At 64.9% G+C, this 115343-nt stretch carries 98 protein-coding genes (2 of these 98 cut by a window edge); 44 read left to right on the forward strand and 54 right to left on the reverse strand.

What is annotated here, in order from left to right:
- Positions 1-853 carry the 3' portion of an HNH endonuclease signature motif containing protein gene (locus GK109_RS21290; RefSeq protein WP_157242385.1) on the forward strand. 644 nt of this gene lie to the left of the window's left edge, so 853 of the gene's 1497 nt are visible here — the last part of the coding sequence; the start codon falls outside the window, past its left edge; its stop codon occupies positions 851-853.
- 19 nt (positions 854-872) lie between these two features.
- Here GK109_RS21290 and GK109_RS21295 read toward each other — a convergent pair whose 3' ends face one another.
- From GK109_RS21295 to GK109_RS21315, 5 genes are all read right to left on the reverse strand, one after another.
- On the reverse strand, positions 873-1427 hold the full coding sequence (locus GK109_RS21295; RefSeq protein WP_157242386.1) for a dihydrofolate reductase family protein: 555 nt from the start codon (positions 1425-1427) through the stop codon (positions 873-875).
- 43 nt (positions 1428-1470) lie between these two features.
- Positions 1471-1692 carry a hypothetical protein gene (locus GK109_RS21300; RefSeq protein ID WP_104997881.1) on the reverse strand — a complete coding sequence of 74 codons (222 nt, stop codon included), beginning with the start codon at positions 1690-1692 and terminating at the stop codon, positions 1471-1473.
- Positions 1689-2990 carry an anion permease gene (locus GK109_RS21305; RefSeq protein ID WP_370460749.1) on the reverse strand — a complete coding sequence of 434 codons (1302 nt, stop codon included), beginning with the start codon at positions 2988-2990 and terminating at the stop codon, positions 1689-1691. Before GK109_RS21305 ends, GK109_RS21300 begins: the two co-directional genes overlap by 4 nt.
- 152 nt (positions 2991-3142) lie before the next feature.
- Positions 3143-3649, reverse strand: a complete 507-nt coding sequence (locus tag GK109_RS21310) for an HAD domain-containing protein (RefSeq protein WP_157242387.1) — start codon at positions 3647-3649, stop codon at positions 3143-3145.
- A 209-nt stretch (positions 3650-3858) separates the two neighbouring features.
- Positions 3859-4293 carry a VOC family protein gene (locus GK109_RS21315; RefSeq protein ID WP_157242388.1) on the reverse strand — a complete coding sequence of 145 codons (435 nt, stop codon included), beginning with the start codon at positions 4291-4293 and terminating at the stop codon, positions 3859-3861.
- Between the two features lie 129 nt (positions 4294-4422).
- Between GK109_RS21315 and GK109_RS21320 the strand changes: the two genes are divergently transcribed.
- Complete coding sequence (locus GK109_RS21320; RefSeq protein WP_157242389.1) at positions 4423-5043, forward strand: L-threonylcarbamoyladenylate synthase; 621 nt, start codon at positions 4423-4425, stop codon at positions 5041-5043.
- A 63-nt stretch (positions 5044-5106) separates the two neighbouring features.
- Here the strand turns inward: GK109_RS21320 and ligD are convergent, their stop codons facing one another.
- Positions 5107-6129: a non-homologous end-joining DNA ligase gene (gene ligD / locus GK109_RS21325; protein WP_197432527.1), complete on the reverse strand. Its 1023-nt coding sequence runs from the start codon at positions 6127-6129 to the stop codon at positions 5107-5109.
- A gap of 68 nt (positions 6130-6197) precedes the next feature.
- Here ligD and GK109_RS21330 point away from each other — a divergent pair, with 68 nt between their 5' ends.
- A complete protein-coding gene (locus GK109_RS21330; RefSeq protein WP_157242390.1) occupies positions 6198-6875 on the forward strand; it encodes an alpha/beta family hydrolase in 678 nt (225 codons plus the stop codon).
- 58 nt (positions 6876-6933) lie between these two features.
- On the opposite strand, the gene GK109_RS21970 is transcribed toward GK109_RS21330, so the two are convergent.
- The 8 genes from GK109_RS21970 to GK109_RS21365 all read right to left on the reverse strand — a co-directional run bounded on the left by GK109_RS21970 (position 6934) and on the right by GK109_RS21365 (position 16601).
- A complete protein-coding gene (locus GK109_RS21970) occupies positions 6934-7086 on the reverse strand; it encodes a hypothetical protein (protein WP_197432528.1) in 153 nt (50 codons plus the stop codon).
- Positions 7087-7240: 154 nt separating this feature from the next.
- Positions 7241-9901, reverse strand: coding sequence for an ATP-dependent helicase HrpB (gene hrpB, locus GK109_RS21335; RefSeq protein ID WP_157242391.1), 2661 nt, complete (start codon positions 9899-9901; stop codon positions 7241-7243).
- A gap of 60 nt (positions 9902-9961) precedes the next feature.
- Entirely contained in the window at positions 9962-10468 is a 507-nt protein-coding gene (locus GK109_RS21340) for a hypothetical protein (RefSeq protein ID WP_157242392.1), read from the reverse strand.
- A gap of 64 nt (positions 10469-10532) precedes the next feature.
- Positions 10533-10901 (reverse strand): hypothetical protein, encoded by a 369-nt coding sequence (locus tag GK109_RS21345; RefSeq protein WP_157242393.1) that lies wholly within the window; start codon positions 10899-10901, stop codon positions 10533-10535.
- A 155-nt stretch (positions 10902-11056) separates the two neighbouring features.
- The gene (locus GK109_RS21350) at positions 11057-11995 is read right to left on the reverse strand and encodes a 5'-3' exonuclease (RefSeq protein WP_157242394.1); all 939 of its coding nucleotides are present in this window, start codon (positions 11993-11995) and stop codon (positions 11057-11059) included.
- A 107-nt stretch (positions 11996-12102) separates the two neighbouring features.
- Positions 12103-14109, reverse strand: a complete 2007-nt coding sequence (locus GK109_RS21355) for a VWA domain-containing protein (protein ID WP_157242395.1) — start codon at positions 14107-14109, stop codon at positions 12103-12105.
- 7 nt (positions 14110-14116) lie between these two features.
- Entirely contained in the window at positions 14117-15505 is a 1389-nt protein-coding gene (locus GK109_RS21360) for a sigma 54-interacting transcriptional regulator (protein ID WP_370460750.1), read from the reverse strand.
- A gap of 160 nt (positions 15506-15665) precedes the next feature.
- Entirely contained in the window at positions 15666-16601 is a 936-nt protein-coding gene (locus GK109_RS21365) for a hypothetical protein (protein ID WP_157242396.1), read from the reverse strand.
- A gap of 97 nt (positions 16602-16698) precedes the next feature.
- Between GK109_RS21365 and GK109_RS21370 the strand changes: the two genes are divergently transcribed.
- Entirely contained in the window at positions 16699-17553 is an 855-nt protein-coding gene (locus tag GK109_RS21370) for a glycosyltransferase family 2 protein (protein WP_157242397.1), read from the forward strand.
- On the opposite strand, the gene GK109_RS21375 is transcribed toward GK109_RS21370, so the two are convergent.
- Entirely contained in the window at positions 17507-18166 is a 660-nt protein-coding gene (locus GK109_RS21375) for a cyclodeaminase/cyclohydrolase family protein (RefSeq protein ID WP_157242398.1), read from the reverse strand. The two genes, GK109_RS21370 and GK109_RS21375, sit on opposite strands and share 47 nt — an antisense overlap.
- 82 nt (positions 18167-18248) lie before the next feature.
- A complete protein-coding gene (locus GK109_RS21380; RefSeq protein WP_157242399.1) occupies positions 18249-18872 on the reverse strand; it encodes a dihydrofolate reductase family protein in 624 nt (207 codons plus the stop codon).
- 287 nt (positions 18873-19159) lie between these two features.
- Between GK109_RS21380 and GK109_RS21385 the strand changes: the two genes are divergently transcribed.
- Positions 19160-19756 carry a dihydrofolate reductase family protein gene (locus tag GK109_RS21385; RefSeq protein WP_157242400.1) on the forward strand — a complete coding sequence of 199 codons (597 nt, stop codon included), beginning with the start codon at positions 19160-19162 and terminating at the stop codon, positions 19754-19756.
- Positions 19757-19759: 3 nt separating this feature from the next.
- Here the strand turns inward: GK109_RS21385 and GK109_RS21390 are convergent, their stop codons facing one another.
- A complete protein-coding gene (locus GK109_RS21390) occupies positions 19760-20791 on the reverse strand; it encodes an aldo/keto reductase (RefSeq protein ID WP_157242401.1) in 1032 nt (343 codons plus the stop codon).
- A 14-nt stretch (positions 20792-20805) separates the two neighbouring features.
- A complete protein-coding gene (locus GK109_RS21395; protein WP_157242402.1) occupies positions 20806-21699 on the reverse strand; it encodes an SMP-30/gluconolactonase/LRE family protein in 894 nt (297 codons plus the stop codon).
- A gap of 329 nt (positions 21700-22028) precedes the next feature.
- Here GK109_RS21395 and GK109_RS21400 point away from each other — a divergent pair, with 329 nt between their 5' ends.
- The 3 genes from GK109_RS21400 (at position 22029) to GK109_RS21410 (ending at position 26524) form a co-directional block, all read left to right on the forward strand.
- A complete protein-coding gene (locus GK109_RS21400) occupies positions 22029-23258 on the forward strand; it encodes a S8 family serine peptidase (RefSeq protein WP_157242403.1) in 1230 nt (409 codons plus the stop codon).
- 67 nt (positions 23259-23325) lie between these two features.
- Positions 23326-25500: a DNA/RNA non-specific endonuclease gene (locus tag GK109_RS21405; RefSeq protein WP_157242404.1), complete on the forward strand. Its 2175-nt coding sequence runs from the start codon at positions 23326-23328 to the stop codon at positions 25498-25500.
- A gap of 295 nt (positions 25501-25795) precedes the next feature.
- The gene (locus GK109_RS21410; protein ID WP_157242405.1) at positions 25796-26524 is read left to right on the forward strand and encodes a hemerythrin domain-containing protein; all 729 of its coding nucleotides are present in this window, start codon (positions 25796-25798) and stop codon (positions 26522-26524) included.
- A 125-nt stretch (positions 26525-26649) separates the two neighbouring features.
- Here the strand turns inward: GK109_RS21410 and GK109_RS21415 are convergent, their stop codons facing one another.
- Complete coding sequence (locus GK109_RS21415) at positions 26650-27027, reverse strand: hypothetical protein (RefSeq protein ID WP_157242406.1); 378 nt, start codon at positions 27025-27027, stop codon at positions 26650-26652.
- A 247-nt stretch (positions 27028-27274) separates the two neighbouring features.
- On the opposite strand from GK109_RS21415, the gene GK109_RS21420 reads away from it, so the two are divergent.
- From GK109_RS21420 to GK109_RS21430, 3 genes are all read left to right on the forward strand, one after another.
- The gene (locus GK109_RS21420) at positions 27275-27898 is read left to right on the forward strand and encodes a TasA family protein (RefSeq protein WP_157242407.1); all 624 of its coding nucleotides are present in this window, start codon (positions 27275-27277) and stop codon (positions 27896-27898) included.
- Between the two features lie 67 nt (positions 27899-27965).
- A complete protein-coding gene (locus tag GK109_RS21425; RefSeq protein WP_157242408.1) occupies positions 27966-28586 on the forward strand; it encodes a signal peptidase I in 621 nt (206 codons plus the stop codon).
- 118 nt (positions 28587-28704) lie between these two features.
- Entirely contained in the window at positions 28705-29166 is a 462-nt protein-coding gene (locus tag GK109_RS21430) for a hypothetical protein (protein ID WP_157242409.1), read from the forward strand.
- A 67-nt stretch (positions 29167-29233) separates the two neighbouring features.
- On the opposite strand, the gene GK109_RS21435 is transcribed toward GK109_RS21430, so the two are convergent.
- Positions 29234-30265: an NADPH:quinone reductase gene (locus GK109_RS21435; RefSeq protein ID WP_157242410.1), complete on the reverse strand. Its 1032-nt coding sequence runs from the start codon at positions 30263-30265 to the stop codon at positions 29234-29236.
- A gap of 106 nt (positions 30266-30371) precedes the next feature.
- On the opposite strand from GK109_RS21435, the gene GK109_RS21440 reads away from it, so the two are divergent.
- A complete protein-coding gene (locus GK109_RS21440; RefSeq protein ID WP_157242411.1) occupies positions 30372-31343 on the forward strand; it encodes a CapA family protein in 972 nt (323 codons plus the stop codon).
- Between the two features lie 33 nt (positions 31344-31376).
- On the opposite strand, the gene GK109_RS21445 is transcribed toward GK109_RS21440, so the two are convergent.
- Positions 31377-33407 (reverse strand): alpha/beta fold hydrolase, encoded by a 2031-nt coding sequence (locus GK109_RS21445; RefSeq protein ID WP_197432529.1) that lies wholly within the window; start codon positions 33405-33407, stop codon positions 31377-31379.
- 515 nt (positions 33408-33922) lie between these two features.
- Here GK109_RS21445 and GK109_RS21450 point away from each other — a divergent pair.
- The gene (locus tag GK109_RS21450; protein ID WP_157242413.1) at positions 33923-34870 is read left to right on the forward strand and encodes a zinc-binding dehydrogenase; all 948 of its coding nucleotides are present in this window, start codon (positions 33923-33925) and stop codon (positions 34868-34870) included.
- Here GK109_RS21450 and GK109_RS21455 read toward each other — a convergent pair.
- Both GK109_RS21455 and GK109_RS21460 read right to left on the reverse strand, forming a co-directional pair.
- Positions 34808-35785, reverse strand: coding sequence for a LysM peptidoglycan-binding domain-containing protein (locus tag GK109_RS21455; RefSeq protein WP_197432530.1), 978 nt, complete (start codon positions 35783-35785; stop codon positions 34808-34810). The two genes, GK109_RS21450 and GK109_RS21455, sit on opposite strands and share 63 nt — an antisense overlap.
- Before the next feature lie 370 nt (positions 35786-36155).
- A complete protein-coding gene (locus GK109_RS21460; RefSeq protein ID WP_157242415.1) occupies positions 36156-36854 on the reverse strand; it encodes a maleylpyruvate isomerase family mycothiol-dependent enzyme in 699 nt (232 codons plus the stop codon).
- Positions 36855-37175: 321 nt separating this feature from the next.
- Here GK109_RS21460 and GK109_RS21465 point away from each other — a divergent pair, with 321 nt between their 5' ends.
- The 4 genes from GK109_RS21465 to catC all read left to right on the forward strand — a co-directional run bounded on the left by GK109_RS21465 (position 37176) and on the right by catC (position 41040).
- On the forward strand, positions 37176-38561 hold the full coding sequence (locus GK109_RS21465; RefSeq protein ID WP_157242416.1) for an aromatic acid/H+ symport family MFS transporter: 1386 nt from the start codon (positions 37176-37178) through the stop codon (positions 38559-38561).
- 128 nt (positions 38562-38689) lie between these two features.
- Positions 38690-39634, forward strand: a complete 945-nt coding sequence (locus tag GK109_RS21470) for a LysR substrate-binding domain-containing protein (protein WP_370460796.1) — start codon at positions 38690-38692, stop codon at positions 39632-39634.
- Positions 39631-40734, forward strand: a complete 1104-nt coding sequence (locus GK109_RS21475) for a mandelate racemase/muconate lactonizing enzyme family protein (protein WP_157242417.1) — start codon at positions 39631-39633, stop codon at positions 40732-40734. Before GK109_RS21470 ends, GK109_RS21475 begins: the two co-directional genes overlap by 4 nt.
- 27 nt (positions 40735-40761) lie before the next feature.
- A complete protein-coding gene (gene catC / locus GK109_RS21480; RefSeq protein WP_157242418.1) occupies positions 40762-41040 on the forward strand; it encodes a muconolactone Delta-isomerase in 279 nt (92 codons plus the stop codon).
- A 21-nt stretch (positions 41041-41061) separates the two neighbouring features.
- Here catC and GK109_RS21485 read toward each other — a convergent pair whose 3' ends face one another.
- The 5 genes from GK109_RS21485 to benA all read right to left on the reverse strand — a co-directional run bounded on the left by GK109_RS21485 (position 41062) and on the right by benA (position 48425).
- Positions 41062-43893, reverse strand: coding sequence for an AAA family ATPase (locus GK109_RS21485; RefSeq protein ID WP_157242419.1), 2832 nt, complete (start codon positions 43891-43893; stop codon positions 41062-41064).
- 53 nt (positions 43894-43946) lie between these two features.
- Positions 43947-44774, reverse strand: coding sequence for a 1,6-dihydroxycyclohexa-2,4-diene-1-carboxylate dehydrogenase (locus GK109_RS21490; RefSeq protein ID WP_157242420.1), 828 nt, complete (start codon positions 44772-44774; stop codon positions 43947-43949).
- Complete coding sequence (benC, locus tag GK109_RS21495; RefSeq protein WP_157242421.1) at positions 44774-46345, reverse strand: benzoate 1,2-dioxygenase electron transfer component BenC; 1572 nt, start codon at positions 46343-46345, stop codon at positions 44774-44776. The genes GK109_RS21490 and benC overlap by 1 nt, the downstream gene beginning before the upstream one ends.
- 122 nt (positions 46346-46467) lie before the next feature.
- A complete protein-coding gene (benB, locus tag GK109_RS21500; RefSeq protein WP_157242422.1) occupies positions 46468-47004 on the reverse strand; it encodes a benzoate 1,2-dioxygenase small subunit in 537 nt (178 codons plus the stop codon).
- 35 nt (positions 47005-47039) lie between these two features.
- Positions 47040-48425 (reverse strand): benzoate 1,2-dioxygenase large subunit, encoded by a 1386-nt coding sequence (gene benA / locus GK109_RS21505; RefSeq protein ID WP_157242423.1) that lies wholly within the window; start codon positions 48423-48425, stop codon positions 47040-47042.
- A gap of 330 nt (positions 48426-48755) precedes the next feature.
- On the opposite strand from benA, the gene catA reads away from it, so the two are divergent.
- The 3 genes from catA (at position 48756) to GK109_RS21520 (ending at position 52101) form a co-directional block, all read left to right on the forward strand.
- Complete coding sequence (catA, locus tag GK109_RS21510) at positions 48756-49640, forward strand: catechol 1,2-dioxygenase (RefSeq protein WP_157242424.1); 885 nt, start codon at positions 48756-48758, stop codon at positions 49638-49640.
- A gap of 109 nt (positions 49641-49749) precedes the next feature.
- Positions 49750-51075 (forward strand): benzoate/H(+) symporter BenE family transporter, encoded by a 1326-nt coding sequence (locus GK109_RS21515; protein ID WP_157242425.1) that lies wholly within the window; start codon positions 49750-49752, stop codon positions 51073-51075.
- 612 nt (positions 51076-51687) lie between these two features.
- On the forward strand, positions 51688-52101 hold the full coding sequence (locus GK109_RS21520) for a thermonuclease family protein (protein ID WP_197432531.1): 414 nt from the start codon (positions 51688-51690) through the stop codon (positions 52099-52101).
- 128 nt (positions 52102-52229) lie between these two features.
- Here the strand turns inward: GK109_RS21520 and GK109_RS21525 are convergent, their stop codons facing one another.
- The 7 genes from GK109_RS21525 to GK109_RS21555 all read right to left on the reverse strand — a co-directional run bounded on the left by GK109_RS21525 (position 52230) and on the right by GK109_RS21555 (position 60487).
- Positions 52230-53567 carry a right-handed parallel beta-helix repeat-containing protein gene (locus GK109_RS21525; protein WP_157242427.1) on the reverse strand — a complete coding sequence of 446 codons (1338 nt, stop codon included), beginning with the start codon at positions 53565-53567 and terminating at the stop codon, positions 52230-52232.
- A gap of 26 nt (positions 53568-53593) precedes the next feature.
- On the reverse strand, positions 53594-54532 hold the full coding sequence (locus GK109_RS21530; protein WP_157242428.1) for a carbohydrate kinase: 939 nt from the start codon (positions 54530-54532) through the stop codon (positions 53594-53596).
- Positions 54533-54568: 36 nt separating this feature from the next.
- Complete coding sequence (locus GK109_RS21535; RefSeq protein WP_157242429.1) at positions 54569-56152, reverse strand: glycoside hydrolase family 32 protein; 1584 nt, start codon at positions 56150-56152, stop codon at positions 54569-54571.
- A gap of 41 nt (positions 56153-56193) precedes the next feature.
- Entirely contained in the window at positions 56194-57237 is a 1044-nt protein-coding gene (locus GK109_RS21540; protein WP_157242430.1) for a LacI family DNA-binding transcriptional regulator, read from the reverse strand.
- A gap of 69 nt (positions 57238-57306) precedes the next feature.
- Positions 57307-58257 carry a carbohydrate ABC transporter permease gene (locus tag GK109_RS21545; RefSeq protein WP_157242431.1) on the reverse strand — a complete coding sequence of 317 codons (951 nt, stop codon included), beginning with the start codon at positions 58255-58257 and terminating at the stop codon, positions 57307-57309.
- Positions 58257-59144, reverse strand: coding sequence for a carbohydrate ABC transporter permease (locus GK109_RS21550; protein ID WP_370460751.1), 888 nt, complete (start codon positions 59142-59144; stop codon positions 58257-58259). Before GK109_RS21550 ends, GK109_RS21545 begins: the two co-directional genes overlap by 1 nt.
- A gap of 65 nt (positions 59145-59209) precedes the next feature.
- Positions 59210-60487, reverse strand: coding sequence for an ABC transporter substrate-binding protein (locus GK109_RS21555; protein ID WP_157242432.1), 1278 nt, complete (start codon positions 60485-60487; stop codon positions 59210-59212).
- Between the two features lie 365 nt (positions 60488-60852).
- Here GK109_RS21555 and GK109_RS21560 point away from each other — a divergent pair, with 365 nt between their 5' ends.
- Positions 60853-62187, forward strand: coding sequence for a NosD domain-containing protein (locus GK109_RS21560; RefSeq protein ID WP_157242433.1), 1335 nt, complete (start codon positions 60853-60855; stop codon positions 62185-62187).
- A 399-nt stretch (positions 62188-62586) separates the two neighbouring features.
- On the opposite strand, the gene GK109_RS21565 is transcribed toward GK109_RS21560, so the two are convergent.
- From GK109_RS21565 to GK109_RS21575, 3 genes are all read right to left on the reverse strand, one after another.
- A complete protein-coding gene (locus tag GK109_RS21565) occupies positions 62587-63504 on the reverse strand; it encodes a hydroxymethylglutaryl-CoA lyase (protein WP_157242434.1) in 918 nt (305 codons plus the stop codon).
- Entirely contained in the window at positions 63504-64823 is a 1320-nt protein-coding gene (locus tag GK109_RS21570) for a CaiB/BaiF CoA-transferase family protein (RefSeq protein WP_157242435.1), read from the reverse strand. Before GK109_RS21570 ends, GK109_RS21565 begins: the two co-directional genes overlap by 1 nt.
- A gap of 124 nt (positions 64824-64947) precedes the next feature.
- Positions 64948-65739, reverse strand: coding sequence for an IclR family transcriptional regulator (locus GK109_RS21575; RefSeq protein ID WP_157242436.1), 792 nt, complete (start codon positions 65737-65739; stop codon positions 64948-64950).
- Between the two features lie 142 nt (positions 65740-65881).
- Between GK109_RS21575 and GK109_RS21580 the strand changes: the two genes are divergently transcribed.
- From GK109_RS21580 to GK109_RS21600, 5 genes are all read left to right on the forward strand, one after another.
- Entirely contained in the window at positions 65882-66727 is an 846-nt protein-coding gene (locus tag GK109_RS21580) for an ABC transporter ATP-binding protein (protein WP_157242437.1), read from the forward strand.
- Between the two features lie 62 nt (positions 66728-66789).
- A complete protein-coding gene (locus GK109_RS21585) occupies positions 66790-67587 on the forward strand; it encodes an ABC transporter permease (protein ID WP_197432532.1) in 798 nt (265 codons plus the stop codon).
- Positions 67588-67619: 32 nt separating this feature from the next.
- Entirely contained in the window at positions 67620-68693 is a 1074-nt protein-coding gene (locus tag GK109_RS21590; protein ID WP_157242438.1) for an ABC transporter substrate-binding protein, read from the forward strand.
- 84 nt (positions 68694-68777) lie between these two features.
- Positions 68778-70775 (forward strand): aconitate hydratase, encoded by a 1998-nt coding sequence (locus GK109_RS21595; protein WP_157242439.1) that lies wholly within the window; start codon positions 68778-68780, stop codon positions 70773-70775.
- The gene (locus GK109_RS21600) at positions 70772-71983 is read left to right on the forward strand and encodes an MFS transporter (protein WP_157242440.1); all 1212 of its coding nucleotides are present in this window, start codon (positions 70772-70774) and stop codon (positions 71981-71983) included. The genes GK109_RS21595 and GK109_RS21600 overlap by 4 nt, the downstream gene beginning before the upstream one ends.
- Positions 71984-71987: 4 nt before the next feature.
- On the opposite strand, the gene GK109_RS21605 is transcribed toward GK109_RS21600, so the two are convergent.
- Entirely contained in the window at positions 71988-73040 is a 1053-nt protein-coding gene (locus tag GK109_RS21605) for a tartrate dehydrogenase (protein WP_157242441.1), read from the reverse strand.
- 436 nt (positions 73041-73476) lie between these two features.
- Between GK109_RS21605 and GK109_RS21610 the strand changes: the two genes are divergently transcribed.
- Positions 73477-75627 carry a glycogen debranching N-terminal domain-containing protein gene (locus tag GK109_RS21610; protein ID WP_157242442.1) on the forward strand — a complete coding sequence of 717 codons (2151 nt, stop codon included), beginning with the start codon at positions 73477-73479 and terminating at the stop codon, positions 75625-75627.
- A gap of 159 nt (positions 75628-75786) precedes the next feature.
- On the opposite strand, the gene GK109_RS21615 is transcribed toward GK109_RS21610, so the two are convergent.
- Complete coding sequence (locus GK109_RS21615) at positions 75787-78705, reverse strand: exo-alpha-sialidase (RefSeq protein WP_370460797.1); 2919 nt, start codon at positions 78703-78705, stop codon at positions 75787-75789.
- A gap of 177 nt (positions 78706-78882) precedes the next feature.
- Between GK109_RS21615 and GK109_RS21620 the strand changes: the two genes are divergently transcribed.
- Positions 78883-80574, forward strand: coding sequence for an exo-alpha-sialidase (locus GK109_RS21620; protein ID WP_370460752.1), 1692 nt, complete (start codon positions 78883-78885; stop codon positions 80572-80574).
- Positions 80575-80626: 52 nt separating this feature from the next.
- On the opposite strand, the gene GK109_RS21625 is transcribed toward GK109_RS21620, so the two are convergent.
- Complete coding sequence (locus GK109_RS21625) at positions 80627-81529, reverse strand: DUF4862 family protein (RefSeq protein ID WP_157242444.1); 903 nt, start codon at positions 81527-81529, stop codon at positions 80627-80629.
- Between the two features lie 117 nt (positions 81530-81646).
- On the opposite strand from GK109_RS21625, the gene GK109_RS21630 reads away from it, so the two are divergent.
- The 8 genes from GK109_RS21630 (at position 81647) to nagA (ending at position 91147) form a co-directional block, all read left to right on the forward strand.
- Positions 81647-83272: an ABC transporter substrate-binding protein gene (locus GK109_RS21630; RefSeq protein WP_157242445.1), complete on the forward strand. Its 1626-nt coding sequence runs from the start codon at positions 81647-81649 to the stop codon at positions 83270-83272.
- A 111-nt stretch (positions 83273-83383) separates the two neighbouring features.
- Positions 83384-84340 (forward strand): ABC transporter permease, encoded by a 957-nt coding sequence (locus GK109_RS21635; RefSeq protein ID WP_157242446.1) that lies wholly within the window; start codon positions 83384-83386, stop codon positions 84338-84340.
- A gap of 3 nt (positions 84341-84343) precedes the next feature.
- Positions 84344-86470, forward strand: coding sequence for a dipeptide/oligopeptide/nickel ABC transporter permease/ATP-binding protein (locus tag GK109_RS21640; protein ID WP_157242447.1), 2127 nt, complete (start codon positions 84344-84346; stop codon positions 86468-86470).
- Positions 86467-87273, forward strand: coding sequence for an ATP-binding cassette domain-containing protein (locus tag GK109_RS21645; RefSeq protein WP_157242448.1), 807 nt, complete (start codon positions 86467-86469; stop codon positions 87271-87273). The genes GK109_RS21640 and GK109_RS21645 overlap by 4 nt, the downstream gene beginning before the upstream one ends.
- 35 nt (positions 87274-87308) lie before the next feature.
- Positions 87309-88238 carry a dihydrodipicolinate synthase family protein gene (locus GK109_RS21650; protein WP_370460753.1) on the forward strand — a complete coding sequence of 310 codons (930 nt, stop codon included), beginning with the start codon at positions 87309-87311 and terminating at the stop codon, positions 88236-88238.
- 22 nt (positions 88239-88260) lie between these two features.
- Complete coding sequence (locus tag GK109_RS21655) at positions 88261-89232, forward strand: ROK family protein (protein ID WP_157242449.1); 972 nt, start codon at positions 88261-88263, stop codon at positions 89230-89232.
- Positions 89229-89912 (forward strand): N-acetylmannosamine-6-phosphate 2-epimerase, encoded by a 684-nt coding sequence (locus GK109_RS21660; RefSeq protein WP_323057266.1) that lies wholly within the window; start codon positions 89229-89231, stop codon positions 89910-89912. Before GK109_RS21655 ends, GK109_RS21660 begins: the two co-directional genes overlap by 4 nt.
- Positions 89909-91147: an N-acetylglucosamine-6-phosphate deacetylase gene (nagA, locus tag GK109_RS21665; RefSeq protein ID WP_157242450.1), complete on the forward strand. Its 1239-nt coding sequence runs from the start codon at positions 89909-89911 to the stop codon at positions 91145-91147. The genes GK109_RS21660 and nagA overlap by 4 nt, the downstream gene beginning before the upstream one ends.
- Positions 91148-91179: 32 nt before the next feature.
- On the opposite strand, the gene GK109_RS21670 is transcribed toward nagA, so the two are convergent.
- Together GK109_RS21670 and GK109_RS21675 are read right to left on the reverse strand one after the other, a co-directional pair.
- A complete protein-coding gene (locus GK109_RS21670; protein WP_370460754.1) occupies positions 91180-91947 on the reverse strand; it encodes a glucosamine-6-phosphate deaminase in 768 nt (255 codons plus the stop codon).
- Positions 91948-92046: 99 nt separating this feature from the next.
- Positions 92047-92778, reverse strand: a complete 732-nt coding sequence (locus GK109_RS21675) for a FadR/GntR family transcriptional regulator (RefSeq protein WP_323057270.1) — start codon at positions 92776-92778, stop codon at positions 92047-92049.
- Between the two features lie 525 nt (positions 92779-93303).
- Between GK109_RS21675 and GK109_RS21680 the strand changes: the two genes are divergently transcribed.
- On the forward strand, positions 93304-93444 hold the full coding sequence (locus GK109_RS21680; protein ID WP_157242452.1) for a hypothetical protein: 141 nt from the start codon (positions 93304-93306) through the stop codon (positions 93442-93444).
- A gap of 59 nt (positions 93445-93503) precedes the next feature.
- On the opposite strand, the gene GK109_RS21685 is transcribed toward GK109_RS21680, so the two are convergent.
- A complete protein-coding gene (locus GK109_RS21685) occupies positions 93504-93782 on the reverse strand; it encodes a hypothetical protein (protein ID WP_157242453.1) in 279 nt (92 codons plus the stop codon).
- Positions 93783-94050: 268 nt separating this feature from the next.
- A complete protein-coding gene (locus GK109_RS21690) occupies positions 94051-94704 on the reverse strand; it encodes a hypothetical protein (protein ID WP_157242454.1) in 654 nt (217 codons plus the stop codon).
- 465 nt (positions 94705-95169) lie between these two features.
- Between GK109_RS21690 and GK109_RS21695 the strand changes: the two genes are divergently transcribed.
- Complete coding sequence (locus tag GK109_RS21695; protein ID WP_157242455.1) at positions 95170-95742, forward strand: hypothetical protein; 573 nt, start codon at positions 95170-95172, stop codon at positions 95740-95742.
- A 49-nt stretch (positions 95743-95791) separates the two neighbouring features.
- Here GK109_RS21695 and GK109_RS22150 read toward each other — a convergent pair whose 3' ends face one another.
- A complete protein-coding gene (locus tag GK109_RS22150; protein ID WP_370460755.1) occupies positions 95792-96466 on the reverse strand; it encodes a hypothetical protein in 675 nt (224 codons plus the stop codon).
- 108 nt (positions 96467-96574) lie between these two features.
- Between GK109_RS22150 and GK109_RS22155 the strand changes: the two genes are divergently transcribed.
- A complete protein-coding gene (locus GK109_RS22155; protein ID WP_231754905.1) occupies positions 96575-97162 on the forward strand; it encodes a hypothetical protein in 588 nt (195 codons plus the stop codon).
- 23 nt (positions 97163-97185) lie between these two features.
- Here the strand turns inward: GK109_RS22155 and GK109_RS21705 are convergent, their stop codons facing one another.
- From GK109_RS21705 to GK109_RS21715, 3 genes are all read right to left on the reverse strand, one after another.
- Entirely contained in the window at positions 97186-97437 is a 252-nt protein-coding gene (locus tag GK109_RS21705) for a hypothetical protein (RefSeq protein WP_157242456.1), read from the reverse strand.
- A 99-nt stretch (positions 97438-97536) separates the two neighbouring features.
- Complete coding sequence (gene pdxS / locus GK109_RS21710) at positions 97537-98463, reverse strand: pyridoxal 5'-phosphate synthase lyase subunit PdxS (RefSeq protein ID WP_157242457.1); 927 nt, start codon at positions 98461-98463, stop codon at positions 97537-97539.
- A gap of 107 nt (positions 98464-98570) precedes the next feature.
- A complete protein-coding gene (locus GK109_RS21715) occupies positions 98571-99347 on the reverse strand; it encodes a sulfite exporter TauE/SafE family protein (RefSeq protein WP_197432533.1) in 777 nt (258 codons plus the stop codon).
- Positions 99348-99967: 620 nt separating this feature from the next.
- Between GK109_RS21715 and GK109_RS21720 the strand changes: the two genes are divergently transcribed.
- Positions 99968-101392 carry an amino acid permease gene (locus GK109_RS21720; protein ID WP_157242459.1) on the forward strand — a complete coding sequence of 475 codons (1425 nt, stop codon included), beginning with the start codon at positions 99968-99970 and terminating at the stop codon, positions 101390-101392.
- A 695-nt stretch (positions 101393-102087) separates the two neighbouring features.
- On the opposite strand, the gene GK109_RS21725 is transcribed toward GK109_RS21720, so the two are convergent.
- The 3 genes from GK109_RS21725 to GK109_RS21735 are packed head-to-tail and all read right to left on the reverse strand — an operon-like array spanning position 102088 to position 105748.
- A complete protein-coding gene (locus GK109_RS21725; protein ID WP_157242460.1) occupies positions 102088-103866 on the reverse strand; it encodes a cobalt chelatase in 1779 nt (592 codons plus the stop codon).
- Positions 103867-103874: 8 nt separating this feature from the next.
- Positions 103875-104876 carry an AAA family ATPase gene (locus GK109_RS21730; protein ID WP_157242461.1) on the reverse strand — a complete coding sequence of 334 codons (1002 nt, stop codon included), beginning with the start codon at positions 104874-104876 and terminating at the stop codon, positions 103875-103877.
- Positions 104864-105748, reverse strand: coding sequence for an IclR family transcriptional regulator (locus GK109_RS21735; protein WP_157242462.1), 885 nt, complete (start codon positions 105746-105748; stop codon positions 104864-104866). Before GK109_RS21735 ends, GK109_RS21730 begins: the two co-directional genes overlap by 13 nt.
- A 212-nt stretch (positions 105749-105960) precedes the next feature.
- Here GK109_RS21735 and xsc point away from each other — a divergent pair, with 212 nt between their 5' ends.
- Positions 105961-107847, forward strand: coding sequence for a sulfoacetaldehyde acetyltransferase (gene xsc / locus GK109_RS21740; RefSeq protein ID WP_197432534.1), 1887 nt, complete (start codon positions 105961-105963; stop codon positions 107845-107847).
- Between the two features lie 239 nt (positions 107848-108086).
- Positions 108087-109580, forward strand: a complete 1494-nt coding sequence (locus GK109_RS21745; RefSeq protein WP_157242463.1) for an NAD-dependent succinate-semialdehyde dehydrogenase — start codon at positions 108087-108089, stop codon at positions 109578-109580.
- Between the two features lie 381 nt (positions 109581-109961).
- On the opposite strand, the gene GK109_RS21750 is transcribed toward GK109_RS21745, so the two are convergent.
- Together GK109_RS21750 and ald are read right to left on the reverse strand one after the other, a co-directional pair.
- Positions 109962-111452 carry a PLP-dependent aminotransferase family protein gene (locus GK109_RS21750; RefSeq protein WP_370460756.1) on the reverse strand — a complete coding sequence of 497 codons (1491 nt, stop codon included), beginning with the start codon at positions 111450-111452 and terminating at the stop codon, positions 109962-109964.
- A 94-nt stretch (positions 111453-111546) separates the two neighbouring features.
- Positions 111547-112668: an alanine dehydrogenase gene (ald, locus tag GK109_RS21755; RefSeq protein ID WP_157242464.1), complete on the reverse strand. Its 1122-nt coding sequence runs from the start codon at positions 112666-112668 to the stop codon at positions 111547-111549.
- A 221-nt stretch (positions 112669-112889) separates the two neighbouring features.
- On the opposite strand from ald, the gene GK109_RS21760 reads away from it, so the two are divergent.
- Both GK109_RS21760 and GK109_RS21765 read left to right on the forward strand, forming a co-directional pair.
- Entirely contained in the window at positions 112890-114260 is a 1371-nt protein-coding gene (locus GK109_RS21760) for an aspartate aminotransferase family protein (RefSeq protein WP_157242465.1), read from the forward strand.
- 72 nt (positions 114261-114332) lie between these two features.
- Positions 114333-115343: the 5' portion of a phosphotransacetylase gene (locus GK109_RS21765; RefSeq protein ID WP_157242466.1), read on the forward strand. Its footprint extends 51 nt past the window's final position; 1011 of the gene's 1062 nt are visible here — the first part of the coding sequence; its start codon is at positions 114333-114335; the stop codon falls past the right edge of the window.

Raw genomic sequence — 115343 nt, forward strand, 5'->3', positions numbered from 1 at the left:
CCAGGACGGGATGGCCTGGCTCTCCGCCTACCTGCCCGCCCACCAGGCCACGGCCCTCTGGAACAAGCTCACCGCGCTCTCCCGGACCATGCAGGGACCAAACGAGCACCGCACCCTCACCCAGCTCCGGGCCGATAGTTTCGCCGAAGGGCTCCTCAACACCGGCAACACCAGCGGCGTTACCGGTGCACCCGGTGCTGGCGACGGCGGCGAGGGAACCGGTCCAAACCAAGCGCCAGTCCGGGCCGAGGTGCTGGTCACCGTGCCCGTGTTCGCCCTGCTCGGCCTGACTGATGAGCCGGCGATGCTGGACGGGTACGGACCCATCCCGCCCTCCATGGCCCGGGACCTCGTCGCGACCGGGGCGGATTCGTTCCACCGCGTCCTGGTGGACCCGCGGGACGGGGCGCCGCTGGAAATCGGCCGCACCAGCTACCGGGTCACCAAAGCCATGCGGAACTGGCTCAGGCTGCGCGACGGCAAATGCCCCTTCCCCGGCTGCAGCAACCACTCCCTCGACAACGAAGCCGACCACCTCCTCGCCTGGCACAACGGCGGCACCACAGGAGTCTCGAACCTGGGACAGCCTTGCCCGAAACACCACAAACTCCGCCACACCAGCGGCTGGAAACCCACCCCGGCAACAAAAACCGAACCACCCGGCTGGACCTCACCCGCCGGCCGCCACTACACAAGCGAACACCAGGACTGGGAACCACCCAAGTGGCCAGATCGGGCTGCGGAAGTGAAACGCCTGGAAGGATCAATCGCAGGCTGTACGGACTTCGCCTACATCGGGCTCTCCCCGGGAGAAGATGCCCTCGAGCAGTTCCTGCACGCCCGCGACGGATGAACGTTGGTTGGCCTTCCGCTCAGGAGCCGGCAATTCCGTCCAGCCGGTACCGCAGCTCCACGATTCCCCTGCCCATGGTGCGCGAGGCCACCAACTCGAGTGGCGGCGTCGGGCCTGCCAGCGGAAGCAGCCGCTTGCCATCTCCCAGTACCACCGGGATGACGGAGAGGATAAGTTCGTCGAGCAGTCCGGCCGAAGCGAACTGGGCGGCGAGGTTCCCGCCGCCCACCACCCAGATGTTCTTGCCGCCGGCGGCCCGTTCGAAGTCTGCGAGGAACTCGGTGACTTCGCCGCGGACGAAGGTGATGTCGGAACCTGCCGGAGCCGTGTACTCATGCCGGGTGAACACGTAGGAGGGTGTGCCAGGGTAAGGCCAGTTGCCCGGCTCGTGCTCCAGGAGCCAGGCGTAGGTTCCGCCGCCCATGACGATGCAGCCGACATCTGCCATGAACGACTCGTAGCTTTCCTTGCCGCCCTCAAAACCGTCGAACTGCAGGAGCCAGCCCAGGTCATCGGTGGGCGTGGCAATAAAGCCGTCCAGGGACGCGGCGACGAAGTACTGGATACGTGGCATGGAGCCAGCCTAGCCAACGGCATCAGCGCCTGCCAGAGGCAGGTCAGCCGGAAAAGTACGGAATGATCAGGTACAGCCCGAAGAGCACTGCCAGGCCGCACAGGCCGAAGCAGACGTATGCGAACGCACGCTTGGTTCCTGGGGACACCTGCTGCGGGTCACCGGCGATGGCGGTCAGCCTGACGCCCAGGGAGTAGAGGACCACCACAGTCACAGCGGCCGCCAGGGTGGCACCGGCTACGGTCAGCAGTTCCAACCACTTCATCGTTGGGCATCCTTCGTGTCGACGGCTTCGGCTTCCGACTGGGTGCCGGCTTCGGTTTTGTTGGTGGGCTGGGTGTTTGGCTCGGCCTGGGCGTTTGCCTTGGATTTGGCGCGCGCACGGGCACGTGCCAGGGCCTTCTTCTTGGCAAAACGGACGGCTTGTCCGGCTTCTTCCACCTCGATGGCGTTGTGATGGCCGACGGCGGACTTGCGTGAGTAGAAGAACATCAGCAGCACGGCTGCGGTGCCGGCAACGGCGGCAATCAAAACGCCAACCACGCCCGTCTTGACCAGGAGGGCGGTCAATGCCCCCACAATTCCGGCGGCGGGAAGGGTGAACAGCCAGCCCAGGGCGATCTTGCCCACCATGTTCCAGCGCACGCTGGTTCCCTTGCGGCCCATGCCGGAGCCGATGACGGAACCGGAAGCAACCTGGGTGGTGGAGAGCGCAAAGCCGAGGTGTGAGGACGCAAGGATGGCAGACGCCGTGCTGGTCTCCGCCGCGAAACCCTGGGCGGGCTTAACCTCGGTGAGACCGGCACCCATGGTGCGGATGATGCGCCACCCGCCGGCGTACGTGCCGATGGCGATGGCCAGGGCGCAGGCTGCAATAACCCAGAACTGGGGTCCTGAGCCGGCCTCCTGGGTTCCGGCGGCAATCAGGACCAGCGTGATGATGCCCATGGTCTTCTGGGCGTCATTGGTGCCGTGGGCCAGTGCAACCAGGCTGGACGTGAAGATCTGACCGGTCCGGAAGCCGCCGCGCTTCTGGGTGAGCTTGCTGCCGGTCTCGGGATCGTGGCGCGAGGTCAGCGCGTAGGCGAGGCGCGTGCAGATGTAGGCAACGACGCCGGCAATAAGCGGTGCGAAGATCGCCGGGAGGATGACCTTCTGGAGGAGGCCTTCAAGGTTGATGGAGTTGAAGCCGATGCCGGCAATGGCGGCACCGATGAGCCCGCCGAACAAGGCATGCGAAGAACTTGAGGGAAGGCCCTTCAGCCAGGTGATCATGTTCCAAAGAATGGCACCCATGAGTCCGGCAAAGATGATGTCCGGCGTGATCTGGACGCCGTCCGATCCCTCACGGATGATTCCGCCGGACACCGTTTTGGCCACCTCCGTGGAAAGGAATGCGCCCACGAGGTTCAGGATGGCTGCCAGCGCCACCGCGGTTTTTGGTTTGATGGCGCCGGTTGCGATGGGCGTGGCCATGGCATTCGCGGTGTCGTGGAAACCGTTAGTGAAATCGAAAAATAGTGCCAGTGCGATAACCAGCGCCACCATGAAGGTGATATCCACCTGTTGCCCAATCTGCAGAGTCGACGTCCAGCAGTTTCTTTTCCGCCGGCTGCCCTGCACAGATAATTCACCAGCTGTTCGCTTGGAATGACTTGTGGCGGTAACCAGACCGGCGTGAAACCTTATCGATCGTACGCGTACCCAACAACAGGTCAAAACAACGGCTGTCCGAGAAACGACCGTATCCGCTCCAGTTCCATGGGCGAGATGCCGCGTCTCGGATCGGGGGAAACGGACAGGATGCGCCGGCCGAGGAGCCTGGCCCAGGCCTGGGCCGCCGCCTCGAATGCCAACTGGTCGTCGATCCAGGCAACAGCCTCAAGGCCGGCGACTTCCACGTCCTCCTGGATGGCGCGAAGCTTCCACCAGCCCTCCCCCGCGGCTGTCCCGCCTGAAGTCAGGTAAGGCCACCGTGCCCCATCCAAGCCAATGGCCGGGCACAGGTACTGCGGGGCAAGTTCCTCCCAGCTGGTGAGCCAGACGCAGCGCACCCCCGGCATCGCGGCAATGCCGTTCAGCCCGTCCACGAGTTCCGGCGCATAGGCCACGGGCAGGAGGCCCGCATCGGCGTACTTCCAGCCGGATCCCCAAGCGCTGGCTCCGGTTGGCCCGAACGGACAAACGACGCCGTCGACGTCGAGATAGAGCGTGCGGGTCATTCCTGATCCGAACCGGGAACCTAGCCCTGCCGGAGGCCCGGTGGCCTGGCAGTGGCGGGCCGCTCATGTTCCGGGCCGGTGAATCTGACGTCTGGCTCCACGCCTACATCCTCGCACCGGCCCGGATTCCCCTCAATGACCCGGGGCTGCTGGGCCTGGGCGAGGACCGTTCAGCGCGCCTGCTTCCCGGCCCGAAAGAAGCTACTGTCCTAGGGTGTTCCCGTGGCAACTTGGGGGTTGTTGACGTTGACCAGCCAGGCCACACCGAACCGGTCGGTGCACATGCCGAAGATGTCACCCCAGGGCGCCTGCTCCATGGGAACGGTCACCGTTCCGCCATCGCCACTGAGTTTCTCGTAGTACCCGCGCAGTTCCGCTTCATCGTCACCGCTGAGCGAGATCGAAATGGATGATCCCGGCGCGTACCCCATGCTGTTCGGCGTGTCCGCCCCCATCAGCACCATCCCCTGGGTGGTGGTCAGCATGCCGTGCATAATCTTGTCCGATTCGGCCGGATCGTCGCTGGCCTGGAACTCGCCGAAAGTGCTGAGGGCCAGGTCGCCGCCGAAGACCGCCTGGTAGAAGGTCATCGCCTCGCGGGCGTTGTCGCGGAAGCTGATATAGGGGTTGAGAGTGGTCGGCATGGTGGATCTCCTTGAATGGGGACGGAACATGGTGGAACCAGACAACATCCTGCCTCAAACGAAGGGCGGGTGGTAGGGGATGCCGAACGGTGGTGCGCAAGGGACCGCCTGGGCCGTAGGCTCAGGGTCATGGCCAGATACTTTGACGTTCACCCCCAGGACCCCCAGCCCCGCGCCATCACCCAGGCAGTCAAGATAGTGCTCGACGGCGGGCTGATCGCCTATCCCACGGACTCCTGCTACGCGCTGGGCGCGCAGATAGGCAACAGGGACGCCCTGGACCGGATCAGGACCATCCGCCGGCTGGACGACAAGCACCACTTCACGCTGGTCTGCCGTGACTTCGCGCAGCTGGGCCAGTTTGTGCACATCGGGAACGATGTCTTTCGGAGCATCAAGGCCGTAACCCCGGGCGGCTATACCTTCATCCTGCCGGCCACCAAGGAGGTTCCGAAGCGCCTGCTGCATCCGAAGAAGAAAACGGTTGGCGTGAGGATTCCGGACAACCGGGTGGTTCAGGCACTGCTCGCGGAGCTCGGTGAGCCGTTGCTTTCGAGCACCCTGCTGCTCCCTGACGAGGATGACCCGCTGACCCAGGGGTGGGAGATCAAGGAGCGCCTGGACCACCAGGTGGATGCCGTGATCGACGCGGGCGACTGCGGATCAGAACCCACCACAGTGGTGGACTTTTCCAGCGGCGTGGCGGAGGTTGTCCGGCGCGGCACCGGGGATCCCTCCCGGTTCGAATAGCTGCTGGCAAAGTGCGCGCGGGTAAGGACTTGGGGCGACGGCGGAGGCTGCCTTCCGCTTCCGCTACTCCTGCTTGCGCGCCCGGCTTGGCTGCACCCTGGGCGGCTCGCCCGGCATCTTGGGGTAGTCCGGCGGGAACGGAAGCTCGCCCAGCCCGGCCTTGAGGTCACGCTCCCACCACCCAAGGAGCGTGTCGATGGTTCCGGGGTTCCTGCCCATGTCCGCCCAGGGGTCACCGAGCGTCTTGAGCCGGTCCGGGACGGTGAGGACGGTGAAGTTCTTCGGATCCACGTTTTCCAGTTCATCCCAGGTGATCGGGCAGGACACCGGGGCGTGGGGCAGCGGCCGGGGGCTGTAGGCGCCGGCGATGGTGCGGTCCCGGTTGGCTTGGTTGAAGTCCACGAATACCCGCTCGCCGCGTTCTTCCTTCCACCAGGCGGTGGTGACCTTTTCCGGCATCCGGCGCTCCAGTTCCCGGGCCGCAGCGATGACAGCGTGCCGGACGTCAAGGAATTCCCGCGCGGGCTCCACTGGCGCGTAAACGTGCAGTCCACGGTTCCCCGAGGTCTTGATGAAGCAGTCTAGGCCCGCCTCGGCCAGGACCTCCTTCAGCGCCAGCGCGGCAGGGATGGCGTCGTCGAAATCGGTTCCCGGCTGGGGGTCGAGGTCGATGCGCAGCTGGTCGGGATTGTCCGTGTTTTCCGCACGGGAGGGCCAGGGGTGGAAAACGATGGTGTTCATCTGCACCGCCCATACGGCAGCTGCGGGTTCATCAAGGATCAGCATGGGATGGGAGCGTGCGCTCGGAAAGACCACCTTGGTGGACCGGACGAACGCCGGCGCACCTTTCGGCGGGTTCTTGGAGAAGAACATCTCGCCGTCGATGGTGCCCGAGAACCTCTGCAGGGCCACAGGCCTGCCACCGTTGGCAGCGATGAACGCTTCCCCGACATCGCAGATGTACTTCGCCAGGTCGAGTTTGGTGATTCCCGGCTCAGGCCAAATGACCCGGCTGGGGCTCGAAATGCGCATTTCCCGCTCGCCGTTCGGCCCCTGGACTGTGATGGTGGTCTGTTCGCTCGCCATGGGGACAACGTACACCCCTGCAACAGGAGGCCGGCAGATTTTGGCGGCCGGTCCGGCATGATGGACGCATGTCAGCTTCTGAAACCGCCCTCAGCATCCCGGTGGGCGAAGTCATGGTCTCCGGCACCTACGCGTGCCCTGACAGCCCGTCCGCCACGGTGGTGCTGGCGCACGGTGCGGGTGCGGGCATGGAGCATCCCTTCCTGCGCGGGTTCACCGACGCACTGAACTCCCTCGGCCTCGCCACCCTCCGCTTCAACTTCCCCTACCGGGAGGCCGGAAGGAAGTTCCCGGACCGCCCACCCACGGCGATCGCAGCCTGGCGGGCAGCCATGGATGCGGCGGCAGGCAAGGCGGCGGAACATGGCGCCACCGGCCGCATCTGGGCGGCGGGCAAATCCTTCGGCGGACGGATGGCCTCGATGGCCGTGGCGGACGGGATGGACGCTGCAGGACTGGTCTACCTGGGGTATCCCCTGCATCCGCCGGGAAAGCCCGACAAAGTCCGGGACGAACACCTCTACGGCATCACTTCACCGATGCTGTTCCTGCAGGGCAGCCGCGACACGTTCGCTACTCCCGGCATCCTGGAGGACGTGGTGCGCCGGATAGGACCCTCAGCTGTCCTGCAGTGGGTGGAGGGCGGCGACCATTCGTTTGCGGTGGCCGGCGTGAAGCGTTCAGCCGCGGAAGTGGGCGCGACCCTTGCAGAGCCGGTGGCTGGCTTCATCCGCGCCTCCGGCTGATTCGCAGCGGCCTTTGACGGGGCCGCTACCCGGAACCAGGCGCCAGGGAGTCCGGGTGTCAGGCGGCCTCCTCGTGCCACCAGCCTTCCCAGGCTGCGGAACTGAGCTGGCCTTCAGGGAATTCGGTTTGTCCGCTGCCGCCGCCGTGTGACCGGCTGTCATCACTGCGCCGGCCGTCGAGCAAGAGGTTAAGGCTGGTGAAGAGAAACATCTTTACGTCCTTCCGTTTCCTGTTGAGGACAACACTGTCCAAGTGGAAACGAGCCTATGCCGTGCATGTTTCAGCGCGTCGACGGTACGTAACGGGCGTGTATCGGAGATCTCACGCGGGGCCGCGGGCCCGGGGAGGCGAACGCGGCAGCGGGCTATTTCCGCTGCTTGGTCCGTGCGGTGGCCGGTGCGGTCCAGGGATCTTCCGGCCACGGATGCTTGGGATAGCGCCCCCTCATCTCGGCGCGGACCTGTGCGTAGGGTCCGGACCAGAAGGATGTCAGGTCGTCGGTGACGGCGAGCGGCCGCCGGGCCGGTGACAACAGGTGGAACAGGACCGGCACCCGGCCATGGACCAGGCGGGGCGTCTCTGCCAGCCCAAAGCACTCCTGGAGTTTGACGGCAACCACGGGCCGTTCCGTCCCCGCTGAAGGTTCCGGATACTCAATCCGCACCCTGGAGCCGCTGGGGACCTCCAGCCATTCCGGGGCGAGCTCATCCATCCTGGCTGCCTCCGGCCAGGGAAGCAGCCGCCGGAGGGGCCCGGTGAGGTCAATGGTGTTGGCGTCCGCACCCCCTGCAAGCGCCTCGAGCTCGGGTCCCAGCCAGTCCTGCAGCCGGACAAGGAGCCCGGCCTCCGACACGTCCGGCCACGGCCCGCCCAGCTCACGGCGCAGGAAGGCGAGGCGGCTGCGCAAGGATGCTGCCGGCGTCGACCATTTGAGGACGGAAAGTCCGTCCTTCTGCAGCACTGCTGCTACCGCAGCCCTCCCCTCCGCGGGCGACGGACGCACGGGAGTGGACGCGAGCCCAATGGCGCCCAATCGCCGGACCCTGCGGGCGGTCACGCGGCCCTGCGTGAAGGCCGCCTCAACAGCCTCAGCCAGAAGGTGTGACGCCGCCGCCTCGGCAAGGCCGGCCGAGAGCGGAGCCGCGGCGCGGATCACGGCACCGGTGCCGGCGGAGTCCCTGCCTTCGGCGCGGGACACCTCGGCAACGGCCAGCCATTCCTGCCCTGCCAAGCTGCTTCCGGCCGGCAAGCCTGCCCGGGTCCCGGATGACAGCAGATAGCGCTCCGGCCCGTCGCCGGGGACCCTGCGTGCCACGCGGTCGGGAAAAGCGAGGGCGACGACGGCGCCCACCACCTCAGTGCCGCCGGTGAGGGCAGGAATCGCGGGAGCTTCGGACAGCGGGCCTGCCTGCCCGGCCAGCGCCTGAAGGCGGCGGCTCTCCTCCGTCCAACGCCGCCCGGCCGGCCCGCTGTCACTGCGCAACTGGGACATGAGCCGCACCAGGTCTGCGCCGGGAGCGCGGCCATCACCTGCCACGGCAGCCACCACCTCAGCCGCCGCCCTGGAGCCGGCCGCTGCCGCGCCGTCGAGCAGGGCACGGGCCAGCCGCGGATCGGCGGGAATGCCGGCGAGGGTCCTGCCTGCGCGGGTGGCCTGGCCGCTGCCGGACACGGCCCCGAGCTCCGCCAGAACTTCCATCGCATCATCCATGGCCTGCTGCGGCGGCGCGTCAGGCAAGGGGAGGCCCTTCCCCCTTGGGGACCCCCAGCACGCCATCAGCAGGGCGGCGCCCGTCAGGTCCGCCACGTTGATTTCCGGGGTCACGTGGGCCGGCGCGGCGCCAAAGGCTTGCTGGCTGTAGCAGCGGACTACGATCCCCGGCCCCTGACGGGCTGCCCGCCCGGCACGCTGGTCCGCCGAGGCCCGGGAGCAGGAGACTGTGACCAGTCCGTTCATCCCGCGGGCAGCGTCACGCCGCGGCTCACGGGCAAGCCCTGAATCCACCACCAGCCGGACGCCGGGGACGGTCAGTGAGGACTCGGCGAGGTCTGTGGAGACGATGATCCTGGCGTTGTCGCCCGGGCGACGGCCGGATACCGCGCGGTCCTGTTCCGCCGGCGCTGCCTGGCCATGGAGTTCCAGCACGTCCGTCCCTGGGCCAAGCAGGCTGCGGAGCCTCGCCGCGACCTGGGAAACCTCCCTCGCCCCGGGGAGGAAGACCAGGGCATCTGTGGCGCTGTTCTGTGCCAGTTCACGCCGGTGGGCTTCCGCGGCCGTCCCGGCCACGAACTCCAGGAACGCGGGCGCTACTCCCCGGCCGTCCAGCCTGGCGGCGGGAGCCGGCCGCCACTCTATGCCCAAGGGATGGAGCGCGGAAGGGCAGTCGACGACGGGTGCCGGCCCGCCGCCGTCGTGGTCTCCCAGCAGGGCGGCAAACCGGGGCGCATCGAGGGTGGCGGACATTGCGACGACGGCCAGGTCGCCGCGCAGCTGGCGGACTTCAGCGAGCATGCCGACGAGCAGATCCGTTTCCAGCCCGCGTTCGTGGACCTCGTCCAGGACCACTGCGCCGGCCGTGGGGAGGTCCGGAGCGGCCAGCAGGCGGCGCAGCAGGATGCCGGGCGTGACGAACTCGATGAGGGTTTCGGGTCCTGCCTGGCGTTCGCCGCGGACGGTGTACCCGATGCGGCTCCCCAGCCGGCTGCTGTCCAGGGCGGACAGCCTGCGGGCGGCGGCACGGGCGGCGACGCGGCGGGGCTGGGTCACCACGACCCGGCCCGGCTGGCCGGTGGCGGACGCAAGGAGGTTTGCGAGGAGCGGCGGCACCAGGGTGGTCTTGCCTGTTCCGGGCGGCGCCTGCACTACTGCCGTTCCTCCGGCACCTGCTGTTCCTCCGGCACCGCTGCGGTCCAGGGCTTCAGCCAAAGCCGCGAGCGAGTCAGCGAAGGGCAGTCCGGCGCCGATGGCCGCCAGGTTGAAGGCCTTGCCGGCTGGCGGCACCTTCAGGCCGCTCGGAGAAGTCATCCCTCCATTTTGCCCGGAACTTCGCTGCCGCCGTGACGGAGGCGCGGACTGACACCGGGATCAGGGCTTTCCCGTACCTTTGGTCCTGCCCCTGGAATCTTTGGCGGCTTCGGGCAGTCCCGGTCCCTGGGGTGCGGATTCGGGCGCCGGGGCGGCGGCGGGCGATTCCGGTTGGGGCGGGACGGGCTGCGACTGCGTGGCGGAGGCGTCCGTGGTGGGGGTTTCGGCTGCGACAGCCGTTGCTTTGGCTGCGGAAGCCGCAGCGGCCTGGGCTTCGATGTGGCGGGTGATCTCGGCCCGGACCGACGACAATGCGGCTTCGATGCCACGATACCTGGACGCCGAGACCAGGCCCCCTGCGGCGGCAGCCTCCAGGTCATTTTCGAGCGCGTCCAGGGCAGCGAGGGCGCCGTCCAGCCTGTTCTCCGCGGCGGCCTGGCTCACGTTGAGCACGCGGATCTGCAAGCCCTGAAGGGTTGCCTCATCCGAGTCGGAGCCGCGAAGACCTGCGGAGGCAAAGAATGCTCCGGCCACCAGGGCGGCAGCTGCGAGTATGGCGGCCAGCACGGTCCAAACCGTCCGCCGCTGGGGCTTCGGGAGAGCCTTCCCCGAGTTGCGGGGCCCTGGAATCTCAGGCGGCATGCTTGCCCTGCAGGGGCAGGACTGCGGCCGGCCGGGGGTACAGGACCGTCACGGCAGTGGTTTCGATTGCGTCAATTGCCGGTGCAGGGACAGCCGCTGCTAGTGTCAGGGCCGCAGCAGGTGCCGCTTCCGGAACTGCTGCCAGGGGTACCTGCGTTGTCCGGGGGGCTTTCCGGAGAACCCGGCGCACGGCTGCGCGAAGTACTGCGGCGAGCAGCTGGCCCAGGCCCACGCCCAAGAGCACGTGACCGGCGAGGTACTGGCCACCATGGCCTGCAGCACCGAAAGGCGCGCTGGCCGCCAGCGCCGCTCCGGCGGCGGCCACCAGGGACCAGATGGCACCAATAACTGCACTCATGTGTTCGACCTGCTCCCGCTTCTCCGACTAATCAGCAAGCTTACTACTAATGGTCAGCAAGCTTACTACCCGATCCGGACTACGCAAGCGGGACGCAAGGGTGAGTGTGCGGCGTGGTGCGTTGAGGGAGCGCCACAAAGAAGGAACTGCAGTCCCTACCGCTGCAGGTCGAGGGCCGCCAGGAGCCGCCGGACCGAGCCGCCCAGGTTCCACTCGCTGGCGAGGCGCTCCAGTTCGGTGCGCGGCTCCCCCGCAACGGGGCTTAGCTTGGCCCCAGCCTGTTCGGGGCTGGGCAGGTCCAGGTCCCGCACGAGCCTGACGACGGCGGGGGCAACCGAGAGGTAGTCCGCGGCGGCGGCCAACCTGGCCCGCACCGGTGCGGACAGTCCGCTGCCGGAATGCCCGGCCGCTTCCAGCAGTCCCTCCAGGGTGCCGTGCTTGAGCAGCAGGGACGCTGCGGTCTTTTCGCCGATACCTGCGACGCCCGGTAACCCGTCCGAGGCGTCGCCGCGCAGGGTCGCATAGTCGGCGTACTGCCGGGGCAGCACCCGGTACTTGGCCACCACGACTTCTTCGGTGATGACTTCAAGGTTCTTCATGCCGCGGGCGGTGTAGATCACCCGGACCTGCCGTTCGTCGTCGCAGACCTGGAAGAGGTCACGGTCTCCGGTCACCACGTCCACGGGCAGGTCCGCGTGGCTCGCGTAGGTGCCCACGACGTCGTCGGCCTCGTGGTCAGGCGCGCCCACGATGGCGATGCCGGCGAGCCCAAGAACCCGGCGGATCATCGGAAGCTGCGCCTCCAGCGCATCCGGAACCACCTCGACGTCCGGTGCGCCCGCGACGGCCTCCGCCACCCGGTGGGCCTTGTAGGTGGGGAGAAGGTCCACCCTCCATTGCGGGCGCCAGTCATCGTCCCAGCAGGCGATCAGGTGCGTTGCCTGATAATCAGTGGTCAGCCGCGCAATCATGTCCAGCAGTCCCCGGACAGCGTTGACCGGTGTGCCGTCCCCGCGCCGGATCGTATCCGGCATTCCGTAGAAGGCGCGGAAGTACAGCGAGGCAGTGTCCAGCAGCATCAGGCGGTCAGGCATACTCCGATCCTCACACGGATCAGCCCTGCGCGGCCATCAGCCCGGGCCACGATTCCGCGGTTCTCCATGCCCGGCGTCCACGACCGGGCACCCATCCCGTGCTGTAACTAGGAGGCCCAGTCGGAGTCTCCGAACGCGCGTCCGCGGAAGTGCGCACGCAGGTACTCCCCCACCACAGCGGCTCCGAGGTCCCCGGCCTCGGGGGCCACCACCCGGCCGTCCACCCGGCGCACCATGCGCTGCACGAACCGTTCCAGGCTGGGGTCGTTGCCCAGCCTGAAGAACGTGGCCTGCGTGCCGGCACGGCCCAGCCGGTCCAGTTCCGCCACCGTCACCCGGATGGTCTCCGGGGCCGGTGGCCAGCAGAACCACGGTTCGCCTTCCGCAAGCAGGTGGGCGGTGGGCTCGCCGTCGGTCACCACCAAGAGGACGGGCTGCATGGAGGGATGCTTGCGGAAGAACCGGCCGGCCAGCAGCAATCCGTGGTGCAGGTTTGTTCCTTGTTCACGCCGGGGAGGCATGGCCGTGAGCTCGCCTATATCCATCGCCTGGGCACAGCGGCCGAACGTGATCAGCTCCAGCCTGTCCCCGCGGAAGCGCGTGGACACGAGGTGGTGCAGCGCCAGGGCAGTGCGCTTCATGGGCACCCACCGCCCCTCGGCGGCCATCGAGAATGAAACGTCCACAAGGAGGACGACGGCGGCCTGGGTGCGGGCCTCTGTCTCGCTCACCTCGATGTCCGCGGGGGTGAGGCGGAGTCCGGCGCCCGGGGTCCCGCCGTCGGCCGCGGTACGGCTGATCGCGTTGGTCAGCGTGCGCGTGACGTCCCAGGGCTCGGCGTCCCCGAACTCCCATTGGCGGCTGGAGCCGGTCTGCTCGCCGGCAGCTCCCGCCACGCGGGTGTCCCTGCGCCCCTGCCTGCCGGACAACTGTTTCGCGGTATCCCGCAGGAGTGACTTCCCGAGCCGCCGCATGGCCTGGGGCGAAAGCCGGAGGTCCCCGTCCGCGCCACGGCGCAGGTACCCGCCGTCCTGCATGGCCCGCTCGATCTCCGCCAGCGTGCGTGCGGTGACGGCCGCGTTCTGACCAAGCTGGCGGGCCAGGGCATCCAGGTCCAGGTCACCGAGGGTTGACCCGTTGTAGGACTGGGAAAGCTGCTCGGCGAGTTCGTCCAGTTCCGCGATGTCCTGCAGGACGCCGGTGCCGTCGCCGAGGCCCAGCCCCTCCTGCCCCTCGAACCGCTCCGACCCGGTCCAGTCCTCTCCGGGACGCAGTGCCCGAAGGGTGTCGTCGAGCCGGTCGAGCTGGGCCATCAGTTCCGGCGACCCGAAAGCCTGTGCGGACAGGCGCATCAGCTCCTCCCGCTGCTCCGGCGACATGGACTGCAGGAGCCGCTGGGCCGCAGCTGCCCGCTTGGCCAGTGCGTCAATCAGCTCCTCCACGGACTGCGGATCTTCCGGGAAGTGGTGGCCGTGCCGCGCCATGAACTCCTGGAAGTCAGCCTCCGTGTCCTGCCCGCGGCGGTGTTTGTCCAGCAGCGTGTTCAGGTCCCGGAGCATACCGCTGACGGCTGCCCGGTCCTCTTCCGTGGCGTTCTCAAGCGCCTGCTTCATCCCGGCGAAGCGCTGGTCCAGGGCCTCGCGGCCCAGCAGGTCCTTGATCCGCTCGTAGGCTTCCCTGGCGGCGCCGGACTGCCAATCATAGGAAGCGAGCCCGTTGACGGCCGCCGCGGTGGATTGGGGCAGGTTCTGGAGCTGCATCTCCCGGAAGGCACGGTCCGTATTGTCCATCATCGCGTCGCGGGCGAGTTGTTTGCGTTCCTCCAGGAGGGCGGTATCCAGGAGCTGCCTGACCTCGCTGAGGGTTCCGTCCAGCCGGTGCCTGCCAAGCAGTTCACTGCGGCGCTGCTGGACGCGCCGGGCGAGGTCGTCCAGGCCTTCCCGGCGCCGGCCGCCGCGCCGGAGGAATTCCTGCAGGGCGTGGCGGGGTGAGTAACCTGCCATCACGTCGTCGGCGACGGCGTCCAACGCCTCCGCCAGGTCGACGGGCGGGGCAAGGGGATCGGGTCCGCCCGTGTACCGGCCGTACCTGGCGGAGTGGTGGTGGCTGTCCATGGTGCCCCTAGCCGTAGACCGTTTCCTCGTCGTCGGACTCCTTGGAGATCCGGCGGGCAAGGTAGAGGCCTTCCAGGGCGAGTTCGATCGCGGCGGCGCGCTCGCCCTTTGACTTTGCGCCGAGGCGGATGCCGATTTCGTCGTAAAGGCCCGATCCATTCAGGGACGGCAGGTTCTCCAGGAACTCCTGCGCCGTGACGTGCTCTCCGGTGGTGACTGTGGTGTGCCCGTCGAGCGCTGCCACGAGCGGGCCGAGATCGAGGCCCTGGTAGTGCGCGCGCACCGCCTCGGCAGTGGCTGTGCGCAGGAGGTGGTCAAGGACGGCTTGCTCGCGGCCTTCCTCACCCGACTCGAACTCGATCTTGCCGGTCAGGACTTCCACCGCTGTCCCAAGGTCCACTATCCGGGCCACAGCCTCGGCCTCGCCGCGCACACTCGCCCGGCGGAGCGCCGCGGCAGCCACAGTTTCGGCTCCCGCGATGGCGAACCGCGCCGAAACCCCCGAGGTCTGGTTGATCGCCGGGGATTGCCGCAGCGCGCGGGTGTAACGCGCCAGGATCTCAAGGATGACCGGCGGGACGTTGGCCACCAGCTGCCCCTCCTGCCGGATGACGGCCACCTCGTCGTCGAGCTCGATTGGGTAGTGCGTCCGGATCTCGGCGCCGAAGCGGTCCTTCAGCGGCGTGATGATCCGGCCCCGGTTGGTGTAGTCCTCCGGGTTGGCGGACGCGACCACCAGCACGTCCAGCGGCAGGCGGAGCACGTAGCCCCGGATCTGGATGTCGCGCTCCTCCATCACGTTCAGCATGGACACCTGGATCCGTTCCGCAAGGTCCGGCAGTTCGTTAATGGCGATGATGCCCCGGTTGGAACGCGGAACCAGGCCGTAGTGGATGGTCTCCGGATCCCCGAGGCGGCGGCCCTCCGCCACGCGCATCGGGTCCACGTCGCCAATCAGGTCAGCGACGGACGTGTCCGGCGTGGCCAGCTTCTCCACGTACCGCTCCGACCGGTGGCGCCACGCCACCCGCAGCCGGTCACCCTCGGTGAGGGCGAGGGCACGGTAGTGCTCGGTGATGGGCTCGAAGGGGTGTTCGTTCAGTTCCGAGCCCTCGATGACCGGCGACCATTCATCCAGCAACCCCGCCAGGGTGCGGAGGAGGCGGGTCTTGCCCTGCCCGCGCTCGCCGAGCAGCACCACGTCGTGGCCGGCAATCAGGGCGCGCTCCAGCTGGGGAATGACCGTGCGGCTGAACCCGTACAAACCTGGCCACGGATCCCTGCCGGCGGCGAGCGCGGCGAGGAGGTTGTCTCGGATTTCCTGGCGGAGGTCCTTGTGGGCGTGGCCGGCGGCGCGCAGCTCGCCAACTGTGAAGATATCGGGACGATCAGTCACCCCTCCACGGTAGCCCCCTCCCGTGCCGTGAATCGAGGACTTTCGCCAAACACCCGTTCCACGGCGGCTGCCCCTTCCCCCGGGAACCCGGGCGGGGCCGCGTCATGCCGGTGGACCGGACCGGGATGCGCCGCCCGTGGCCGCTGCTCTGAGGCCAATTTCATCCCGCGCTGCCGGTACTGTCCCACCAGCGGAGCACGCGAAGGCACCGCAGGGTGGTCATGCGGCTGGGGCCCTGCGGTTCTGGCGGGAACCACTGCCTGCCCGGGTATGGCGCGTACCGCTTCCAGCTGCCGTCAGGATTCCGGGCCGCGCGGACCCTTTCCACGGCATCCGCGAGCCGGGGATCGGGCGCTGCTCCGCTCGCCCGGAAGTACTCGAGTCCCCGGAGGATATCGAAGTGCCATTGCGGCGGAAACGGGAACCGGGTGAATGCCCCGTCGGCCACCTCGCCGGTGGTGTGTGAGCGGTACAGGTGATGGGCCAGGAAGAATTCGCGTCCCTTCGCGGCTGCCGCCCGCACCTCGGCCGGTCCGCCGGACCGCCCGTAGGCATCGAGTGCCTCGAGGACGGTGATGCTGGTGTGGAAAGAACCGTGGCGGGAGCCTGTCCGCCTGGTCTGGCAGTTCCACCCGCCGTCGGGAAGCTGTTCCTGGAGCAGCCAGGACACGGCCGCGTCCAGCCGCGGCTCCCCGTAACGGAAGTAGGAGGCCAGGAGGCCAAGCATTCCTACGACGCACGTGTCCGGGGGTCCGCGCCACAGGCTGGGTCCGCCGTCGTAATACCTGGCCCCGTCCCACAGGCAGTGGCAGCCGCGGACCGCCTGCGGGTTTTCCTCCGGAAGGCCCAGCCGGTGCAAAAGCAGGAGCGTGTAGGTGGTGGAAGTCCACTTGGGCAGGTAGAGCCCCCGGGACCAGGTGCCGGCCCCGTCCTGTTCGCCCAGGAGCCGGGCGCCCCACCCTTCCGTTGCCACGCGGCGGCGTTCGGTGAGGACCTCGTCGTCGCCGGCGCCGCGCAGGTCCTGCAGCACCTGCCACCTGATCGCCGGATCGCCCTCAAGCAGCCACGCCGTTACCCTTTCCAGAGTCCCTGCCACGCCAGCCACGCTAGTAGGTTGCGCAGGCAGTGCGGTAGGGCAGTTGGACCCCCGGGGCCTTCTTGCGCCAGCATTGGGGCAAGGGCGAAGGCCGCGAATGCACAGGGTGCTGAAGGTCGAGGGGGCTGCAGTGGACAGCGGGTATGCGGGCGGTGACGCCCCGGCCGTTTCGGTGGTGATCCCCACCCGGAACGACGCGGAAATGCTGAGGACGTGCCTGCACCTGCTCTCCCGGCAAACCAGGCCGGCCCACGAAATCATCGTGGTGGACAACGCCAGCAGCGACGACACGCCCGCCGTCTGCACCGCCGCCGGGGTACGCCGCATCCCCGTGGATCTGCAGGGCATTCCTGCCACGGCCGCCGCCGGCTTTGATGCGGCGGCAGGGGACATCATCGCCCGGCTGGACACGGACTCCAGGCCCGCGGCCGACTGGCTGGAACGGGTGGAGGCCGACCTGGCGGCGGCGGGCCCCATGACCCTTGTGACCGGGCCGGCCGATTTCTATGGCGGAAGCCCGTGGGTCCGCTGGGCCGGAAGGCATGTGTTCCTGAGCGGCTATTTCAGGGTCTTCCGGCTGTTGCTGGGCCATCCCCCGGTCTTCGGTTCAAACTTCGCACTGCGGCGGGAAGTGTGGCAGGAGATCAGCCGCAGCGTGGTGCGGGACAACGCGGATGTCCATGACGACGTCGATATCTCCTACCGCCTCCGCCCCGGGATGACGGTCATCTACGACCCCGCCCTCACCGTAGGCGTCTCGTCCCGGCCGCTTACCAGCTGGGCATCCTTCCGCCGCCACGGGGCCATGACACTGACCACGTGCCGCGTTGAGTTCCGGGAAGAAGCGCCGCTGCGGCGCCGCCTGGACCGTTTGCAGGGACGACGGCGGCGGGAAGCGCGGCGGTTCAGCCGGCGTCGGTGGGGGCGGCACGGTGATCCACCGCGGCCGTGAGCTGGTCGATGCGTTCGAGCGCCGAGGTAAGCTGCTCCACGGCCGCCCACAGCGCCTGATGCTCTTCCCTGACCTGGTCCAGCGTGGCACCGGCAGACCTCAGGGTGGCGAGGTCGAAACTGACGTTCGTGCGTGCCCCCGCAACCGCTGCCCTCAAGGCGCCGAATCCGACGACGACATCAGCTATGAGCGCAGGGTTCCCGTTGGAGGCGAGCCAGCCAAGGTCATCAATGGCAGCAACGGCCCTTTCGCCCAGCACGGCGGAGGCCTTGGCTGCGTCAACGGAGGCCCGGTGTACCGCCCGGTCCCGTTCCGGGCCGCGTTCAAGCCGGAAGGCGGCGCCGAACGCTTCGGAGGCGGCAGCATCGTCGTCGGCCAACTTGAGGGCATCGGTGCGAAGGGCGCAGGCCCGCTCGTGCAGGGCAGCGAGTTCCGGCCCCTGGTGCTCCTTGGGTTCCGTGTAGCCGGCGACCATAGACGCCAGCGAGGCTGCGATGGCCAGCATCACTCCCGTCCCTGCCCCTCCGCCGGGCGAGCCCTTTGACTCCGCCAGGGCACGCGTCCACTCCTCAACAGTTGAGCCTTGGGTGGTCACAGCAGCCGAATCAGTCATGCCATCAAGTGTGCCCTGTCCCCGGCAGGTATGCCGCGGCCGGCGACACCGCCAGGACCTATGACCGTCCCGCCGTCGTCATTCACTCCGGCGGTCCGTCCAGCACGGTGGGAATGTACTCGAGCAGCTGCAGCCTGCCGTCAAACGTCCGGCTCTCCACCAGCTCCAGGGCGATGTCCGGATAGCCGTCGTAGATCCGCTCCCGGCCGGTGCGCCCGGTAATCACCGGGAAAACCACCAGCCGGAACCTGTCCACCAGGCCCGCCTCAAGCAGCGACCGGCAGAGCCGCAGGCTGCCGAGCGTGCTCAGGGGCCGGGTCCCGGTCCGTTTCAGCTCCTTCACTGCCGCCACGGCGTCGCCGTTGACCAGCTCCGAATTCGGCCAGCTCAGCGGCCCCTGGAGCGTGGAGGAGAAGACCACCTTCGGCACCGCGGCAAGCCCCGTGAGGCTGGCCCCTTCTTCCTCCGAAAACGCTGAGCCGCCGGCAGCCGCCTCCTCGGACATGCCGGACATCAGCCGGTAGGTATTGGCACCGAGCAGATACGTACGGTCTTCCTTCCCCTCCTGGTCCAGCCAGGCCAGGTATTCCGGCCCCTCCAGTCCCCACCAGCCGGGCCAGCCCTCCGCAGAGGCATACCCGTCCAGGGAAATGATGAAGTCAACCATCAGCTCTGCTGATGGCGCCTCCGGGGTTGCTTCGCCCATGGCCGTCTCCTTTGATGGCAGGTGCCGGCCATGCTATCCCTGCTGCAATCGGGCCTTCAAGGGCCTGCGCCAGGGTACATGGCCAGGGCGGTTTGCCGGCCACCCCATTTCGGGCAGACTCCCCGGACTCCCCCTCCGCCGGCCGGCGTGAGATCATGTGCGGATGGAACGCCTTCAGCGGCTCCGTCCCGAGGGGCTCACCGTGCCCGGCACGTTGATCGGGATCAGTGCAGTTGCCGCCCTCTTTCGATAAAACCCCCGCAAGCCCCCAGTGCCCTAAGGAAACCATGAGCAGCGTCACGTGCGATCTGACCGTATCCCTCGACGGATTCCTTGCCGGTCCGAACCAGACCCCGGACAACCCGTTGGGCGAGGGTGGCGAGGACCTGCACCGGTGGCAGTTCGAAGAAGCCGAGGCCAACGCCGAAGCGCTGAAGGGCATCCTCTCCGCGGGTGCCTACATCATGGGCCGCAACATGTTCGCCGGTCCCGGAGCCGGACCGTGGGGTAAGGACTGGCGCGGCTGGTGGGGCGAGGAGCCGCCCTACCACGCTCCTGTCTTTGTCCTCACGCACCATCCGCGTGCTCCGCTGGAGATGGAGGGTGGCACCACCTTCAATTTCGTCAGTGACGGCATCGAAGCGGCGCTGGCCCAGGCACGCGAGGCTGCGGGCGGCAAGGACGTCGCCGTTGCCGGCGGCGCAGAGACTGTCCGCCAATACCTTTCGGCCGGGCTGATCGACGAATTGCGGCTGCACATCGCGCCGCTGATCCTCGGAGCAGGCGAGCGGCTCCTGGACGGCGTCGGGAACCTGAAGCTGGAACCGACGGAAGTGCTGGGAACGCGCCTGGTCACGCATGTGCGTTACCGCATGATCCGATAGGCGCTACCTTCCCCCTTCAATCCTGCGGCTCCGCTGCTCCTGCGCCAGCGGGCCGTAGGGATAGACGCCGGCCTGGGGCTCGCTGGCCTGCGTCAGCCGGCTGGTTTCGTCAGGGGTGAGCTGCACGTCGGCGGCAGCAAGGTTGTCCGCGAGCTGTTCGGTGGTCCTCGCACCCAGGATCACCGACGTGACGGCCGGCCTGTCCGCCAGCCAGGCCAACGCCACCTGGGAAGGGCTGATGCCGCGGGCGGCGGCGATGCCTTCCACGGCATCAATGACGGCCCAGGTACGGGGATTGTCATTGCGCGCCTTCCAGGCCTCCATGCCGCGTTCGGGGTTCTCCCCAAGGCGCGTGGCACCTTGGGGTGCCTGGTCCTTCTTGTACTTGCCGGACAACCACCCGCCGCCGAGCGGAGACCACGGAAGCAGGCCAACCCCGGCGTCAAGCGCAGCCGGAACAATCTCGGATTCGATCTCACGGACCAGGAGGCTGTACTGGGGCTGCAGGGTGACCGGCGGGTTCCAGCCGTGGGCACTGGCAACGTGGACGGCTTTGGTCAGCTGCCACCCCAGGAAGTTGGAGAAGCCGTAGTAGGCAATCTTGCCGCGGCTGACAGAGTCTTCCAGGAAGCGCAGCGTCTCCTCCAGCGGTGTGATCGGGTCCCAGGCGTGCATCTGGTACAGGTCGATCTGCTCCACTCCCAGGCGGCGGAGGGAGTCGTCCAGGGCGCGGGTCAGGCGCCGGCGGGACGTTCCGACGTCGTTCGGTGACGTCCCCATTGGAAAGCGGCCTTTGGTGGCCACCACCGCGCTGTCCCTCTCCTCCGGCCGCTTGGCAAGCCAGCGGCCGATGATCTCCTCGGAAACGCCCTTGCTGTAGACGTCGGCGGTGTCGATGAAATTGCCGCCCGCAGCAAAGTAGCTGTCCAGGATTGCGTAGGACGACTCCTCGGTGGCCTCCGCACCGAACGTCATGGTTCCCAGCGCGTAGCTGGAAACGACGGTGCCGCTGCGGCCCAGGGTTCTGTAGTGCATGGTTATCCTCGTGATCAGTTGGCGGTGGGATCAAACGTGAAGGCGGCCGCATCCCGGGTGGTGGTGCGGATCCGGTAAAGGCTTGTGGTCGCGGTGATGTAAAGGTCCTGGCCGTCCGGGCCCCCGAAGCACAGGTTCGATACCGTCTCGGGCACGGCAAGGGTCCCCAGGAGTTCGAAGCCCGGGGAATAGACCCTGACTTCGGGTCCGGCAGAGGTCCAGATCCTCCCCTGGACGTCAACGCGCAGGCCGTCAGCGGCGTGGCCGTCTTCAAGCTCGACGGCGGTCTTGCGGCGGCTGCATACGCTGCCGCTCACGTCATAGGCGACGATCCTCAGCGGTACTCCATGGCTTGGCCCTGCGGTGTCGGAAACGTAAAGCACCGACTCGTCCGGCGAGAAGGCCAGGCCGTTCGGGTACACAAGGTCCGTGATCACGGCCGTGAGAGTGCCGGCAGCAGGCTCGAAGCGGAACACATGGCAGCCTCCGTACTCCTGCTCACCTTCATGTCCCTCCGTGGTGCCCGGAAGAATTCCGTACGGCGGGTCGGTGAACCAGATGCTGGAGTCACGCGAAATCACGACGTCGTTGGGTGAGTTCAGGCGACGGCCGCGGAAGGAATCCACCAGGCCAGTCACGGTGCCCTCCTGGTCGCGCTCGACCCGGCGGCGGCCATGGCTGCACTGCACTACGCTGCCGTCGGCGTCGAGCGTCCGTCCGTTGGTGAACTCAACCCCCACCGCGTACTCCCTGGTGGTGCCCGTGGCTGCGTTGAATTCGAGGATGCGGTTGTTGGGGATATCGCTCCAGCGCACAGTGCGTGAGCGGGGCACCCAAACGGGCCCCTCGGCCCACACCGAGCCGGTAAACAGGCATTCCAACTGGCCTACTGTCAGTCCCTCAGCCATTTTGAGCCCCTTCGCATTCCAGCCTTCGCACGCCCGTGCCCTCGTCCGGGGCGATCCGGCCGGCGGGCGTCAGGCATTACGGGAAACGATAGCGCGGCGAGTCCCAGGCAGAGGGGAACATCCACGCCGGAGACCTCCATGTCCTCATCGTGAACCTGGCTGCCGTCCCGAAGGCACTGGGTTCGATCCGGTAACGCCGGAGTAACGCCACCAGACGTAAACCTAGCGCCATGTGGAGCGCGGTTCCCCGCCCGGCACTGCCAACACAACTGCTGCAGCCGATGCGCCCAAAGCGCAGCCCCGTCCGTGGAAAGGCCAAGGAGCCCAAGATGTCACAGCTACCCAACCAGAAGATCGTCATTTTGCGCGCCCCGTCCCTGGGCGCTACCCGTGACCCTTTCGATGGACCGGGAGCAGCCCCGGGACTCGAAAGCACCGCCCAGAACATCGCTGAACGCGCCGTGGGGCTGACGGTGGATCGGGAGGAGAACCCCTCAAATGCCACCCTCACCGCACTGCGGAACGATCCCACTGTCCTTGGCTTCGCCCCTGCCATGCCAATGAAACTCATTGAGCCCCTCGCGGCCGATGCGGCACCCGCCGCTGCCGCCACGTGGGGCGTCAAGGCCGTGGGCGCGGATAAATCGCCGTTCACGGGCGCCGGTGTGACCGTATCGGTCCTTGACACCGGCATCGACGCCACCCATCCGGCCTTCGCCGGCGTCAACCTGGTCACGAAGGACTTCACGGGGGCGGGCAGCGCTGACGACGACAACGGCCACGGCACCCACTGCGCAGGCACCATCTTTGGCCGCGACCTCTCAGGCCAGCGGATCGGCGTCGCACCCGGCGTCCAGAAGGCGGTAATCGGCAAAGTCCTTGGAGGCCCGAACGGCGGCAGCAGCGACATACTTGCCTCGGCGATGCTGTGGGCGGCCGACAACGGTGCCCAGGTCATCTCAATGTCCCTGGGAATGGACTTTCCCGGGTGGGTGGACGAACTGGTCAAAGTGAACGGCTTGACCATCCCCGCCGCCACATCAATAGCCCTTGAGGGCTACCGCGCCAACGTCAGGCTTTTCGAGCAGCTCGCCAACCTTCTCAACGCCCGCGCCTCCGTCGCCCAGACCACAGTGGTGGTCGCAGCGGCCGGGAACGAAAGCGAACGCAACGGCAATCCCGCGTACGAGATCAACGTTGCCCCGCCGGCCGCGGCCTACGGAATCACGTCCGTGGCCGCCCTCGCTGACGGCGCCAGCGGGCTCACTGTAGCCCCCTTCTCCAATACGATGGCGACCGTGGCCGGTCCCGGCGTCGGGGTTTTCAGCGCCTGGCTCAACGGCGGCACCAAAACCATCAGCGGAACCAGCATGGCAACACCCCACGTGGCCGGCGTGGCGGCGCTATGGGCTGAAAAGCTCCTTGCTCAAGGCCCCCTCAGTCCGGTACTCCTGCAGGCCAAACTGATCGCCTCGGGAACGTTCCGGCCCCTTGCGGCCGGAACGGATCCAGTGGACGTGGGCGCAGGCTTGGTCCAGGCACCCACGAACGCCAACTAAGTGATTCCGCGTTCTTGGCGAAACCGCAGTTGATGCCACGCCCGAACAGCGCTAAAGGAGCGGACCGATGGTGATACCGGAAGATGTGCTCACCGCCACCCAGGCCCGGTTCGAAGCGCGGGAGGTTCCCCGCGCGGGAACCGAAGAAAAGATTGCGGCGGCCCAAACTCCGCAGGGAAGTATCCTCGACGTCGATGCCCCCGAACGGGTGGAGCTGCGCAGCCGGCGGGTCCTGCGCCAGCCGGTGGTCATGGACGCGCTGAAGGCGACGGCGGATACCTCCCCTGTCCAACCCGGCCAGGTCCGGGAAGACCAGGTGCTGGGAGACCTGGTGCTGGAACGGATCATCGGCGGAAGCAACCTGCTTGGCATCGCCTTCCTGGAACTGGGTACGGCGGTCTCACGCACTGTGGGCAGGGTTATCGTCCGCGACCGGTTCCAGGTCCGTTCCTTCGGCACCGGCTTTATGATCTCGCCCCGCCTTGCCCTGACGAACAACCACGTCCTGCCCGACGCCCAGTCCGCCCGGTTCTCCCGGCTGGAGTTCAATTTCCAGAACGGCATCAGCGGCCTTCCCCTGGCCACATCACAGTTCGACCTGGAACCGGACACCTTTTTCCGCACTGATACCGGCCTTGACGTCACCGTGGTGGCCGTAGCGGCGCAGTCCCGGCCCGACGGAACTTCGCCGCCGGTGCCGCTGGCGGGTTTCGGCTTCAACCGCACCACCAAGGAGCAGGGCAAAATCCTGCTCGGCGAATCCATCAACATCATCCAGCACCCCGAAGGCCAGGAGAAGCAGCTTGCCCTGCAGCAAAACGAACTCCTCGACCGGTTCGACCAGTTCCTGCACTACCACACCGACACATCGCCGGGTTCTTCCGGGTCACCGCTCTTCAACAACCAGTGGGAGGTCCTGGGCCTCCACCACTCCGGCGTCCCCGCGCGGAACGAAGCAGGAGAGATCCTGACCGTCGACGGCACGGTGTGGGACAGAACGCAGGATGAGCTGAAGATCCGGTGGATAGCCAACGAGGGCGTCAGGATCAGCAGCATCCTGACGTGGCTGGAGAAGGGCGCTGAAGGCATGAACGAGGGTGAACGCGCCCTGCTCGGGGAGGCGCTCAATCCGCCGCCGCCCGCACTGCCCCAAGTCCCAGCTGCGGAACAACGGGCTGAGGTCCGGACGCAACCCGCACTGCACCAGCCCGCCACAGTCGAAGGCGGAGCGGTTTCCCTCACCATTCCCCTGCACATCACAGTGCGGCTCGGCGCGGTGCAGGCAGCTCAGGGAGTGGCCCAGACGTCCGCGGACCCGAGCCATGCGGTCCCGGGTACCGGAAGTGCAGTCGCTGAAGAGGCAGTGGCGATAGATCCGGACTATTCCGGGAGGAAGGGGTACGACCCCGGCTTCCTGGGCACGGCTGTGCCTTTGCCGGTCCTCACGGCCGGGCAGCGTGCCGACGCTGCGATGAACCGTGGCGCAGCCGCCGGGCAGGATCCAGCGGTGCTCAACTATCACCATTTCAGCCTCGTCATGCAGCGGACAAGGCGCCTGGCTCTCTACACGGCAGTGAACGTCGACGGCCAGCTCAGCCAGTCACCCAAGCGTGAGCGGGACAAGTGGTACTTCGACCCACGCCTGGACCGGTCTGAGCAGACGGGCGACGAGCTCTATACGGACAATGACTTCGACCGGGGGCACCTGGTCCGCCGCCTCGATCCGGCCTGGGGCCCGGCCGACGTTGCCCGCGCGGCCAATGACGATACCTTCCATTTCACCAACTGCTCACCCCAGCACAAGAAGTTCAACCAGGGTGCGTCCCTGTGGGCCGGCCTGGAAGATTACCTGCTGGATACCGCGAAGGCCGAAGGGCTCCGGCTCACGGTGTTTACCGGTCCGGTCTTCACCGCGCGCGATCCGGACTTCCAGGGAACCCCCATCCCGCTGGCCTTCTGGAAAATTCCGGTGTTCGGGCGACCGGACGGGAGCCACTCAGCCAGTGCCTACATGATCAGCCAGCATGAACTCGTGGAGGAAATACTCCGGGAAGCGTTCACCCCGGCAACCTTCCAGGTTCCAATCCGCAGGGTCAGCGAACTCACGGGCCTGGACTTTGCCCACCTGTTCGATTGGGACCCGATGAACGACCAGTTCACGTCCCTCCCCAAGGCCCAGGAAGCCCTTGCCACTCCAACCCCGGCCAGGGAACTCCATACGTTCGAGGACCTGCAGCTGTAAGAGGCGCTCCGGCGCTTCGTTACTACAAACGTAGTGACATCTCACTACTTTTGTAGTAGATTATCTGCATGACCGGCACAGCCGTCATCCCGGCGGACTTGGGCGCCCATTCCTGCAATCGCCCCAGGGCAACAACCAGCGAGCGCCTTGCGACGCCCTCCCCTTCAGGCGCGGAAGCGGCCGTGCACATCGGCGTCCTCCCTACGCCGACTGGACCCAACGCAACCGGGCCCGCCGCCAAACACCAGCCGCAACCGGGCGGTCCCGCCCGATTCCCGAAATGGAGGCAATCCAAATGACTGACTTCTTCACGATGCTGCCCGGCGAAACCGCAGCTCCCGTGCCCCCGGGACCGGTCCTGAGTTCGGGCTCTACCGGCATCCGGCGCGTTCACCATTTCCTCCTCTGGGCATACCGGGAGGCGCCCAACCTGGTGCGCTCGACCGCGGCGGGAGACACCGCCCGCGCCGCGCGCGTGGGGGAAGTGCTCGGCAACTTCGACAAGGTGCTCCTAGTCCACCAGGAAGGCCAGAACCTGTTCATGTACCCGCAACTCGCCGAACGGGCTCCGGCATGCGCGTCACACGTGGAGCAGATGCTCCAACAACACCGAGGGATCAAAGACCGAGTGGAGAGCATCGGGCCCGTTCGCAAGCGCTGGATGCAGACTGCAGAGGCAGGCACCAGGGACGAACTCGCAAAAGGCTACGAAGACGTTCACTCCGTTCTCAGCGAGCATCTGCGCCGCGAAGTCACCGAGGTGATGCCCGCCGTCGATCGCGTAATGACGGAGGAGGAATTGAACGCAATGGTGCAGCACGGCGTCAGGCAGCACGACAAGAAGTTCCTGGTCACGTACCTCGGACTGATTCTGGCCACCAACCCGCCCGAGGACCGAAGGGCGATCTTCTTCGAGGAGATCCCGGCCCTCGCCCGCCTCGGCTACCGACTCATCGGCCGCAGGATGTACCGCAGGCAATACGCGGCACTCTTCCCGGGACGGCCGATCCCCGAAACGCTTTAGCCGGCCCGGCGGGCGGCAGCGCCAGCGAAGGAAGAGCCCGCGCCATCGGCGATCCCCCCGCTGCCAGGGGGCGTCAGCGGCGGGGTGTTCAGCCAGCACCAGTGGGCCGGAAGGCAGCAGCGCCGCTAACCCTGCACAGGCTCCCCAAGGTTCCCGGCTCGGGCAACGGACCGGCGGATTCCCACTATTCTGACCGCGACTCCCGTCAGGACCAGGCCGATCCCCAGCGCCATCACAATCCAGACCGAAACCGACGCGGAGTCGATCTGCCGGTAGCACTCTGTCGCCAGCCCGACAGTCTGTCCCTGCGCGTCGGAAATTTCAGCCGCACGGCTATTCGGGAGCAGCGGGCTGCCGCACAGCGGCCCCACTGGTTTCAGGCCGATGACAAAACTCAGCAGTTGCAGCGCGAACCCGACCGCGATGGTCAGAATCCACCCGCGCCGTTGAGTGAGCTCTTGATTGATGTTCCTGGTTGTAGCTTCCGGATCTCGAACCGCCATCTTCAGAGCATAGTGCGAGCCCCACCCGCATGCCGCCCGCGAGCATCGCGGCTCCCTCGCGAAGGTTCAGAGTGTGGACCTTGATCGAACCTTGTGCCTGCGGGCCGTTTTTTGATGGGATCTTGGCCGTATTCGACCCAGCAACTTGATACGGGACCGGCATTGTTGGCGTTGTCGGCAGGAGAACCGGCAGCCACAAGGTCCGCAAGAAGGCGGGCCGCCGTCAAAGAAATGGGAGTTCGTCATCATGGGTCTCAGCCTGAACACCACCACCGGTAAAGTCGTCGCCTCCCTGGCCCTGGTCGGCACCGCCGCCGGCGTCGCAGGCCTGGGCACGTACGGCGCGTTCACCTCCAGCACCTCCGCCTCCACCGATGTTGCCTCCGGTACCGTGGCAATCTCGCTGGGCGCCTCGGGCGCAGCCAACCGGCTCAGCGTCGCCGCCACCGGCCTTGTACCAGGGGACACGGTGCAGCGAGCCGTAACGCTCACCAATGCCACAGGCAACCAGTCGGTGTCCGCCATCACGCTGACCACACTGGCGACCGCCACATCCAAGCTGGACACGGACCCGGCATTGGGCCTGCAACTCGCGATCGACAAGTGCTCCGTGCCGTGGACCGAGGCCGGCACCGCCCCCGCCTACACCTACACGTGCTCGGGGGGCACCGTCACCCAGGTCCTGGCCTCCCGCTCCGTCATCGGCGCGGACCTCGCCCTGGCCGGCCTGAGCTCCACCGCGGCCGGCAACACCGATAACCTCCGGGTGACCCTGTCCCTGCCAGGTGCAGCGGACAACAGCTTCCAGGCCAAGAGCAGCTCCATCGACCTGTCCTTCACCGGAACCCAGCGCTCCGGCGCCAGCAAGTAACCACAGCTTCCTCCGCCGCCTGCCGAAACCGGGCGGCGGAGGAATACCACCCGGAACGGACACTGCCATGACGGCATCACCAACCCAATGCACCCGGTCAACGACGGCGGTCTCCCCTACCACTGCGCGGACCACACGATGGGCCAAGGCATTCCGGGGCATCACCAGGGCTGCCACCACGTCCGTGATGATCGGTGCCGCGGCCCTCTTCCTGTTCCTGGCCGTTGGGCCCAGGGTTCTTGGGTACCAGACCAGCACGATGCTCACCGGATCCATGGCCCCCATGATCAACGCCGGCGACGTCGTGGTATCGGTCCCGAAGCCTGTCAGCGAGCTGAAAAACCGGGACGTCATCACCTACGGGATCCCCGTCGAGGACCACCGCGTCGAAACCCATCGGATCGTCGAGATTAGCCGGAACGACAACGGCACCACGGTCATCCGCACAAAGGGCGACGCAAACAGTGGTGCCGACCCATGGACCGCCGCCCTGCAGGGCGGCACGGTCCATGTCCACGCCGCCACCATCCCCTACCTCGGCACGGCCATCCGGGTCCTGCGCGAACCGGTGCTCCTGCAGGGCTTGATGTATGGCGCTCCCGCCGTCCTGGTCTGCATGGTCCTGGTGTCGATTTGGAAGAAAGAACCTGGAGTGAATTCCCCGCCCGTCACGGACCACCGGCGATGAGTACCGTACGTGCGGTACTGGTCTAGGCCTTGAGCCCGAAACGGGTCCCGCGGGCCCAGGCGCCGTAGACAGGCAAGAATGGATCCCGACCCCGAGACTGACAAGGAGAGCCCAGGCCGTGCGCACCAGCGGAAAGACCGAGTCAGGCCGGCCCTCCGGTTTCGCGCGTTCCGCCGGGGTCCTGACAACGGCCGCGGTACTGCTCCTCGCACCCGGGATTGCGGAAGCAGCGTTTACAGCGGGGGCCACGGGCCAGATGAATGCAGCGACGTTAAGCCTGGCCCAGCCTGTCGGTACCGTGGCTGCCTCCAGCTGCAACGGCAGGGACCTGACGATCACCTTCACCAACTATGGTTACGTACCCCGCGCCAGCGCGTTCCGTGTCGAGATCTTTCGTGACCCCACCGACACGGCGCCGCAGTTTGTGGTGGACAGGGCCCAAAATGACCTCAGCCCGATCACCGTGAGAGTCTCAGGGGGAAGGGCGCCCAGGCCCTATAACGTTCGAGGACTTTATCCCACAGTGGGAGGGAACACCTGGATCGGGCAGCCCCTGCCCGGTACAACCGTCGCATGCTGATAGCCACCCCGCCCGGTCCCGGCTGCAGGGTGATGACTCCCGCGCGAGGCTCCCGATGCGTCATTTGTTAGCCCGCTGACACATCGATCAGGACCTTGCCGACGATGCTCTCTTCCACCGCGGAGTGGGCCGCAGCCGTGTCAGCCAGGTCAAAGCGATGCAGCGGCAGGCCTGCGGCCTCTCCCACCGGAAGGGCGCCGTCGGCGATGGCCGCATTGATGTCCTCGGCGGCGACCTGCACCGCCGCCGTGCCAACGGTGTAGAGCAGCACGAACTGGTAGCGGACATTGAGGCTGAAATGCCTGCGTACGTCCAGGGTCATCTGATCGCCGCCGTTGTTGGCGTAGACGGCGATGGAGCCGCGGTTGCGGATCACTGCCAGGTCGAGTTCGGCGTTCCGCGCCGGTGCCACCTCCACGATCTGGTCGACGCCGTTGGGAGCAATCCGGCGGATCTCCGCGGCCGCGTCGGTTTCCCGGTAATTGATGACATGATCGGCGCCGGCGGCCGTGGCCAGCGCAGCCTTCGCCGGGCCGCTCACGGTCGTGATCACGACGGCGCCGGCCCACTTGGCCAGCTGGATCGCCGCATGGCCCACGGCGCCGGCCCCTCCCGCGACGAGAATCACTTTGCCTTCCAGGGCTCCCGGGTGCAGGCGCCGCGGGCCGTCTTCGGCAATGGTCAGGGCCCGATGGGCGGTGACCGCGGGAACGCCCAGGCTCGCGCCGACGTCGAACCCGGCGTTCTCCGGCAGCGGAAAGACCCGCTCGGCCGGCAGCACGGCGAACTCCTGCGCCGTCCCGCCGTCGGCGCGTTGATAGGCGGCCAACGCCAGCCAAACCCTGTCACCCACATGGAAACGCTCGACGCCGGGTCCCACGGCGTCCACAACTCCGGCGCCGTCCTGGTTCGGGACGACCTCCGCGAAAGGCAAGGGTTCGCCCGGTTTGGAGCCGCGGCGCGACTTCCAGTCGGTGGGGTTCACCGCGGACACCATGATCCGCACGCGCACCTCCCCGGGCCCCGGGTCGCGGATCTCGCGGTCTACGAGCTCGAGAACAGACGGATCGCCGGTGGCACGGTACACGATAGCTTTCATACTCAGAGCCAACGCCGGCCCCGACCGAAAATTCCCGCCGCGCGCGGGGCCGGACGCTCCAACGGTCGCTCTTTCGCTTCCCGGACAGGCAGTCCATGCTGGTGCCATGCAGATCGCATTCCTCGGCGACGTTATGCTCGGCCGGCTGGTGAACGACCACTTGCAGACCGTTGCCCCCGCCTATCCCTGGGGTGACACCCTTCCGGTCCTGCGGCGGGCGGACCTGAGGATCGCCAACCTCGAATGCGTGCTGGCCGACGGCGGCAAACCCGCGCCGGGCAAGGTCTTCACGTTCCGCACCGACCTGAAGAACGTACGCAGCCTGCTCCTGGCGCAGATCGACCTGGTCTCCCTGGCGAACAACCACGTGCTCGATTACGGAACGGACGCGCTGCAGGAAATGCTTCCCACGCTGGACCGGCACGGAATCCTGCATGCGGGCGCGGGTACGGACCTGACCTCAGCCGCTCGGCCAGCCGTCTGCCGCGTGGGAGGCACCGCCGTCGGGTTCGTGGCGTTCACGGACAACCAGCCGGATTGGGAGGCGGCTCCCGGCACCCCTGGCGTGTACTACGTCCCCGTGACAACCCACGGGCAGCGCGTCGACCAACTGCTGGCGCTGCTCCGACGGACCAAGGTACGTGTGCAACTGCTCATCGTATCGGCCCACTGGGGCGGCAACTGGGGCTCCGACGTCCCACCAGAGCACCGGGCACTGGCGCGGCAGCTGGTCGAGGCGGGCGCCGACGTCGTCTTCGGCCATTCACCGCATGTCTTCCGCGGCGTCGAGGTCTACCGGGGCCGGCCCATCATCTACAGCGCCGGGGACTTCGTCGATGACTACGCCGTGGACCCTGAGGAACGCAACGACCTGTCCTTCATCTTCCTGATGGAAACCGACGGCGGAACGCCGCGGGCCCTGCGCTTGTTTCCCACCATCATCGCCGGCTTCCGGGTCCGGCTGGCAGTCCGGAGCGCCCGCGATACCGCGGACCGGATGGCCCGCCTCTGCAGCGACCTGGGCACCGGAAGCAGCTGGAATGCCGGCGAAGGGTGCCTGGAGCTTCCGCTGGCGTAGCCGACGCGCGGGTGATACACATCGGTGCATCGTCTATTTCGGGCTCCGGTTCGTAGAGATCCGTTTTGCACTCCCTGAATGGTCCGCAGGGCCCCGCAGCTTACTTGGGATCGACCCCGTGGAGGGGACGGTGACTATGTCGAGGAAAATCAGGGCGAGGTTGGCAGCTGCGATGGAACCCACGATTGCGAACCCGATCCCGACGAACGGGGCCGTCGAGGCGTTGAAGCCAAGCCAGGCGCCAACAAGGGCACCCGGCACGGCCACGGCGAACCCGGTCTGCGTAGTCTTTGCTGACCGGGTCCGGCTGGTCCAGGCCAGGAAGACCCCCAAACCGATCGGCGAGCCCGCCGCGAGAACGACGAGCGGCTCGCTGTCGAGTGACACGTTCATCCGGGCAACCTGGAAAGACAGTATGGCGAGGAACCATCCGCCGAGGCCAAGCACGATCGGATACACCGATCGCAGTGCGGCGCTGGCCCTGGGTCCGATGCCACCCTTAAGGGTCCGTCGGGCCATCCAGACCAGCGACCCGATAGTGAGCACCGCCACGGCGACCATCACGCCCAGCACGCTCTTCGCGGTCCAGCCAAGCGTCGTCGACGGAGTGAAGTTGACCGGTTGTGGCTCGTAAAGGGAGTCGTCGACCCGGCTGCTGTCGAGGAACGTCGTGATCAATCGGGTGCCGGCCTCAGGCTGGTCGGCCCAGAAGGTGGGTGAGTGTCCGAACCCGGTAAGCACGACCTCCTGGCCGTTGGGTAGCGACGGCAGCAACTGGGTCGTTGCCGCCTGCGGTGGCGTGGCCATGTCGAGCTCGCCGTTGATGAGCAGGGTCTGCACCTCCGAGGTGCGCACCTGGCGGTACTCGTCCTTCTCTGCTGCGACGGGCCATAGGTCCAGCCAGCGGCCCTCACCCCAGCTACTCGCACTGGCGGCGTAGCCGAGGTTCGAGTAGTCCCGGTCCGTGGAGGCGAAGTATTCCCGCGCTGCCACGGTGTCGAGGCTGGCGGCCGCGGCATACTGACCCCAGACGAAGAACTTCGGGTACATCGTTTCGCCGAGCAGCGAGATCAGCCAGAACCCGCTTTGATCACCTGCGGCAGCCGTCATCCATGCTTCGAGCGTCGCGTCGCGTCCCGGCGGTAACGCCGAGTCCGGCTGCGTCATGCCGACGAACGACGAGGCCCGCACAATGCCACCCTTGACCGGCAGCAACCCCCACCGGTCTGGCATGTCAGCCGCGGTCTGCCGAATCGCTGCAGCGAGGTCGTCGGTACGCGCCCGGCACGCAACATCCTTGGTGCAGTAGGCCGAGAGCCGGTCCATCAGCTCGTCTGCCATATGGACGTCGTAAAGCAGGTGACCGGGTGGGTTGACCGCGATCATGACCGAGCGATGGATGCTGTCGGGATAGCGCCAGGCGTAGATCATCGCGGTCCGCGTGCCGGCGCTCTGACTCAGCAAATCGATCCGGTCGTAGCCGAGTGCCGCGCGGGCGGCTTCCATATCATCGACCTGCTGCACGAGCCCGTACTGAGTGAGGTCGACGCCCTCGTTGGTCAGCCGGTCCGCACACCTCCCGAACGCTTCGGCGTACGCCCGGAGGAACTCTTCGCCAAGGAGGTCGTCGGAGCCGCCGAGCGCTGCCTCCACCTCGGGGCAGTCCAGGCGGACCGAGCCGTCGATGCCGCAATAGCCCACCAGGACAAGATCGTGTTTATCTGTGAGCCGGTTCGCCTGCTTGAACTCCATGTTCGTGCCGCCGGGGCCGCCGTCCAACCAGAAGATCGGTTCGCCGGGCTGCTCCGAGCGGGCGTGGATGCGGGTTACGGGTAGTGCGATCAGTCGTGCCTCGGGTTCGGTGGGGTTCTCGGGAATGACCAGAGTGCCGCAGTCGGCGGCCACGGGGCCACTTTCAGTGTCGTAGCTGCAAGGTTCCAGGGTCAGATCACCAGCCGCTGCGCCGGGCGGCGGGGAGATCCGCTCGGCGCGGGAGGCGAGACCGACGTATACCAGGCCGGCTGTCATAACCGCGATGAGCGCGAGAGCGACAATACGCGCCATTGGAAACATCTGCCTTGTCGAAGCAGTCGTGACAGCTCCTTCCGGCTCATCCACGTACGAGAGGGAGCATCAGAACAGCAAAAAACAGGCCCTGAACGCTGTGCGCTGCGATGCCGATCCAGGCCAAGGCCATCCCCGGGACGCCCTGCCAGACCAACCCCAGGGTGAATGCGAGGGTCACGGCGCCGTGCATGCCTCCATGCTGCACACCATAGGATCCCGCTGCCGAGTGCCGAAAGTCATGCAAGTGTAAGCAAGGTACAGACCAGGCGGCACCGCCGCCTCCTCGTTCGTTCTTCCGTCCTTCCCAGGGGACATGGATCCAAATCGAGCGTTCGGCTCCAGACTAGACAGCCTGGCTGGGGTGCCGTTTGCCTCTACTCGTTCGTCTCGCATCAAAATATCCTCGGATCCTGGCATCCGGACCGACAACGCGAAGTGACGGGCAATGCAGGCGTCTCAATACAACCGACGGATCGTCGTGCCCCGCTACGGCGGACCTGAGGTCATGACACTTGTCGAAGAACCAGTCCCCGAACCGCGCCCGGGAGAGATCCCGCGTGCGGATCGCCGTATCGGGCGTCGGCTACCCTGATGTTCTCATCCGCGAAGGAACCTATCCAGGAGGGCCAAAACCTCCCTTTACGCCAGGCTACGAGTTCGTCGGAACTGTCGACAAGATAGGTGAAGGAGTCATTGGTTTTGAGCTGGGCGAGAGCGTAGCAGCGATTTCCGTGTACGGCAGCCATGCCACCTATCTGTGCGTTCCGTCCTGGGGGCTGGTGCCGGTACCGGCAGGCCTGGACCCCGCCGGGGTGGCGGTTGTGATCTTTAACTATGTCACTGCACACCAGATGCTGCACCGCTGCGCCTGGGTCAGGAAGGGAGAACGACTACTCGTCCACGGCGCAGCAGGAGGTGTGGGTACGGCCGTCCTCCAGCTCGGACGTATCGCGCGTCTGGAGCTGTTCGGCACGGGCTCCAAAAGCCAGACCGGCGTGATCTCAGGTCTCGGCGCGACGCCCATCGACTACACGGGTGGAAGTTTTGTCCAGCGGATCCGCGAACTCACAGGCGATGGGGTGGACGTCGTGCTCGACGGCATCGGCGGGAAGGTCTCGATCGGATCCCACCGTGCCCTCCGTCGACGCGGACGACTCGTGATGTACGGACACTACGGCACTACCGCTGGAGGTCGAAAGAATGCCCGCAGCATCGCGCTGTTCTACCTCTACGGTGCAATTGTCTTCGCGGGTAACCTCCTTCCCAACGGCAAGCGGGTCCTGGCGTTCCAGGTCGCGAAGCTTAGGGACCGGCGTCCCGCCTGGTTCCGCGAGGATCCTGCAGTGCTTCTTGCCGTCTCATACGCCACCTGCCGGGCAGTGAATGCCCGCCGCAGCCTAAAGGCCCGGTTTGTTGATCGGCTTGTCCAGCGCGAGGCTTATGGTCTGTCCGGGCGCTAGTTCGACAGTTGGCAGGTCAGCAAATTCGTACCATGCTCCGCCTGTTCCGGTGGTCGGGCGGTTCGCTGCTCGCAGGTCGGTGATGCTGAATCGGAACGAGACTTGGCGCTCCGTGTCACCGGGGGCTGTGGTGTAGGTGAGTGGAATCCCTTCAGCATCGGCAGTGGACGTGCCCTGCGCACCCTCGATCTTGAGTTCGCCGGGTATCAACCGCAGTTTGCTTCCCGCCGGGATCGGCTCGTTTGCGGCGAGTGACGGGTTGTAAAGCAGGATCTGTTCGGTAGTGGAGCGGAATTTGTATCCGAGGCCGTCGAACGAGTCACCGTCCACGGTGGTGTAATAGACGGCTTGGCCAAACGAGTTGTTGACTGTTTTTCCCGTGCCTGATCGGCTGTCCACCGGTTTTTTCTGCAGCTGGATAACGTGTCCAGACTGGATGAAGTAGGTGCCACCTTTTTCGTAGGTGAACGGGACCTTGTTCGCTTCGGCTAATTGCTCCTGGGTTAGATTGAACCGGTACGTAATGCCACTCAAGGTGTCACCGGTTTCCACCTTGTAACTGGTCGGGATCCCGTTGGCGTCAATGGTGGCCGTTCCCTTTGCCCCCGTTACTGGGTTAGCGGGAATCAACCGGAGTCTTGTACCCGGACTCACCGGTGAACTTGGCTGGATTTCATTGAATTCAGCGACCTTTGCCTCTGAAAGGTTGTAAGCGGCAGCCACGCTAGCAAGGGTGTCACCAGAGACGGTGGTGTAGTAATCCACATTGCCGAACGAGTCGGTCACCGCTTCCCCACGCAGGGAAGGCTTTTCGTCGCTGGCCGTTGTCACTTCCGGCGCGGCGGTGGTCGGGTGTGATGCGGCGGGGGGTTCAGTTTGCGTGCATCCGGACAGCCCCACCGCTAATAGCGTCATGCACGCAACTGCCCAACGGGCTTTCCCTCCATGCTTCCGTGCCACGACAGTGTCGCCGATTTTCACCATAACAATCCCCCCCAAAGCCCGGAACTACCGGGAGCAAAGTCCGGCCGGCCAACCCGAGCATAGTTGATGAAATCCTATGGGAGAGGCCTGTCGTCGTGCGCGCACCTGCGCACGACATGCAGGTGCGCCACTTGAGCTTCGGGCAGAAATACTCCTTCCGCCCCTCCCCGAACAGGGCGTGCGGCGTGTGAAAACAGTGCCAACCCGCGAAACCCGAGGAATCTGGAGCCGTCCGCCTAGTGGTCCCGCACCGATAGCTTCCGCGTCCCGGGCTTGCCGCACTGCTGATTCTCGGCCCGGCCTACCAAGCTGGCAGGGCAGGCAAGAGTCCGTCGGCCTCTATATGCTCACTGTCCCCCCGGGCAAGCCATAAGAGCAGGCCTTCCCGGTCCGACCTAACGTGCAGGGCGCCGTCACCAATCACCCATTCATCCCGTTCTTCGGTGACCGCGGTAATTCCCGGAACGCCCCTGGCGCGCAGCGAACGAACCACGGCTTCGATGGCGTTCAGGAGTGAATCAGGGTCGGCTTCCTCGATGGTCCACGCCGTGTCAAGGTCATGGTGGTGCACGACAACTTCAGCGATGCGAAGTGCCACGATGGACGTCGCAGGGATGACCTTGCCGTTCACGCTGACATCCGGGGCAGCCAGCTCCGCGTTGAGCCGTTGGGCCTGCTCCGCGAAGCTCCGGGCCGACTCCCGCAGTTCGTCCAGGAGCTCCTCGCGCGGCAGTGCGGCCAGGGCGGAAATTTCTTGGGAGCGCGCCTCGGGTGAGGCATAAAGCTGCCGTTCCACGCCGGAGGCAGCGCCGTCGATGAGGTTCACCAAGGCGCGGCCGCTTGATGCCACGTGGGCGATGACGTCAGCCCGGCTCCACCCTTCGCACAGTGACGGAGCCGCCATCTCAGCATCGGAGAGGGACGCTACTGTGGCCAGAAACATGTCGGTTTCCCTGCCCAGGCGGGACAGGTCCGAATATAGGCGGGCGGTATTGATCATCCGGCCAGCCTAGCCGCGGCCTTCTCAGTAACACCACCGTTTAAGGGCCCTCTTCCATACCGGAATCGTCTGGACTGATAGGCGTAGCCGCGGGGATCAGGGCAGCGCTGCAGAGGATCCCTACGTTCGTGCGGATTTGTAGGATTTATTACCTAAAGCCCACCTTTCAGTAACTCTGCGCTCCTAATACCCCCCGGGCCGAACCCCGGGGATTTACCTCATATGTCTTGCATCACACCTCTGTCAGGCTGAAACAACCGGGTCGGATGCCATCTACATGCATGCCCACCCCGCCATCACCTAGAGAGGAACTTGGGGACCATGACACAACCGCATGCCGTTATCGCCGAAAATCCAGGAAAAGAAAAACGCACCGCCAATTGGGTGGCCTTCATCATCTGCGCGGCCCTTGTGTTCGATGGCTACGATCTGGTCATTTACGGCACCGTCCTGCCGGGGCTGCTCGCCGATCCCTCCCAGATCGGGAAGTTCGACGTGGCCACAGCGGGCCTCCTGGGTTCGTGGGCGTTGATCGGAGTACTCGTGGGCTCGCTGGTCTGCGGCGCCGTGGGTGACTTCTTCGGCAGGCGCCGGCTGATGCTCCTGGGCATCGCCTGGTTCTCAATGGGCATGTTCGTCACGGCAATGACGGCAAGCGTGCCTGCATTTGGGGCCATGCGGTTCATAACGGGGCTTGGCTTGGGCGTGGTTATCGCCACTGCAGGAGCCACCATGGCTGAGTTCGCGCCGGCAGGAAGGCGTCAGTTCTACAACGCGATTGTCTACTCCGGCGTCCCGGCAGGCGGCGTCCTCGCGTCCATAATGGGCATCCTGTTCCACGACAGCCTCGGCTGGCGGGGACTGTTCATCATCGGTTCCCTTCCGCTGGTTATCCTGCTGCCTGTTGCATGGCGCAAGCTCCCCGAGTCCCCGCGCTGGCTGCTGGCCCGCGGTCGCGAACAGGACGCCATGGCCGTCGCGGAGCGCACGGGCGTACCCCTCCTCGAGGAACGCGTGATCCTTGAGGTGGGCGCAGCGCCCCGGAAGTCCGGCTTTGCCGCCGTCTTCTCCCGGCAGTTCGCCGCGGCTTCCATCCTGCTGGGCCTCATGTCCTTCTGCGGCCTGCTGCTGACCTACGGCCTCAACACCTGGCTGCCCAAGATCATGGAGGGTTACGGCTATGGACGGACCTACGCCCTGTTCTTCCCCCTTGCACTGAACCTTGGCGCCGTCGTGGGCGGCCTGGTCGCCTCCCGCCTGGCGGACAAGAGCGGCCCGCAGCGCATCATCGCCTCCACGTTCGGACTTGCCACCGTCTCGCTCGTGCTCATGACCTTCAGCTTTCCGCTGCCCATGCTCTTTGCCTTCATCGCGGTTGCCGGCGTGGGAACCCTCGGCACCCAGGTCTTGGTGTACGGGTTCCAATCCAACTACTTCACTACCAACGCCCGCGCAGCGGGCGTCGCGTGGTGCGCCAGTGTAGGGCGGCTGGGCGGCGTGCTGGGTCCGATCATCGGCGGCTGGCTTGCCGCCGCGGGCATCGGCGGCTCCACGGCGTTCTACATTTACGGCACAGTGGCGCTCCTGGGCGCCCTGGTCACCGTGCTGGTCCCTCGCCAGCGGAAGCTTGAGGAGGCCGGGCACAAGGTGGAGGAGCTGGCCGGGAGCCGTACGGAGGAAAAGCTGACGGCCCCTCAGCCCAGGTAGCCGGCGGAGGCTGTTCTGGCGTAATTGAGTCACATTAATAAACCAGTAGAGCGTTTTAGGGTTATTCTGTGAATCAATCGCGCGGCCAGGGCAGCCCCGGCGTGCGCCAACGGAAAGGCGGGCACACTGTGGAGCTCCGGCAGCTGAACTACTTCATCGCTGTTGCGGAGGAGCGGCATTTCGGCCGGGCGGCCAAGCGCCTCCATATGGCCCAGCCGCCCCTCTCCCAGCAGATCCGCCAGCTTGAGGAACAGCTGGGAGTGCGCCTGCTCAACCGCACCACGCGGCGCGTGGACCTCACGGCCGCGGGGCAGCTCCTGCTTGATCGGGGACGGCAGATCGTCAACGAAATAGGAACGCTGGAGGCGGACGTGTACCAGGTCGGCAAGGGCGCCACCGGCGTCCTCCGGGTGGGGTTTTCAGGGTCCGCAACTTATGGCGTCATGCCCCAGATCGCGCGCCTTGCCAAACAGGTCCTTCCCGGCCTGTCCCTGGCGTTGAACGGCGAGATGCTCACCCCGTCCATGGAAGCGGGTCTCCGCGACGGAACTTTGGACGCAGCACTGCTGCGTCCCCCCGTCTCATCCCAGGAGATTGACTACCGCGTCGTCGCCCGGGAGCCGCTCGTCGTCGCGGTTCCCTCCTTCAGCGCGCTGGCGGAGGACAGGTCCGTGGCGATGCATGAACTGCAGGATCAGGACTTCATCGCATATGCGCCCGAGTCCGTGCTCTACCGCATCACCGCCGACCTGTGCCGCCAGGCCGGCTTTCAACCGCGCATCACCCAAGTTGTCGGCGAGACCTCCACCATGCTGGCATTCGTTGCCGCCGGCGGCGGCGTGGCGGTCATGCCGTCCCGGGTGCGGGCTTTCCAGCTCGACGGCGTTGCCTACCGGGAGATCGAAAACGTCCCCTCCGTGGAACTCGCTGTCGCCTGGCTGCGGGGCAACCACTCCACCCTGCTGCATAACTTCCTGGACGTTGTCGGCGCCGCTACAGCCGCACAGCCGCTGCCCGACCCGGCCTCCGGGCCCGTCCCGCTTCCAACCGATGAAAGGCCTTCCCAGTCATGAAAATCGCAGCTATTGAGGCGATTCCTTACTCGATCCCCTACCGCCACCCGCTGCATTTCGCCTCCGGATCCGTCCACGAGGCTGACCACGTGCTGGTCCGCCTCCGCACGGACGACGGCGTGGTGGGCCTCGCGGACACCCCGCCGCGCCCGTACACCTACGGTGAGACGCAAAAGTCCATCGCCGCGGTGGTGCAGGACGTGTTCGCTCCGCAACTGATCGGCGTCGACATTTTTGACCGCGAGAAGATACAGGAGATCCTTTACCGCACCATCCACAACCAGACCGCCAAGGGTGCCGTGGACATCGCCCTGTGGGACGTCATCGGCAAGACGCTGGGGCAGCCGGTGACCAAGCTGCTGGGCGGCTACACCGACTCGCTGCGGGTTTCCCACATGCTTGGCTTCAAGCCCGCCCAGGAGCTGCTCGACCTGGCATTGGAGTTCCGCGAGACCTACGGCATCAACACGTTCAAGCTCAAGACCGGCCGGCGCCCGCTGCACCTGGACATCGAGGCGGCCCGCGCGCTGCGTGAGGGCCTCGGCGGGGACGCCGAACTGTACATGGACGCCAACCGGGGCTGGTCCGCGAATGAAGCTGCGGAGGTGCTGCGCCGCACCGCGGACCTGGGCCTGCAGTTCCTCGAGGAGCCGGACGACGCCCGCGAAGTCCTGGGCCGCCGTCGGCTCGTTGCCAACTCCCCCATCCCCATCGCGGCGGACGAATCCGCCCCGAATCTCGGCGAGGCCGCCCGGGAAATCCTCAACGGCGGGGCCAACCTGCTGGCGGTCAAGACCGCCCGCTCCGGATTTACCGAGGCGGCCAAGATCGTGGGGATGGCCGAGGGCATGGGCATCGACGTGTACATCGGCAACCAGATCGACACCCAGGTGGGCACGGTGGCTTCGGTGGTGTTCGGCGCCGCGTTCGCCCACACTGCCAAGCGCGCCGCCGAACTGTCCAACTACCTGGACATGGCGGACGACCTGCTGGCCGAACCCTTGCAGATCATCGAAGGGCGCATCCGCGTCCCCGAGGGCCCCGGCGTGGGCGCCGGGGTCAACGAGGAGAAGCTCGAACGCTACCGCAGCGACCGCTAAGCCACCCCTTCCACGAAAGGAACATCAATGAAGTACCTGGTCCATATGGACGTCAAACTGCCCGCAGACCTGCCGGCATCCGAGGCTGCTGAGATCAAGGCCAAGGAGAAGGCCTACTCGCAGGAGCTGCAGCGCTCGGGGAAATGGCCGGAAATCTGGCGCGTGGTGGGTGAATACGCCAATTACTCGGTCTTTGATGTGGGTTCAAACGACGAACTCCACGACATCCTGCAGAACCTTCCGCTGTTCCCGTACATGGAGATCTCGGTGGTGCCGCTGGCCAAGCACCCCTCCGACGTTAAGTAGGTACCAGCCCGCCGTTCCGGGTCAGTCGCTGGCCCGGAACGCGGCGGCGAGCTCGCTGCGGGACCGGATGCCCATCTTCCGGTAGAGCCGCGTGAGGTGGTACTGCACCGTCTTCTCGGCGAGGAACAGGGCCCGGGCCGCCTCCTTGTTGGTCGCCCCGCCGGCCACGAGTTCGGCCACCGCCTGCTCCTGCGCGGTGAGCTGGACGTGGTGGTCCCGGGCGGCGGTGAGTACTGAATCGGCAGGGTCAGGGAGATTGCCGACGTCGAGGCCGGTTGCCTTGAGCTCCCTGTCGCAGCGCTCCACATAGGTGGCCGCGCCCAATGAGTCGTAGAGGTCCCGCGCCGCACGCAGCACCGAGGACGCCAGCCGCCGCTTGCCGGCGCGGCGCATGCTCTGCCCGAACGCAAAACTGATCCGGGCCCGCAGGTAAGGCCGGTTGAGCCCGCGGAGGTGGCCCAAGGCGGCCTCGAAATGCTCCCTGGCAGCGTCGGGATCTCCCTGGGCCGCCAGCAGCCGGCCCCGGGCCCAGGCCATCCGTGCCATGTCGGAAGGGACTTCGCGTTCGCGCCGCAACCCCTCGAAAGAGGTCAGGAAAGCGTCAGCGGTATCCAGCTGATCAGTCATCACCAGCGCATTAACGTACGTGTCCTGCCAGGGCCAGAAGGACACCCGGTCCTCGGTCCACGGGTCCAGTTCGGTCAGCGGCTGCAGCACGGCGAGGGCGCTTTCATAATCAGCCCGCGCCTCGTGGAACCGGGCCCGGGCAAGGCTGGCAGGCACCTGCATGGCCCGGTAGGTTCCCGGCTGGACCGCGGCCTGGGAGACGTAATAGCGGGCGCGGTCCCAGTCGCCGCGCATGGACCAGAGCTCCGCGGCGGTCCAGTACAGCAGGGGCCGGATCAGGGGCATCCGGGAGGTTTCAAGGCGAACGCTGGAGCGGGCGATGGTGGCCGCCGCGGCATCCCAGTTCCCCAGCACCAGATGGGTGCGGGCCAGCCATGCCTCGGCCCACAGGGAGATCCGCAGGGACCCGCCGCGGTACTCGGTGGGGGCGGCGGACTCGAAGTTCACCAGGGCCGCTTCCACGTTGTCCATCCGCAGCGCCAGCCAGCCGGCCCCCATTTGCACACGCTGCTTCTGCGCGTTCTCGGCGGCGTGCGCGAACGCCCGCTGGTAGGAAACCTCCGCCTCCCCCAGCCGGCCCCGCGCGTACAGGCCCAGGCCGTAGATGGCTTCCGACTCGACGTGCGCCGGCGTCCCGGGCTCAGTCAGGGCCATCGCGCGCTCCGCCCAGCCGGTGATCATCGGCCCGTCCCAGGATGCAACCCCGTGCAGGACGAAACGCTGCGCAACCTGGGCGGCGGCCTTGGGATCGCTGTCCGGGTTGCTGGTGCGCCACGCCATTTCCAGCTGGCTTTGGGCGCTATCATTCTGGCCGGACACGGTGGACAGGTAGCCCAGCACTGAGGAGCGCAGCGGCGAGGGCGGCAGGGCGTCCACGGCGGCGGACCAGGTCTGCGCCTCGGCAACATTGCCGGCCCCCACCAGTGCGTCTACGGCGCGCAGGAGCCGGTCGTTGCGGGCCCGGATATCCAACGACAGGCGGGACGCGGAAAACAACGCCGTCGCCACGTCCTGCCATGCACCCACGGCCGCCTGGCGGCCGGCAAAATCCTCGAGTTCTTCGGCGAGCGCCTGGTCCGCGGCGGGCGTTGCCGAGACCCGATGCCCCAGCTTTTCGCCCTCCGGCTCCACGGCCTCCGCAGCCAGGCGGTGCAGCGCGATGCGGCGGCTGGGAACAATCTGTTCGTAAATCGCCTCGGCAGTACCGGGCTCAACGAACACGACGGCGGAGCGCGCCTGGTCCACGGACAGCCGCAGGAGGCCGGCGCGGTGTCCTTCATCCAGGGCTTCGAGGACGGACTCCACTCCGCTGACGGAGGCTACTTCCGACAGGCCCGCGCTGCGGCCCAGCACGGACGCGGCTTCGGCGACGGCAACGAGTCCGGGCGAGGCGGCATCCAGGACGCTGTGCACCCTGGCGCGCAGCCGGGAGGTGGGCGGCAGCGAGGGGAACCAGGCCAGCCAGGTTTCCGGGGGCAGCTCGCGCAACAGCTCCACCACTGGCTGCGGCAGGCCGCCCGTGTGCCGGACCAGCCCGTGCGCCGCGGTGACGCTGAGGTCGATGCCGTGCAGGCGCCGGGCCACTTCCTGGACCTGTTGCGGGGTGAGCGGCTCCATGGGAATGCGGACCACCTGGTGCCCGGTCAGGTAGTCCAGGACGCCGGCGGGGATACGCGGCGCGTCGGCGGGGTTCAAGGTGAGCAGGAAAAGGATCCGCTTTCCGTGCAGCCGGCGCATGACGAACGTAAGGATGCGCAGGCTTTCCACGTCGAGTTTGTGGACGTCGTCGACGGCGACCACGACGCTCCCGTGCGACTGCAGCCCTTCGAGGTGGGTGCCCAGCGTCGAAGCGTAGTTGACCACCTGGTCCGTGCTCAGGGAGGCGAGGGGACCCGCCGGAAGGTGCGGGCCGCCGTCGTACGCCTTTGCCGAACGCAACGGCGAGGTGAGCATGAGCTGGGAGTAGCCGGCGAGCGCGAACTGCGCTTCCCAGTCATCGCCCATGGCGGAGAGGACGCGGACGCCGCGGACGCCCGTGCGGCAATATTCCAGGAAGGACTCGAGCACCGCGGTTTTCCCGGAGCCGGCCGGTCCGGTGAGGACGGCCGTGACCACCTTGCCCTTGCGGACGGCGCGGAGGATGTCCAGGAGCTCCTCGAACACCGAGTCGCGGCCCACCAGCGGCGAATCCGCACCGATATCGCCTTGGACGGACCCCGCAGTCATGGCCGCCAGTCTACCGGAGCGGCCTGCCCGCCCTTTGCGGCGGTGTCCAAGCGCTATCCCAGGTCCCCGCCGGCCACCGGAAGGATGCTGCCGGTGAGGTAGGACGCTTCGTCGGAGGCGAGGAAGACAATGGGGGCTGCCTGCTCGTCAAGGGTCCCGTAGCGCTTCATGAAGGACGACTCCACGGTCTGGTCCACGATGACCTGGTACCAGGCCTTCTCGGTGGCGGACTCGGCTTCCGGGCCACGTTTGACCTTCCGCGGCGGCGCCTCGGTACCGCCCGGCGCCGTGGCAACTACGCGGATTCCGCGCCCGGCCACCTCCATGGCGAGGGCCTGGGTCAGTGCGTTGACGCCGCCCTTCGCAGCGGCATACGGGACGCGGTGCATGCCGCGGGTGGCCACCGAGGACACATTGACGATGGTCCCCGACTCCTGTTCCAGCATCGCCGGCAGTACCGCCCGGCAGCTCCAGAGGGTGGGGAAGAGCGAGCGGCGGATCTCCTTTTCGATCTTGTCCTCGTCGTACTCCTCGTAGGGGCGTGCCCAGATGGTGCCGCCTACATTGTTGACCAGGACATCCACGCGTCCGTGTGCGGCAAGCGCAGCTTTGACGGCCTGGGTGGCGCCGGCGAAGGTCTCCAGGTCCGCAGTGACGGATGTGGCCGACCCTCCGGAACCGGACGACTTGGCGGCCTCTTCGATGCCGCGGGCCACATCGTGTACCAGTTCCGCGCGGTCCACCAGGACCACGGCCCCGCCTTCGGCGCCGATGCGTTCGGCCACTTTCCGGCCGATCCCCTGGGCGGCACCGGTGACGACGGCGACCTTGCCGCCGAACCTGCCTGGGGTCACGAATTGCCCGGCGTACGGTTCAGCCATCAGAGGGCGGCCTTCGCGTCGATGGCGCCGGCCATGGTGTCCTTCGCATCGTGGGCGTGCGCGGTGATGACGGCGCGGAGGCGGTTTTTGTCCCCGCGCTCAAAGGCGTCCACGATGTCGAGGTGGTCCTGGGTGACCCGCTCGAAGATCGGCGTTCCGGTTTCGAAGGCCGCGGCCATTTGGGCGTGCACGTCCAGGCGGCGGTAGGACTCCAGCAGCATGGGGTTGTCGCAGATCATGAAGAGGTACTCATGGAATTCCTCGTTGGTGCGCGCGAACTCCTCGGGGTCCGTAATGCTCCCGCCGTCCACTGACGCCGTGGTGGCTTGGGCGAGCCGGCGGAACTGGCGCAGCTGTTGCTCGCTGAGCCTGCCCAGCAGCAGTTCGCTGACCGCCAGCTCCAGGCCCATGCGGGCGTCGAGCTGGGCGAAGCTGTCCTCCTTGCGGAAGTCCAGCCGGCCGGTCTCCAGCGAGGACACGGCCTCGCCGCGGCTCATCGTGTCGCCTTCGGCCTGGATCTTCCCGGCCGGCGCCGGGGCTCCCGTCTCGGCGTCGCCTCCGGTAGTCTCCTTCGGCGCGAACCGCTCGAAGTAGAAGTTGGCGGGCTGGATGCCTTCAGCGTCCAGCCACTTGGAGACGGCGTTGACCATGGGGGGCGGGCCGCAGAGGTAGATGTCCACGTCGCCTTCGTTAAGGTGCTTCGGTTCGATGATCTGTGTGACGTAGCCGGTGTGCGGGGCGGAGGTGCCGGGCTCGGAGGCGATGTAATCCCAGGTGAAACCGGGCAGCTTCGCTTCGTAGGCCCGCAGCCAGTCCAGGCCGACGATGTCCGCTTCGCGGGTGAGCCCGTAAATGAGGTGGACCGGGGTGGACGGCGGGTTTTCGGACAGCTTTTCGAGGATGGACAGGAGCGGGGCCAGGCCGGTGCCGCCGGCCAGGAGCAGCAGGGGCCGCTTGGGCTCGCGCAGGAAGAACGATCCGTAGGGGCCGGTGAACTCGATGGAGTCGCCTACTGCGGCGCGGTCCCGCAGGTACTCGGACATGGCGCCCTGCGGGGTTACGCGGACCATAAAGGACGCGTCCTGCACTTCGGGTCCGCTGCTGAAGGAGTAGGAGCGCTCGGCGTCGGTGCCGGGGACCCTGAGGTTGACGTACTGGCCGGGAAGGAAGGCCAGTGCGTCCCGGTTGTCCACCTCGAGGGTGAAGGACACCGTGGTGTCCGTGTGCCGGTTGAGCTCCTTGATGGTGGAGCTGAAGGTGGCCGCCGCCGTCTTGGCCGACTCCGACGTGGCCGGGATCTGGACGGCAAGGTCGGACTCGGGGACGGCCTGGCAGGTCAGCAGGTAGCCCTTTTCGAGTTCCTCTTCGGTCATGGCGTCGTCAATGTAGTCGCCCGGGTCGAAGGTGCCGGAATCGCAGAACGCCTTGCAGGTGCCGCAGGCGCCGTCGCGGCAGTCGGACGGAATGTTGATGCGCGCCTTGTAGGCCGCGTCCATGACGGTCTCATAGTCGCCGACCTTGATGACTTTGGTGACGCCGTCTTCGAAGCTGAGGGCTACTTTATGGCCCATGGTGTCCTCCTGGCTGGGCGGGCGCGTCGTCGCGTCCCGGGAAAATTCTGGCGTGCCCGGCGGGCACGGAATGGGAACTGCCGCACGGCACCCGGGGACTTCCGGGCGCCGGTTCGGGCAGGTCAGATCATGTAGACGTCCACCACGTGGTGGATGTAGTCGTTCTTCAGGACTACCTTCTTCTTCAGGATCACCGGCTCCGGGCCGGAAAGGTCGATCGTGTAGTAGCTGGTGCCGAAATATGTGTCCGTCGTGTTGTAGCGGAAGTAGAGCGTGAACCAGTTGAAGCGCACCTCGGCCCGGCCGCCGTCGTTCGCCAAAACCTCAACGTCCGTGATGTTGTGCCCCGTGCGCGGCTCGGGGAGGGAGGTGGCCGACGACCTGTCGGTCTTGATCCGGAACACCCGGTCCTCGATGCCGCCGCGGTTGTCGTAGTAGATCAGGGAGATCTCGTTCTGCGGGTCCTGCGTCAGCTGGTCATCCACGTCCCAGGCCGGCATCCAGAATTCGGAGTCGGGGTGGTAGCACTCGAGCCACTCATCGAACTGGCGGTCGTCCAGCAGGCGGGCTTCCCGGTAAAGGAAGGCTCGGACGGTTTCGAGGATTGCAATGTCCTCCGCGGCCTTGAGGACCGGGGCGGTTTGGGTCAGGCTGGTCATTGTGTCTGCGCTCTCTGTGGTTCCGGTGGGCTCTGTCAGGCGGAGGCGGGGACGGAGGCCAGCGCGGAACGCTCCTCTTCCTCCGCCAGGGCACGGTCCATGACTTCCTTCCAGTACCCGTGCTGGATGGGGTAGAGCCCTTCATCTTCGGTGCGCACTCCGGAGGCGATGACCTTGGTCATGCCCAGGGCCCGGGCCTGCTCGTCCGGGCCGGCGATCTCGTGGGTGGAGCCGCGGGTCATGTCGTTCCACGGCGCGCTGGTGGCCCAGTAGGTCTTGTTGCAGGAGCGGAATTCCTCCAGGTCGTCCGGCGTGGCCATGCCGGTGGCGTTGAAGAAGTCCTCGTACTGGCGGATGCGCTTGGAGCGGTTCTCCTGGGACTCGCCCTTGGGTGCGATGCAGTAGATCATGACCTCGGTCTGGTCCGCGGAAATCGGCCGGAAGTGGCGGATCTGCGAGGAGAACTGGTCCATGATGTAGACGTTCGGGTACAGGCACAGGTTGCGCGAGATATTGATCATGAAGTTGGCCATCTCCTCGCCGTGCTTCTGGACCAGTTCCTCCCGGCGGTCCCAGAGCGGACGGTCCTCGGGGTTGGTCCATTCCTGCCACAGCAGCAGGTGCCCGTGGTCGTAGGAGTAGAAGCCGCCCTTGACCTTGCCCCACTTGCCGGCATCCATGGCCTTGGTTTTGTTGGCCGAGTCACCGGCGCTGCGGCGGGCCGTGGTGGCGGCGTAGTTCCAGTGCACGGCCGTGACGTGGTAGCCGTCGGCGCCGTTTTCGGCCTGGACCTTCCAGTTGCCGTCGTAGGTGTAGGTGGAGGAACCGCGCAGCACCTCCAGCCCTTCGGGTGACTGGTCAACGATCGAGTCGATCACCTTGGTGGCGTCGCCCAGGTGCTCCTCCAGCGGCAGCACGTCAGCCTTCAGCGAGCCGAACAGGAAGCCGCGGTAGGACTCGAAGCGGGCCACCTTGGTGAGGTCGTGCGAGCCTTCCTTGTTGAAGGTCTCGGGGTAGCCGGCGTTCCGGGAATCCTTGACCTTCAGCAGCTCGCCGGAGTTCTTGAACGTCCAGCCGTGGAACGGGCAGGTGAAGGTGGTGCGGTTGTCCGTCTTTCGGCGGCACAGCATGGCGCCGCGATGCGAACAGGCGTTGACGATGCAGTTGAGCTTCTCGTCCTTGTCCCGGGTGATCATCACCGGGGTGCGGCCGATGTACGTGGTGAAGTAATCGCCTACGTTGGGAATCTGGGACTCGTGGGCCAGGTACACCCAGTTGCCTTCAAAAATATGCTTCATCTCAAGTTCGAAGATCTCCTGGTCGGTGAAGATTTCGCGCTTGGCCCGGATGATGCCGTTCTCACGGTCGTCGATCACGGCGTCGGCGAGGACCTCGCGGGCATGGATCAGGTTCTCGGTCATGGCGTGCTCCCTCATTGGAGATTGCTGGACGGATGGGCGGGAGGTCCGGGCTGGCGTCGCTGCCGGCGGTGGACGTTAGAGGCAATTCTTCCCTCTCGTGACTGGTCTCACATCAGGCAAACACCTAGGGTCGACCAAGGGTGTCTTTATGTATTGATCATGACTAAAAAGCAGCATTATCAATATTTGTTTCGTCATTATCTCCGGACCTACGATGAGACAGACATCACGCGACGCCACGGCTCGGCAGGCACTCCTGCACCGGCGTCCTGCGGCGGGTCCAGGAGACCTTTCTGGGCCCCAATTTCAAAGACGAAGGTGGAGACCGCCATGACTGAGACCCAAGTGGATACCAGGAACGAGAACGAGGGCACAGCCGTTGAAGCCGGCTCGAAGGCCACCGAACGCTTCGCCGCTTCCGGCAAGCTTTCGGAACTGCGCGTGCCCAAGGAGCGCGTGAGCCTGCTGGCCGGCGCGCTCATCAAGGCCGCCAACGACATCGTCGTTGAGCACCAGGTCACTTACGAGGAGTACAACGCGCTGAAGGCTTGGCTGATCAAGGTGGGTACCGACGGTGAGTGGCCGCTGTTCCTTGACGTGTGGCTCGAGCACACGGTCGAGGACGTCAACTCCCAGGACCGCCCCGGCACCAGGGGCACCATTGAAGGCCCGTACTACGTGCCCGGATCGCCGGAGCTTGCGACGCCGGCCACCGTCCTCATGCGCGACGGCGAAGAGGGCACCCCCCTGCGTTTCACCGGCCAGTTCACGGACACCAACGGCAATGCCCTGCAGGGCGCGCAGGTGGAGATCTGGCACGCGGACGCCGCCGGCTTCTACTCGCAGTACGCCCCGGGCCTGCCGGAGTGGCTCTTCCGGGCCACGGTCAAAGCCGACGACGAAGGCCGTTTTGAAATCAACACCATGCGTCCGGCGCCGTACCAGATCCCCACGGACGGCGCCTGCGGCCAGCTCATTGAGGCGGCCGGCTGGCACGCCTGGCGTCCGGCCCACATCCACATCAAGGTATCGGCACCCGGCTACCAGCCCGTCACCCAGCAGCTCTACTTCCCGGGCGACCCGCACAACGCTGACGACATCGCCTCGGCCGTCAAGCCTGAACTGATGCTGGACCCCAAACCCCGCACGGACGGCGGGGCCGGAGAGGACGCCGTGTACAACTACGTCCTCGCCAAGGAAGGCGAGACCAAGTAGGCCTTTGCCCCTACTGTCTGAAGCCGGGCGCCAGGACCCGGCCACATGGCGCCCCGGAGCTGCATCTTCGGGGCGCCTGCCTGTTCCAACCACGCAGCCAGGAGCCAGGATGCCCACCTTCCGCCAGGACCCGGCGGCCCAGCCGGAAGCCGCAGCAGAACCCGTCACTGGAGGGCCGGCTCCCGGACTGTCGGCCGCGGAGATGCCGCCCGCGCGGCAACCGCTGCTGGAACGGCCCGGACGCCGCCCCGCCGGACCACGCCGTTTCCTTCGGGACGTGGCGCCGACCTACCTGTCCAACGGTGCCATCGGCCTGGTCTTCACCGCCTCCGGGCCCATCGCCGTCACCCTCGCCGTCGGGGCAGCAGGCGGGCTGAGCCAGGAACAGCTCGCCTCGTGGGTTTTCGGCATCCTGTTCTCCGGCGGAGCCGCGACACTGATCATGTCGCTGCTGTACCGGCAGCCGCTGGGGTTCGCCTGGTCGATTCCAGGCACGGTTCTGCTCGGGCCGTCGCTGCACCATCTTTCTTTCGCGGAGGTGGTGGGCACGTTCTTCACAGCCGGCCTGCTCGTCCTGGCCCTGGGCGCCACCGGAGTGGTCCGTCGGATCATGGCGATGATCCCCATGCCGATCGTCATGGCCATGGTCGCCGCCGTGTTCCTCCGCTTCGGCACGGACATCATCTCCGCAAGCCAGGCCAATCCGGCCGTCGCCGCCCCGATGGTGGGCGCCTTCCTGCTCCTGACCGCCGTGCCGGCCCTGGGGAAATTCCTTCCCCCGGTCCTGGGGACGTTGGTGGCCGGTTGCCTGGCGGTGGCGGTCAGCGGGCAGTATGTTCCCGGGGAGCCGGGACCGCTCCTGGCTGTCCCGGCCTTCACCCCTCCGGTGTTCACGTGGGCGTCGCAGCTGGAACTGGTGGTTCCCCTGGCCTTGACGGTGTTGTTCGTCCAGAACGGCCAGGGCATCGCCGTGCTTCGGGCCGCAGGACACCGGCCGCCCGTGAACGCTTTCGCCATCGTGTCCGGCGCGTTTTCCTTGCTGAACGCCGGCTTAGGCGCGGTATCAGCATGCGTGACGGGCCCTACGAACGCCCTGTTGACGTCGTCGGGAGTTAAGGGACGGCAGTACACAGCAGCGGTGACCTACGGTTGCCTCGCACTGGCCTGCGCGGCGCTGGCTCCCACCCTGACCCGGCTGATGCTGGCCACGCCCAAGGAATTCGTCCTGGTCCTGGGCGGAATCGCGATGCTGCGGGCACTCCAGCAGGCGTTCGTGACCGCCTTCTCCACCACCTTCACCCTGGGAGCGCTGGTGACCTTCGTGGTGACCATCTCCGGCCTGGATCTGTTCAACATCCACGCAGCCTTCTGGGGCCTGGTCATCGGATACTCCGCCTCACGGCTGCTGGAGCGTCCGGACCATGCAGGATCATAAAAGCGGACCGGCGAGTACCCGGCGAAGGCGCCCCTAGGGTGTCCCTGCCCAAGAATTTCACCTGAGCTGGGCAAAACCATGGGAAGTCTTGATCCAGCCGCGGCATGGTTAACCCAGCAGCAGCACCAGCCGAACCGAGCCACTGATCCAGCAGGCACCCAGCCGGATGCGCGGAACAGGAGTAGCCATGAATCAAGCACCCACACCGGACGTCGCCTCCGTCGTCGGCGGTAGCGGCACGGTTCACCGCGGGAGCCTGACGTGAAACGAATCGCACCGTTGAATGCCCTCGGCAGCCCCTCGCGCACTGGCGAAGCCAATGCGTCGACCCGCATCAGTTACCCCGCTACGGGGCGGCGGACTCCATCCGCTGTTCCGCCGACATGGACCTCCGGCAACGGCCTTCAAGAGGCAGACCAGATCTGGCCCGACTGTTGCGACTGAAAGTCCCATCCGATGGCCACCCGAATACGGGCCGCCTGGCGCACGACGGCGACAGCTGCCCTCTTCGCCGTTTCGCTGGCCGGGTGCTCCCTACCGGGAAACGGCCCGAATCCAACCACGCCGGCGCCTGACCGGACCCTGCCAACACGGGCGGAAGGACCCTTTCCCGTGACCTCTGTCACTGACGGGGACACGATCCGAGTCACCATCGATGGAAAATCGACCCGCGTCCGCCTCATCGGCATTGACACCCCGGAAGTCAGCGATCCAAGGAAGACGGTCCAGTGCTTCGGACTCGAAGCATCCCGGCGAGCCACCGAACTCATGGACGAAACCCAGGTCTGGCTGGAATACGATCCCAGCCAGAGTCACCGCGACCGTTACGGCCGGACGCTGGCTTACGTCTGGCAATCTGAAGGCGTACTCGTCAACGAACAAATGGTGGCCGAAGGGTTCGCCCACGAATACACCTATGAGACCCCCTACAAATACCAGGACAGGTTCCGTGAGGCCGAACAGGCCGCCCGTACTGCAGAACGGGGCCTGTGGAGCCCGGCCACGTGTGCAGGCAACACAAACTGAACGAGGCGGGTTCCCCGATCGGCGCTGACGCTACTCAAACACGACCTCCTCTAACCGCGGCGAGAGAACTCAACCGACCACAAAGCAAAACCGCCTCGGACGAGGACACCTCATTTACTGCGTGCCGCCTAGAATCCGATCGAGGGTGTAGCCCTAAAGGCATTAACAGCCCTGTCTGCAATGACTTGGGCGTCGCTTCCGGAATCAAGGATGGTATTCCGAGATGATGCGGGATCGACCATGACGGCCGTAACGGCGAATCCTTCCGACTCTTCGGTGGTCAGCAGGGCGTCCACTTGAGCCTCGAAGCAGGAATCACTTGACGTGGAGTGAACGTCTTTCGCCACCACATGGTTGTTGGAGACGAAGTTGCCCACCCCCGCCGTAAGCCGGATGATGACGGGCGTCGCCCCTGCCGGGCGGATGCTCTCCGAGTCGATGACCTCCGAAAAGTGGTTGTTGACAACAGTGTTGTTGCTGCCGCCGACCCGGAGAAGCCCGTTGAGGTCGTCCAGTCCATTGTCCACTCCCACGAAGGGCGTCCACGGCTCATGGTCACGCAGGAAGTGGTTTGTGGCCACGAGGTTTTCCGAACTCTCCGCGAGAACCACCAACCCGGGGTAGAACGAGTGCAAGCGGTTGTTGGTGACGCTTGACCGCGTCACACCGTTAAGGTGGACGCTGCTCGCGCCACGGGGGAACACGTTGTTCGCGGTGATCAGGAGGCCACCATGGTTCTCAGCGTAGATCGAGTGGCCCTTGGGGCCAGCTCCCACCAAGTTGTCGGTAATTTTTGATGCCTGTCCCCAGCCGCGCAGCTCGATGCAGCTTCCGCATTCGGCGATGAAGTTGTCGTGGATGGAAAGCGCGTCGGCGTTGTAGATGGTGAGGGCGTTCTCCAGGTAGACGAACCCCATGCCGGTGACGCGGAACGAGTCGTTGGCAGTCGCGGCGTAGATGCCGGTCTTGCCGTTGACGTAGGTGTTCTCCGCCTTCAGTCCGGAGCCGTCCGGAACGAAGTGCAGCCCGTCGATGCAGAAGTTTGAGAACTCCACCGAGCTGATCCGCGGGCTCCCGCTCCGCTCAATGTAGAAGGCGGCGCCCTTGGCCTCCTCCCCGTTTTCGGCAGGGGGAAGGTCCACAATGATCCGGCTCCCGCCGGGCCACAACTCGTGCAGGTCCGGCCATTCGTCTTCGGGCACGTTATGGCGGATGCTCGACGACGTGAAACCGTGCCCGGAGCCCTCGATCCGGAGGAAGCTGACGTCGATCACCACCTGGGTGCGAAGGTGGTAGTCCCCCGGCGGAATGTAGATCACTGCGCCCGGCTTTCCGCCGTCGTTCACATCGGTGGCGGCCTGCCGTTCCTTGACGTCGGCAATGATGCTGTTGATGACTTCACCGACGTCCTTGGCCGGATTGCCGACCGGCCACGTGGTGACGTCGTAGCAGTTGTTGCTTGGCATGGGCTCTTCCCTTTGTGTCCTGTTTCTCATGGTGCCACTGTTTGATGCTGCGGGAGCTCGGCCTGCAGCTCCTCTGCCGTCGGCGGGTTGGCGCCGGGGCGGCTGACCGTGATGGCCGCTGCCCGGGAGGCCATCCGGCCCAGCGACTCCAGCACGGACGGCGCCAGCCCGTCCGACCCGCGCATGAGGAGTCCGCAGATCAGGGCTGACATGTAGGAGTCGCCGGCACCAATGGTGTCCGCCACCTCGGCCGTGACCGGTGGGACGGCCACCTGCGCGCCCGCCGTGGTGAGCAGGGATCCCTTCGCTCCCATGGTGACGGCGACGAGTCCGGCCCCAAGGTCCAGGATGTGCTGTGAGATGTCCTCCAGTGACAACCGCGGATAGAGCCAGAGTGCGTCCTCGTCGCTGAGTTTGACCACCTCGGTGAACGGGACAAGTTGCTCGAAGATGGTCTTCGCCTCAAAGCGGCTGCCGAGCAGGGCGGGACGGATGTTGGGGTCGTAGGTGACAAAGCATCGCTCGTGTGACTGTTCGAGGAGATCCCTGATCGCTGCCGCCCCCGGCGCCAGGAAGGTGGCGATGGAGCCGGTGTGCAGGACCTTGGGCAGCGTGGCCGGGGCGATCCGCGGAAGGTCCCAGCGGATGTCGAAGTCATAGTGCGCCGACCCGTCGGACGCCAGCGTCGCCGTCGCCGTGGCGGTACGGCCGGGCCCCTTGGAACCGGGCAGGAGTTCGACGCCGGCGCTGCGCAGGTGCTGCTCGATGGCCGCGCCGCGCGGGTCGTCGCCGATCGAGGTCAGCAGGGCGGTGGCCGCGCCCAGCCGCCCGAGCCCGTAGGCCACGTTGGCCGGTGACCCGCCGGGGTGCTCCACAGAGCCCCCGGACGAGACAACAATGTCCACAAGGGCTTCGCCGACTACGACGACGTCAAGGCCCGGCTGGGGGTCATCGTTCGTGTGCATTCTTTTCGGACCTTTCTTGGATTACCCAACCTGCCGTCAGGTAAGGGTTGAGACCGTAAGTTTCTGGACTGTTGCCGGGCCTCCCCCGGCCGCCAGCCAGTTCTCCTGGCTTTCCGCGCCGGGGAAGACGAGGTCTGTCATGACCACCGCGCCGCCCTGCGCGAAGACCTCCACCGAGCAATGGTCGACGACGATCTGCAGCTTGAGCACGCCGTCCTCAAGGACCAGCGGGGCTGACTCCGCGGAGGAGAACTTTTCGTGGAAGCCCGTGTCCCCTGACCGGCTGCGGTCAAGGACGAGCCGGCCGGCGGCGGCGTTGTAGCCCAGCACCGTGCCCGTGCTTCCGTCCTCGCTGGCGAAGAAATGGAAGGCCACGTGTCCAGCGCTCCCGGGCAGGATCTCCGCCTCGATGACCTGGGCGCTGCCACGTGCAGCAGCCGGCAGCCGGAGGACCGAATCCTGCAGTTCGGACGGTTCCGCGATAATCTGCACGGCGGCGGCAGGCGGCTCTTCTCCTGCAGGGCGGCCGGGCAGGACGGGCTGCTGGACCAGGCGGGCGGAGCCGTTGGCTGCGGTGAGGCGCACTTCGCGGGCCAGGGTCATGGAGGACCGCCAGGGGGCGGTGGGCAGCAGGTTGGCGTAGTCCCAGTTGTTCATCCAGCCGATGATGATCCGCCGCCCATCCGGGACGTTGCCGAAAGAGACGGAGGCGTAGCAGTCGCGCCCCCAGTCCAGCCACAGGCATTGCTGCAGGGCCGCATCGGCCGCCGCGGAGTCACCCAGGGCGCTCACCCCGGCCGGCGCTGCAACTGAAGAGGCGTCCGGGACAAACCGGGCGCCGTCGAACTGGCCCACGAAGTACTGGCCGCCGGAACCTCCCGCCACCGCGCCCGGGTTGACGTTGACGATCAGGACCCATTTGACGTTGTCCGGGTCCCCGTCCACGGCCAGGGGAAAAAGATCGGGGCACTCCCATTCGCCCTGGTCCGCGTTCATGGGGCCGAAGTCGCTCAGGAAGTCCCAGGTCTTAAGGTCTTCCGAACGGTAGAAGACCACCTTCTGGTGCTGCGCTTCGACGGCGACCATGACCCAGAAGTCACCATGTTCGCCCTGGTAGCGGAAGACCTTGGGGTCGCGGAAGTGCGCGGAGCTCCGGGCAAGGACAGGGTTGGCGCCGTACTTGTGCCAGGTCATGCCGGCGTCGGTGCTGTAGGCCAGGGACTGCGCCTGCGTGCCGTGGTGTTCGGACGCGGCCGTGTAGGCGCTGGTGTAGATGGCCACGAGGGCAGGTGCGTCCGCGGTGCCGAAGCCGGACGTGTTTCCGTGGTCCACCACCACGCTGCCGGAGTAGATGTCCTCGGTTTCGTCGCAGGCAATGGCTACAGGGTGTTCGGTCCAGTGGAGCAGGTCCCGGGAGGTGGCGTGGCCCCAGGACATATTGCCCCACACGTTGCCGTACGGATTGTTCTGGAAGAAGAGGTGGTAAAGGCCGTCATGGAAGACCAGGCCATTTGGGTCGTTCAGCCAGGTGTCCCTGGCCGTGAAGTGGATGGCAGGCCGGAACCTAGTGGTTGCGGCCGGAGGTGTTTCCGGGCGTGCGGCACTAAGGAAGGTGGACATGTTTTGTGCGATCCTCTTGGGAATTGGAAGGGGTTGGCTGCTTAGTGGCGGGGGGCCGCGATTGAATCGCGGCGCACCAGCGGGCAGCCCAGGATGGTCGGGTGAAGTGCCATGAGGGTCAGGTCTGTCTTCCCTTCGACGGCGTCAATCAGGTGTTCGGTGGCCCACGCACCCATCTCGTAGTGGGGCAGGGCCACGGTGGTGAGGCCCGGGTAAAGGTTGGCGGCGATCAGTTCCTGGTCGTCAAAGCCCACCACTGAAAGGTCTGCCGGAATGGAGAGTCCCAGTTCCGCGGCGGCCCGATAGGCGCCCATCGCCATCCGGTCGTTGTAGCAGAACAATGCCGAAGGCCGGTCCTCGCTTGCCAGCATCCGCAGGGCGGCCTCATAGCCGCCATGCACCTCTGAGACTGCCGACTCCACAGGTGCCGCGCCGCCGTCGAGCCCTGCCTCAGTCAGCATGGCCCGGAAGGCCCGGAGCCGCTGCCGGGTCGCAGGCACATCATCGGTGTTGTTGATGAATCCCACCCGGGTGTGGCCCGCTTCGAGGAGCGCGCCCACGGCGGCACGTGCACCACCGTCTTCGTCCGGGATCACGGCGGTGATGTTTCCGTCGGTAGCCACCGAGTCCACCAGGATGGAGGGCACGCTGCCGAGGTTGGCCGGGAGCTTCACGGTGCGGTGGTACATGGTGGCGTAAAGGATCCCGTCAACCCTGCGCTCCAGGAGGGCCTCGACGTCGGCCTGCCGGGACTCCAGGCTGGCCGAGCCTGAGGTGTTGATGATCATGAGGCCATAGCCCCGGGCTTTGGCGGCCTCGTCGGCACCCAGGATGATCCTGCCCGCGTGGGGGGTGGTGGCGATGTCCTCGCTGACGAGGCCCAGCATTCCGGTCCTTTGCGTGCGGAGGGCCTGGGCGAGGCGGTTGGGGCCGTACCCCAGCTGCTCCGCCACGGACCTGACCTTGTCCCGGGTTTCGGGGCTGATCCGCGCATAGGAGACCTCGTTGAGGACGTGGGACACGGTGGTCACGGACACGCCGGCGGCGACGGCCACGTCCTTGATTCCGATGTTCCTGTTACTCATCTGCGTCCCACGTCCTTTGGTCGGTGATGCCCCTGGGGGTTACCAGTAGGCTACTCGTTGCTTGGTGGCCTAGCCCTTGACGGCGCCGAGCGTCATACCTGCCACGATCCTGCGCTGCAGCAGGAGGGTGAGGAGGATAACCGGGATGGAGTAGACGGCGGCCAGCGCCGTCATGGATCCCCAATCCAAGCCGAATTGGGTCTGGAAGTTGGCGATCACCACTGGCGTTGTCTGGGAACGGATGGCCGTCATCAGCAGGGCGAACAGGAATTCGTTCCAGGAGGCCAGGAAGGCGAAGATTGCGGTGACGGCGATGCCGCCGGAAACCACCGGGATCACCACCCGCCACAGGGCCCCCAGCCTGCTGCAGCCATCCACCGTTGCAGCCTCCTCCAGGTCTTTCGGCACGGCCTCGAAGAAGCTGGACATCAGCCAGATCGAGAGCGGCAGCGAGATGGTGGTGTGGGCAATGGACAGCGCGATGGGGGTATCGGATAGGCCCATCGACGCCATCATGGAAGCCAGCGGAATGCCGATTGCCACCGGCGGGACCATGCGGGTCACCAATGCGGCCATGATGAAGATCCGGCCGCTGAGGGTCTTGTACCGGGTGATGCCGTAGGCCGCCGGCACCGCCAGCACCAGGGACAGCACCGTGCTGATGATTGCCGTCTGGATGCTGTTGACGAACGAGGCCGGTACACCGCTGCGGCCCAGCGCGTTGGCATAGTTTTCCAGCGTCCATTCCCTGGGAAGGATTGTGGGCGGCACGGCGATGGTATCGATCGGGGTTTTGAAGGACGTGAACAGCAGGTAGAGGAACGGGAATCCGTAGAGCACCATGGCTGCTGCGAGGAGGATCCACAGCAGCGTCCTGGTGCTGCGCCGGCCGGCCTCCAGCCCTTCCCGGTTGACGCTGCGGCGCTTGCGGGGAGGGACGACGGCGGGCGCTCCGGAAGGTGCCCCGGCCGCCTTGGATGGGGTCCCGCCGTCGTGCTTTGTTCGTTCAGCGAGGCGCATCAGTTGTCCTTTCCTGGCCGCCAGATGGTGGACACCGCGACGAACGCGACGGCCAGCATCGCCAGCAGGTAGATGGTGCCCATGGCGCTGGCCAGGCCCGGATCGCCGAAGCGGATCATGGTCCGGTAGATCAGCAAGCTCATGGTTTCCGAGGCGGACTGCGGCCCGCCGTTAGTCTGGATGAGGATGGTGTCGAAGGCCCGGGCCGCGTCGATGCCGCGGACCACCAGGGCGACGGCGATGACCGGCCGCAGCAGGGGCAGGATGATCCGGAACAGCAGGGCCGGTGCCCGGGCGCCGTCCAGCCGCGCGGCTTCGATCAGGTCACCCGGGATGTTCTGCAGCCCGGCGAAGAGCACCAGGCACATAAACGAGGTGGTCAGCCAGATGTCCGGGATGGCCACCGAGTAGAGCACGATATTGGGGTCGGAGAGCCAGCCGATCTGGTTGGGGTTGTCCAGGATGCCGGCCTGGTGCAGGAGGGTCCCGATGAGGCCGAAGTTGTCGATCATCAGGAACTTCCAGAGCAGGCCCGCCACGATCGGGGCGATCATCAGCGGGTACATGAACACCGTCCGCCAGATCTGGGAGCTGCGGCCCAGCATGGTGAACAGCAGTGCCATGCCCAGGCCGAGGGCGAACTCGAGGGTCACCACCACCAGGGTGTAGGCAAGGGTCCGCCAGCCCGCTCCCGTGAAGGCCTCGGATGCGAAGGCGCGGAAGTAGTTGTCCAGGCCCACGAAGTCGCGGGGGCCGCCGGCGATCGGGGAGATTTTGTAGAAGCTGTCCGCCACCAGGCGGAACAGCGGGAAGGCCACGAATATTGCCAGGAACAGCGCCGCTGGTGTCATCAGGAACAATGCGAAGCGGCGGTCGGAGATGCGCACGGTTTTCTCTTCCGCTGGTTGGGGCCGCGGCCGGCACCGGTACACAGGTGCCGGCCGCGGGGGTCTTACTTGAGGAGGTCCTCGATCTGCTTCTTGGCGTCGGCGAGGAGGGTGGCGGAGTCACCGCCGGCAACGGCCTTCTGCAGCATGGGCACCAGGACGGTGTCCACGATCTGCTGCCACTTCTCGGTGGCCGGGCGGGTGGCGGTGGCTTCGCCGTTGAGGGTTTCGATCAGCGGCTTGAAGCTCTCGTAGCCTTCCTTGTCCTGGTACTTCTCGAACGCGGAGATGCGGGAGGCCAGGCCCAGGCTGGATTCGATGCCCCTGTCGTTGTAGTCGTAGGCGCACTTCACGAACTTCTTGGCCGCCTCGGTGTTCTTGGTGGCCTTCGGCACCGTGAGGTACCAGGGGCCGGGAACGCCGCCGACGCCGGCGGATCCGGCGATCATGGGGGCTGTGCCCACCTTGCCCGCCACCGGGGAGTCCTTGGGGATCTGCCGGTAGGCGTGGGCCCAGAACCGGGTCATGGCGGTCTGGCCCTGGTTGAACAGGTTCTGCGCTGCGGCCCAGTCCACCTGGGCTGCACCGGAGGGAGCGTACTTGGCCAGGCCCACGTAGAAGTCCAGGGCTTCCTTGTGCGCGGCGTTGTCGATGACCACCTTGTCGCCGTCCAGGACCATGGGCGAGCCGGCCTGCAGGACGTGGGCCAGCCATTCGGTTTCCACGCCGCCCTTGACATCCGTACCGTACATGCCGTCCTTGGTGAAGAACTCGGAGATGTCCTGGTACTGCTTCCACGTGGTGGGGGCAGCCAGCTCATAGCCGTACCTTGTCTGGAAGTCGGCCTTATTCTTGGCGTCCTCGAACAGGTCCTTGCGGTACAGGATAATTTCGGCGTTGGTCCAGGCGGGCAGGCCCACGAAGTGCCCGTCGACGTTGGCTTCCTTGACCAGGGCCGGGAAGATGTCCTTTTTCGCCTCGTCAGTGAAGATCTCGTCAATGGGCTGGAGGGCGTCCTTGAAGCTGGGCAGCCACACGGAGTCCAGGGCGGCCACGTCGAAGGAGACGTTGCCGGAGGAGAATTCGCTGGAAAGCCGGTTGAACATGCCGTCGTAGGGCAGTTCAACGAAGTTGACGTCTACGCCGGCGTCCTTCTTGCATTGTGCGGCGACGCCGGTCAGTTCGGCGTGGCCGCCGGCTTCGACCAGGACGTTGACGGTGTTGGTTCCGGCAGTTCCTGTAGACGGGGCCGGGCCACCTGCGCCGCAGGCCGAGGCGGCCAGTGCGACGGCGGTGCAGATGCCGCCGATGGCGAGCCTGCCGATGAATTTACGAGTGGACATCGCTGTCGACTCACTTTCTCTTGAACGGAATGGTGAGAGTGACTTGGACTGAAAAATCGTTTTGCCAAAACGACTTGGCATCCACGATAGGACTGGGCAGGTTCAGGTGTCAAGGGTCGCTGCTTTGCCAAAAACCGTGGGACGTTTTTGGCGTTGACAGCTGTTGCTCCGCCCTCCTAGCCTCAATGTATCCGGCCAACCAAATCGTTTTGGCACCACTTGGGACTCCCGACTCCATGGCGGTCGGGACATCTTCCACGCGTATGCGGAGTTCTCGTTGAAACCTGCCGCCCTGTGCTGCGAAAACCGATGCTTTGCGGTCCCGGATAGCCCACACATTCCACAGTGCATTGAGGAGACAAGCGTTGACTGACAAAAATTCGCTGATGATGGACCCGAGCCGACGCAGACTATTAGGCGCTGGCGCTGTTGCCACGCTTACCGGAGCGCTGGCTCTTGGCGCTGCAGCACCGGCGCAGGCCGCGGACAGCACGGAAGAAAAAAACAGATACGACGTCACGTCCTGGAAGATCAAGGGCCGGCCCGAGGTGACGGCCCAGATAGACATTGGTGCGGTGATCAATGACATCATCGCGGACGTCAAAAAGCGCCAGACCACGGCAGACGCCCGGCCGGGCGCCGTCATCACCATCCCCCCGGGCGACTACGACCTTCGGACTCAAGTTGTCGTGGACGTCAGCTATCTGACCATTGCAGGCTTTGGCCACGGGTTCTTCTCCCGCAGCATAAAGGACAATGTGGACACGTCCGGCTGGCTCGAACTGCAGCCCGGCGGCAGCCACATCCGTGTCCTTACTCCTTCAACAGCTCCGCAGGCCTTCCTGGTACGTCGGGCGGGGAGCCCCCGCCTGTCCGGAGTTGTTTTCCGCGACTTCTGCCTTGATGGCGTGGAGTTCCCGCCAGACGGCAACAGCTACCGAAACGGCAGAACCGGCATTGAAGTCGCCTCAGACAACGACTCCTTCCACATCACCGGCATGGGTTTTGTGTATCTCGAACACGCACTCATAGTCCGTGGCGCCGACGCCCTGCGTGTCCACGACAACATGATCGCCGAATGCGGCAACTGCGTAGAACTCACCGGCGCCGGACAGGCGACGATCGTCAGCAACAACCTCATGGGGGCCGGGCCGGAGGGGGCCACCCTGCTGGCGGAGAATCACGAAGGTCTTCTCATCACCGGTAACAACCTGTTCCCCCGGGGCAGGAGCCTGGTCGAGCTGACCGGCTGCAACAGATGCTCGGTGACCTCGAACAGGTTCCAGGGTTTCTTCCCCGGCATAATGCGCCTCATTAACAACTGCAAGGAAAACCTGATCACTGGCAACCACTTCCGGCGCGGTATGGAAGGCTTCCCGCCGTTCCTCGGAACATCCAACGGCCTGGACGATCTTTACGGCGTGGTTCACATCGCGGGAGACAACAACTTTTTCGCCAACAACCTCATCGCTTACGACGTCTCGCCCGACAGGATCGTACCGCCGAACGCCCAGCCGACAATGATCCTCGTCGCCGGGGGTGACAGCAACGTAGTGGCCACCAACCATGTTGTGAGCAACGTCGAAACACAGCACGTCGTTTTGGATGCTTCCACAGTCCGATCAAAAGTGCTTGACAGCGGCCCCGCTTCAAAGGTCACTTCCTACAGCGCCGATACAGCCATAAGGCCAACCCCCTAGGCCCGGAAAGCAAGATAGCCGTCTTCACTGCCAGTTGCCCGGCAGTGAAGACGGCTCAAGCCATGAAGCTCGACAACGCTCACGGAAACCCGCGACCGTTACCACGCCATTTACACCGGGACGGCGCACCCCTCCTCCTGTGGTTCATCTTCGTCCACTCAGGGAAGATTTTTTATTAGTGTCTTGCGCTGGGGATGCAAGTTCCAGAACATCATGTGTGCCTTATCCCATCGCTTGACGCGGTAGGTACCTGGCACCCAGGCCGCGAACAAGGGCGATTTATTCCCACATTGACATCTAGCCCATAGCTTTCGACTTAAAAGCGCCGCCGTTCGAATCGCCGGGCATTATGTTTGAACTCAAACCAGGCGACGCGAGGTGCAGCCGAAGTACTGCGCCTTACGCTGCCGCCGGGAACACTCCTGCCCCTGCCAGTCCGGAACGCGGATTGGTACCGACGAGGCCGCAAATCCAGCGGCCCAGTTCCGTTGCTTTGTGCACGTCGATGCCTGTCGGGAAGCCTGCACGCCCGAGCATCCACGCGAGATCCTCCGTGGAGATATTTCCGGCCGCGCCGGGAGCGAAGGGGCATCCTCCGAGACCACCGACGCTACTGTCGAACACATCGACACCCGATGCCATCGCCGCATAAGTATTGGCCAGCGCCGTGTGGCGGGTCTCGTGAAGGTGGGCCCTCAACTGCAGGTCGGTTTCCTCGCGCAGCGTGGCGAAAGTCTCGCCCACCTGCCACGGGACGGCGCAACCAATCGTGTCGGCCAACGCCACTTCAGCCAGGTTCGCGAGACCAATTGCACTGCGGACGACCTCGAGGGTCTGCTCGATCGGGACGTCTCCCTGGTAGGGGCAGCCAAAAGCGACAGCTGCGGTGACGCTGAGTGGAATGGATGCGGCGGCAGCGATGTCCGACACTTCCTCCAGAGCCCTAAGCGCTGCAGCAACTGTGGTGTTCTGGTTGGCTGAGGCGAATGCGTCGGTCACCGGCAGTACATAGTTCATCTCGTCCACCCCGGCATCGACAGCCCGGAGGGCACCCCTGGTGTTCAGCACCAGGCCGATATAGCTCACGGCGTCGGTGCGCGGGACCGACGCCATCACGGCGTCGGCATCAGCCATCTGGGGTACGGCTTTGGGATTCACAAAGCTGACGGCTTCGATCCGCCGCGCACCCATCCGGATCAGCTCTTCGATGAGCCGGACCTTATCTTCCGTGCTCACGGGGGTCTTCTCGTTCTGCAGCCCGTCGCGCGGGCTGACGTCCACGATCGAGACCGGACTGGTTCCGTGGGCAAACGCCATCAGATTGCTCCTTCGCTACGTGCATTCTGAAACTCTTCTTCGGTGAGGTTCAGGAGGCCCTGGTACACATCGGCATTGTGGGATCCATGCACCAAAGGCCCGTTCCAGCTAATCCGGCCGGCGGAGCGCGTGAGCTTGGGAACGATTCCCGGCTGGACCACGGCGCCCAGCTCGTCGTCAGCCACTTCCACGAGCATGTCCCTGGCTTTGAGCTGCGGATCCTCGAAGATATCTTCAACGGTACTCACGGTGCTGTTCGGAACAGCATGTTTATCGAGCAGGCTGACCAGCTCGCCGGCGGAGTAGTGCACCGCCCAATCGGCGATGATGCTTTCAAGCTCCTCCTGGTTGCGGCCCCGCTGCGCATGATCACGGTATTTCGGGTCCTCCGCGAGCCCGGGCATGCCCATCGCTGTGGCCAGGCGGACGAAGACCGAATCCTGATTGGCCGCTATGACAACCCACTTGCCGTCGCTGGAGCGGAAGATGTTCGACGGCGCGATCCCCTTCAGTCCCGAGCCGCTGGGTCCGGGAACAATACCGGTGGCGGCGTAGTCCGGCACCGCGCTCTCCAGTAGTGAAAAGCACGCCTCAACGAGCGACACATCGACCACCTGGCCGGTCCCCCCGCGGGCATCCCGCCAGTACAACGCCAGCAGGATCCCCTGCAGGGCATACAGCGAGCCGAGGCTGTCCCCCAGTGAAATACCTGTGCGGGGTGGCGGCTGGTCGGGATAGCCGTTCAGGTGCCGCAATCCGCTCCGCGCTTCGGCGACGGAGGCATAACCCGGCTTTGACGCTTCCGGACCAGTCTGTCCATATCCCGAGACCCGGGCGATGATGAGGCCGGGATTGATCTTCCACAGCTCTTCAGGGCCGAGGCCAAGCTTTTCCATAGTGCCCGGGCGGAAGTTCTCGAGGATGACGTCGGCGTCCTTGCAGAGCTCAAGAAAGAGCTCCCGGCCGCGCGGGGCTTTCAGGTCCATAGTGACGCACTTTTTGCCGCGGGACTGCACCGACCACCACAGCGTGTGGTCATTAACGCGCGCGCGGCCCCATTCGCGCATGGGATCCGGCCTGTTTGGGGATTCGACCTTGATGACTTCGGCACCGAAGTCTGCCATCTGCCGTCCCGCGAAAGGGCCGGCGATCAGAGATCCCAGTTCGAGGACGCGCACGCCGGACAGAGGACCCGCATCACCGCCCGCGATTTTGGCCCTGCCTGCGACGGCTGGTGGCGTTTCTTCAGCGATCCCGTGGCCGGCCCCGTCCTCTGCGTCCTTGCCAAGCTTCGCTGTGCCGGTTTCGACAACCTTCATCAAATCTCAACTCCTGATTCCTGATGCGGACCCAGTGGGCGCCGTACACACGGACGGAGGTTCATGAGCTCCCCGTCGTACAGGAACCAGTATGCACTCCTGTTCTCATATTGTGAATATAAAATCACGATATGGGCTCCACCTCGGAGGGAAGACTTCCGCCGATCAGCCGGGTACCTTCAGCTGCCGCGGCGATGACCGGCTCTATCCAGGAAGCACACACGTCGTAAGGCATCCTCATGGTGGGCCCCATGACGGTGAGTGCACCGTAGAGCTCAGCCTGCGGGCCGAAGATCGGAACAGACAAGCCGCTGGCCCCGGAAACCCGCTCCCCGGTGGTGATGGCAAAACCGTCCGCACGAGTCTTCGAGACGGCGGCATCAAGGCTTGCTGCGTCCGTGATGGTCTGGTCGGTGATGGACCGGAGCCCTGACCCGTAGACCCTCTCCGCCAGGTCGGGGTTCCAGGCGAGCAATACGCGGCCCGCCGAACCGGCGTGGAGCGGCATGATATCGCCGACCTCGACCGCCCTTCGAAGAACCCGTCGGGTCTCGGCCAACGCGACGCAAACCCTGCTTCCCTGCGATTCCCTGAAGATGCAGACCGTCTCGCCCAGCTCATCCCGCAATCGCCGTATTACCGGTGTCAGCAATTCCAGGAAGTCCAGGCCCTGCCGGGCGGGCGCCGCCCAGTGGGTCATACGCAACCCGACCCGGAATTGGTCATCACGCCGATCGAGCATTCCCTCATGCACCATATTCGCGACCAGGCGCTGCACCGTGGAGTGCGGCAACCCGGTCTCCGCGCGTATTTCGGCGAGGCTCAATTCTGGCCGCACCAGGGAGAAGGCATCAAGGATGGCCGTGATCTTCTTTAGCACCAGCAACGGGGCGGCGGCGTTTTCGGTTGCGCTCATGGCTCGATTCCAGGTTCCTTCTTCTCGGTCAGGGCGGGGTGGCGCCTATTTGAAGCCCCCTTGTAGTGTGACAGACGTTACTGTTAGCGTAGTGCCCACTATATGGCCAACAACTCACAATGTGGTTAGCGGGAGAATAGCAATGACGCAGCCCTCACAGCCTGAATCATCGAATTTTGCGGTTGAGCTCAACGGATGCACCAAGGAGTTTGCAACTCCCGGCGGTGGATCGTACTTCGCTGTCCGGGACATCGACCTCAAGGTGGAGCCCGGACGGTTTGTCTCCATCGTTGGGCCGACGGGATCGGGTAAGTCCACGATCCTCAACATGGCAGCGGGACTCCTGAATCCTTCCTCGGGCACTGTCCACAGCTTCGGTGAGCCCGTACACGGGGTGAACCGCCGCGCCTCCTACATGTTCCAGCAGGACGCCCTGCTGCCTTGGAAGTCGGTCATCGACAACGTCAGCCTCGGGCTCACCATGGCCGGGGTCTCCAAGGCCGAGGCCTACGACGAGTCACGCCGCTGGCTCGAGAAGGTGGGATTGAAGAACTTCGCTGACCGGTACCCCCACCAGCTCTCCGGCGGCATGCGCAAGCGCACCGCAGTCGCCCAGGCCTGGATCGTCAACCCCGACATCCTGCTGATGGACGAGCCTTTCTCCGCACTCGACGTACAGACCCGTCAGATCATGGAGAACGAACTCCTCCAGCTCTGGCAGGAATCGGACAAGGCCGTCGTGTTCATCACCCACGACCTGGACGAGGCAATTGCCCTGTCCGACGAGGTGGTCATCCTCGGGGCCGGGCCGGGAAGCACCGTCGTCGGCAGCTACGAGATCGACATCCCCCGCCCCCGTGACCTCCTGGACATCCGGGACGATCCCAAGTTCGTCGAGCTCCACAGAGAAATCTGGGGGCGCCTCAAGGTTGAGGTATCCAAGACCTACGAATCAGCGCGGGAAGAGGAAGAGAGCGACGCAGCATGACGGTGGCACCAGTTTCCAAGAAGACACAGCGCTTTCCCCTCCGGAAGGAGCGGGGTCCGGCCATGGTTGAGCGCCCCCGGCGCAAACGGGGTGAAGCGTCCAACTTCTCCATCCGGATGGGACAACTGGCCCTCGCCGTCATTGTCCTCGGTGCGTGGGAATTGTTGGGACGCGTTGGCGTTATCGACCCATTCTTCTTCCCCCTCCCCTCCGACATCCTGATGACGGTATGGGTCTGGATCTCCAGCGGCTTCGTCTTCCCGCACCTGTGGATCACCCTGCAGGAATCGATCCTCGCCTTCCTGACGGGCGCGGCGGCCGGCCTGGTCCTGGGCTTCCTCCTGGCGAGGGTCCGTTTCCTGGAGCGGCTCCTGGACCCGTTCCTGCAGATGTTCAATGCCCTTCCCCGCGTGGTGCTGGCCCCGATTTTCCTGCTGTGGTTCGGCCTGGGGATCTGGTCAAAGGTCGCCTTCGGTTTCACCTTGGTGTTCTTCATCGTCTTCTTCAACACCCTCGAGGGCGTCAAGAGCGTGGACCGGGTCCTCGTGGACAACGCACGCATGCTGGGGGCGTCGGAGAAGCAGCTCCTCCGCCACGTCTTCATCCCCAGCGCCCTGACCTGGATCTTCTCCAGCCTGCATATCAGCGTAGGTTTTGCCATCACCGGCGCAGTGGTGGGTGAATACCTCGGAGCTTCCGCCGGTGTGGGCTACGCCATAGCCCAGGCCCAGGGTGTCTTCGATACCAAGGGAGTCTTCGCCGGCATGTTCATCCTGATGTTCGTGGTCCTGATCATCGACCTCCTCGTCAACCGCCTCGAACGGCACCTCCTCAGGTGGCGCCCGGCCCGGTCCTCGTAACTATTACCATCACCGCCTGAAAGGGAACTCTCATGACCCAGAAAGAAACCCGGCGCCGTAGGCTCTTCCGCCCCCTGACCCTGCTTGCCTCCGTTGCCTTGGCTCTCTCCGCCTGCGGCGCCCCTTCGGCTGCACCTCCCGGCCAGGGCGGGACCGGTGCTGCCGGCGGCGGGGAAGGCACCAAGGTGATCATCGGCGTCGGCGGCCAGACTCTCCTGACCTACCTTCCCACCACGCTGGCCCAGGAACTGGGCTACTACAAGGAAGAGGGCCTGAACGTCGAACTCCAGGACCTGCAGGGCGGCTCGAAAGCGCTCACTGCGATGGTGGGCGGCAGCACAAATGTCACCAGCGGATACTACGAGCACACCATCCAGATGCAGGCCAAGAACCAGCCCATCAAGGCGTTCGTTGACATGGGCGAGTCGTCGGGGCTTGCCCTCATCGTGGCGCCCAAGAATGAGGGCCAGATCAAGTCCATTGCGGACCTCAAAGGCAAGAACGTCGGAGTGACCTCACCGGGGTCCTCCACCGACATGTTCGTAAAGTTCCTGCTCGCCAAGAGTGGCATGCAGCAGACAGATGCCGCAGTTTCAGCGATCGGCGCCGGGTCCTCTGCCGTTGCCGCCGTGGAGCAGAACCAGGTGGACGCCGCAGTGATGCTCGAACCTGACATCTCCGTACTCGCAAAGCGGATAGGCCACGATCCGGTGCTGCTGGAAGACGTCCGGACCGTGGAGGGTCTGAAGGAAGTATTCGACACCGACTCCTGGCCGTCCTCCTCCCTCTACGCCAAGACTGAATGGCTGGACAAGAACAAGGAAACCGCAGGCAAGCTCGCCAAGGCGATCAAGCGCACCCTCGAATTCATCGACGGCCACTCCGGCGAGGAGATTGCCGCGAAAATGCCTGAGAAGTTCGCCGGCGGAGACAAGCAGCTCTACGCCAAGGTCATTGAGGACCTGAAGAAGACGCTCAGCAAGGACGGATCCTTTACCGAGGACGGCGTTCAGGCGGTCCTGAAGACACAGCGGGTGGCCAACCCGGAGGTCGGGGATAAGGACATCAAGCTGGCGGACACCTACACGAACGAATTCCTGAAGTAGCACCAACCGGCAGAGGCACGCCATCCGCAAGAGATGGCGTGCCTCTGCCGCCATCACCGCCTTCCTGCTTGAGGAGAGCTCTGAATGCCCGAGACACTGACCCACAAAATCCTGGCCAGCCATCTCGCGTCCGGCGGCCTGACTCACGGCGCCGACATCACCATCGCCGTTGACCAGATCCTCATCGAGGACGCAACCGGAACCATGACCGCCATGCAGTTCGAAATGCTCGGCATGGACTCCGTCGCCGTGCCGCTGGCGGTCATGTACGTCGATCACAACGTCCTGCAGATCGATGAAAAGAACATGCAGGACCACCACTACCTCCGCACCTTCTCCGCCCGCTACGGGCTGCGCTACTCCCCCGCCGGGCACGGCATCTCCCACTACATCCACCTTGAGAAATTCTCCAGGCCGGGCCAGGTCCTGGTGGGCGCGGACTCCCACACCTCAACGGCGGGTGCCCTCGGCATGTTCGCCCTCGGCGCCGGCGGGCTGGAGGTCGCCGTGGCGATGGCGGGCTACGGGTTCGACTTTGTGTGCCCCGCCGTCGTGGGGGTGGAACTGACGGGCACGCTCGGACCCAATGCCGAAGGGAAGGACGTGGTGCTGGAGCTGCTGCGCCGCCATGGCGTGCGGGGCGGCCGCGGGAAGGTGTTCGAGTTCTACGGGGAGGGTGTGGCTTCCCTGTCAGTCTCGGCGCGCGCGACCATCTGCAACATGATCATCGAGACAGGTGCCGCCACAGCCATCTTTCCCTCCGATGACCAGACCCGCGCGTGGCTCCGGGCCCAGCGCCGAGAGGATCAGTTCGTCCCCCTGGCGGCCGACGCCGGCGCAGGCTACGACGACGACGAGCAGATTGATCTATCAAGCCTCGTTCCGCTCGTGGCGCTGCCGCACTCACCAGGCAACGTCCGTCCCGTGTCCGAACTGCCGCGCACTGAGGTGGTCCAGGTCTGCGTGGGTTCCTCTGTGAACAGTTCGTACGAGGACCTGGCCACTGTGGCTGCCATCCTCAAGGGACATACCGTCCATCCGTCCGTCCAGCTCACGGTGACGCCGGGATCACGCCAGATCCTGCAGACGATCATCGCCTCCGGCGTCTATGAGGATCTTATGGGGGCCGGGGCGCGGATGCTCGAGCCGGTATGCGGCCCCTGCGTGGGCATCGGGCAGGCACCTACGGAGGGTGCGCCGTCGTTGCGCACGTTCAACCGCAACTTCCCGGGCCGCAGCGGTACAGCCGAGGACTCCGTGTACCTGTGTTCGCCGTCGACCGCTGCTGCCAGCGCGCTGGAAGGCGCCATCGTCGATGCCTCCACCGTCAGCCGCGGCGAGCTCCGCCCTGCCACTCCTCCTCATCCGGAAGTCCATGACCTGCATATTGCCGGTGTCCTGCCCCTTGAGGCACGTCGCAACATCGAGATCGAGCGGGGCAGCAACCTCGTCCCGCCGCCACAGCCCACACCGCTGCCGGCTGACCTGGACGCCCGGGTGCTGATCGCCGTCGGTGATGACATCTCCACTGGTGACATGGCTCCCGACGGCGCCATCGCCATGTCTGTATGGTCCAACATCGCCGTCTGCGCGCGCTTCATGTTCCGCCGCCTGGACCCCGGTTTTCACGATCGCGCCCTCGAATGGGGCGGCGGAATCATTGCGGGCGGGGAAAACTACGGGCAGGGTTCGTCGCGGGAGCATGCCGCCCTGATCCCGTTGTACTTGGGGGTCCGGGTGGTCGCTGCCCGCAGCTACGCGCGGATCCATCGCCGCAACCTCATCGCCGCCGGCATCGTGCCGCTGATCTTGCCCTCCGACGCGCAAAGCTCAACCGGGCAGCGGTGGGTCATCGAAGGGCTTGCTGACGCCCTGGCCGATGGTCGCCGCTCCGTCACTGCCCGAGTGGACGGAGGCACCGAGTTGACGCTCGGGCTCGACTTCTCGCCGGCCGAACGTGCCGTCCTCACTGCCGACGGCCTGCTGGCCCAGGTGCGGACCGGCGGGCGCTCCATGCTGGCCGGCGACGCCGTCGTACAGGACAACGCGGCAGTCGTTTCGCAGAGCCGATCTCCACGGTGAGGCCAGCCGCCGTCGGCCCCGTTCGAACACCGGCGCGTCGACCGGGACAGCGCGCCACGGCCATCGCGGCGCTGACAACGGTGGTGGCGGTGCTGCCGGTCTTCCTCGTCGGCGGGCTGGCTGTCCAGCTTGAGCAGGACCTGGGCATGACGGCGTCAGCACTCGGAGTCGCGGTCTCCACCTTCTGGGCTGTCTCAGCACTGCTGTCCGCCCCGGCCGGGTATGTGGCGAGCGGACTGGGGCTCCGCCGCGGAGTCCCGCTCGCCGTCGGGCTGGGCTTTGTTGCACTGGCCGGCATCGCCTTTGTCACTCCGCACTGGGCGTGGCTGATCGTCTGGCTCAGTTTCGCCGGTACCGCAAACGCCCTGATCCACCCGCTGTCCAACGGCCTGATCGTGGACCAGGTGGCGGTACGCAACCGCGCCTTCTCGTTTGGCCTCAAGCAGGCCGCCATTCCGACGGCGACGCTCACCGCCGGCCTGTCCGTCCCGCTATTCGCTCTTACCGTGGGGTGGAACTGGACCTTTGCGCTGGCAGCACTGCTGGCGGCGGCCCTGATCCCGGCGCTGCTCCGCACCCTCCCACGCACTGCCCCGTTCCAAGGGCGCTCAGGTAAAGCCGCCAGGGAACCGCTCCCCCGGAGGCTGAAACCATTCCTTTTTGCCACCGCCGTGGCCAGTGCCCTGGGAGCCGGGCAGGCCAATGTAGTGGGTGCTTTCACTGTGACCATGGCTGTGCAGGCGGGATTCGATGCCGCCGGTGCGGGCCTATTGCTGGGCGCCGCCAGTGTGGCCGGGATTCTGGCCCGCCCGCTGGTGGGTATTGCCGCGGACCGGGGGATCGGCGGCTCGATGGCCACGGTGGCCCTGATGATGGGGGCCGGGAGCCTGGGGCTGCTCGGCATGGCGTCCGGTTTCCCGATCGCCTATGCAGCCGGAGCCGTCGTCGCGTTCGGTCTGGGCTGGGGCTGGAACGGCCTGGCCCATTACGTGGTCTCACGCACGGCGCATCCATTCACCATCCGGGCCACCGGGATCACTCAGAGCGGTACCTACATCGGCGGAACGCTGGGGCCGTTGCTGTTCGGGATCGTTTTCTCCCATTTCAGTCCCGCCGTTGGATGGACGCTTGCAGCGCTGGTCGCAGGTGCCGGGGCGGCTGCCTCGCTGGTCGCGTTCCGTTTGGAGAAGCGATTGCGCACCAGCTAGTTGGTTAGGACAGGCGCGACAGCACTTCGGCGGCGAACTCCACGGTGGTGGCGGTGCCCTTCAGGTCCGGCGTCGCAGTGCCGTCCGCGAGCGTTCCCTCAAAGGCAGAGGTCAGGGACCGGGCGGCCTCCGCCTCACCGAGATGGTCGAGCATCATTGCAGCGGCCCACAGAGCGCCCACCGGGTTGGCGATACCCTTGCCCGCAATATCCGGAGCAGAGCCGTGCACGGGCTCGAACATCGACGGGTGCCGCCGCTCCGGGTTGAGGTTGGCGCTGGGTGCAATGCCGATGGACCCGGCAATACCAGCTACCAGGTCCGAAAGAATGTCCCCGAACAGGTTCGACGCAACGATGGTCCGGATACTCGTCGGCTTCATCACCAGCCGTGCCGCCAGCGCATCAATGAGCACCTTTTCGACGACGACGCCGGGGAACGCCGTGATTGTCTCCGCCACCACCTCATCCCAGAACGGCATGGTGTGGATGATGCCGTTGGACTTTGTTGCGGAGACGAGCCGGCCGCCGCGTTCGGTGGCGACGTTAGCGGCATAGCGCGCCGCCCGGGCGATACCGCGCCTGGTGAAGACGCTCTCCTGAACCGCGAACTCGCCTTCGGTTCCGGCGCCGAACCTTCCTCCGATCTGGGAATACTCGCCTTCAACGTTCTCCCGTACCACCACGATGTCCAGGTCCTCGATGCCGGGCATGGCGCCGACGATGCCGGGCAGCAACCGCATGGGCCGGAGGTTGATGTACTGGTCGAACTCCCGGCGGATAGGGATGAGGAGCCCCCAAAGGGTGACATCGTCGGGCACGTCCGGTGTCCCGACGGCTCCCAGGTAGATGCCATCACCGCTGCTCAGCTGCTCTATTCCGTCAACAGGCATCATGCGGCCCGCCTTGCGGTAAAAGTGGCTGTTCCAGTCCCGGACCCGCCACTGGACGTCGAAGCCGTACATTCCGGCGACGGCGTCGACGCACTGCATCGCGACGTCGGTGACATCCACGCCAATGCCGTCGCCGGGAATCGCATCGATGACATAACGGCGGCTCATGCGCATCCAATCGTTCGTGGTGTTTAAAGAGCATATGCGGAGGGCCAGGCGCTCCGCCCCAACGAATCACGGCCCGGTTCAAATTAAGGGGCCGGCAATGCCACAAACCTCCGCTTGTGTCCTCCGCCCGGTAGCACGAGGATGGCGCTTGCCACCGGAGCGCGCCCCGACGCCGTCTCACGCACGGGACAAGACCGGATTGCTGAACACTCCAAACGAGTCATGGCAGCTGCCCTTTCCGTTTCCGCCCGCCTCGGGCATCGCCCTCTGGCGCATGTGGGCCGGTTCTCGCATTGACGGCTCACGCCTGAATTCCCGTTTGGGGCTCTGGCGGCCAAAGGGCAGCAGGCGTAGCGTCGATCACAAGGGCAGCCGGGCCGGTGGGCAAGGCCTGTTGGCCAGTCCGGCAGCATGGGGTTTTCCCAAGGAGGCAGGCATGGCAGGGTGGAACGCCGACACGGCGGCCGGGCCCTTAGGGGCTGGAACAGTCACATTAGTGGAGGGCTCGTCCTTCTGTATCTCCATGCCGAATGGAGACATCCATCCGGAGCATCCCCACGGCCTTTTCGTCCAGGACACCCGGTATGTTTCCACGTGGGCCCTGACGGTTAATGGGCAGCCGCTGGAGCCGCTCGCGGCCGAGGTAAAGGAGCCCTACCGTGCCCTTTTCGCAGGACGCGTCCCGCGTTCTGATGGTTATGCGGACAGTCCCCTTATTATCGAACGGCTGCGCGAAGTGGGTGCGGGCATCCGGGAACAACTCACGGTCCGGAATTTTTCCCTGATACCCATGGAATGCGTCATCCAGCTGGTGGTTGGGTCGGACTTTGCCGATTTGTTTGAGGTCAAGGAAGCCAGGAACCAGAGGCAATGGGAGGAGCACCGGCGCGCTGACGTTGGAGTGCTGAGAATCCACGGCCGGTGGAGGGACGTCGAAAAGGACATCGTCATCAATGCTCCCGATGCTGACGTGACCACCGACGCCATTACCTGCCGGGTCATAATCCAGCCAAGGTCGGAATGGTCCACGACTGTCATCGCCGTGCCGGCCACGGGAAAGGCCGGCCAGCCAGCCTTCAGCCACACGGGCGGGGAGTTGTCTCCCAGCGATCGGCGCCACCGGGAATGGGTAGCCAGAATCCCGATGCTGCGGATGGGAAATCCCGCAATCGAACGGACCCTCCAGCGCAGCTACGACGACCTGGGAGCGCTGCGAATCGAGGACCCAGACCATCCGGACCGCGTGGTGGTGGCCGCCGGAGCGCCCTGGTTCATGACCATTTTCGGCCGAGATTCGCTCTGGGCCTCTGAAATGGCGCTTCCGGTGGACCCCTCCCTGGCGCTGGGCACGCTGCAGACATTGGCCGACCGCCAGGGAACCGTCGTTGATCCCGTCAGCGAAGAGGAACCTGGCAAAATCCTCCACGAAGTAAGGCTCGATGTCTCAAGCGGGCTCTCCCTGGGCGGAAAATCCACCTACTACGGCAGCGTGGACGCCACCCCTTTGTTCGTTGACGTCCTGGGGGCCGTCAGCCGCTGGGGATTTGCCAAGGAAACCATCAACGCATTGCTGCCCCATGCGGACCGGGCACTGGAATGGATCCGCGACTACGGCGACAAAGACGGCGACGGTTTCGTCGAATACCAGCGGCTCAACCCCAATGGCCTGATCAACCAAGGGTGGAAAGACTCGTGGGACGGCATAAATTTCGCCGACGGGCGGCTGGCGGAGCCGCCTATCGCGCTCTGCGAAGTCCAGGCCTATGTCTTCGCTGCATACTTGGCCCGGGCATGGATGGCATACGACGCTGGCGACTATGAGGTCGGAGACACTTACGCTGACCGCGCAGCCGTCCTGAAGAAGCGGTTCAACGAGGAGTTTTGGATACCCGAACGCGGCTACTACGCCGTCGCCCTCGACGGGAAAAAGCAAAAAGTCGACGCATGTGCCTCCAACATGGGCCATTGCCTGTGGTTGGGACTAGTGGACGAGGACAAGGCCGCGCAGGTGGCCGGGCACCTGATGTCCCCGGAGATGTTCAGTGGCTGGGGTATCCGCACGCTCGCAAGCGACATGGGCGCCTATAACCCCGCCAGCTACCACAACGGTTCCGTGTGGCCGCACGACAACGCGATCATCCAGGCGGGCCTGGTCCGGTACGGGTTCGTGGAGGAGGCACAGCGGATCTCCACGGCGCTCCTGGAAGCTGCCGACTTTTCCGGCGGCCGATTGCCGGAACTTTTCTGCGGGTTCAGCCGCGACCAGTTCACCGAACCCGTCCCCTATCCCACCGCGTGCTCGCCCCAGGCATGGGCAGCGACCTCACCGATCCTGCTGCTAACCAGCCTGATGCGCTACGACGCCCACGTCTCCCGCGGCGGAGTCTGGCTGGACCCCGTACTGCCGAAATCCTACGGCGACCTTCAGATCACCAACGCGCCGCTGGGCAGCAACCACGTCACCATCAACATCACAAACGCAGTCCCCAGCATGGAGGGCCTACCCGAAGGAATAACCTTCCACCGAGGGCACCGTCCCTGGATCACCGAGCTCGTAGAACAAGCCAGCCGAGACCGCAGAACCTGACGAATAGGGCCAGGAGGATCGACAATCCGGCTACATTTCCAGCCGAAGGTCCGGGTTGTTGTGTCGGTTGTCCCATCTTTTCTCATCGTTCTGGACAGGAACGGCCGGCGTGACCGCCGGCCGTTCCTGTCCACTCTGTTCTCCTTGAATTCTGGCCGGTTATCCCTTCGGGGTCACCTGCAGCCTGTCAAAGGAGGCCTGTTTGCCGTCCTGGTCGAGGACCACGACGTCGTCGCGTCCGTTCTGGACGTCAGCCGGCAGGATGAACTCCACAGTGTTGTGAGTGGTGGGGAAGAACCAACCGATGCGCTGGCTGTGCTTGTTGAGGTAGACGTAGTACCACTGGCCGTATTCGAGGCCGTTGAGGACCACTTTCTGGCCGTTGCGGTATTTCTCCGCGGTGCCCAGATCGAACGGCGGAAGCTGTTCCTCAAGGTCCTGCACGGTCAGCGCCGGAACGGTTTCCGGGCGCGCCGGCTGCAGGTCCAGGACGGTTTCGCCGCCGGCCAGCATTGCGGAGATCTGCTGTGCACCGTTGGCGGCGGTGACCTCGAACTCCACAGCCCCCAGCCGTCCGGCGGCGATGTCGGCAGCGGTCAGGACGTAGTCGCGGGTTGTCGTTACGGTGGCGCCCACCCCCAGGCCCGGTTCGTGGATGGCAGCGTCGGGGGCACTCAGTTCCGTCAGGGAGACATTTCCGGCGTTGCCCAGGGTGTAGGTGTAGGTGACGGTGTCGCCTGCAGAGGCATACCGGTCCCCGTCGGTGTCCTTCCACTCCGTTGCTACGGTGCCCTCAAGCCGTGCATCACGGACCTTGAGGTCCACTTCCCCGCCATCAACGGCGTAGGTCCGCGCAGACTGGCCGGAAGAACTGACCTCCCACGTGGTGGCCGGAACAAAGAAGCCCTGCTCGGCTTCCGCCGCGGTGACTTCATGCCGCGGCGTGGTGCAGGCGTAGCTCTGGCCGGCGGGCAGCACACCGTAGCGGCAGTTGCCGGGGCCTTCAGGGACAAAGGGGCTGAAATTTCCGGCCGTGGGAACGACCTTCTCCGTCAGCGGGCTGGTGTTGGTCACATTGAATGTGTAGGGAAAGGCTTCCCCGGCGGTGTAGGGCTGGGTGGCCAGGTCACGGCCGGCATCGTTCCGGGTGCCGCTGATGTCCGCTGCAACCAGTCCGTCCCGTAACGCAACGGCCGCACCGGTAAACGTGACTGTCTTGGTGAGGGATGGCGTCGAGCTGGCCGTGATGGTGAAGCTCGCCTGGGGAACAAAGTAGCCGCGTGCGATGTCCTCGGCCGTCAGCGTGTGCTTTGCCGTGGTGCAGTTGTAGCTTGAACCGGCGGCAAGGTTGTTGTACCGGCAGTTCGGAGCCGACGGCGGAAGGAAGCCGGCGTCGAAGGTGCCGGATACGGGCACCGAGTTCGCCGTGACGTTGGCCGTGCTCCTGACGTTGAACGAGTAGCCCAGCGCCTCGCCCTCACGGTAAGGGTTGGCGATGACGTCCCTGGCAGGTGCGGATCCTGCGACGGAGAGGCCTACCTGCGGCGCCACCGGAACGGTGGCCGTGAAGGTGTGCTGCGAGACCCGGCCGTCCGACGTCGTAAAGGCCGCGTTGAGGTTTTGCGGACCGCTGGCGCTGGTTGAGGCGGTCAGGTCGACGTTGACGGTCACCGAGGCGCCGGGCGCGACGTCGGGCACGGGAACCGTGGCGGCGGACCAGCCGCTGGGGGTGTAGACCGTGGCGTTCGCGCCCGAGAGCGTGGCGGCTTCCTGGTTGGTGATGGTGACAGGGACCTGCTGGGTGGCACCGGGTGCGGTGGTGACAGCCGGCACTGACAGCGGAGCGCAGGCGTAGTTCAACCACGCGTCGTCGAACCTGGAGAACGTGATGTTGTCCGTGTAGTTGCCCTCGTAAAGGACCCCGAACTGCCCGTCTTCCAGCCGGGTCACGGTGGAATAGGCGGAGAAGCCCGGACGGATGGTGCGGACCCCCGGCCAGGTCGCTCCGTCGTCACACGAAATCCTTGCCGATACGTTCTCCCGGCCGGTCTTGGAATTGGAGTTGGTGAAGATCAGTTTCCTGGCCTCAGCGGATCCTTCCGCTGCCGCAGGATACATCCGGGCGATGGCTCCGTTGTTGGCCGGGTCCGGAAGTTCCGTGTCCTGCGTTACCGGGCCGTAAGTGGCGCCCCCGTCGGTGGAGATCGCCACCTTGCGGTAGCCCTGGTTGGCGTTGTCGCGGGAGTTCAAGAGGACCCGGCCGTCCGAAAGTTCCACGGTTTTGTTTTCATCCATGCGGTCACCCACGTTGGCACCCTTGTGCCAGGTGGCCCCGTGGTCATCCGAGAAGACGCTGTAGGCCTGGATCTTATTGGTGCCGTCAGCTTGCCTGACATCCCCGGCGTACTGCTGGATCAGGCGGCCCTTGTACTGGCCGTACTTGAGCTGGATCCCCTCGCCGGAAGACGCAAAGTTGGATCGGATGTCACCTGCTGCGGGGTTCGTCTTGTTGGTGCCCGGCTTCGTGACGCTGGTAATCAGCCGCGGTTGGCTCCAGGTGACGCCGCCGTCGGAGGACTCGATCACGGCGGAGGATATGACAGTGCGGTCGGCATCGTCGTTTCCGTACTGGCTGCCGAAGAAGCCCTGGTCCTTGGAGTAGACGAAGAAGGTGAACACCTTGCCGGTCTCGGCATCAAAAATGTAGGAGGGGTCACTGTAGCCGTACTTGGGGGTGGTGGCATTGCCGGTGTGGCCCGCAGCGATGACCTGCACGGGACCCCAGGTGCGGCCGCCGTCGGTGCTGCGCCGCTGCACGATCGAGTTGGGGTTCGGGGCGTCGGCGGCGCTTCCCGGCCTGCCGTCCCAGGAGGCCAGGACAACACCGTTTCCCAGGTATGTCATGGCCGGGATCCGGTAGAAGAAGTTGCTGGCGGTCCGGTCTGCCGCCAGGTTCATTTCCGAAAAGGTCCCGGGAGGTGCCATGGGGCTGTTCGGCGGGATGGGGGCGGCTCCGGCAGGAACGGCTCCGGCCAGCAGGGCAAGGGCCAAGGCCGCTGTTCCTGCACTCCTTCCCACCACTGCTGCGCGTCTGGTTCTTCTTTTGGTGGAACCCAAATTAGATGTCCTTTCGGGGTGCCCGCTGCATTTGCGGGCCTGGTGAGGTGACCGTCGGGAGAGGCAAAAATCTACACCTTCTACATACGACGTCCTACCACCGTATAGTGGTCGGCTTCACATTGCTAGACTTAAGGGGTGACGTCCTACATCTTCCCTCATGTCCCCCGACTCCCAGATGCCGTCCCGGCCGTGGAGCACGTCCTCGCCACCCGCGGCACCGGCGGCTACCGGCAGTACCGCATCCCGGCCCTCGCCGTCACCGCACAAGGAACCCTGCTGGCCGCCTACGATGGCCGGCCCAACCTTGATGACCTGCCAAGCCCCATTGACCTGCTGCTCCGCCGCAGCACGGACAGCGGCCGCACATGGGGCAAGCAGGCCGTGGTCCGCACGGGAAAAGGCCTCGAGGGTTTCGGGGATCCGAGCCTGCTGGTGGACATGGAAACGCAGCGCATCTTTCTCTTCCATGCGGCGGGCACCCGGGCGGGATTCTTCGAAGCCACCGCGGGCCACGATCCGGACGATGAGTACGTCCAGCACTGCGATCTCAGCTTCTCCGACGACGACGGCCTGACCTGGCAGCACCGCAGGATCACCAGCCAACTGAAGAACAGTACTGACCGCCCGGTCACGGGAATCTTTGCTGCTGCCGGCCAGGGCATCCAAATCCATTCAGGGCCTTTTGCGGGCCGGCTGGTGCAGCAGTTCGTTGTCCTCTGCGAGGGCACCATCATGGCCGCCTCCGCGTACAGCGATGACCACGGAGACTCCTGGACCCTCGGCCAGCCTGTTGGTGAGTGTACGCACGGCTTCAGCCCCAACGAAAACAAGGTGGTTGCACTGGCGGACGGCCGCCTCCTGCTGCACAGCCGCGGCACGCCGCGCCGCCTGGCAGCAACATCAGACGACGGCGGGGCCACCTGGAGTGCGCTTAGTCCCGTTGAGGAGCTTCCGGATCCGAGCGACAACGGTTCCCTTGTCCGTTTCGACGGCCTGCCCAATGTGGCCGGCCGGGCGGACGGCGCCACCGACTCGTGGCTGCTGGCCACCAACAACCACGACACGGCCCTGCGGCGGAACACTGTACTCAGCCTGTCGCCGGACAACGGCCGCACCTGGCCAACGAAACTGGTCCTGTGCCCGGGAAGCTCCGCGTACTCGACGGCAGCGCGTCTCCCCGACGGCAATATCGGCGTCCTGTATGAGCGGCAGGGTTACCGGGAGATCGTATTCGCCTCCGTGCCGCCGGAGCAGCTCACGCAACAACATGCTGCGCCTCCCGAGATTTCGCCCTGGGAGGAACCTGGACTGGTATTCGATATGGAACTCCGTTCCATCACCCCCGGACGCCCGGCAGCCTGGCTCAACGCGGGTGATTTCCACGTCATGCCTGCCAATACGGGAGGCTGGAACGTCCATACCTGGAAGGAGATCGGCCAGGGCTACTCCGACGAATCAGCGCAAGTTATCGGCACCCGGGAGGCACAGGACCTGAACTACGGCCCTGTCACACCCGGTTACAGGGCCGGTGACATCCTGGCTTTCACCGGCAGGGCACGCAATCGCGGCACTCTCCCAGTGACCGAGATGCGCCTGGACGGCCCGGGCGCGGATGCGTTCCCCGCTGCGGATCTCCTGCCCGGGGCGGAAGCGCTCTACTTCACTCCCACGCACACCGTGACCGAAGCCGAGGTAGAGCGAGGGTCCGTAGAAGTGGCGTACACGGTCGAGGGAGTCGTGGGCGGTTCCCGCCACCGCACGTCCCAGACCTTTCATTTCGATACTGCAACAGGGGCGGTCCGCGTCGAACACAGGCCTTGGTCGTGACCGGCTTCGGGCCGGACCGTCACTGATCTGCAGTTACGGCACTCCATCCCGGTCAGATCGGCCCCTCCACCAGATCGCACATCTGCCGCAGGCGCCCTGCCCGGTCGCCGGCCGACAGGCCATGCTGGGGAAGCCCGATCTTGAAGCCTGAGATGGCTACCGGCCCCGCCGCCGCCAGGCAGCGCTGGACCTCGGCGCGGTTCAGCAGCGAGCTCGGCGGGGCACCATCAACCTCAAGAGCAGGGAGGTGGGCATCAATCCATGGGTATCCGAACTCTGTTGGCTCCGGGGAGCATCCGGAAAACATAATCCCCGCGAGGACGCCTGCTTCCCGGGCAAGCAGCAAATGCTCAACTGCGGTGCCGGTGTCCCCTGATTCAATGACCGACCGCGCCCAATTGACCAGGACTCCAACCTGATCCCACCCCTGGCCCTGGAGCGAGGCGACGACATTGACCTCCTCAGCGAATGTCAGAAAGCCCTTCTCCGGCCTACTCCCCTGCCGCGGAGCGTCGCAGTGCTCCACGAGCACACGCGTGCTGCCCCATTCCCAGTCGAGTACTTCCTTGAGGGACTCCTCAAACAAGCGGGACGAGGAATGCAGTGGCGGCGCAGAGTGCAGCTCAATTGCCTCCACCTTGTGCCCCTCGCCCGCGAGGCGGGAGGCATAATCCCGCACGCCTGAAACAAACTGCAGCGCCGCCCTCCGCCCTTCATCGTCCCTGGAGGCCAAGCCGAAAGTGGGGGCCTGGCTCACTCGCTTCATGGTGCCGGGAATTGCAGTCACTACGGCCGACCACCCCTCGGGAGCCCCCGCAGGCCACGGACTTCCGCCATGGGGGCCGTAGGGCAGCTCCAATCCCCGGATTGAAGGGATACAGCCCAACTCCTGGTAGAAGCGCTGCGGCAGGTCTTCCGGCTGGGCAGGATAGGCGCCAACGATGAGGGACGACATTTGGACTCCGTTGTGGATGGCGAACGCACTTGACGATGCGCTGTGATGGGACTTACAGTTTTATCACGAGCTCGGACGTCCTACATCCGATAAACCCTCTGGAATCGCGAGGCCCACATGAACATCTCCTCCAAGAACCTGCCGCTGGTCAATGACGCCAGCCGCCGGAACTTCCTCAAGCTGACTGGCGCCATGGGCGTCGCCGCGGCTTTCACCGCTTCAGTGGCTGCGTGCGGCAGCCCGGCAGCCACAACCACCGGCGGAGGCGCCGCAAGCGCCGCCGCGATCAACAAGGACCTCATCATTGAGGCGGGCATCTCCTACGCACTCTCCACCGGTTTTGATCCCCTGAGTTCCTCCGGAGCCACGCCCATGGCCGCGAACCTGCACATCTTTGAAGGCCTCGTGGAGCTGCATCCGGCCACCCGCGAGCCGTATAACGCCCTGGCAGCCGCGGACCCCAAGAAGGTCAACGACACCACGTACCAGGTGACCATCCGCGATGGTGCCAAGTTCCACGACGGTTCGCCCGTCACCACCGAGGACGTCGCTTTCTCGTTCACCCGCGTCATGGACCCGGCAAACAAGTCCCTGTTCTCGCAGTTCATCCCGTTCATCCAGGACGTAAAGCCCGTCGACGCAAAGACGGTGGAGTTCACCCTGAAGTACGCCTTCCCCGGGTTCGGCCCCCGCATCTCCGTGGTGAAGATCGTCCCCAAGGCACTCGCCAGCGACCTGAAGGCCTTTGATGCCAAGCCGGTGGGCTCCGGTCCCTACAAGCTCATCTCCGCCGTCAAGGACGACAAGATCGTTTTCGAGGCGTTCGCCGACTATAACGGCCCCAAGCCTGCGCTGGCCAAGGGCATGACCTGGCACCTGCTCTCCGACGCCGCTGCCCGCGTCACCGCCGTGCAGTCCGGCCGTGTCCAGGCCATCGAGGACGTCCCCTACCTGGACGTGGAAGGACTCAAGTCCAAGGTCAAGGTTGAATCCGTCCAGTCCTTTGGCCTGATGTTCCTGATGTTCAACTGCGCAAAAGCCCCCTTCAACAACAAGCTCGTCCGCCAGGCGCTGCACTACGGGCTGGACAAAGACGCCATCATCAAGAAGGCCCTCTTCGGCAACGCCAAGCCGGCCAGTTCCTACTTCCAGGAAGGCCACCCGGACTACGTCAAGGCCAAGAACGTCTATGGCTACGATGCCGGTAAAGCTGAACAGCTGCTCAAGGAAGCCGGCGTCACCAGCCTTGAGTTCGAACTGCTCACCACGGACACCGCCTGGGTCAAGGATGTCGCGCCGCTGATCCTCGAGTCCTGGAACAAGATCCCGGGCGTGAAGGTCACAGTGAAGAGCATCCAGTCCGGCGCGCTGTACGCGGACCGCGTTGGCGCCGGTGACTACTCCGTCGTCGCGGCTCCGGGCGATCCGTCAGTCTTCGGTAATGACGCGGACCTGCTCCTGAGCTGGTTCTACTCGGGCGCTACCTGGATGGAAAAGCGTGCCTACTGGACCGCGCCTGAACGCGCCAAACTGCAGGAACTCATGAATAAGGGTTCGCAGGCAGCTGCGGCAGATGCCAAGAAGATCACCGGCGAAATTGTGGACCTCGTCTCAGAGGAACTTCCCCTCTACCCGATCTTCCACCGCCAACTGCCCAGTGCGTGGGACGACAAGAAGCTCAACGGCTTCAAGCCGCTGCCCACCACTGGCATGTCGTTCATCGACGTCGGCCGCACGTCCTAGGCAGCCCCTTGCGTTGCGAGGCCGGCCCCGCTCACCTGATCCCCTCGGGAGCACGCAGGGCAGGCCTCGCAACTTATTGAACTGCAGCATCCAAACACACCGGAGAATAAATTGGTCACGATATTGCGCCTGCTGGGCCGCAGGCTCGCAGCATTGCCATTGATGATCCTGGGCATCACCCTGCTGGTCTTCCTCGTACTGCAGGCCGCACCGGGAGATCAGGCAAGCTCGGCACTGGGCGAAGGCGCCAGCGAAGAAGCAAAGCAGCAGTACCGCCAGGAGAATGGGCTGGACGATCCGCTGGTCGTCCAATACTTCGCTTTCCTTGCAAAGCTGCTGCGATTCGACCTCGGGGTCACCACACCGCCCGCCAAGTCCGTGGCGTCGATGATCGGCTCAGCGTTCCCGCTCACGCTCCAGCTGACGTTCCTGGGCGTCATTATCGCGGTGGTCGTATCCCTGGTCTTCGGAATCCTCGGCGCACTTTACCGTGACAAGTGGCCGGACCAGCTGGTCCGGGTCTTCTCCATAGCCGCCATCGCCACACCGTCGTTCTGGCTGGGCATCCTGCTCATCCAGTGGTTCGCCTTGGGCTCCAGTCCCCTGTTCCCCTCAGGCGGAATTGCGACGCCGGAATCAGGTTTTGGCGGATGGCTGAACTCCATGGCCCTCCCGGCCCTCGCCCTCGGCATTCCCGTCTCGGCATCACTGATCCGCGTGGTCCGCACCTCAATGGTGGAGGAACTGGACCGGGACTACGTGCGCACAGCCATCGGCAACGGTGTTCCCTACCGCGAGGTGGTCTCCCGGAACGTGCTGCGCAATGCACTGGTGACTCCGGTGACCGTGCTGGGACTCCGCGTCGGCTACCTGCTGGGCGGCGCCGTCGTGATTGAAATGATTTTTGCCCTGCCCGGCATGGGCCAGCTCATCCTGAACGGCATCACCAACCTGGACGTCAACCTCGTCCAGGGCGTGGTGCTCACCATCTCCGTCACCTTCGTTCTGGTGAACATCGTGGTGGATCTCCTGTACTTGCTCATCAACCCCCGAATCAGGACGGTATAGCCCATGCGCAGCAAACTCGCTGAACGGCTGAGCGCCCCGGGCCTCCGGTTCAAAGCCCTGCCCTGGGGCTCCCGCATCGCCCTCCTCTTCCTCATCACGGTCGTCCTGGCCGCCATCCTCGCGCCGGTCCTCGCCCCGCACGATCCGCTTGAGACCTTCATCCCGGCCACCCCGCCCGGCGCCGAGCATTTCTTCGGCACCGACCGGCTGGGACGCGACATCTTTTCCCGCCTGCTCTTCGGCGCCCAGTCCTCGCTGCTGATCGGCCTCGGCGCCGTTGGCCTGGCCATCCTGGTGGGCGCCCTGCTGGGCTCCTTCGCAGCGACGTCCAGCAAGGCCGTGAACGAACTGATCATGCGCCTCATGGACATCCTGATGGCCTTCCCCGGCATCGCCCTGGCGGCGGTACTGCTGGCAGCGTTCGGCAACTCGGTTCCCACCATCATCATTGCGATCGCCATCATCTACACCCCGCAACTGGCACGGGTGGTCCGCGCCAACGTGCTGTCTCAGTACGGCGAGGACTACGTCCGCGCCGAACGCGTCATCGGCGCCGGCCGGTTCTACATCCTCCTCAAGCACATCGTCCGCAACACGGCCGCCCCCGTGCTGGTGTTCGCCACGGTCATGGTGGCCGACGCCATCATCCTCGAAGCGTCGCTCTCCTTCCTGGGCGCCGGCGTGCAGGACCCTGCGCCATCGTGGGGCAACGTGATCTCCTATGGACGCAACCTCGTCCTGTCCGGCGGCTGGTGGGCCACCACCTTCGCCGGTGCCACCATCCTGCTCACGGTTCTGTCGCTGAACATCCTCGCCGAGGGCCTTACCGACGCCATGGTGAACCCCAGGCTGCGCAAGGCCGTAGCCGTGACGGACGACGACGGATCGGCCGCGGCTATTGGCGCTGCAGTGGCGGTGGACACGGAAGTTGGCACGTCCGTGGCCCAGTCCTCCGTCGTGGAACAGCACGAGCTCGACGGCGTCCAGGCGGCTCCCGGCGGCGTCCTTACCGAGGAGGACTACAACCAGGCCGCCGTCCTGTCCGACCCGAAGCTTGCTGCGGCGAACCCGCACCTGCTGTTGGATAAGGAACTGGAACTGCTGGCCGCCATCGAAGCCAGGCGCACCGACAGGCTCCCCCAAGTGGAACCGGGCGCCCGCAACGTGCTGGAAGTGAAGAACCTGTCCATCCGTTTCCCGGCCCGCTTTGGTGACATCGCAATCGTGGACAACGTCTCGTTCACAGTCCGCGAAGGCGAGACCATGGGCCTGGTGGGCGAGTCGGGCTGCGGCAAGTCCATCACGTCCCTGGCGGTCATGGGGCTTCTGCCCAAAACAGCAGAGGTCACCGGGTCCATCAAATTCGACGGCAAGGAACTCCTGGATCCGGCCACGAAGCACAGCAGCATCAAGGCCTACGAAGGCCTCCGTGGTGAACAGATCGCCATGGTCTACCAGGACGCCCTGAGCTCCCTCAACCCGTCCATGAAGATCAAGGACCAGATGGAGCAGCTGACCAGGCGCGGCGGCCGCAAGACCCCCGCCGAGCTGCTGGAAATGGTCAAGCTCGATCCGGTACGTACCCTGGCCAGCTACCCGCACGAGCTTTCCGGCGGGCAGCGCCAGCGCGTGCTGATCGCCATGGCCCTGTCGCGCTCCCCCAAGATCGTGGTGGCCGATGAACCCACCACCGCCCTGGATGTGACCGTCCAGAAACAGGTGGTCGACCTGCTCAACGAGCTGCGCGAGCAGCTCGGATTCGCCATGGTGTTCGTCAGCCACGACCTCGCCCTGGTGGCGTCCCTGGCGCACCGGATCACCGTGATGTACGCCGGCCAGGTGGTGGAATCCGCCCAGGCATCCGAGCTTTTGCGCAATCCCAAACATGAGTACACCCGCGGCCTGCTCGGCGCTGTCCTCTCCATTGAGGCCGACGCCGTCCGCCTGCACCAGATCCCCGGCACCGTTCCCTCACCGCGCGACTTCGCACCGGGCGACCGCTTCGCGCCGCGTTCCCTGCGGTCCGACGCCGATCCCGACCAGAAGCTGGTCCTGACCCCGGTTGGAGCCGCGGCCGGCGGCGATGCCGACCACTACTGGGCAAGCCACCTGAAGGAGGATGCGAAATGAGTGAATCAACCGGCAAGCCGGTCATCGAACTCAAGGACGTCAAGGTCTACCACCAGGCGCGGGGCGGCAAACTCTTCCGCCCCAACATAGTCAAAGCAGTGGACGGCGTGGACTTCACCATCAGCCGCGGCGAAACCGTGGGTATCGTCGGTGAGTCCGGCTGTGGCAAGTCCACGCTTGCGTCAGTGCTCGTGGGGCTCCAGCCCCCGACGTCGGGCCAGGTGCTGTTCCACGGCAAGCCCGCCATCAAGCGGAACGCCGCACTTCGCAAGGAATTCGGCCGGTCGGTGTCCGTGGTCTTCCAGGATCCGGCCACAGCACTGAACCCGCGCATGACGGTCCAGGACATCCTCACTGATCCCTTGCAGATCCACGGGATCGGTACCGCCGCTTCCCGTGCAGCGAAGGTCAAGGAACTGTTGTCGCTGGTGGGACTGCCGCAGTCCGCAGCCGAGGTGACGCCGTCGCAGGTCTCGGGCGGCCAGCGGCAGCGCGTGGCGATCGCCCGGGCACTGGCGCTGGACCCGGACATCATTGTGGCCGATGAGCCCACCTCGGCACTCGACGTGTCCGTCCGTGCCCAGGTGCTGAACCTGCTCTCTGACCTGAAGACCGAACTGAACCTCGGCATGGTGTTCATCTCGCACGACATCCAGACCGTCCGGTATGTCTCCGACCGCATCTGCGTCATGTACTTCGGCAAGATCGTCGAGCAAGGCAGCGCAGCCCAGGTGTTCGACAACCCGACTAACGACTACACCAAGAAGCTTTTGGGCGCTGCCCCGAGCCTTCTCCACATCTAGATCCCCCCATCAGCACCAATCATCGGAGAACCTACGTGTCCACCCAGTTCCAGGGCGTCATCCCGCCCGTCGTCACCCCCCGCCACGCCGATGGCAGCATCGACACGGCGTCGCTGACCAACGTCACCAAGCACCTGCTCGACGGCGGGGTGGCCGGACTCTTCGTCCTTGGCTCCTCCGCCGAGGTTCCGTACATGACCAACGCCGAGCGTGAGCTGGTGGTCAGCACCATCGCCGAAGCCAACGCGTCTGCTGGTGCTGACGCCGTGCCGCTGATCGTCGGCGCCAACGAGCAGACCACCAACCGCGTCATCGAGGAAGCGAAAAAGGTCATCGACCTCGGCGCCGACGCCATCGTGGTGACCTCCATGTACTACGCGATCGGCAACGCCGCAGAAACTGAAACGCACTTCCGCGCCGTCCACGCCGCCGTCGACAAGCCGATCTTCGCCTACGATGTTCCGGTCCGCACGCACTTCAAGCTCCCCACCGACCTGCTGGTCCGGCTGGGCCGTGACGGTGTGATTGCCGGCGTCAAGGATTCCTCCGGCGACGACGTCTCCTTCCGCCAACTGCTGCTGGCGGCGAAGGACATCCCGAACTTCGACATCTTCACCGGCCACGAAGTCGTTGTCGACGGCGCCCTCCTGGGCGGTGCACAAGGCGTGGTGCCCGGCCTGGGCAACGTGGACCCGCGCGGCTACCGCAACCTCGTCGACGCCGCCCAGGTAGGCGACTGGGCAAAGGCCGCATCCGAACAGGACCGCCTCGCAGACCTCTTCGAGATTGTGTACACCCCCAATGGCCGCGTCTCCGGCGGGGCGGCAGGCCTCGGTGCCTTCAAGACGGCCCTGCAGCTCATGGGCATCATCGAATCCAACACCATGAGCGTGCCGATGCTTTCCCTCAACGAAACCGAGACCACGGCCATCAAGGTGATCCTGGAACGCAACGGGCTGCTCTAGCACCGCCCAAGAAAGAGAGCAGATGCAGTACGCGATCGGTGTTGATCTTGGCGGCACCAAGACTGCTGCGGGCGTTGTTTCCTCCGCCGGCGAGGTCCTGTTCCCGGAGACGATTCCTACTCTGAACCGGGCCGGCAGTGATGCAATCCTCGATGCCACCGCTGGACTGGTTTCATCCCTCCTTGGCCGGGCCCGGGCTGAAGGCCTGGATGTTGCAGGTGTCGGGGTAGGCTCTGCCGGGGTGATTGATGCCGGGCGCGGCGTGGTGGTGTCGGCGACGGACGCGATCTTCGGCTGGACCGGGACGGCACTCACCGGCGGGCTGGCAACGCGGCTGGGCCTGCCGCCGTCGTCCATCAAGGCCGTGAACGATGTCCACGCGCACGCCCTGGGCGAATCCTGGGCAGGTGCCGCCGCTGGAACCGCCAGTTCGCTCCTGGTGGCTTTCGGCACCGGCGTCGGCGGAAGCTTTGTGCTCTCCGGGCACCCGGTCCTGGGCCACCGGTTCGTGGGCGGCCATGTGGGCCACTTCGCGTCACCCTACGCGTACGACGGCGGCACTCCGGTTCCCTGCGTTTGCGGCGGTTCCGGCCATGTCGAGGCCATAGCCTCCGGGCCCGCCATCCACGACACCTACCTGAGGCTCGGCGGCCGGGAGGGGGAGGCGGCTGACACGCGCGCCGTTTTCGCGCTGGCGGGAGCGGGCGACACTACGGCCATCAGAGCCGTAAGGCTCGGCGCGTCTGCCGCCGGCCAGGCTGTTGGCGGACTGGCCAACGTCCTCGACCCGGCGGTGGTTGTTGTTTCCGGCGGACTCACCGATGCCGGCGCCCCCTGGTGGGAACCCATGGAGCGGGCGCTGCGGGCCGAGCTCCTCCCCGCCTTGTCCGGGCTTCCGGTCCTGCCCGCCAAGCTCGGCAACGCAGCGGCTATCGCGGGCGCTGCGCGCCTTGTCCTGCCGCACACTAACCCCTCCGAAGGAATCGACCAGTGATCCTGACTTCCGAAGCACTCGAGGCCCTGCGCGGGCACCTCATTGTGTCCTGCCAGGCCTATCCCGGGGAGCCAATGCGCGATCCCCGGACCACGGGGCAGGTAGCCGCCTCCGCGGTTATTGGAGGCGCTGGCGCCGTGCGGGTCCAGGGCCTGGCCGACGTGCAGCACACGCGTTCCGCGGTAGAGGTTCCGGTGATCGGGCTCTGGAAGGACGGCCATGACGGCGTCTTCATTACTCCCACCCTTCGGCACGCACTGGCGGTCGCCAACGCCGGCGCCCATGTGGTGGCAATCGACGGCACCCGCCGGAGCCGGCCGGACGGCCTCACCCTGGCGCAGACGGTGGCCGGCATCCATGCTGAATCCCACGCCCTCGTGATGGCGGACTGTGGTTCCTTCGACGACGCCGCGGCAGCGGTCGAAGCCGGAGCAGACCTTGTGGGCACCACGCTGTCCGGCTACACCGGCGAGCGTCCCAAAACCTCCGGCCCCGACCTGGACCTCCTTCGGCATATCGCGGGAGCGGACTTTGGGGTCCCAGTCCTCGCCGAAGGCCGCATCCATACTCCCGCCCAGGCACGGCAGGCCCTCGACGCCGGCGCCTTCGCCGTCGTCGTCGGGACAGCGATCACGCACCCGGCCACCATCGCCGGCTGGTTCGCCGAGGCCCTGAAATGACGCCGCCGGCCGCGCCGCCCGGCAACTACCTCATCTCGGGCACAGTTGTGACGGACGGGCATTCTGCCGCGAATTGCGCGGTCGCCGTAGTTGACGGCATCATCGCCTACGTGGGGCCCTTGGCCGATCTTGACCGCTCCGTCCTGCCTGAACTTGAACCGCTCGAACCTCCGGCCGGAAGCATGATCCTGCCAGGCCTGGTGGATTTGCACTGCCACGGCGCGGCCGGCGGTGACTTCCCAAGCGGCAACCTGGCCGCGGCCCGCACTGCCATAGACTTCATCCACCGCAGCGGTACCACTACCCTGCTGGCCAGCCTGGTGACCGCGCCGCGCGAAGACCTGTTGAAGGGCATGATGGCCCTGCGGCTGCTTAGTGACGAGGGGCTCATCGCGGGCATACATGCCGAGGGCCCGTTCCTGTCCGACGCCCGCTGCGGGGCGCAGGACCCGCGGTTCCTGCTGGACCCCGACCTGGACCTGCTGGACGAGTTGCTGGACGCCGCCGGCGGCCACCTGCGGACCATGACTTATGCGCCGGAACTGGCCGGCGCGGAGGCCCTGGTCCGAAAGCTTGCGGAGCACGGCGTGGTTCCGTCGCTGGGCCACACGGATTCTGACGCACGGACTGCGGCGGCTTCCCTCACGGAGGCCGCGGAACTGCTTGCCGCCTCCGGCCGCGAACCGATCTCGCGCCCCACGGTCACACACTTGTTTAACGGGATGCCTCCGCTTCACCACCGCAGCCCGGGCCCTGTTGCCGCTTGCCTACGGCTGGCCGGCGCCGGCAGGGTGGCCGTCGAACTTATCGCCGACGGCGCGCATCTTGACCCGGATACCGTTCGGATGGTTTTCGAACTGGTGGGCGCGGACAATATTGCTCTCGTGACCGATTCCATGGCCGCCACAGGCCTGCCTGACGGTGACTATCGTCTGGGGCCTGCTTCCGTCTCGGTCAGGAATTCCGAGGCGCGACTGACCGGCAACGGGTCCCTGGCCGGCGGCACCGCGACCCTCCTTGACGTTGTCCGCCGCACCATCGAGGCAGGTGTGGATCCGGCTGCCTCCGTTAAGTCAGCTACGGCCGTTCCGGCGGCGATTATCGGCCGGGCCGGTGACCTTGGGAGCCTCCGCGCGGGCCGCCGCGCCGACGTCGTTGTGGTGGACCGGGACTTCCACCGCGTCCTGGTCCTGCGCGCTGGCCGCCTCCTGTGCCGCCCCGCAGCCCGGCTCTGAACCTGCCGTCTCCGATTCCTTGTGCAGCGGCCCTACACTGCGGCGGATGCACCGCCCACGCGCACGGCTACCTGTCCGCTGCCTGGAGGCAATTGCGCGGCAGCGGCTTCGTCAGCCACCACCGTCACGTGAGGGTGCAGCTGCAGGACCGATGCAGGGCAGTCCGATGTCACAGGTCCGTTGAGGGCGGCAGCAAGGATGCCTGCCTTGTCCGCGCCGTTGACCACCAGCAGGAGATGCCGGGCTTCAAGAATGGTGCCCAGTCCCTGGGTGATGCAGAGCAGGGGCACGTCCGACGGCGAGTCGAAGTAGCGCGCGTTGGCCTGCCGGGTTCGTTCTGTGAGCATTTCAACCCGGGTCCGGGAATCCAGTGCCGAGCCCGGTTCATTGAAGGCCAGGTGGCCATTGTGGCCGATCCCGAGGATCTGCACGTCAATGCCGCCCGCGCCGGCGATGGCAGCCTCGTAGTCAGCCGCCGCGCGTTGGGGGTCCGGGGCGCTCCCGTCCGGCACCGAAACCTTCGCGGGGTCAAGGTGCAGCCTTTCAGTCACTTCGCGCCGGACAACTTCAGCGTAGCTTTCAGGATGTCCTGCCGGCAGGCCCACATATTCGTCCAGCGCGAAGGCCCTGGTACGCGTCACATCAAGCCGGTGCCTGGCCAGAGCTTTATAGATCGGAAGGGGCGATCCTCCCGTTGCCACACCCAGCACGGCGTTCGGCTTACTGCGGATGACGGCTGCCAGGATCCCGGCCGCGACGGCGCCTGTGGCTGGGGCGGTAGGCACTACGAAAATTTCCACGGCAAAGCACTCTCTACGAAAAACGGAACCGGGCACGGGTGAGGCCGCCCGGAGCGCGGGCGTTGAAGGAAGTCCAGGCAGGGAGTCGGCGGGCGTCCGTCAGGAGGCCGCGACGTCCTTGAGTTTCAGGCGGATGCCGTCGAAGTGGCGCTGGAGGCGCTCTGATGCCAGGGTCTTGTCCCTGCCGGCTACGGCCTCGTAGATGTCCCAGTGGATCTGGACCTGTTCTTCAAGGTTGACCGGCCCGGAACCGAGCGCCTCATGGATTTGGCGGTACACCTGCCAGAACACGTCCATCAGGTTGATGAGCAGTTCGTTGTTCAGGGGTGCGTAGAGACGGCGGTGGAACTCCGCGTCATGCTCCGCGAGGGGTTCGCCTTTTGCGGCGGCATCCTGCATCGCCTGCATGGTGGACCGGAGGTCTGCAAGATGGTCCTCCGTCAAAAGGTCGATGGCCGAACCGATGAGACCCGATTCAAGTGCCTGCCGCACATCAATGAGTTCCATTGCTTCTTCGCCCTTGTGCCTGAGCGAGAGCCTGCCGCGGAAGGTCAGTCCGGACACCAGGGCACTGAAGTTGTTGGGGGCAACGAACATGCCGAACCCGTGCCTGATTTCTATGACGCCGAGCGCCTGCAAAACCTTGAGGGACTCGCGGACAGTGTTCCGGCCTACACCCAGCTCAGCGGACAGTTCACTCTCGGTGGGAAGCGCGTCCCCAACATCGAGGCCACGTTCCAGGATCAGTTCCATGATGCGCGTTTGAAGTGCCTGGGAACGGATTTGCGCGCTAAACCTTGCCGACGATACCGCTGCGGGTGTTACTGTCACGTGATCTCCTTCGACCGCACTCTGTCGGCGGTCTTCCTCTTTTAGTAAGTGTACAGGAGATAGGACGTCCCTCCTTCGTTTTCGGGAAATGTTTTATCCGCTCCCGGCAGGGCAGGTGCCCAAGTTCCCAGGACGGCCAGTCCCGGGCATGGCGATCTTCACGCTCAAGATCACCTGGTTGAACTTCAGCTACGGCGTTCCTGCTGCCGGCGAACCCCCGCCCCGTCCGGCCCGCCCACCCCCGACTGCAGGGCCAGGCCAGTACGGACGGCCGTGGAAGTTATCCTTCATCATCCCGATCCACCCAGCGCCGGGTAGTCATGGTTTGCGGTTAGGGCTTGCGCTACGGGTCAAGGCCACCACTTGCAAACCCTATCGTAAGCATGCTTATGATATGTGCAGCCGAAGACGAACGGCATGGAGAATCGAGAAGGGCGCGCTCAGCGAACGGGGCGCGCTTTTTTCGTGCCTAAGCGTTACGGAGTTGCGCCCGGGTCTCCGGTCATGCCGTCCTAGACTTTCGCCATGCACCCCTTAGCGGCAATCGGCCTGGTGTTCCTCACAGGGCTTGCCTGGATGGTCACCATCCTGACCTTGTTGATTGCCCTGGCCAAAGCCCGGCGCCGTCCTCCGGCTGAAATCAGGCACGCAGGCCCAAACGACTGATGGCGAGGCAGCGTAGCATTAGCCGGCTAGAGGGTTGCCAGTTCAGGAACACTTGGCAGCTACTTGGGCAGAGTGAAGAAGCTCTCGGAACCGTCCGGATGATGCACTGGAGCCTCGGCGCGGACGACCTCAAGCTCAGCAATGTCCACAAGCCGCCGGCTCCCGGCGAGCACGTCCATCATCCAAAACAGCTCATGATTGGGGGCCAGCTCCGTCACCTCACCGCGGTGGACAAGGGTGCCCTTGCAGTAGGCCTCTACGCAGTCACCGGAGGTGAGCTCACTGTTGGAGCGAATGAATGTGCCGCGGGAATCGGTCAGGTCGGAATTGTCGTCCATGCTCCCAGCCTTGCGCTTGAAGGTTACTAGCAGGTAACCGGGGAGAGACGCCTTCGGCGTCCCCTAAGGGACGGATAGTCCGCTCCGCTCTACGCCCGGTGGCTGGAACGCCGCAAAATCACTGCAACGCAAGGCCCGCGGGAAGGTCGCTGACAGCCGTGGTCAGAAACCCATTCAGGAACACCCACCAGACACATGAACGCCGAGAACTCGGACAGAAAGAGACCTGACGCGACGTGGCGAGTTCACTGACACAGGTGTGCGCCTGCTACGCCCGCGGGACCGATTCAACCGAGTCCACCGCGAATGGCTTGGCCGCCGAGCGCTGCAGGGGACGACGAAGGCGGACCTGGTACAAACCATCCCTGAACGTGACGCGGGGATCCAACTGGACAACCAAGAGGGGCTCTTCGCGGGCCGCGTCCACCCTCAACACTATTCCCTCACGCCGGCCGTCCACGAGCAGCGGTGTGGCCGGCTCCACCGCGGTCTCCCTCAGGCGGTTCTGAAATTCCGCCGTGGCCGCCAGGAAGAGGATTCCATGGGCGGCCCCAACGACGCGCAGCGGAATCACCATGTCACGCGGCGGGTGTGCGGGAGAGGGCGGAGCTTGCACCTGATAGTGCCGGGCAGACGACGTCCTGGCTGCCTTCAAGACCCGGTCGCATTCCGGGCAACGGGTGCGCCTCCCGACGTCGGCCACCATGGTCACCAGCAGTCCCCTGGGTGCGTGAGCCCACTTATCGGCCACAATGTGGCACCACGCCGGGTGGTACTCGTTCCCGTACTTCATCACGTAGACCTGATCATCGCCGAGGAGGGGCATCCCCTCCCGCCAGGCGGCCGGCTGGATCGGCTTGAGCACGCCGAGGTCACCGGCTCTCGCATCGGCGGGGCGGCCCGCATTAAGGTACTTGCGCAACAACGGACTGCGTTGCCTTTTTGACTGTGGAATCCCAGGTCCTTCCTGTGCAACGGGAGTGCGATCAGGCACACCCTCATGACCCCCTACTCAGCTTGCGTCCATTTCCCGCAAGTTGCCAGCCGGGACTATATCTTTCTGTCCGGACCAGGGCGCGAAGTTCCGCCAGGATGCTTGACGCGTGATAATTCACCCCCGCAGTCATGCTGCCTGATCTCAATGCCCCGATGAATGAGCAGAAGTTCCATCGCTGCTTGTCATTCTGATATGCCCCCATAATCGCCGGGCGCGTCCTCCGCGCAACCAGGGCGCTACCGCGCCGGCGTCAACCCGGCCAGGAACTCCCCTACGCGCGCACCGTCGCCCTCTACCTCACCAGTGACACCACCGCCACCTCCATCCGCCTTCCACCATCCACACCAGCGAAACCGCCGTCCGCGGACAGGCCTACCTCATGCCGGCACCATGGCGGCGCTCACCGGAGTGCTCGCCGCACAGGGCGTCACTATCGTCGGAGACGAAACCTTCTCCCCTACGACGGCGAACCCGGCACCAGCCGCCCTGCCCGTCGGCTCCACCCAAACCAGCGCGATCAACGCCGAATTCTTCTGCCGCGGCAGCTTCCTCGAACCCACCGACCGCATCACGCTCCCGACCACCCGTCAGGAAGCAGCCAAAGCGGCCGCCGTCGAACACCCCGTGGAAACCATCGCATCCCAGCCAGCTGATGCGACGCTCCGGCAAGGCCGGCACCACTGGGCAGACGTGCTCGATTCCAGAACCTTCCCGAGCGATGAAGACTGCCCCGCACTTCTCGCCAGCCTGCAATTCCAGGGAATCCGCGACCGGCTCAACGCAGACTTTCCCGGCCTGGACGAACCGATGGAGCTGATCCTGTTCGCCCAAACCGACCAGGCACCCAAGTGGTCACGCATCGGGCGGGCACAGCAACTGCTCCACCATGCATACTCGCACCAGCGTCGACCGGACTCCAGGTTGTCAGGCTGTTTCATGCACGCGCCGGGCTTCTCGGCATAGGCCGCTCCGCCATCCCGTCGCTGCGTCTCGTGCCAGTAGCGACCCCATGTCAATTTGAAGCGCTGATCACCCGATCACGCCCGGCAAAAACGCCCGTCACGGTAAGCACTGCCATGATGCCCGCGGTGACGAGGAGCGCAAGCGTCCAGTCTCCGCTTACGTCGCGAAGACCGCCGAACATTACCGGCCCCACCGCACCGAGGCCGTACCCGACAGATTGCGCCATGCCGGACAGGGATGCGGCCTGCGGGTAATTCACGGTCCGGAGGCTAAACAGGGACAGAGCGATGACAATGAGGCTCCCGCACCCGATTGCCCCGAGAAAGATCCACAGCAGTATGAGGTCCGGCGCAAGGGCCAGCCCGAGAAACGTCACGAACATAAGCGCGCCGCTCGTAAAGGATACGAGCCGTTGGTCCGAACCCCGGTGAAGGATTCCCCCTGCGGCAAGGCTCGCGAACACGCTGATGAGCAGGAAAACGGACAGATGGATGCCCGCAGTAGTCGCGGGGACCCCTTGGCCTTGCTCGATAGTGGGCAACCATGCCATCAGGACGTAGAAGGCGATCGATTGCAGCCCCATGAAGATCGTCACCTGCCAGCCCAAGGCCGAAACCCAGGGCGACAGGTACGAGGCGTCTGGCGTGATGACGTGTGCGGTGCCTGCCCTGTGCCGGCGCAGCCACGGCAGGAGCACGGCCATGGCGATAAGGGCAAGTCCCACCCAGATTCCGAGGGCAAGCCGCCAGCCCCCGGGGATGTTTCTGCCACGGGAACGACGACGGCGGCCCCGATCGCGGCGAAGGCCGCCTGTGTGGCGGTGTAGCTTCCGGTGACCTGGCTGACCCTCGTCGGAAAGTCCCGCTTCACGAGGGAAGGCACCAAAACATTGAGAAACGCGATAGCCATGCCGATCAGTGCGGTGCCCGCCCAGATGAAGCCGGGCACCGGTAAGGAGCGAAGCACGATGCCCAAGGCAAGGATCAGCAGGGACATCCACAGCGCCCGGTCGAGACCCAGACGGGAAGCGAAGCCGGGCGCCACAGGTGAGAAGACTGCGAAAGCAAAGAGCGGAAGGCCTGTGAGGAACCCTGCTGCGGCGCTTGAAAACTCAAGATCACTGCTGATGTTCGCGAGTACCGATCCCACACTGACAAAGGACACCCGAAGGTTAACCGCGATGAGCAGTACCCCGATGAAGGCCAGGCCAAACCTGACAGTGCGATCCGGGGCGTTCCGGGTGACAACGGGCATGATACGTTCTTCCACCGTTCAGGAGATTAGGAGCGCACGAAGCGCCCAGCCGATTCCAGCCTTGCCGGCAGATAACCGGAAGGCTGCTTCTACGGGGGCACCTATCACCGGCAAAGTGCCCAAGACCCTTTGGACAACCGGGAGCCATGCAGGCAAGGGTGAGTGAATGCCGCGAACATTCCTGCGCTGCTAGGCGCTGATTTCCAGTGTGACACCATCGTTCCTATGGAAAATTCGGCGTTCACCAAGATCCTTGAGCACTATCCAGACAAGTGATCCATCGGGTGTGGCGCAGTCTATCGTTCCGTACGTCACGTACCCTCCGCCGTCTGTAATCCGCACATCTTGGCCCTCCGCCAGCGCGTCCCGTGAGACTGATCGCCAGTGAGGCCTCACCAGGGATTGAGGGGGCAGTTCGAGTGAAGCGGTTTCAATTGCCATTAGTGCTCCTAATTGATGCCGAAAGCCGCGGTCTTGGTGCCGAACCTTGTTCTGGACACGAGCAGGCTTCCGGTCAACGTGTTGTGGGGAACTCCCGTGTTACCAGCCGCGTTCGGCGAGGCGGTGGGGCTGGGGGATCTCGTCGACGTTGATGCCCACCATGGCTTCGCCGAGGCCGCGGGAGGCCTTGGCGATGACGTCGGGGTCATCGAAGAAGGTGGTGGCCTTCACGACGGCGGCGGCGCGCTGGGCCGGGTTGCCGGACTTGAAGATGCCCGAGCCGACGAACACGCCGTCAGCACCGAGCTGCATCATCATGGCCGCGTCAGCGGGGGTGGCGATGCCGCCGGCGGTGAACAGCACCACCGGAAGCTTGCCGGCGGCGGCAACTTCCTTGACCAGTTCGTACGGTGCCTGCAGTTCCTTCGCCGCAACGTACAGCTCGTCCTCGGGCAGGGCCGCAAGCTTGGCGATCTCGGAACGGATCTGGCGCATGTGCCCGGTGGCGTTCGAGACGTCGCCGGTGCCGGCCTCGCCCTTGGAACGGATCATGGCCGCACCCTCGTTGATGCGGCGCAGGGCCTCACCAAGGTTGGTGGCACCGCAAACGAAGGGAACCTTGAAGTTCCACTTGTCGATGTGGTTGACATAGTCGGCCGGGGTCAGGACCTCGGACTCGTCAATGTAGTCCACGCCCAGGGACTGCAGGACCTGGGCCTCTACGAAGTGGCCGATCCGGGCCTTGGCCATGACCGGGATGGACACGGCATCAATGATCTGGTCGATCATGTCCGGATCCGACATGCGGGACACGCCGCCCTGGGCCCGGATATCGGCCGGAACGCGTTCCAGCGCCATCACAGCAACGGCACCGGCGTCCTCGGCGATGCGGGCCTGTTCGACGTTGACGACGTCCATGATGACGCCGCCCTTGAGCATCTCAGCCATACCGCGCTTGACGCGGTTGCTGCCCGTTGGATTCTTGATGAAGTTTCCGGAACTGAAAGCTTTCCCTTGTGTTGACAATGAGTACTCCTATCGGAAGTAGCTGAACTTCAGCTTCTGGTAATGGACTTTGGAAGCTCTAGGCGAATCACCCAGAGCCCGAACGGAGGCACTCCTCCCTGCGATAGTCAGGCGAGCATGGCAACGCCCCTGAAAAGGATTAGAACGGCGCCGGTGAACGCCAGCACCAGGACGGCGGTCATGCTCGCCCTGGGCGGAACCCGTGGCCCGAGTACATTTCCAAGCACTATTCCGCCCGTGAGGGCCAGACCACAGGACAACCATTGGAGGCCATCAAGAGCTGGCATCTCGCGTTTCGCGGCGAGGGAGGCAAGCCCCACCCCTAAGAAGTAAAGCTGTGCGCTGGCTGCAAATGCTCTGTGCTGCCATTGGCTGGCCTGTGCGTACGCCGCCACAGCCGGTCCCCCGACCCCTGCCGTTACATTCATGAAGCCTGAGATAAATCCAGCGATCCCCGCCCCCAGCCTGCCGCGGAGAACTACAGGTGGCGTGCGTACGGTAAGGCTTGCGGCCAGGGCAACTATGATCATGGCGCCGACAATGATTGAAAGCAGGGAAGACGGCATGTGGATGGCAACCCACGAGCCGGGAACAATGGCCACGATGGCGGGCCCCAGCATGAGGAGCACCCGGCGGAACTCCACTTCCCTGAAGACTTGGACCAAGACCAGCAATGACGTGAGAGTGCCCAACGCATTTACCAGCAGCACGCCGTTAAATGGTCCGAGGAGCATGCTCAGGAACGGTGCGGCAACGAGCGCGAATCCAACACCCGTGATGCGTTGCGTGGACGCGCCAAGGAAGGTTGCTCCTCCCAGCGCTGCCAGGGCCCACACGTAGTCGGCATTCACCGGAATCGGATCCAGGGCTACCGCGTCAATCACTTTCAGTTCCCGCGCCATGCCGCTTACCGGCCAAGGCAGCAGTCATGCGGTCCTTTTCCGACTTGCCTGCGGACGTTTGCCGCATACATCGACCACGGAAGGATGCGAGGCTCTTCTCATATGCCTGCTGCACGGACACATCCTTTCGCTGGAGAAACACTCGGCCGGATTCCAGTATATATGACTCCACGTTCCGAATTCCGGAATGCATTGATGGAAACGCGTGAACCGGCGAGCACGACTGAACCGCAATGCCGGCATCCCGCGGAGCCCTGCGGGCGGATACTTTGGGCAAGGGCCAAATGCGCATGCCCTGTCATCGAGGTTGAGGGCCGGAGTAAGTTCAGGGAATGGGCTGGCTCCTTCGTTTCAGTTCCATCTGGTTCTGTGAACCGCAACATCGGCTACGTAGGTTTGGGCTACACCAAATGAAGTGGGCTGGATCACTCACAGCTAGACTGTGCGGGCAGATCTCACGGCGCCCTCTGGTCTTCCGCCTCTTAGCCCAGGCGAAAAGCGCACTTTAGCTGGTTCCGTCAATCATTGGAGGAAACGTGGACAGCGCCGAACCTCGGCAAGCCGAGAGCCCAAGCCTTAGCAAGGGCCTGAAAAACAGACACATGAACCTGATTGCCATCGGAGGCGTCATTGGGGCCGGCCTCTTCGTCGGCAGCGGCGTGGTTATCAGCAGCACTGGCCCAGCCGCAATCGTCTCCTTCTCCATTGCAGGCCTTATCACCTTGCTTCTAATGCGCATGCTGGCCGAAATGGCGGTGGCTCGCCCGGTGGTCGGATCTTTTTACGTCTATGCACGGCAGGCCCTGGGACAACGGGCAGGGTTCGCTACCGGATGGATGTACTGGTACTTTTTCGTGATCGTTGTTGCTATCGAAGCGATAGCTGGCGGCCGGATAATCCAACTCTGGTTTCCCGATATCCCGCTGTGGATACTCAGCCTGGGCCTGATGATCATTTTGAGCGCCACGAACATGGTTTCAGCCCGGTCCTTTGGTGAGTTCGAATACTGGTTCTCCTCCATCAAAGTGGTAGCCATCATTGTTTTCCTGTGCCTGGGGATCCTCTGGATAACCGGCGTCTGGCCTGATTCAACGCCGGGATTCGGTAACCTCTTTGACCATGGGGGCTTCACGCCCCTGGGCTGGGGAGCCGTCATGGCCGCCGTAGTGCCTTGTGTCGCCTTCTACACCGGGGCGGAAATCGTCACCATTGCAGCAGCCGAAGCCGAAGACCCGGAACGTTCCGTGAAGCGGGCAATGCGTTCTATCGTCGCCAGAATCGTGACTTTCTATGTGGGTTCTATCTTTGTGGTCGTTTGCATCCAAAGGTGGGATGCCGAGAGCGTCGGGATCAGCCCCTACGCGGCAGTACTTGATGTCATGGGTATCCCTGCCGTATCCGTCATCATGAACGGAATTGTGCTGACAGCGGTCCTTTCCTGCCTGAACTCTGCGCTCTACACCACTTCGCGCATGCTTTTCGCTCTAACGCGCAACGGCGATGCCCCCAAGTTCTTTACCAAACTCTCCAAAGGCGGCGTGCCGCGCCGTGCGATTCTGCTCGGAACAACGGTTGGCTATATTTCGGTTATATGCGTCTATTTGTGGGGAGAAGTGGTTTTCACGTTCCTGGTGAACTCCTACGGCGCCGTTGCTCTGTTCGTTTATCTGGTGATTGCCATTTCCCAGGTAGTGCTGCGTAAACGACTCGATCGGGAAGATCCCGCAGCCCTGAAACTCAAGATGTGGTTGTTCCCATGGCTAAGCTACGCGACCATAGCGCTCATGCTCAGCGTCATAGCTGCAATGGCCATCCTTCCCAGCACCCAGTCACAGTTCCTGATGAGCGGCCTCACACTGATTGTGATCCTGCTTAGTTACGAAATGCGCAGACGGTACGGAAAACGTCCGGAAAGCGAGCAAGAACATCCAACCCGGGCGGACGCGGCCGGTGATGCCCAAGCTAACGAAGAAGATGCAGAGCAGCCCGGAAAAATGGAGACGGACCTGACAAGGACGCTGCACTAATCCGCCCTTGAAGCATCGAAGGAAACCCGCTGTGGGAATTGGCAATGGAGCTACTCGCAGCGGGTTTCTGCGTGCCGGCGGCTGTGTAGGATCCCCTGGTTCTCCGTGGATCGGAGGGCCCTGCCGCCGGGTCGGGGATTTGGTCGGGGATTTGGTCGCTGGGTCCGGCATGACTTTTTTGCCCTGAGGTCTACTGCGGGTGAAGGCGTCTTAGACAAGCCGTTTCCTCAGGGCGAGGCGCGGCTGCACGACCTGTTCACCGGGCCTGCAGCAGCACGGTCGGGTGCAGATTTTCCTGCCCTGGAGCAGGTCTTGCCAGGAACCGTGCTGACCCGATCCCCGGTGCTGGAGCAGGCTCCCGGCGCACCTGGCTGGGCGCCAGGGCGTGGCAACGTGCTGCCCGGGGTAAGGAACCACAGCCGTAAGACCTGTTGAACATTATGGAGGGGGTCTTTTCGGCGCTGGACGAGCACATGAGCAGGGCGTGAGCGCCGTCGGCACCGAAGCCGTCGAGCGGGTCCTTCCCCCGCGTCGCGCCCAGCTCGAGGAGCTCGAACGCCGACGCGTCACCGTGTCCGGGGAAGTCGAAAGGCTTTCGATGACTTCCCGCTTTCCCAGGTCTTGACGTGCATGCCGGGAGTTGGCATCAAGACTTGGCCGCGCACGCCGGCATCGTCCCGTCACCGCGATAGCCGTTAGCGGCTTTTGAGCAGCATCCCGAGCACCTGGTTGACGACGGCAGGCGTGGTTCCCTGGCTCAAATCCAACGCGAGGTTCCTCCGGTAGTAGGGGGACAAATCCAGCCCTACCCCCAGTCCAAAAATCTCTGTGCTGCCGGAAACCTCATGGGCGGTCACCACATTCTGCAGGTGCTGCTCCAAGTAATGGCTGTCGTTGGCCAGCCCAGTGGCACCATCCATCGGGCTGCCGTCGGAAATCACGAGCAGGATCCGGCGTCCCGAGGCACCGCTACCGGTGCCATCTTCCGCGAGCCGGGCGCATGCCCAGTCCACGGCTTCGCCGTCGACCCCCTCGCGGAACAAGTCTTTTTTCATCAGCCCGGCGATTCCGGAGCGTGCCCGGCGCCAAGGTGTATCACCATCTTTGAAAACCAGGTGCCGCACCTCATTGAGCCGTCCTGGATACGCTGGTCTTCCCGCCCGGATCCAGTCTTTCCCGGCACGGCCGCCGTTCCATGCGCCGGTAGTAAAGCCCAGGATCTCGCACCGCGCACCTGCCAGTTCCAAGGCGCGGGCGTAGACGTCCACGAGCGCGGCGACGGCGGCACCGTATTCCTTCATGGACCCGGAGCAGTCCACGAGGAACGTCACTTTGGCCTCTGCACGGCGTTCGATGCGTTCAGTCCTGAAAACCCTGCGGTCCCCTGAGGAGGTGACGAGCCGGGCTAGCCTGCTGCCATCAAGGCGGCCCTCCAAGGCGTCGCCGTCCCATCCATCCTCGTCGTCTGCGGACAGGATCGCGGCCAAGGCCCGCCCCAGCCGGGGCACGTTGATGCCCTGCCGGGCTATGTCGTCGTCGAGCTGTTTGCGGTAGCCGCGCAGCAGCTCGGCGCGGACCAGACCTGCGACCTGGAATTGCTGGTCGTAGGAGGTGGTGTACTGCCGATAGATGCCCTGGCCAATCTGAAGGGCGTCGCTGCGCCCGTATCCTGCGGTGGGAATATGGTCGTCGTTCGTGTCCTGGTCGAATAGCAGCTGGAACTGAGTCAATCGGCCGCTGGGGCGCGCGGGTCCCGTTTCCCTGGATTCCAGCTGCTCACTTAGGGCCCCGACGGTCTCGGCGATGGCAAGGGCATGAGGGGCGAAACCTGACTGCGAGAAGCGTTCGCGGCGCAGGGCGGCAAGGTGGGCGCCGATGTACGGGGCAAGGTCCATCCGGGTTGATTCAATTCGGTCTTCGATGTCCGGAGGCATTGGCTCGGTGGTGATTCGTGCGCGGCAAACCTGGGCCACGGTGAACAGGATGATTCCCAACGCGCTGTCGATCAGAGGGGAAGCCTCGAACTCCCGGGACCACTGCTGGAAACGTTCGTGGAGATTGGCCCTGACCCCGGGCATGGCAGGATCGACCAGCGACTCGGCGCGGAACTGCTCAAGCATCTCGAACACCAAGACTCGGGCGGGTGTGTCCGGGCAAAGTCGTTGATGCAGGACGGCATCACTCTTCTTCAGGCGCAGCGCCATGCCGTCGGCCGCACCACGGAATGACGCGGGCCTGGAATCGCAGGTTTGCGGGTGAAGATGCGGCGCCGGCATTGCCACCGGCTTCTCCCCGTGATAGAGGACCGGGCCGCGGAAGTGCAGGCCGCGCCGGCCGCTGAGCGCGCGCAGCGCAGCGGCCCCCAGTTCCATGGTCTGCTTGCGGCGGCGCAGCAATACGGCAGCGGTCTCTCGGGATGCGGCTGCCGCCCCGTACCGGTCCGTCTGTTCCTTATCTTCCGTCAGCGAGGCCATGGGCGGCATTACCCGGCGGCAGCGAAGGCGCTGTCCGGCACATGAGCCGCAGAACTGAGTCCGTCCAGTTCACGGTCGAAGCAGCGCTGAAAATATTCAGCGATAATTGCGTGTTCGGCTTCGTCGCACTTGTTGACGAAAGACAGCAGGAATGCCTTGCCGGGATCGCCGAAGATCCCAATATTCTCGGCCCAGGTGATCACGGTGCGTGGGGACATCAGCGTAGACAGGTCGCCCACCTTAAAGCCGTCCCGGGTCAGTTTTGCCACAGCCACCATGGAAGCCACCAGTTCTCGCCCGGCCGGATGGTCCATCTCCGGGACCCGTGCCATCACGATTTCCATCTCGTCCTCGGCCGGAGGATGGTTGAGGGCGGCGACGATGTTCCAGCGGTCGATCTGGGCGTGATTGAGTCGCTGGACGCCGTGGTACATACCGTTAAGATTGCCAAGTCCTACAGTGTTGGCCGTGGCAAAGAGGCGGAAGCCTGGATGCACGTCCAGGACCCGGTTCTGATCGAGCAGGGTGAGTTTGCCGTCACGCTCCAAAAGCCGCTGGATTACGAACATCACGTCCGGCCTCCCTGCATCGTACTCATCGAGAATAAGTGCCACCGGCCGTTGGATGGCCCAGGGGACGATTCCCTCCTGGAACTCAGTGATCTGTTTGCCGTCTTTAAGGACAACAGTGTCGCGCCCCACCAGATCCAGTCGGCTGATATGCCCGTCCAGGTTGACACGTACGCACGGCCAGTTCAGCCGGGCGGCCACCTGCTCAATGTGTGTGGACTTACCCGTTCCGTGGAGTCCCTGAAGCAGCATTCGCCGGTTCCGGGTAAAGGCCGCCAGGATGGCCAGCGTTACATCGTGGTTGAACCGGTAGGCCGGGTCAGCCTCAGGGACATGGTCATCGGGCTCGCGGAAGGCGGCTACCTTGAGATCCGAGTCGATGTTGAACAGGTCCCGGACAGAAACCATATGATCCGGCATCAGTCTTGTCAGCTGCTCCATAGCTCCCCCTCAATATCGCTGGCCGATCCTTCGGTCGCATCCCCGCCGTCGGTCCTGCCTGTATAGGACTCTGCTTCAATTCGACCTATCTCGGCGGCCGCACGCTGGAGCGCGGGGAGCAGTTTCAGACCTTTTTCCGGCGTCAACCGCATGACGGGAGCCTGCACCGCGACACACAAATTGGACACGGCATTCGTCGTGGGGACCAGCACTGCGACGCAGACCAACCCCGGAAGGAACTCCTCGTCATCGATGGCATAACCATCCCTCCGGACGCGCTGCAGCTCGGCCTCGATCAAGTCCGGATCAGTCACAGTCTTGTTCGTATAGCGGCCAAGCGGAGCGGATGCAATGAGCCGCTTCCGCTGGGCTGGACTGAGCTGCGAGAGGATCATTTTTCCACTTGCCGAGCAGTGAACAGGCACCCGGGAACCCGGCTGAAGCGTGATCCGCAATGGCTCGGAGGTTTCGATCCGGTCCAGATATAGCACTTCACTGCCAGATACAGCAGTGACATTGCAGCTCTCCCCCAGTTCATTCACCAGATTGCGGAGCACCGCGTGACGTGCCCCGTGGTGGATGTCATTAATCAGGAGATCCTCGGCCATGCGCCGCAGGCGGCTTCCGGTGCCGTAGTGCCTGCCGTTGTTCTCCCGAATCAGCAGTCCGGAGCTTTCCAGCTGGTGCAGCATGCGGTGGAGGGTTGGCTTAGGAGTGCCGGTCTCCTCCGCTAGCCCCTGAAGCGTGAAGAGCTGGTCCTTGGTGGCGATCAGTTCGAGCAGGGAGAACAGACGCATAGTAGGTGTCTCCCCCGCCAGCTCAGTCAGCGTTTGACCGTCCTGATTGTTGTTTAGCCTGCGAATCTCAGCCATTACCGTCTCCTCCACCCGATGTATCCTCGGCGCCTTCGTCGTTTTATTGTACGCCACGTTCCATATTCTCGAATAGGCATTGACCGGTAGATGCTTTTCGCCTAATCTCAGGTTGACCACCAAAAAAAGGAACGATAGGTTCCGTTTTTTGATATTTCAACGAGCACGGCCAGTCCTGTAGGGCTAGCCAGCCCTGTAGGAGGAGAAGCAATATGAGCCAAGACACAATCGACATCTCTGACGTCACCGACGCCGGAACGGGTCCGGCCACAAATGACCTGCCGGCCAGCGAGGCCTCTGCCACGGCACCCCGGTCAGTGGTTCAAGGTGCTCAAAAGATGACTCCGTCAGAAGCATTCGTGGAGACTTTGGTGGCAAACGACGTCACTGACATCTTCGGCATCATGGGGTCTGCATTCATGGACGCCATGGACATCTTCGCGCCTGCAGGAATTCGTCTGGTTCCGGTCGTCCATGAGCAGGGCGCTGCCCATATGGCAGATGGCTATGCCCGCGCCAGTGGCCGACACGGCGTCGTCATCGGTCAAAATGGACCTGGCATCAGCAACTGCGTCACCGGCATCGCTGCTGCCTTCTGGGCCCACAGCCCCGTGGTCATCGTTACGCCGGAGGCCGGCACCATGGGCATGGGTCTCGGCGGATTCCAGGAAGCCAAGCAGTTGCCCATGTTCCAGGAATTCACGAAGTACCAGGGCCACGTGACTCACCCCGCCCGTATGGCCGAATTCACTGGCCGCTGCTTCGATCGGGCAATGTCCGAAAACGGGCCGACTCAGCTGAACATTCCGCGCGACTACTTCTACGGCGAGATCACAGCCGAAATCCCGCAACCGCGCCGGGTGGACCGTGGTGCCGGCGGCACGAAGAGCCTGGACGAGGCCGCAGCGCTGCTGGCAACGGCCAAATTTCCAGTAATCGTTTCAGGCGGCGGCGTGGTCATGGCCGACGGAGTCGAGGAATGCAAGGCTCTCGCCGAACGTCTGGGCGCTCCCGTCGTCAACAGCTATCAGCACAACGACTCCTTCCCGGCCAGCCATCCGCTCTGGGCGGGGCCGCTCGGCTACCAGGGATCAAAGGCGGGCATGAAGCTCATCTCCCAGGCCGACGTCGTTGTCGCCCTCGGCACCCGCCTCGGCCCCTTCGGTACCCTGCCCCAGTATGGCCAGGCTTACTGGCCCACAAATGCCAAAATCATCCAGATCGATGCCGACCACACCATGCTGGGCCTGGTCAAGAAGATCAGTGTCGGAATTTGCGGTGATGCCAAGGCTGTGGCACTCGAACTGCGCAACCGCCTGGAGCAGCTCACCCTCGCATGCGATGCCACCAAGGCAGAGCGCGCCGCCACCATCAAGGCCGAGAAGGAAAGCTGGGAGCAAGAACTGTCAGCATGGACCCATGAAACGGATGATTACAGCCTTGACATGCTCGAAGAGCACAAGCAGGAGGAGGGCAATTGGCTGTCCCCGCGTCAGGTGCTGCGCGAACTGGAAAAGGCCATGCCGGAAGACGTCATGGTCTCCACCGACATCGGAAACATCAACTCGGTTGCTCACAGCTACCTCCGCTTCGAGAAGCCGCGCAGCTTCTTCGCGCCGATGAGCTTCGGCAACTGCGGCTACGCGCTGCCCACCATGATCGGCGCCAAGGCGGCCGCCATGCACAGGCCGGCGGTTGCCTACGCAGGCGACGGGGCATGGGCGATGAGCATGGGAGAAGTCCTCACTGCTGTCCGCCACGACATTCCTGTCACCGCGATCGTGTTCCGCAACCGGCAATGGGGCGCGGAAAAGAAAAACCAGGTCGAGTTCTATAACCGGCGTTTCGTTGCCGGTGAACTCGACAATGAGAACGAGAGCTTCGCTGCCATGGCGCAGACGATGGGAGCCGAAGGCGTAGTTGTCGATCAGCTCGAAGAGGTAGGCCCCGCCCTCCAGCGTGCCCTCGCTGCGCAGATGAACGAGGGAAAAACCACGGTCATCGAGATCATGTGCACGCGAGAGCTTGGCGACCCCTTCCGCCGTGATGCGCTGGCGAAGCCGGTCCGCCTGCTCGAGAAGTACAAGGACTACGTCTAAGCCAGAAGCCAGTCCTGTGGTCGCTGTGGAGGTCTTCCCTGGAAGGCCTCCACAGGTCTTTCCACGAGGTATTTGCAGTCCCGCGCCAAGCAGTGCAAGGAGGCGGGAAATCAGATGCCCCTGCTCAGAAATGACGTACTTCCCCTGATCGTCGCTTGCTGGTTCAGCCCTTCATTCATTTCCCAACCCACCGCCGCCCGACCGCTTTTCGGCCTCCCCACAGAAAAGGACTTCTCAACATGACACCCCACCCCACCCTGAAAGTCCCGGCCTCCCACCAGGCCCTTAATGTGATTGCGAAAGTCAACACCGGCCTGTACATAGACGGCGAGTGGGCAGAGTCCTCTACCGGTGCCCGTTTCGCCGTCGTCAACCCCGCCACGGAGGAGGTCATCGCGACGGTGGCCGACGGCGGTCCCGAAGACGCCCGCCGGGCGATCGAAACGGCCGGCCGGGAGCAGAAGGCGTGGGCCAAGACTCCGCCCCGCGAGCGGAGCGAAATCCTGCGGCGTGCCTTCGAACTGATCATGGCCCGGCAGGACGAGCTGGCCCTCATCATGACGACCGAGATGGGCAAGCCGTTCGCTGAAGCCAAGGGAGAAGTGGCCTACGCTGCAGAATTCTTTCGCTGGTTCTCCGAGGAGGCCGTCCGCATCGGCGGTGACCTGACTACCACCGGTGACGGCAAGAACCGGATTCTCGTCTCGAAGGAGCCGGTGGGCCCGTGCGTACTGGTGACGCCCTGGAACTTCCCGCTGGCCATGGCTACACGAAAGATCGGCCCGGCGATCGCAGCCGGGTGCACCATGGTTTTCAAGCCTGCCAACCTCACCCCACTGTCCTCGCTGGCACTGGTGGACATCCTCATCGAAGCCGGCCTGCCCAAGGGCGCTCTCAACGTCGTCACCACCACCAAAGCCTCCGAGGTGGTCACCCAATGGATGGAAAGCGGCATCGCACGTAAGATCAGCTTCACCGGCTCCACGGGAGTGGGCGTCCGCCTCCTTGAACAGGCGGCAAAGAACGTCATGCGCTCCTCAATGGAACTCGGTGGAAACGCACCCCTGATCGTGTTTGAGGATGCCGACCTGGATCGGGCAGTGGAAGGCGCATTCACTGCCAAAATGCGGAACATGGGCGAGGCCTGCACTGCCGCCAACCGGATTTTCGTCCAGCGCGCAGTGGCCGCCGACTTCTCGGCGCGGCTCGCCAAGCGTCTCGGAGCCCTCAAGATTGGCGACGGCGCGGAGGAAGGCACCGACGTCGGCCCGTTGGTGGAGGAAAAGGCCCTGCACAAGGTCCAGGAACTGGTGGACGATGCCGTTGCCAAGGGCGCCACAGTAGTCTGCGGCGGCTCCCGCCCTGAAGGCAGAGGGTACTTCTACTCCCCCACAGTTCTTTCGGACGTCACCCCGGACGCCGCACTGATGAGCGAGGAGATCTTTGGCCCGGTTGCCCCGATAATTCCCTTCGACACCGAAGAGGAGGTAATCCGCATGGCCAACGACACCCAATGGGGCCTGGCCAGCTACGTCTTTACACAGGACCTGGACCGCGCCTTCCGCGTGGGCGAGGAACTGGAGGTCGGCATGGTAGGCCTGAACACGGGCCTTGTCTCCAACCCCGCGGCACCCTTCGGCGGCATCAAAGCCTCCGGCCTCGGCCGCGAAGGCGGACGACTTGGCCTCGAGGAATTCCTCGAGATCAAGTACATGGCCATTCCCCGTCTGTGAGCAGTGTGGGCTCGGTGAAACCAGGCGTTCGCATGCAGCGAGAAGGCTGCATGGTCCGCTTGTCCCGGCGGCGAGGATGCTAGTGCAGGTCGGGCGGGAATGGCCATCCACGACGACACGGACACATCGTAGGCGGGCCGGCGGCTGACCCCGGGCTTGTCATCTTCGCAGCGGCGGATCATCCCTTCGGTACGCTTGCAGTCCGCCGGGCCGAAGAGTGCGGGCGGCTGGAGCATTCCTCCATTGCTTCTGGGCCATGCTGCGGCAGTCCCGGCCCGGCGCCCAGGGGCCGGGACCGAGACCTGGACCCGTTCCGCGCCCCGCGCGGAAACACCGGTCAACTACGTCCTGCGCCAGCTGCAGCCGGCCGTGAGGGGTCTGCTAGCCAGCTGTTTTATCCGCTGAATCTCCGCCGGCAAGCAGGATTTTCGCTGTCTCGCCGACCAACGCGAGTCCTTCCCCTATTGCACGCGTGGGGATGGCGCCGAAGCCAACTCTGAAGCAGTTCCGGGGCGCATCTGGTTGGATGAAATAGATGTCCCCGCGCTCAATGAGGACTCCCCGTCGCTCCACCCTCCTTACCAACTCCAAGGCATCCAATGCGGGCGGCCCGGTAACCCAAAGACTGACGCCCCCTGGCGGATAGCTGCTCTGCTCCCAAGGCAGGTATTGTGCTGAGAAATTGCTGACCATTTCCCAACGGGATTTCATCTGCCGGCGGTGGCGCCGAAGTGCCCGGTGGTAATCCCCGCTGTCAATCATCAAAGCGAGCGCGCGCTGCAAATGTCCTGGCGGGTGACGGACCTGGTAACGGCGCACCTTCTTCAACTCACGGATGAGTTCAGCCGGGCCGACGAGGAAACCCAAGCGCAAACCGGGCGACAAGAACTTGGAAAACGTCCCCAAATACAGGACATCTCCTGTGGAATCCAAGGCTTTTAGCGCCGGACTAGGGCTGCCTTCATAGCGGAACTCGCTATCGTAGTCATCCTCGATAACCACCGTTGCAGAGGCTGCCGCAAGCTTGAGAAGCCGATGGCGACGCTCCATGCTCAGTGTCACATTAGTGGGATGGTGATGGCTGGGAGTGACATATACCAAGGCAGTTCCGTTGAGGGTGGTCGGCAGACAGAGGCCGTCTTTGTCGACATCGATTCCGTAGACCTGCGCGCCGGTGCGCAGGAAGATATGGCGGGCGTCGAGGTAGCCGGGATTCTCGATCGCTACACGCTGATGTGATCCGAGCAGCGTCCGGGCCAGCAGGTCCAATCCCTGCTGAGACCCAACGGTGATAAGTATTTCGTCTGCGCCGGCCTCGATCCCGCGGGCGGGCAGTATCTGGCGCCGGATCATGTCAATCAGCATGGGATCGTCCGCGCCGACACTGTCCTGGAGGCTGGCGAAGCGATGGGGCTGGTAAAGCGCCTCCCGGAGGCTGCGAACCCAAGCCGTTGCTGGAAAGCTCTGGACATCGACCTGACCGGCCACGAAAGGGTATGGATATTTATGCCAGTCGGGCGTCTTTTCCACCTCCGGCACACCCTCGTCGGCATACCGGCGCATTCTGGAAGACCAATCGATCATCGAATCCGTCGTCTGGACGTCAGCCTCAGCGGCAGCGACCATCTCAGGATTTACGAAAATACCGCGGCGCTCGTGGCTCAGCACGAGTCCCTCCGTGAGTAACTCCTGATACGCGAGATTGATGGTGTTGCGTGAGACCTTGAGTTCGGCGGCCAGTTCACGGGAACTGGGGAGTCTACGGCGTGAGTCGAAAATGCCGACAGCGATACCGTGCTCAACCACGCGCCGGACCTGCCGGTAAAGGGGCTCGTTTGAACCGCGATCAATCTCAATTAGCGTCCGTGCCACGACTGCCTCCAGATTGGTAGCTGAGGTATCGGAACTGGAAGGGGCGGGGGGAGTTCGGCGCTGAACTTCCCCCGCCCATGACCTCGTTATTACTCTAGCTACGTGCCATTGCTTTCGATGAATCAATTACGGCAATCCCATGGGCTGCCCCTACCGCCGCGTTGGTGAGGCTTCCGCCCACGGTGCTCAAGCCGGCCCGGAGCGCTGCGTTCTCTGCGAGAGCACGTTCGATGCCCTTGTCGGCGAGCTGCAGAACATAGGGCAGCGTCACGTTTGTCAGAGCATAGGTGGAGGTATGGGGAACAGCGCCCGGCATGTTTGCCACGCAATAGAAAACTGAACCGTGGACGCGGAAGGTCGGTTCCTGGTGCGTAGTGGGCCGTGAATCCTCAAAGCATCCGCCTTGGTCGATGGCGATGTCTACAAGAACGCTGCCAGGCTTCATTCGGGAGACCAGCTCGTTGGAGATAATCTTGGGGGCCTTGGCGCCGGGGACCAGAACCGCACCAATCACCAGATCCGCTTGAAGCACTTCGTGTTCGATGGCCATCTGGTTCGCGGCCAGCGTTCGGACGCGGCCCTGGTACATGCGGTCCGCGGCGCGCAACTTGTCAACGTTCTTGTCGAATAGGACTACGTCTGCCCACAGCCCGGCGGCCACCGAAACAGCATTCATACCGGATACGCCAGCGCCGATAACCACTACCCGTGCGGGTGCCACTCCAGAGACCCCGCCGATCAGGATGCCACGGCCGCCCTCGGGTCGGGTCAGGCACTGAGCACCAACGAGCGGAGCGAGTCGGCCGGCGACTTCACTCATCGGAAACAACAACGGCAGAGAACCGTCTTCAAGCTGAACGGTCTCATAGGCTATCGAAGTACTGCCGGCGTCCAGCAACGCCCAGGTGCAGGCCTGGTCAGCGGCCAAGTGAAGATACGTAAAGATCGTCAGATCCGGCCGCATCCGATGGTATTCCTCGGCGATCGGCTCCTTCACCTTCAGCAGCAGATCGGCCATGGCCCACACCTCATCCGCTGTGTCCACAATGACGGCTCCCGCCAGCGTAAAGGCATCGTCGGAAATCGAGGAGCCAGCTCCCGCGCCGGCTTCGATGAACACTTCGTGCCCATGGCTCAGGAGTTCGTGTACTCCCGCGGGAGTGACGGCCACGCGGTATTCGTGGGACTTTACTTCTTTCGGGACGCCGATTTTCATGTGGGGACCTCCGTGCGGTAGTTGGGTGTTCTCAACACTCGCCGTGCCGACTGCACAGCATTATCGAAGTATGGCCCTGCGTGCTTAGGTCCAGAAGGTCCAGAATGGCGCCAACCTATGGAACCAGACTGGACCCATCAGTTAGGAGGCATTTGGCCCTGACGCGCCAAAGAAACCCGGCCTAGGCTTTCGCTCATTGCTATTCACCTCGAAAGAAGGAGATGGTCGTGGACGCAACCACGCTACGGGCCCAGGCCCGACGACACCTCGGACCCCATTTCACACGCAAGGACACGTGGGACAGTGAGTTCCCCATTTTTGTCCGCGGAGAAGGAAGCTACCTCATCGACACCGAGGGCGATCGTTACCTGGATGGTTTGGCGGGGCTTTTCTGCGTCAATATGGGCCACGGACGAGCAGACATAGCCAAGGCAGCCAGCGAACAGATCAATACCCTCGCATACGCCTCCAATTGGGGCGCCGCGCACCCGCCGGCAATCGAAGCTGCTGCTCTTATCGCTGAGTTGGCTCCGGGTGATCTGGGCACCACCTTTTTCGTAAACTCCGGCTCAGAGGCCGTTGAGACGGCGCTGAAATTCGCCCGCCAGTACTTCCGTAGCCAAGGCCAGCCGCAGCGGACCAAGGTCATCAGCCGGAACATGGCCTACCACGGCACTACCATGGGCGCGCTCTCCATCACCCAGCTACCGAAGATCAAGGACCCCTTCGGCGAACTCCTTCCGGGCATCCGTAGCGTTCCGAACACGCTCGGTTACACCGGGGACTGTGGCCCAGTCACAGAACTGGAATGCTTCCAAGCCATCGAACGGACCATTCTCGAAGAGGGTCCCGAGACAATCGCGGCCATCTTCGCCGAGCCCGTGCAGAACGGCCGCGGTGCACTGGTGGCGCCCACTGGCTACTGGCCGGCGCTGCGTGCGTTGTGTGACAAGTACGGAATCCTGCTGGTATCTGACGAGGTGATCTGCTCCTTTGGGCGTCTTGGACATTTCTTCGGCTACGGCCTGACAGGCGTCGTTCCGGACCTGGTTACGTTTGCGAAGGGATCCACCTCGGGTTACGCGCCCCTCGGCGGCATGATTGTCCGGGAAAAGCTGGTCCAGGAGCTGTTCAACTCCTCCAAGGGAGGCGTCTTCACTCATGGCGCCACGTGGGGCGGACACCCGGTATCAACGGCAGTCGCAGTCGCCAACATCACGGCCATGCGTGACGAAAACGTCCTGGGCAACGTCCAGGAAAACGGGCCGAAAATAATGGAGGCGCTCGAGTCCCTGAAGAGTTCACACCGCTGTGTCAAGGCCATCCGGGGTACGGGCTTCTTCTACGCAATCGAACTCATGGCTGACAGTTTCAGCGGCCGGGAACTGACTGAGACTGAATCGCTGACCGTACTACGCGAAGTGCTGCCCGAATCCTTCAAACGGACGAAGGTGATCCTGCGAGGCGATGACCGGGGCGCAACCATGATCATGATCTCCCCGCCATTGGTCGCCGACAGCGATGTGCTGTCCGAACTCCTCCATGGTGTGGATGGAATGCTCAATGACATCGAAAAGGCCATTCAGCCTTAGGCCGTGCCTCCGGTTTAAGAGGTGGGGGTCCGCCGTCGCGGACCCCCACGGATCAATTCAAGAAGGGGAGCCATGGGAATCGCTCTAATTGATCGGAATCGGGCGCAGGCAGCGGCTCTTCCAGGCATCGCGACCTCTGAACGTTGGCGCCAGGAACTGTCCGGCCAGGCGAAGGTTGTCGCATTCGCCGATGGAGAGGATCCACGGGCCGTCTTTGCCGCCAGCGCACTGGCGGCCGAAGGAATCATTCAACCCCGGTTGATCGGCAGAAGTGCCCGGATCAGGCAGGCGGCCAAGGACGTCGGCTGTGTCCTGCCGGAAGACACAATCCTCGACTGCTGCAGCCTCGCCCACGACACCACCATCAGGTCATGCCTGGAGGAGGCCTACGCCAGCAGGCCCGAACAGCTGGCCATGGCGCGGCATGAATCAGTTCATCTCGCCGCTGCTGCATTGCGGGCCGGGTTCGTGGACGCCTCCGTCGCCGGAGCAGGAAGCCCCACGGCACACGTCCTACGGGCAGCTCTCCGCGTTGTGGGCCTCGCTCCTGCGTGCACAACATTGAGCGGCTCCTTCCTGATGTTACTTCCGGACGAAAGAGAACTTTCTTTCGGCGACTGCGCCGTCGTACCCAACCCTTCTGCAGAACAACTGCCAGACATAGCGGCATCCGCAGCCCACACCCATCACGTGCTGACAGGGCAGGACCCGAAAGTGGCCATGTTGTCCTTCAGCACCCAAGGCAGTGCTGCCCATCCGGACGTGGAAAAGGTTAAGGATGCAATGAAGATCCTGCGCGACCGGCACCCGCTGCTTCAAGTCGACGGGGAATTACAGTTTGATGCTGCCCTGGTTCCCCACATTGGGGCATCGAAGGCGCCGCAGTCAGAAGTCGCAGGCCGCGCAAACGTGCTGATTTTCCCCACCCTGGATGCAGGAAATATCGGATACAAGATCGCGGAGCGACTCGGCGGTGCTGTGGCGGTGGGACCGATACTGCAGGGCCTAAATGCCCCCATGAACGACCTGTCCCGGGGATGCAGGGCAGAAGACATCATCTTCCTCGGTCTGTTGAGCGCCGTC

This window comes from Pseudarthrobacter sp. GA104 (assembly GCF_009741265.1).
Lineage (GTDB): Bacteria > Actinomycetota > Actinomycetes > Actinomycetales > Micrococcaceae > Arthrobacter.

Excerpts from the sequence above, each read along its gene's own strand:
- GK109_RS21295 (WP_157242386.1), bottom strand. The coding sequence starts at position 1,427 with ATGCCACGTATCCAGTACTTCGTCGCCGCGTCCCTGGACGGCTTTATT.
- GK109_RS21300 (WP_104997881.1), bottom strand. The coding sequence starts at position 1,692 with ATGAAGTGGTTGGAACTGCTGACCGTAGCCGGTGCCACCCTGGCGGCC.
- GK109_RS21310 (WP_157242387.1), bottom strand. The coding sequence starts at position 3,649 with ATGACCCGCACGCTCTATCTCGACGTCGACGGCGTCGTTTGTCCGTTC.
- GK109_RS21315 (WP_157242388.1), bottom strand. The coding sequence starts at position 4,293 with ATGCCGACCACTCTCAACCCCTATATCAGCTTCCGCGACAACGCCCGC.
- GK109_RS21320 (WP_157242389.1), top strand. The coding sequence starts at position 4,423 with ATGGCCAGATACTTTGACGTTCACCCCCAGGACCCCCAGCCCCGCGCC.
- ligD (WP_197432527.1), bottom strand. The coding sequence starts at position 6,129 with ATGGCGAGCGAACAGACCACCATCACAGTCCAGGGGCCGAACGGCGAG.
- GK109_RS21330 (WP_157242390.1), top strand. The coding sequence starts at position 6,198 with ATGTCAGCTTCTGAAACCGCCCTCAGCATCCCGGTGGGCGAAGTCATG.
- GK109_RS21970 (WP_197432528.1), bottom strand. The coding sequence starts at position 7,086 with ATGTTTCTCTTCACCAGCCTTAACCTCTTGCTCGACGGCCGGCGCAGT.
- hrpB (WP_157242391.1), bottom strand. The coding sequence starts at position 9,901 with ATGACTTCTCCGAGCGGCCTGAAGGTGCCGCCAGCCGGCAAGGCCTTC.
- GK109_RS21345 (WP_157242393.1), bottom strand. The coding sequence starts at position 10,901 with ATGAGTGCAGTTATTGGTGCCATCTGGTCCCTGGTGGCCGCCGCCGGA.
- GK109_RS21350 (WP_157242394.1), bottom strand. The coding sequence starts at position 11,995 with ATGCCTGACCGCCTGATGCTGCTGGACACTGCCTCGCTGTACTTCCGC.
- GK109_RS21355 (WP_157242395.1), bottom strand. The coding sequence starts at position 14,109 with ATGGACAGCCACCACCACTCCGCCAGGTACGGCCGGTACACGGGCGGA.
- GK109_RS21370 (WP_157242397.1), top strand. The coding sequence starts at position 16,699 with ATGCACAGGGTGCTGAAGGTCGAGGGGGCTGCAGTGGACAGCGGGTAT.
- GK109_RS21375 (WP_157242398.1), bottom strand. The coding sequence starts at position 18,166 with ATGACTGATTCGGCTGCTGTGACCACCCAAGGCTCAACTGTTGAGGAG.
- GK109_RS21380 (WP_157242399.1), bottom strand. The coding sequence starts at position 18,872 with ATGGGCGAAGCAACCCCGGAGGCGCCATCAGCAGAGCTGATGGTTGAC.
- GK109_RS21385 (WP_157242400.1), top strand. The coding sequence starts at position 19,160 with ATGAGCAGCGTCACGTGCGATCTGACCGTATCCCTCGACGGATTCCTT.
- GK109_RS21390 (WP_157242401.1), bottom strand. The coding sequence starts at position 20,791 with ATGCACTACAGAACCCTGGGCCGCAGCGGCACCGTCGTTTCCAGCTAC.
- GK109_RS21395 (WP_157242402.1), bottom strand. The coding sequence starts at position 21,699 with ATGGCTGAGGGACTGACAGTAGGCCAGTTGGAATGCCTGTTTACCGGC.
- GK109_RS21400 (WP_157242403.1), top strand. The coding sequence starts at position 22,029 with ATGTCACAGCTACCCAACCAGAAGATCGTCATTTTGCGCGCCCCGTCC.
- GK109_RS21405 (WP_157242404.1), top strand. The coding sequence starts at position 23,326 with ATGGTGATACCGGAAGATGTGCTCACCGCCACCCAGGCCCGGTTCGAA.
- GK109_RS21410 (WP_157242405.1), top strand. The coding sequence starts at position 25,796 with ATGACTGACTTCTTCACGATGCTGCCCGGCGAAACCGCAGCTCCCGTG.
- GK109_RS21415 (WP_157242406.1), bottom strand. The coding sequence starts at position 27,027 with ATGGCGGTTCGAGATCCGGAAGCTACAACCAGGAACATCAATCAAGAG.
- GK109_RS21420 (WP_157242407.1), top strand. The coding sequence starts at position 27,275 with ATGGGTCTCAGCCTGAACACCACCACCGGTAAAGTCGTCGCCTCCCTG.
- GK109_RS21425 (WP_157242408.1), top strand. The coding sequence starts at position 27,966 with ATGACGGCATCACCAACCCAATGCACCCGGTCAACGACGGCGGTCTCC.
- GK109_RS21435 (WP_157242410.1), bottom strand. The coding sequence starts at position 30,265 with ATGAAAGCTATCGTGTACCGTGCCACCGGCGATCCGTCTGTTCTCGAG.
- GK109_RS21440 (WP_157242411.1), top strand. The coding sequence starts at position 30,372 with ATGCAGATCGCATTCCTCGGCGACGTTATGCTCGGCCGGCTGGTGAAC.
- GK109_RS21445 (WP_197432529.1), bottom strand. The coding sequence starts at position 33,407 with ATGGCGCGTATTGTCGCTCTCGCGCTCATCGCGGTTATGACAGCCGGC.
- GK109_RS21455 (WP_197432530.1), bottom strand. The coding sequence starts at position 35,785 with ATGACGCTATTAGCGGTGGGGCTGTCCGGATGCACGCAAACTGAACCC.
- GK109_RS21460 (WP_157242415.1), bottom strand. The coding sequence starts at position 36,854 with ATGATCAATACCGCCCGCCTATATTCGGACCTGTCCCGCCTGGGCAGG.
- GK109_RS21465 (WP_157242416.1), top strand. The coding sequence starts at position 37,176 with ATGACACAACCGCATGCCGTTATCGCCGAAAATCCAGGAAAAGAAAAA.
- GK109_RS21475 (WP_157242417.1), top strand. The coding sequence starts at position 39,631 with ATGAAAATCGCAGCTATTGAGGCGATTCCTTACTCGATCCCCTACCGC.
- catC (WP_157242418.1), top strand. The coding sequence starts at position 40,762 with ATGAAGTACCTGGTCCATATGGACGTCAAACTGCCCGCAGACCTGCCG.
- GK109_RS21485 (WP_157242419.1), bottom strand. The coding sequence starts at position 43,893 with ATGACTGCGGGGTCCGTCCAAGGCGATATCGGTGCGGATTCGCCGCTG.
- GK109_RS21490 (WP_157242420.1), bottom strand. The coding sequence starts at position 44,774 with ATGGCTGAACCGTACGCCGGGCAATTCGTGACCCCAGGCAGGTTCGGC.
- benC (WP_157242421.1), bottom strand. The coding sequence starts at position 46,345 with ATGGGCCATAAAGTAGCCCTCAGCTTCGAAGACGGCGTCACCAAAGTC.
- benB (WP_157242422.1), bottom strand. The coding sequence starts at position 47,004 with ATGACCAGCCTGACCCAAACCGCCCCGGTCCTCAAGGCCGCGGAGGAC.
- benA (WP_157242423.1), bottom strand. The coding sequence starts at position 48,425 with ATGACCGAGAACCTGATCCATGCCCGCGAGGTCCTCGCCGACGCCGTG.
- catA (WP_157242424.1), top strand. The coding sequence starts at position 48,756 with ATGACTGAGACCCAAGTGGATACCAGGAACGAGAACGAGGGCACAGCC.
- GK109_RS21515 (WP_157242425.1), top strand. The coding sequence starts at position 49,750 with ATGCCCACCTTCCGCCAGGACCCGGCGGCCCAGCCGGAAGCCGCAGCA.
- GK109_RS21525 (WP_157242427.1), bottom strand. The coding sequence starts at position 53,567 with ATGCCAAGCAACAACTGCTACGACGTCACCACGTGGCCGGTCGGCAAT.
- GK109_RS21530 (WP_157242428.1), bottom strand. The coding sequence starts at position 54,532 with ATGCACACGAACGATGACCCCCAGCCGGGCCTTGACGTCGTCGTAGTC.
- GK109_RS21535 (WP_157242429.1), bottom strand. The coding sequence starts at position 56,152 with ATGTCCACCTTCCTTAGTGCCGCACGCCCGGAAACACCTCCGGCCGCA.
- GK109_RS21540 (WP_157242430.1), bottom strand. The coding sequence starts at position 57,237 with ATGAGTAACAGGAACATCGGAATCAAGGACGTGGCCGTCGCCGCCGGC.
- GK109_RS21545 (WP_157242431.1), bottom strand. The coding sequence starts at position 58,257 with ATGCGCCTCGCTGAACGAACAAAGCACGACGGCGGGACCCCATCCAAG.
- GK109_RS21555 (WP_157242432.1), bottom strand. The coding sequence starts at position 60,487 with ATGTCCACTCGTAAATTCATCGGCAGGCTCGCCATCGGCGGCATCTGC.
- GK109_RS21565 (WP_157242434.1), bottom strand. The coding sequence starts at position 63,504 with ATGGCGTTTGCCCACGGAACCAGTCCGGTCTCGATCGTGGACGTCAGC.
- GK109_RS21570 (WP_157242435.1), bottom strand. The coding sequence starts at position 64,823 with ATGAAGGTTGTCGAAACCGGCACAGCGAAGCTTGGCAAGGACGCAGAG.
- GK109_RS21575 (WP_157242436.1), bottom strand. The coding sequence starts at position 65,739 with ATGAGCGCAACCGAAAACGCCGCCGCCCCGTTGCTGGTGCTAAAGAAG.
- GK109_RS21580 (WP_157242437.1), top strand. The coding sequence starts at position 65,882 with ATGACGCAGCCCTCACAGCCTGAATCATCGAATTTTGCGGTTGAGCTC.
- GK109_RS21585 (WP_197432532.1), top strand. The coding sequence starts at position 66,790 with ATGGTTGAGCGCCCCCGGCGCAAACGGGGTGAAGCGTCCAACTTCTCC.
- GK109_RS21590 (WP_157242438.1), top strand. The coding sequence starts at position 67,620 with ATGACCCAGAAAGAAACCCGGCGCCGTAGGCTCTTCCGCCCCCTGACC.
- GK109_RS21595 (WP_157242439.1), top strand. The coding sequence starts at position 68,778 with ATGCCCGAGACACTGACCCACAAAATCCTGGCCAGCCATCTCGCGTCC.
- GK109_RS21605 (WP_157242441.1), bottom strand. The coding sequence starts at position 73,040 with ATGAGCCGCCGTTATGTCATCGATGCGATTCCCGGCGACGGCATTGGC.
- GK109_RS21610 (WP_157242442.1), top strand. The coding sequence starts at position 73,477 with ATGGCAGGGTGGAACGCCGACACGGCGGCCGGGCCCTTAGGGGCTGGA.
- GK109_RS21625 (WP_157242444.1), bottom strand. The coding sequence starts at position 81,529 with ATGTCGTCCCTCATCGTTGGCGCCTATCCTGCCCAGCCGGAAGACCTG.
- GK109_RS21630 (WP_157242445.1), top strand. The coding sequence starts at position 81,647 with ATGAACATCTCCTCCAAGAACCTGCCGCTGGTCAATGACGCCAGCCGC.
- GK109_RS21640 (WP_157242447.1), top strand. The coding sequence starts at position 84,344 with ATGCGCAGCAAACTCGCTGAACGGCTGAGCGCCCCGGGCCTCCGGTTC.
- GK109_RS21645 (WP_157242448.1), top strand. The coding sequence starts at position 86,467 with ATGAGTGAATCAACCGGCAAGCCGGTCATCGAACTCAAGGACGTCAAG.
- GK109_RS21655 (WP_157242449.1), top strand. The coding sequence starts at position 88,261 with ATGCAGTACGCGATCGGTGTTGATCTTGGCGGCACCAAGACTGCTGCG.
- nagA (WP_157242450.1), top strand. The coding sequence starts at position 89,909 with ATGACGCCGCCGGCCGCGCCGCCCGGCAACTACCTCATCTCGGGCACA.
- GK109_RS21680 (WP_157242452.1), top strand. The coding sequence starts at position 93,304 with ATGCACCCCTTAGCGGCAATCGGCCTGGTGTTCCTCACAGGGCTTGCC.
- GK109_RS21685 (WP_157242453.1), bottom strand. The coding sequence starts at position 93,782 with ATGGACGACAATTCCGACCTGACCGATTCCCGCGGCACATTCATTCGC.
- GK109_RS21695 (WP_157242455.1), top strand. The coding sequence starts at position 95,170 with ATGGCGGCGCTCACCGGAGTGCTCGCCGCACAGGGCGTCACTATCGTC.
- GK109_RS21705 (WP_157242456.1), bottom strand. The coding sequence starts at position 97,437 with ATGGCAATTGAAACCGCTTCACTCGAACTGCCCCCTCAATCCCTGGTG.
- GK109_RS21720 (WP_157242459.1), top strand. The coding sequence starts at position 99,968 with ATGAACCTGATTGCCATCGGAGGCGTCATTGGGGCCGGCCTCTTCGTC.
- GK109_RS21725 (WP_157242460.1), bottom strand. The coding sequence starts at position 103,866 with ATGGCCTCGCTGACGGAAGATAAGGAACAGACGGACCGGTACGGGGCG.
- GK109_RS21730 (WP_157242461.1), bottom strand. The coding sequence starts at position 104,876 with ATGGAGCAGCTGACAAGACTGATGCCGGATCATATGGTTTCTGTCCGG.
- GK109_RS21735 (WP_157242462.1), bottom strand. The coding sequence starts at position 105,748 with ATGGCTGAGATTCGCAGGCTAAACAACAATCAGGACGGTCAAACGCTG.
- xsc (WP_197432534.1), top strand. The coding sequence starts at position 105,961 with ATGAGCCAAGACACAATCGACATCTCTGACGTCACCGACGCCGGAACG.
- GK109_RS21745 (WP_157242463.1), top strand. The coding sequence starts at position 108,087 with ATGACACCCCACCCCACCCTGAAAGTCCCGGCCTCCCACCAGGCCCTT.
- ald (WP_157242464.1), bottom strand. The coding sequence starts at position 112,668 with ATGAAAATCGGCGTCCCGAAAGAAGTAAAGTCCCACGAATACCGCGTG.
- GK109_RS21760 (WP_157242465.1), top strand. The coding sequence starts at position 112,890 with ATGGTCGTGGACGCAACCACGCTACGGGCCCAGGCCCGACGACACCTC.